General features: G+C 31.0%; 106 protein-coding genes, 1 other RNA gene and 1 pseudogene. 53 read left to right on the plus strand and 55 right to left on the minus strand.

From position 1 onward, the window contains the following. Positions 1-212: 212 nt before the first annotated feature. The 3 genes from P2G10_RS09410 to P2G10_RS09420 all read right to left on the minus strand — a co-directional run bounded on the left by P2G10_RS09410 (position 213) and on the right by P2G10_RS09420 (position 5650). Positions 213-1400, minus strand: a complete 1188-nt coding sequence (locus P2G10_RS09410; RefSeq protein ID WP_275316281.1) for a tyrosine-type recombinase/integrase — start codon at positions 1398-1400, stop codon at positions 213-215. 101 nt (positions 1401-1501) lie between these two features. Then, a complete protein-coding gene (locus tag P2G10_RS09415; protein ID WP_275316283.1) occupies positions 1502-3946 on the minus strand; it encodes a TonB-dependent receptor in 2445 nt (814 codons plus the stop codon). Between the two features lie 12 nt (positions 3947-3958). Further along, a complete protein-coding gene (locus P2G10_RS09420) occupies positions 3959-5650 on the minus strand; it encodes a M23 family metallopeptidase (RefSeq protein WP_275316284.1) in 1692 nt (563 codons plus the stop codon). A gap of 151 nt (positions 5651-5801) precedes the next feature. Here P2G10_RS09420 and P2G10_RS09425 point away from each other — a divergent pair, with 151 nt between their 5' ends. From P2G10_RS09425 to rny, 4 genes are all read left to right on the plus strand, one after another. Beyond that, positions 5802-6092, plus strand: coding sequence for a hypothetical protein (locus P2G10_RS09425; protein WP_218773342.1), 291 nt, complete (start codon positions 5802-5804; stop codon positions 6090-6092). 12 nt (positions 6093-6104) lie between these two features. After that, positions 6105-6392, plus strand: a complete 288-nt coding sequence (locus tag P2G10_RS09430; RefSeq protein ID WP_218773341.1) for a cell division protein ZapA — start codon at positions 6105-6107, stop codon at positions 6390-6392. A gap of 55 nt (positions 6393-6447) precedes the next feature. Beyond that, positions 6448-6556, plus strand: a non-coding RNA gene (ssrS, locus tag P2G10_RS09435) — 6S RNA. A 49-nt stretch (positions 6557-6605) separates the two neighbouring features. Next, the gene (rny, locus tag P2G10_RS09440; RefSeq protein ID WP_218773340.1) at positions 6606-8171 is read left to right on the plus strand and encodes a ribonuclease Y; all 1566 of its coding nucleotides are present in this window, start codon (positions 6606-6608) and stop codon (positions 8169-8171) included. A gap of 55 nt (positions 8172-8226) precedes the next feature. On the opposite strand, the gene P2G10_RS09445 is transcribed toward rny, so the two are convergent. Beyond that, complete coding sequence (locus P2G10_RS09445; protein WP_275316287.1) at positions 8227-8925, minus strand: hypothetical protein; 699 nt, start codon at positions 8923-8925, stop codon at positions 8227-8229. A 238-nt stretch (positions 8926-9163) separates the two neighbouring features. Here P2G10_RS09445 and P2G10_RS09450 point away from each other — a divergent pair, with 238 nt between their 5' ends. Further along, positions 9164-9658 (plus strand): DinB family protein, encoded by a 495-nt coding sequence (locus tag P2G10_RS09450; protein ID WP_275316288.1) that lies wholly within the window; start codon positions 9164-9166, stop codon positions 9656-9658. Positions 9659-9663: 5 nt separating this feature from the next. Here the strand turns inward: P2G10_RS09450 and P2G10_RS12805 are convergent, their stop codons facing one another. From P2G10_RS12805 to P2G10_RS09545, 19 genes are all read right to left on the minus strand, one after another. Then, a complete protein-coding gene (locus P2G10_RS12805) occupies positions 9664-10815 on the minus strand; it encodes a T9SS type B sorting domain-containing protein (protein ID WP_275316290.1) in 1152 nt (383 codons plus the stop codon). A gap of 135 nt (positions 10816-10950) precedes the next feature. Continuing rightward, positions 10951-11526, minus strand: a complete 576-nt coding sequence (locus P2G10_RS09460) for a hypothetical protein (protein WP_275316291.1) — start codon at positions 11524-11526, stop codon at positions 10951-10953. 50 nt (positions 11527-11576) lie between these two features. Continuing rightward, a complete protein-coding gene (locus P2G10_RS09465) occupies positions 11577-12494 on the minus strand; it encodes a hypothetical protein (protein WP_275316293.1) in 918 nt (305 codons plus the stop codon). A 3-nt stretch (positions 12495-12497) separates the two neighbouring features. Next, positions 12498-13493 (minus strand): hypothetical protein, encoded by a 996-nt coding sequence (locus tag P2G10_RS09470; protein ID WP_275316294.1) that lies wholly within the window; start codon positions 13491-13493, stop codon positions 12498-12500. A gap of 9 nt (positions 13494-13502) precedes the next feature. Then, entirely contained in the window at positions 13503-14264 is a 762-nt protein-coding gene (locus P2G10_RS09475) for a hypothetical protein (RefSeq protein ID WP_275316296.1), read from the minus strand. Positions 14265-14304: 40 nt separating this feature from the next. Beyond that, on the minus strand, positions 14305-15246 hold the full coding sequence (locus tag P2G10_RS09480; RefSeq protein ID WP_275316297.1) for a hypothetical protein: 942 nt from the start codon (positions 15244-15246) through the stop codon (positions 14305-14307). A 119-nt stretch (positions 15247-15365) separates the two neighbouring features. Next, complete coding sequence (locus tag P2G10_RS09485) at positions 15366-16415, minus strand: ATP-grasp domain-containing protein (protein WP_275316299.1); 1050 nt, start codon at positions 16413-16415, stop codon at positions 15366-15368. A 1-nt stretch (position 16416) separates the two neighbouring features. Continuing rightward, positions 16417-16656, minus strand: coding sequence for a DUF6095 family protein (locus P2G10_RS09490; protein ID WP_275316300.1), 240 nt, complete (start codon positions 16654-16656; stop codon positions 16417-16419). Then, entirely contained in the window at positions 16649-17464 is an 816-nt protein-coding gene (gene murQ, locus P2G10_RS09495; protein WP_275316302.1) for an N-acetylmuramic acid 6-phosphate etherase, read from the minus strand. The genes P2G10_RS09490 and murQ overlap by 8 nt, the downstream gene beginning before the upstream one ends. Positions 17465-17550: 86 nt before the next feature. After that, the gene (locus P2G10_RS09500) at positions 17551-19776 is read right to left on the minus strand and encodes an NADP-dependent isocitrate dehydrogenase (RefSeq protein ID WP_275316304.1); all 2226 of its coding nucleotides are present in this window, start codon (positions 19774-19776) and stop codon (positions 17551-17553) included. 694 nt (positions 19777-20470) lie between these two features. Next, positions 20471-20818, minus strand: coding sequence for a 50S ribosomal protein L19 (rplS, locus tag P2G10_RS09505; protein ID WP_218773329.1), 348 nt, complete (start codon positions 20816-20818; stop codon positions 20471-20473). Positions 20819-20964: 146 nt separating this feature from the next. After that, the gene (locus P2G10_RS09510) at positions 20965-22374 is read right to left on the minus strand and encodes an ArnT family glycosyltransferase (protein WP_275316306.1); all 1410 of its coding nucleotides are present in this window, start codon (positions 22372-22374) and stop codon (positions 20965-20967) included. A 4-nt stretch (positions 22375-22378) separates the two neighbouring features. Beyond that, the gene (locus P2G10_RS09515; RefSeq protein ID WP_275316308.1) at positions 22379-23128 is read right to left on the minus strand and encodes a glycosyltransferase; all 750 of its coding nucleotides are present in this window, start codon (positions 23126-23128) and stop codon (positions 22379-22381) included. After that, the gene (gene trmD, locus P2G10_RS09520) at positions 23121-23798 is read right to left on the minus strand and encodes a tRNA (guanosine(37)-N1)-methyltransferase TrmD (RefSeq protein ID WP_275316310.1); all 678 of its coding nucleotides are present in this window, start codon (positions 23796-23798) and stop codon (positions 23121-23123) included. Before trmD ends, P2G10_RS09515 begins: the two co-directional genes overlap by 8 nt. 30 nt (positions 23799-23828) lie before the next feature. Beyond that, on the minus strand, positions 23829-24689 hold the full coding sequence (locus P2G10_RS09525) for an RluA family pseudouridine synthase (RefSeq protein ID WP_275316312.1): 861 nt from the start codon (positions 24687-24689) through the stop codon (positions 23829-23831). After that, positions 24690-25112: a VOC family protein gene (locus P2G10_RS09530; protein WP_275316314.1), complete on the minus strand. Its 423-nt coding sequence runs from the start codon at positions 25110-25112 to the stop codon at positions 24690-24692. Positions 25113-25207: 95 nt separating this feature from the next. Then, positions 25208-26899 (minus strand): gamma-glutamyltransferase, encoded by a 1692-nt coding sequence (gene ggt / locus P2G10_RS09535; RefSeq protein WP_275316315.1) that lies wholly within the window; start codon positions 26897-26899, stop codon positions 25208-25210. Between the two features lie 4 nt (positions 26900-26903). Continuing rightward, positions 26904-27491 carry an acyl carrier protein phosphodiesterase gene (locus P2G10_RS09540; RefSeq protein ID WP_218773322.1) on the minus strand — a complete coding sequence of 196 codons (588 nt, stop codon included), beginning with the start codon at positions 27489-27491 and terminating at the stop codon, positions 26904-26906. Between the two features lie 67 nt (positions 27492-27558). Then, entirely contained in the window at positions 27559-29022 is a 1464-nt protein-coding gene (locus tag P2G10_RS09545; protein WP_275316317.1) for an aminoacyl-histidine dipeptidase, read from the minus strand. A gap of 93 nt (positions 29023-29115) precedes the next feature. On the opposite strand from P2G10_RS09545, the gene recR reads away from it, so the two are divergent. Further along, complete coding sequence (recR, locus tag P2G10_RS09550; protein WP_275316319.1) at positions 29116-29733, plus strand: recombination mediator RecR; 618 nt, start codon at positions 29116-29118, stop codon at positions 29731-29733. Positions 29734-29765: 32 nt separating this feature from the next. On the opposite strand, the gene P2G10_RS09555 is transcribed toward recR, so the two are convergent. From P2G10_RS09555 to P2G10_RS09570, 4 genes are all read right to left on the minus strand, one after another. Further along, positions 29766-30356 (minus strand): CopD family protein, encoded by a 591-nt coding sequence (locus P2G10_RS09555; protein ID WP_275316320.1) that lies wholly within the window; start codon positions 30354-30356, stop codon positions 29766-29768. A gap of 94 nt (positions 30357-30450) precedes the next feature. Continuing rightward, positions 30451-31461: a ferrochelatase gene (hemH, locus tag P2G10_RS09560; RefSeq protein ID WP_275316322.1), complete on the minus strand. Its 1011-nt coding sequence runs from the start codon at positions 31459-31461 to the stop codon at positions 30451-30453. Between the two features lies 1 nt (position 31462). Then, positions 31463-31984 carry a TrmH family RNA methyltransferase gene (locus tag P2G10_RS09565; protein WP_275316324.1) on the minus strand — a complete coding sequence of 174 codons (522 nt, stop codon included), beginning with the start codon at positions 31982-31984 and terminating at the stop codon, positions 31463-31465. Then, complete coding sequence (locus tag P2G10_RS09570; RefSeq protein ID WP_218773316.1) at positions 31985-32872, minus strand: helix-turn-helix domain-containing protein; 888 nt, start codon at positions 32870-32872, stop codon at positions 31985-31987. Positions 32873-33081: 209 nt separating this feature from the next. On the opposite strand from P2G10_RS09570, the gene hemA reads away from it, so the two are divergent. The 9 genes from hemA (at position 33082) to hemF (ending at position 42316) form a co-directional block, all read left to right on the plus strand. Next, complete coding sequence (hemA, locus tag P2G10_RS09575; protein ID WP_218773315.1) at positions 33082-34350, plus strand: glutamyl-tRNA reductase; 1269 nt, start codon at positions 33082-33084, stop codon at positions 34348-34350. Beyond that, positions 34334-35920 carry a hydroxymethylbilane synthase gene (gene hemC, locus P2G10_RS09580; RefSeq protein WP_275316326.1) on the plus strand — a complete coding sequence of 529 codons (1587 nt, stop codon included), beginning with the start codon at positions 34334-34336 and terminating at the stop codon, positions 35918-35920. The genes hemA and hemC overlap by 17 nt, the downstream gene beginning before the upstream one ends. A 122-nt stretch (positions 35921-36042) precedes the next feature. Further along, positions 36043-37011 carry a porphobilinogen synthase gene (gene hemB, locus P2G10_RS09585; RefSeq protein WP_275316328.1) on the plus strand — a complete coding sequence of 323 codons (969 nt, stop codon included), beginning with the start codon at positions 36043-36045 and terminating at the stop codon, positions 37009-37011. 138 nt (positions 37012-37149) lie between these two features. After that, complete coding sequence (gene hemL, locus P2G10_RS09590; RefSeq protein ID WP_275316329.1) at positions 37150-38439, plus strand: glutamate-1-semialdehyde 2,1-aminomutase; 1290 nt, start codon at positions 37150-37152, stop codon at positions 38437-38439. Between the two features lie 11 nt (positions 38440-38450). Beyond that, positions 38451-38894, plus strand: coding sequence for a protease complex subunit PrcB family protein (locus tag P2G10_RS09595; protein ID WP_275316331.1), 444 nt, complete (start codon positions 38451-38453; stop codon positions 38892-38894). A gap of 1 nt (position 38895) precedes the next feature. Further along, on the plus strand, positions 38896-39921 hold the full coding sequence (gene hemE / locus P2G10_RS09600) for a uroporphyrinogen decarboxylase (protein ID WP_275316332.1): 1026 nt from the start codon (positions 38896-38898) through the stop codon (positions 39919-39921). A gap of 26 nt (positions 39922-39947) precedes the next feature. After that, entirely contained in the window at positions 39948-40565 is a 618-nt protein-coding gene (locus P2G10_RS09605; protein WP_218773309.1) for a TlpA family protein disulfide reductase, read from the plus strand. Between the two features lie 73 nt (positions 40566-40638). Next, positions 40639-41385 carry an EI24 domain-containing protein gene (locus P2G10_RS09610; RefSeq protein ID WP_275316334.1) on the plus strand — a complete coding sequence of 249 codons (747 nt, stop codon included), beginning with the start codon at positions 40639-40641 and terminating at the stop codon, positions 41383-41385. A gap of 28 nt (positions 41386-41413) precedes the next feature. Continuing rightward, positions 41414-42316: an oxygen-dependent coproporphyrinogen oxidase gene (gene hemF, locus P2G10_RS09615; RefSeq protein WP_275316336.1), complete on the plus strand. Its 903-nt coding sequence runs from the start codon at positions 41414-41416 to the stop codon at positions 42314-42316. Positions 42317-42335: 19 nt separating this feature from the next. Here hemF and P2G10_RS09620 read toward each other — a convergent pair whose 3' ends face one another. Next, positions 42336-44972 (minus strand): DEAD/DEAH box helicase family protein, encoded by a 2637-nt coding sequence (locus tag P2G10_RS09620; RefSeq protein ID WP_275316337.1) that lies wholly within the window; start codon positions 44970-44972, stop codon positions 42336-42338. 324 nt (positions 44973-45296) lie between these two features. On the opposite strand from P2G10_RS09620, the gene P2G10_RS09625 reads away from it, so the two are divergent. Both P2G10_RS09625 and P2G10_RS09630 read left to right on the plus strand, forming a co-directional pair. Beyond that, positions 45297-46595 (plus strand): dihydrolipoamide acetyltransferase family protein, encoded by a 1299-nt coding sequence (locus P2G10_RS09625; protein WP_275316339.1) that lies wholly within the window; start codon positions 45297-45299, stop codon positions 46593-46595. A 104-nt stretch (positions 46596-46699) separates the two neighbouring features. Continuing rightward, positions 46700-47437 (plus strand): DUF6263 family protein, encoded by a 738-nt coding sequence (locus tag P2G10_RS09630; protein WP_218773304.1) that lies wholly within the window; start codon positions 46700-46702, stop codon positions 47435-47437. Between the two features lie 47 nt (positions 47438-47484). On the opposite strand, the gene P2G10_RS09635 is transcribed toward P2G10_RS09630, so the two are convergent. The 3 genes from P2G10_RS09635 to P2G10_RS09645 are packed head-to-tail and all read right to left on the minus strand — an operon-like array spanning position 47485 to position 50042. Next, positions 47485-48162 (minus strand): GNAT family N-acetyltransferase, encoded by a 678-nt coding sequence (locus tag P2G10_RS09635; RefSeq protein ID WP_275316341.1) that lies wholly within the window; start codon positions 48160-48162, stop codon positions 47485-47487. Beyond that, positions 48155-49045, minus strand: coding sequence for a TIGR01777 family oxidoreductase (locus tag P2G10_RS09640; RefSeq protein WP_275316344.1), 891 nt, complete (start codon positions 49043-49045; stop codon positions 48155-48157). Before P2G10_RS09640 ends, P2G10_RS09635 begins: the two co-directional genes overlap by 8 nt. A 1-nt stretch (position 49046) precedes the next feature. Further along, complete coding sequence (locus P2G10_RS09645; RefSeq protein ID WP_275316346.1) at positions 49047-50042, minus strand: alpha/beta hydrolase; 996 nt, start codon at positions 50040-50042, stop codon at positions 49047-49049. A 200-nt stretch (positions 50043-50242) separates the two neighbouring features. Between P2G10_RS09645 and P2G10_RS09650 the strand changes: the two genes are divergently transcribed. The 4 genes from P2G10_RS09650 to P2G10_RS09665 all read left to right on the plus strand — a co-directional run bounded on the left by P2G10_RS09650 (position 50243) and on the right by P2G10_RS09665 (position 55200). Then, the gene (locus tag P2G10_RS09650; RefSeq protein ID WP_275316347.1) at positions 50243-50893 is read left to right on the plus strand and encodes a DUF4331 family protein; all 651 of its coding nucleotides are present in this window, start codon (positions 50243-50245) and stop codon (positions 50891-50893) included. A gap of 29 nt (positions 50894-50922) precedes the next feature. Beyond that, positions 50923-51564 (plus strand): DUF4331 family protein, encoded by a 642-nt coding sequence (locus P2G10_RS09655; RefSeq protein ID WP_275316348.1) that lies wholly within the window; start codon positions 50923-50925, stop codon positions 51562-51564. Positions 51565-51659: 95 nt separating this feature from the next. Next, complete coding sequence (locus P2G10_RS09660; RefSeq protein ID WP_275316349.1) at positions 51660-52955, plus strand: tetratricopeptide repeat protein; 1296 nt, start codon at positions 51660-51662, stop codon at positions 52953-52955. A gap of 16 nt (positions 52956-52971) precedes the next feature. Continuing rightward, positions 52972-55200 carry a TonB-dependent receptor gene (locus P2G10_RS09665; protein ID WP_338056313.1) on the plus strand — a complete coding sequence of 743 codons (2229 nt, stop codon included), beginning with the start codon at positions 52972-52974 and terminating at the stop codon, positions 55198-55200. 434 nt (positions 55201-55634) lie between these two features. On the opposite strand, the gene P2G10_RS09670 is transcribed toward P2G10_RS09665, so the two are convergent. The 4 genes from P2G10_RS09670 to P2G10_RS09685 form a co-directional block, all read right to left on the minus strand. Continuing rightward, on the minus strand, positions 55635-56432 hold the full coding sequence (locus P2G10_RS09670) for an anti-sigma factor (protein WP_218773297.1): 798 nt from the start codon (positions 56430-56432) through the stop codon (positions 55635-55637). Then, on the minus strand, positions 56432-56959 hold the full coding sequence (locus P2G10_RS09675) for an RNA polymerase sigma factor (RefSeq protein WP_275316352.1): 528 nt from the start codon (positions 56957-56959) through the stop codon (positions 56432-56434). Before P2G10_RS09675 ends, P2G10_RS09670 begins: the two co-directional genes overlap by 1 nt. 86 nt (positions 56960-57045) lie before the next feature. Beyond that, entirely contained in the window at positions 57046-58371 is a 1326-nt protein-coding gene (locus tag P2G10_RS09680) for a M28 family metallopeptidase (protein WP_275316354.1), read from the minus strand. Positions 58372-58466: 95 nt separating this feature from the next. Then, complete coding sequence (locus P2G10_RS09685) at positions 58467-58814, minus strand: DUF6249 domain-containing protein (protein ID WP_275316355.1); 348 nt, start codon at positions 58812-58814, stop codon at positions 58467-58469. A gap of 138 nt (positions 58815-58952) precedes the next feature. Between P2G10_RS09685 and P2G10_RS09690 the strand changes: the two genes are divergently transcribed. Together P2G10_RS09690 and P2G10_RS09695 are read left to right on the plus strand one after the other, a co-directional pair. Then, complete coding sequence (locus P2G10_RS09690) at positions 58953-59537, plus strand: RNA polymerase sigma factor (RefSeq protein ID WP_275316357.1); 585 nt, start codon at positions 58953-58955, stop codon at positions 59535-59537. Further along, positions 59524-59931, plus strand: a complete 408-nt coding sequence (locus P2G10_RS09695) for a hypothetical protein (RefSeq protein WP_275316359.1) — start codon at positions 59524-59526, stop codon at positions 59929-59931. The genes P2G10_RS09690 and P2G10_RS09695 overlap by 14 nt, the downstream gene beginning before the upstream one ends. 69 nt (positions 59932-60000) lie before the next feature. Here P2G10_RS09695 and P2G10_RS09700 read toward each other — a convergent pair whose 3' ends face one another. From P2G10_RS09700 to htpG, 4 genes are all read right to left on the minus strand, one after another. Further along, on the minus strand, positions 60001-61791 hold the full coding sequence (locus P2G10_RS09700; protein WP_275316361.1) for a DUF885 domain-containing protein: 1791 nt from the start codon (positions 61789-61791) through the stop codon (positions 60001-60003). A 101-nt stretch (positions 61792-61892) separates the two neighbouring features. Then, positions 61893-62303 carry a GNAT family N-acetyltransferase gene (locus P2G10_RS09705; protein ID WP_255554341.1) on the minus strand — a complete coding sequence of 137 codons (411 nt, stop codon included), beginning with the start codon at positions 62301-62303 and terminating at the stop codon, positions 61893-61895. A 124-nt stretch (positions 62304-62427) separates the two neighbouring features. Continuing rightward, positions 62428-62784: a VF530 family protein gene (locus P2G10_RS09710; RefSeq protein WP_338056314.1), complete on the minus strand. Its 357-nt coding sequence runs from the start codon at positions 62782-62784 to the stop codon at positions 62428-62430. A 208-nt stretch (positions 62785-62992) separates the two neighbouring features. After that, on the minus strand, positions 62993-64906 hold the full coding sequence (gene htpG / locus P2G10_RS09715) for a molecular chaperone HtpG (RefSeq protein ID WP_275316363.1): 1914 nt from the start codon (positions 64904-64906) through the stop codon (positions 62993-62995). A 282-nt stretch (positions 64907-65188) separates the two neighbouring features. Between htpG and P2G10_RS09720 the strand changes: the two genes are divergently transcribed. After that, positions 65189-66196 carry a 3-oxoacyl-ACP synthase III family protein gene (locus P2G10_RS09720; RefSeq protein ID WP_275316365.1) on the plus strand — a complete coding sequence of 336 codons (1008 nt, stop codon included), beginning with the start codon at positions 65189-65191 and terminating at the stop codon, positions 66194-66196. Between the two features lie 374 nt (positions 66197-66570). Continuing rightward, complete coding sequence (locus P2G10_RS09725) at positions 66571-66933, plus strand: CoA-binding protein (protein ID WP_218773288.1); 363 nt, start codon at positions 66571-66573, stop codon at positions 66931-66933. Here the strand turns inward: P2G10_RS09725 and P2G10_RS09730 are convergent. Genes P2G10_RS09730 through pyrR form a run of 5 tightly spaced genes read right to left on the minus strand, consistent with a single transcriptional unit; the run spans position 66930 to position 70071 of the window. After that, positions 66930-67871, minus strand: a complete 942-nt coding sequence (locus P2G10_RS09730) for a ribonuclease Z (RefSeq protein ID WP_275316367.1) — start codon at positions 67869-67871, stop codon at positions 66930-66932. The genes P2G10_RS09725 and P2G10_RS09730 overlap by 4 nt on opposite strands. After that, positions 67872-68189, minus strand: coding sequence for a T9SS type A sorting domain-containing protein (locus tag P2G10_RS09735; RefSeq protein WP_218773286.1), 318 nt, complete (start codon positions 68187-68189; stop codon positions 67872-67874). A gap of 32 nt (positions 68190-68221) precedes the next feature. Next, positions 68222-68554 carry a hypothetical protein gene (locus P2G10_RS09740; protein WP_275316370.1) on the minus strand — a complete coding sequence of 111 codons (333 nt, stop codon included), beginning with the start codon at positions 68552-68554 and terminating at the stop codon, positions 68222-68224. Between the two features lie 2 nt (positions 68555-68556). Beyond that, positions 68557-69489 (minus strand): aspartate carbamoyltransferase catalytic subunit, encoded by a 933-nt coding sequence (locus tag P2G10_RS09745; protein WP_218773284.1) that lies wholly within the window; start codon positions 69487-69489, stop codon positions 68557-68559. Between the two features lie 24 nt (positions 69490-69513). Beyond that, positions 69514-70071 carry a bifunctional pyr operon transcriptional regulator/uracil phosphoribosyltransferase PyrR gene (pyrR, locus tag P2G10_RS09750; protein ID WP_275316372.1) on the minus strand — a complete coding sequence of 186 codons (558 nt, stop codon included), beginning with the start codon at positions 70069-70071 and terminating at the stop codon, positions 69514-69516. Between the two features lie 145 nt (positions 70072-70216). On the opposite strand from pyrR, the gene P2G10_RS09755 reads away from it, so the two are divergent. Further along, on the plus strand, positions 70217-72109 hold the full coding sequence (locus P2G10_RS09755; protein WP_218773282.1) for a SulP family inorganic anion transporter: 1893 nt from the start codon (positions 70217-70219) through the stop codon (positions 72107-72109). Positions 72110-72144: 35 nt separating this feature from the next. Here the strand turns inward: P2G10_RS09755 and P2G10_RS09760 are convergent, their stop codons facing one another. Beyond that, positions 72145-73086 (minus strand): LysR family transcriptional regulator, encoded by a 942-nt coding sequence (locus P2G10_RS09760; protein WP_218773281.1) that lies wholly within the window; start codon positions 73084-73086, stop codon positions 72145-72147. Between the two features lie 116 nt (positions 73087-73202). On the opposite strand from P2G10_RS09760, the gene P2G10_RS09765 reads away from it, so the two are divergent. The 3 genes from P2G10_RS09765 (at position 73203) to P2G10_RS09775 (ending at position 77168) form a co-directional block, all read left to right on the plus strand. Next, a complete protein-coding gene (locus tag P2G10_RS09765; RefSeq protein ID WP_275316374.1) occupies positions 73203-73673 on the plus strand; it encodes a Dps family protein in 471 nt (156 codons plus the stop codon). 186 nt (positions 73674-73859) lie between these two features. Beyond that, positions 73860-75380: a PhoX family protein gene (locus tag P2G10_RS09770; RefSeq protein ID WP_275316376.1), complete on the plus strand. Its 1521-nt coding sequence runs from the start codon at positions 73860-73862 to the stop codon at positions 75378-75380. Positions 75381-75554: 174 nt separating this feature from the next. After that, positions 75555-77168: a cytochrome-c peroxidase gene (locus P2G10_RS09775; RefSeq protein ID WP_275316378.1), complete on the plus strand. Its 1614-nt coding sequence runs from the start codon at positions 75555-75557 to the stop codon at positions 77166-77168. A gap of 4 nt (positions 77169-77172) precedes the next feature. On the opposite strand, the gene P2G10_RS09780 is transcribed toward P2G10_RS09775, so the two are convergent. The 3 genes from P2G10_RS09780 to P2G10_RS09790 all read right to left on the minus strand — a co-directional run bounded on the left by P2G10_RS09780 (position 77173) and on the right by P2G10_RS09790 (position 78874). Continuing rightward, positions 77173-77943, minus strand: a complete 771-nt coding sequence (locus tag P2G10_RS09780; protein ID WP_275316380.1) for a sulfite exporter TauE/SafE family protein — start codon at positions 77941-77943, stop codon at positions 77173-77175. A 13-nt stretch (positions 77944-77956) separates the two neighbouring features. Beyond that, the gene (locus P2G10_RS09785; RefSeq protein WP_338056315.1) at positions 77957-78364 is read right to left on the minus strand and encodes a helix-turn-helix transcriptional regulator; all 408 of its coding nucleotides are present in this window, start codon (positions 78362-78364) and stop codon (positions 77957-77959) included. 111 nt (positions 78365-78475) lie between these two features. Then, entirely contained in the window at positions 78476-78874 is a 399-nt protein-coding gene (locus P2G10_RS09790; RefSeq protein ID WP_338056316.1) for an AraC family transcriptional regulator N-terminal domain-containing protein, read from the minus strand. A gap of 484 nt (positions 78875-79358) precedes the next feature. Here P2G10_RS09790 and P2G10_RS09795 point away from each other — a divergent pair, with 484 nt between their 5' ends. The 11 genes from P2G10_RS09795 to P2G10_RS09845 all read left to right on the plus strand — a co-directional run bounded on the left by P2G10_RS09795 (position 79359) and on the right by P2G10_RS09845 (position 90463). Further along, positions 79359-80459 carry a sensor histidine kinase gene (locus tag P2G10_RS09795; RefSeq protein ID WP_275316382.1) on the plus strand — a complete coding sequence of 367 codons (1101 nt, stop codon included), beginning with the start codon at positions 79359-79361 and terminating at the stop codon, positions 80457-80459. 3 nt (positions 80460-80462) lie between these two features. Further along, entirely contained in the window at positions 80463-81788 is a 1326-nt protein-coding gene (locus P2G10_RS09800) for a sigma-54-dependent transcriptional regulator (protein ID WP_275316383.1), read from the plus strand. A gap of 174 nt (positions 81789-81962) precedes the next feature. Next, positions 81963-82154, plus strand: a complete 192-nt coding sequence (locus P2G10_RS09805; RefSeq protein ID WP_275316385.1) for a hypothetical protein — start codon at positions 81963-81965, stop codon at positions 82152-82154. 8 nt (positions 82155-82162) lie between these two features. Further along, on the plus strand, positions 82163-83458 hold the full coding sequence (locus P2G10_RS09810; protein WP_275316386.1) for a Glu/Leu/Phe/Val family dehydrogenase: 1296 nt from the start codon (positions 82163-82165) through the stop codon (positions 83456-83458). A gap of 55 nt (positions 83459-83513) precedes the next feature. Further along, positions 83514-83894 (plus strand): hypothetical protein, encoded by a 381-nt coding sequence (locus tag P2G10_RS09815; RefSeq protein WP_218773273.1) that lies wholly within the window; start codon positions 83514-83516, stop codon positions 83892-83894. 235 nt (positions 83895-84129) lie between these two features. Beyond that, positions 84130-84702 carry a Crp/Fnr family transcriptional regulator gene (locus P2G10_RS09820; protein WP_218773479.1) on the plus strand — a complete coding sequence of 191 codons (573 nt, stop codon included), beginning with the start codon at positions 84130-84132 and terminating at the stop codon, positions 84700-84702. 59 nt (positions 84703-84761) lie between these two features. Next, on the plus strand, positions 84762-85487 hold the full coding sequence (locus P2G10_RS09825) for an acyl-CoA desaturase (RefSeq protein ID WP_275316388.1): 726 nt from the start codon (positions 84762-84764) through the stop codon (positions 85485-85487). A gap of 91 nt (positions 85488-85578) precedes the next feature. After that, positions 85579-87345, plus strand: a complete 1767-nt coding sequence (locus tag P2G10_RS09830) for an ABC transporter ATP-binding protein (protein WP_275316390.1) — start codon at positions 85579-85581, stop codon at positions 87343-87345. Positions 87346-87481: 136 nt separating this feature from the next. Continuing rightward, positions 87482-88234: a DUF6503 family protein gene (locus P2G10_RS09835; protein WP_275316392.1), complete on the plus strand. Its 753-nt coding sequence runs from the start codon at positions 87482-87484 to the stop codon at positions 88232-88234. 112 nt (positions 88235-88346) lie between these two features. Next, positions 88347-90002 carry a sodium:solute symporter family protein gene (locus P2G10_RS09840; protein ID WP_275316394.1) on the plus strand — a complete coding sequence of 552 codons (1656 nt, stop codon included), beginning with the start codon at positions 88347-88349 and terminating at the stop codon, positions 90000-90002. 2 nt (positions 90003-90004) lie between these two features. Further along, positions 90005-90463: a GNAT family N-acetyltransferase gene (locus tag P2G10_RS09845; protein ID WP_275316395.1), complete on the plus strand. Its 459-nt coding sequence runs from the start codon at positions 90005-90007 to the stop codon at positions 90461-90463. A gap of 5 nt (positions 90464-90468) precedes the next feature. Here P2G10_RS09845 and P2G10_RS09850 read toward each other — a convergent pair whose 3' ends face one another. Together P2G10_RS09850 and P2G10_RS09855 are read right to left on the minus strand one after the other, a co-directional pair. Continuing rightward, complete coding sequence (locus P2G10_RS09850; RefSeq protein WP_275316396.1) at positions 90469-91656, minus strand: BaiN/RdsA family NAD(P)/FAD-dependent oxidoreductase; 1188 nt, start codon at positions 91654-91656, stop codon at positions 90469-90471. Between the two features lie 116 nt (positions 91657-91772). Next, positions 91773-92612: a DUF2911 domain-containing protein gene (locus tag P2G10_RS09855; RefSeq protein ID WP_275316397.1), complete on the minus strand. Its 840-nt coding sequence runs from the start codon at positions 92610-92612 to the stop codon at positions 91773-91775. 107 nt (positions 92613-92719) lie between these two features. Between P2G10_RS09855 and P2G10_RS09860 the strand changes: the two genes are divergently transcribed. Next, positions 92720-93385: an MIP/aquaporin family protein gene (locus P2G10_RS09860; protein ID WP_275316398.1), complete on the plus strand. Its 666-nt coding sequence runs from the start codon at positions 92720-92722 to the stop codon at positions 93383-93385. Next, on the plus strand, positions 93375-94133 hold the full coding sequence (locus P2G10_RS09865) for an NAD-dependent epimerase/dehydratase family protein (RefSeq protein ID WP_275316399.1): 759 nt from the start codon (positions 93375-93377) through the stop codon (positions 94131-94133). Before P2G10_RS09860 ends, P2G10_RS09865 begins: the two co-directional genes overlap by 11 nt. Positions 94134-94266: 133 nt before the next feature. Here P2G10_RS09865 and gldG read toward each other — a convergent pair whose 3' ends face one another. Genes gldG through P2G10_RS09890 form a run of 5 tightly spaced genes read right to left on the minus strand, consistent with a single transcriptional unit; the run spans position 94267 to position 98301 of the window. After that, positions 94267-95910, minus strand: coding sequence for a gliding motility-associated ABC transporter substrate-binding protein GldG (gene gldG / locus P2G10_RS09870; RefSeq protein WP_275316400.1), 1644 nt, complete (start codon positions 95908-95910; stop codon positions 94267-94269). Then, complete coding sequence (gene gldF, locus P2G10_RS09875) at positions 95903-96613, minus strand: gliding motility-associated ABC transporter permease subunit GldF (RefSeq protein ID WP_275316401.1); 711 nt, start codon at positions 96611-96613, stop codon at positions 95903-95905. The genes gldG and gldF overlap by 8 nt, the downstream gene beginning before the upstream one ends. Then, on the minus strand, positions 96613-97137 hold the full coding sequence (locus P2G10_RS09880) for a GNAT family N-acetyltransferase (RefSeq protein WP_218773262.1): 525 nt from the start codon (positions 97135-97137) through the stop codon (positions 96613-96615). Before P2G10_RS09880 ends, gldF begins: the two co-directional genes overlap by 1 nt. Further along, positions 97137-97433 (minus strand): putative quinol monooxygenase, encoded by a 297-nt coding sequence (locus P2G10_RS09885; protein ID WP_275316402.1) that lies wholly within the window; start codon positions 97431-97433, stop codon positions 97137-97139. The genes P2G10_RS09880 and P2G10_RS09885 overlap by 1 nt, the downstream gene beginning before the upstream one ends. Before the next feature lie 4 nt (positions 97434-97437). Next, positions 97438-98301, minus strand: a complete 864-nt coding sequence (locus P2G10_RS09890; RefSeq protein ID WP_275316403.1) for an SAM hydrolase/SAM-dependent halogenase family protein — start codon at positions 98299-98301, stop codon at positions 97438-97440. A 119-nt stretch (positions 98302-98420) separates the two neighbouring features. Between P2G10_RS09890 and P2G10_RS09895 the strand changes: the two genes are divergently transcribed. The 11 genes and pseudogenes from P2G10_RS09895 (at position 98421) to P2G10_RS09945 (ending at position 112828) form a co-directional block, all read left to right on the plus strand. After that, positions 98421-99374 (plus strand): PhoH family protein, encoded by a 954-nt coding sequence (locus P2G10_RS09895; RefSeq protein WP_275316404.1) that lies wholly within the window; start codon positions 98421-98423, stop codon positions 99372-99374. A 36-nt stretch (positions 99375-99410) separates the two neighbouring features. Then, a complete protein-coding gene (locus tag P2G10_RS09900; RefSeq protein WP_275316405.1) occupies positions 99411-102668 on the plus strand; it encodes a T9SS type B sorting domain-containing protein in 3258 nt (1085 codons plus the stop codon). 46 nt (positions 102669-102714) lie between these two features. After that, positions 102715-103662, plus strand: a complete 948-nt coding sequence (locus tag P2G10_RS09905; protein ID WP_275316406.1) for a phosphoribosylaminoimidazolesuccinocarboxamide synthase — start codon at positions 102715-102717, stop codon at positions 103660-103662. Beyond that, the gene (locus P2G10_RS09910) at positions 103655-104065 is read left to right on the plus strand and encodes a glyoxalase (RefSeq protein ID WP_275316407.1); all 411 of its coding nucleotides are present in this window, start codon (positions 103655-103657) and stop codon (positions 104063-104065) included. Before P2G10_RS09905 ends, P2G10_RS09910 begins: the two co-directional genes overlap by 8 nt. Further along, positions 104043-105230, plus strand: coding sequence for an enoyl-ACP reductase FabV (gene fabV / locus P2G10_RS09915; RefSeq protein ID WP_275316408.1), 1188 nt, complete (start codon positions 104043-104045; stop codon positions 105228-105230). The genes P2G10_RS09910 and fabV overlap by 23 nt, the downstream gene beginning before the upstream one ends. Positions 105231-105312: 82 nt before the next feature. Further along, on the plus strand, positions 105313-105783 hold the full coding sequence (locus P2G10_RS09920) for a hypothetical protein (RefSeq protein WP_275316409.1): 471 nt from the start codon (positions 105313-105315) through the stop codon (positions 105781-105783). Positions 105784-105926: 143 nt separating this feature from the next. Further along, positions 105927-107840: pseudogene (gene acs, locus P2G10_RS09925) on the plus strand (acetate--CoA ligase); the annotation flags it as partial. 67 nt (positions 107841-107907) lie between these two features. After that, on the plus strand, positions 107908-108369 hold the full coding sequence (locus P2G10_RS09930; protein ID WP_218773251.1) for a (2Fe-2S)-binding protein: 462 nt from the start codon (positions 107908-107910) through the stop codon (positions 108367-108369). A 10-nt stretch (positions 108370-108379) separates the two neighbouring features. Then, a complete protein-coding gene (locus P2G10_RS09935; RefSeq protein ID WP_275316410.1) occupies positions 108380-110599 on the plus strand; it encodes a xanthine dehydrogenase family protein molybdopterin-binding subunit in 2220 nt (739 codons plus the stop codon). Between the two features lie 137 nt (positions 110600-110736). Continuing rightward, positions 110737-111987 carry an aminotransferase class I/II-fold pyridoxal phosphate-dependent enzyme gene (locus P2G10_RS09940; RefSeq protein ID WP_218773477.1) on the plus strand — a complete coding sequence of 417 codons (1251 nt, stop codon included), beginning with the start codon at positions 110737-110739 and terminating at the stop codon, positions 111985-111987. A gap of 103 nt (positions 111988-112090) precedes the next feature. After that, positions 112091-112828: a DUF4294 domain-containing protein gene (locus P2G10_RS09945; RefSeq protein WP_275316411.1), complete on the plus strand. Its 738-nt coding sequence runs from the start codon at positions 112091-112093 to the stop codon at positions 112826-112828. The last annotated feature ends 340 nt before the right edge of the window (positions 112829-113168 follow it).

Here is a 113168-nt window from a genome sequence, read left to right on the forward strand (position 1 = left end):
CACTTTAAAAACTAAAAGCCTAATTTTTAACGATTTTACGTTAATGAAACCTAACTCGTTATATAGAGAAATAACTTCCTCTTTTTTAATATATAGTTCCCGATAAAAGGAACTTTTGTTCTTGTTTATCAGCTCTTAAAAAATGCATTTCATAGCAATAAAATGTTTTTTTAAGAGCTACTAATATATAAAAATAATTGGCATTATTTTTCTTAAACCTTTCTAGAGTTTAAAAACTGATCTGATTCTGAAGTGTTTTTTTGTAGACTCAATAATATAGTGTCTAGCGGACTCTTTATTTCTAATAAATCCTTTTTAGCTACGTGTGTATAAATCATCGTTGTTTCTGGCTTTGCATGGCCTAATAATTCCTGAATATGACGTAAACCAATACCGTTTTCTAATAAATGTGTAGCATAACTGTGCCTTAATGTATGCGGAGTAACATGTTTTTTTATGTTGGCAAGTCGGGTAGAGGTGTGCAAGAATTTTCGAATGCTACTTTCAGAATATTTTGTTCCGGTTGGGCTTTCAACAAAAAAACGTTTCGGCACATAAGTGCTAATATAGTTTTGTAATAAAGGTAAAAAACTGTCTGCTAAAATTACATACCGGTCTTTTCTTCCTTTTCCGTTTTGTACAAATAATTGTCTTCTAGTAACATCAATATGTCTTAACTCGAGTTTGGTTAATTCTCCAATTCGCAATCCGGCAGAATATAACATTGCCAAAATAGCGCGATGTTTTAAGTTTTTGGTAACCTGTAATAAAGTTACAACTTCTTGTTGCGATAAAACAGCAGGTAGTTTTCTAGAGGTTTTAGGTCTTTCTAAAGTAAGAGATTCTATTTTGCAAGTAGGGTAGTAGGCAACAAATAATTTTAATGCGCTTATAAATTGTCGTTGCGAACTTATACTGTAGTTTCTAGCAATAAAAATAGCTTCAATAAATAACTCAACATTCTTATTGGTGAGTGATTCGATTGGTGCAGGCTGACTAAAATCAATAAAATCAGCAATAAAAGTAAAATACGTAAGCACCGTGCTTTCACTGTAACGTTTACCTCGCAAATACTTTACATAATTCCGAATAATTTCTTTGTTCGCGCTTGTAAGTTTACGTTCGGTTTTTACACCTCTGTGATATAGTTTTTTAGTAACCGATTCATCTACTTTAATATCAGCAATATCACTTAAAAGACGTTGTATGTCAGAAAATGTTTTATCAGTAAAAGGGCTAACCCATCCTTGAAGAGTTTTACTCCAAGTAAATTTTTTTAAACTCCTAATATGGTTAATTATAACATCATCATATTTAAAAGTTAGTAATAAAACTACTTTTTTTCTATGCAATGTTTTTTTTACAGAAATTACTTTTTTTGGTGTTGATTCAGTTTTCATATACTACCAAATATACAAAATGATTGATAATATATGTAGTTAATTTTAGTTAAGTTATTTTAAATCAGTAGTTTGTTTTTTGCTGGATGGTTTCAAGAATATTAAAACTGCATTCCTATTTTTAAGTTTAAAACTCTACCTGTCATGTAATTCGGAATTCCGTATTGTTGTTTGCTGTAGGCGTCACGAACCCAGGTATTGGTTATCGAATTTCTGATATCAAATAAATTAAAAAGTTCTAAACCAGCAGTTAGTTCTTTAAAATTACGCAAAAAACCAGTCGGTCTTTTTTTGTTGGCGTCTGTAAATACGTAGGATATTCCTACATCAGCACGTTTGTAATCATTTAATCTATTTTGATATTGATATACATCTGAATAAGCAGGAGCGCCACCCGGAAGCCCTGTATTATAAACAATATTTAAATAGGCTTTTAAATCAGGTATATTAGGAACATAATCCTGAAATAAAACACCGAATTTTAAGCGCTGATCCGTTGGTCTTGCAATATATCCTTGGTTGTTGATGTTTTCTTCGGTTTTTAAATAACCAAAACTTACCCAACTATCGTTACCAGGTACAAATTCTCCGTTTAAACGAATATCTAATCCGTAGGCATAAGCATCAGTTACATTATCTGCTCTATAACGAATACGAACATTGTCTACCGAATACGAATTTACATCAGATAAATCTTTATAATACAACTCGGTTGTTAGTTTAAAAGGACGTTGCCACATGGTAAAACTGTACTCATTACCTGCAACTAAATGAATTGATTTTTGGGCTTTTACCTTCGGATTAATATCGCCGTTATAACCTCTTAACTCTTTATAAAACGGAGGCTGAGAATACCAACCACCAGAGATTCGAAACAACATATCTTTATCCCAATCTGGTTTGATAGCAAACTGAGCTCTTGGACTAAATATAATTTGATTTTCAGCGCTTTCATTAGTAGTTTTTACACTCCATTTATGAGCGCGTACACCAACATTCATCCATATTTGATGATTTTTCCAATTACTTTTTCTGCTGAATTGTAAAAAGCCCGAAACACGATTAATATCTACATCATTATCTGCTCTAACAGTATTAAACGGTTCGATGGGTCCTGTAAAAGGTTCGTAAGGTTGATTGTTACCAGTAAGGTTTGGCGGACGTACGGTGAAACCTAAAGAATCTATCATTTCCCATTCACGTATGCGATCTTTTATATTTTCTGTTTGATATTTTACGCCTGTTTTCCATTCGTTTTTACCATCTTTTAAAGTGGCTTTAAGTTGAATATTACTTATTAAGGCATCTAAATCGTTGCGGGCATGGTTAATTTGCGACCCGATTCCTTGTGAAAAAGCGACCTCTCCAAAATTTTCAGATCCAATATTACTATCCACTTCTCCTAAATTATAAGAAGCGGCAATATCAAAATATTCTTCTTCTTGCGTATTAAAAGAAGAAATGGTTCCTGTAATTTTTATGTTATCATTTACTTGATAATCGGTAGAAAAAGCACCAAAAAGTGTTTTAAATTGATCTTTTTCTTGCCCTTGATAAAAAACAATTAATTCTAACGGATTTACCAACGTACCAAAACGTGTTTTTCTTGTTAATGGTTCGTAATTATAATTGTTTAGAGAGAAATTACTCAAAAAATTGAAAGTAACTTTATCGGTTGCTTTGTAGGTTAAAAAAGATTGTACGTCGGTAAAAGTTGGTTTAAAATTTACATCTACTTGCTTACTGTTAACAAACAAACTGTTATCGCGATAACGAACACCAACAATGGCACTTAACTTATTATTTAAAAAAGTATCTTCTATCGTAAAACTTCCGCCTAACAAGCTTATGTCTAGCTGAGCACCAAATTCCGTTGGTTTGCGATACGTGATGTCTAAAACAGAAGAAAGTTTGTCGCCGTATTTTGCTTGAAATCCGCCTGCGGAAAAATTAATATTTTGCACCATTTGCGGATTGATAAAGCTAAGGCCTTCTTGTTGCCCCGAACGTATTAAAAACGGACGATATACTTCTATGCCGTTTACATATACTAAGTTTTCATCAAAATTACCACCACGAACATTATATTGAGTACTTAATTCGTTATTATTGCTAACACCTGGCAGGGTCATTAAAATATTTTCTACACCTGCGTTGGCACCTAAAATTTTCTTAACTTTTTTTGTGTCGATTTTTGTAATTCCTTGTGCTTCCTTTTTTAGGTTTTTAAGACTAACCTCTTCTAATTGTTCTGTTTTAAAAGTAAGAGAAGGAGAGAAGTTAAATGTTTTTTTACCTCTCGAAGTAAATTTTTTTGTAATCGTTTTGTAGGAAACGTGACTAAATGTTACGGCAACCGTTTTACGCATGGGTATGGTAAAAGTATAATCTCCGTTGGCGTTGGTTGTAGTTCCTCCAGATAGGTATGTAATGGCCACACCTTCTATAGGAATGTTAAATTTATTAGTTATGGTACCTTTTACAATTGCTGTTTTTTGAGCAAAAATTAATGAAGGGAATAGCAGTAAAAAAAGTAGTTTTTTCAAGGGTTTTATAGTTTATTTTTTGAAGAATGTTGCGGTAACAGTCTTTATATTTCCAACATTGTCAGAAACTACAAGTTTAAAAAGATGTTTGCTACCAACCAACTTTTTATCTGTAAAATCGTACGTAAGAATTCCTTTTTTATGGTTGTATTCCATTAATACCCAGCTGCCATCTATGGTTGCACGGTAATTTTTTATACCAGAATCGCTGTCTTTAATTTTTACTTTTAAAGTTTTATTTTTTGATATCCACTGTTTGTCATTAAAATTGTACAACTTAATGGTGGGCTTTTCAGTATCATAAAGCAATGTGTAATCTCCTAAAATTTTCGTGGTAGTATATATTTTATTGATATTTTTTCTTGTAGAAACATACCTGGGGTATTTAGTGTTTGTAACATTGGCAATATATACTTGCTGTTTTTGTTGCTCGTTTAAAAAAGAGGTTTCGAAAGTTAATGTGTAGCGCTTGTCTATTGGTTTTGTTTTGTTATGAATTTTAGCAATACCGTCCTTAAAAGAAAAATCGATAAAACAATCTTCGTAAAAAGTGTTTTTAGGAAAAGCAACGGTTACATTGTTAAGCGTAAATTTTTGAAAGTTTTTAGCAACAATTTTATAATTTGTAGTGTCTTTTTGTTGATATACTAAATTACTTTCTACACCTCTTACAGGTATTTTAACAGAGGCAGTATTGTTTTTAAAATCTTTAGCAATAATTTCAACATTATAGCTTGCGTTTTTTTCAACAAGTATTTTACCATTGTTTATTAAGTTTTCATATAAACTTAATTTGTTGGCATCTACCTTATGTGTTTTTTGTACTTTAGTTCTGTACGTTTTGTAGTGTTTATAATCAATTAATAAATTGATGTATTTGCTTTCAGAAAAAGAAAAAGTTTCAACATCGTGATAATAAACTCTGCTACCATTTACTTTCATCTCTAAACTATAAATTCCGTTTTTGTTTAAAGCGCCATTTAATCTATCAAAAACACTAATTCCGAAACCAATAATTCCGCTAGCAGTAATACTTTCGCTAATAAAATTATTTTCACTGATTTTTTTAAATGATAAAACCGATTTTAAGCTAGAATTATTAATTCGTGACTGTTCGTTTAAAGGATAAGCCATTATTTTTTTAATACTAGGAGCTGTGTTATCAGCTACAGTTATTCCGAAATGTAAAGGATTTATAATGTGTTCTGTTTTAGTATCTCTAATTTCATAATGCAAATGTGGTCCGCCAGAGCCACCAGTGTCACCACTATAACCAATAATTTGACCTTTGCTAACAGGAAATTGATCTTGCTTCGGAAATATGTTACCCGTTTGATAACTCTTTTTCTTGTACTGAATTCCTTTAACGTATTGCTGAATAACAGGTTTAAAATTTTTAAGGTGCGCGTATACCGTTGTATATCCGTTAGGGTGTTTAAGGTATATTGCTTTACCAAAACCATATTGCGATACTTTTATGCGAGAAACATATCCGTTTGCGGCTGCGTAAATTGGTAAACCTTCTTTACCTTGAGTTTTAATGTCGATACCCGAATGAAAGTGGTTACTTCTTAATTCACCAAAAGTACCTGATAAAACAATCGGTATTTTTAAAGGAGAAGTAAAGTAATTTTTAGGGTATTGCTTTTGTGCATTAACTGTATAATAGAATACTAAAAAAATAATAGAAAAATAAAATTTCAAGATATAGCGGTTTTAAAACAAAAATACTAAAAATAAGCTAAAACACTTAGATGTCTTATAATCAGTAGTGTTGTTAAAAAAACATTAAAATAGTTGTTATTTAAGTTCTATATTGATAACTTTGTAAGTATAGTTTTATTCTCACAAATAAATGAGTAACCCTTTAGAAGCAATTCATTTACTGGAAGATAAGTTAAAAAATCTACTTTCGAGGTATGAATTTTTAAAAGAAGAAAACCAAGTATTGCTTCAAAATAATGCAGAGTTACAAATTTTATTACAAGAAAAACAGCAAGAATTAAATAAAGAGCAAGAAGAATATAAATTGCTAAAAATTGCTAAAACTATAGAAGGCAGTAACGAAAATACAAGAGAAACAAAACTCAAAATAAATACATTAGTTCGAGAGATTGATAAATGCATTACTCTTTTGAATTCATAAAAAGTTCTTTACATGGCAAAGATTAAAGTTAATGTAGTAATTGCAGGAAGAACGTACCCGTTGAGTGTAGAAAACACAGATGAAGAACAAGGGATGCGTAGTGCAGCAAAAAACATTAACGATTTAATTGCTAAGTTTGAACAAAGTTATGCAGTATCAGATAAACAAGATGTATTGGCAATGTGCGCATTGCAATTTGCATCGAAATCAGAAATAGTATCTTTAACCAATACTAAAGAAAATACTGAAGTAATAAATAAAATAAATGATTTAGCTAACTTGTTAGATAAGCATTTGTAACGTTCTTTAAAATACATTATTAATATACTGCCTACATTAGTACATTGTTTGTTAAACTCAACACTATTTATTTAGAAAGGATGAGTCTTGGTTCGTAAAGCAAGCCGATTTTAGATCGGATCCTTGATAAGCCAGTTAGTCCTAAACCTGTTTTTTCGGAGTTTATAAAACCCATATTAATGTAGGCTTTTTTTATACAATCAAATTAAAATTATGGATGGAATATTATTTCCTGTATTAGCAGGAATTATAGGTATAGCAATAGGTTTTGTAATCGCTAAGGTATTAGAAAAATCGGCCGCTAATAAATTAATACAAGAAACAAAAAAGCAAGCGAGAAATATTGTGAAAGAGGCCAAAGTAGAGGCTGATGCAATAAAAAAAGATAAAATATTACAAGCCAAAGAAAAGTTTATAGAGCTAAAATCTGAGCATGAAAAGGTAATATTTTCTAGAGAAAAAAAGATGTCTGATGTTGAGAAGAGAATTAGAGATAAAGAAAGTCAAGTTTCTTCTGAATTAGATAAAAATAAAAAATTAAACAAATCTGTAGAGAAGAAAGAAGCAGACTTTGATTATAAATTAGATTTTTTAGATAAAAAAGAATCTGATTTAGAGAAACAACACAAACGTCAGGTAGATATGTTAGAGCAAATTTCTGGCTTATCAGCAGAAGATGCGAAAACAGAGTTAGTTTCATCTTTAAAAGATGAAGCAAAAGCAGATGCAATGTCGTTTGTACAAAACGCTGTTGAAGAAGCTAAAATGACAGCGCAACAAGATGCTCGTAAAATTGTATTAAATACAATACAAAGAGTAGGAGTAGAGCAAGCTGTAGAAAACTGTGTATCTGTTTTTAATTTAGAATCAGACGATGTTAAAGGTAGAATTATTGGTCGTGAAGGACGTAATATTCGTGCTTTAGAAGCCGCTACCGGAGTAGAAATTATTGTAGATGACACACCTGAAGCAATTATTTTATCTTGTTTTGATCCTGTTCGTAGAGAAATTGCTCGTTTATCAATGCATAAATTAGTAACAGACGGAAGAATTCACCCAGCAAGAATTGAGGAGGTTGTTAAGAAAACAGAAAAACAAATTAGTCAAGAAATTATAGAAGTTGGTAAACGTACTGTTATTGATTTAGGAATTCACGGTTTACATCCTGAATTAATAAAAATAGTTGGACGTATGAAATACCGTTCTTCTTATGGTCAGAATTTATTACAACACTCGCGTGAAGTAGCAAATCTTTGTGGTATTATGGCATCAGAAATGGGCTTAAATGCTAAAGCAGCTAAACGTGCAGGTTTATTACATGATATTGGTAAAGTGCCAGAAACAGAAAGTGAATTACCGCATGCTTTATTAGGAATGCAATGGGCAGAGAAGTTTGGTGAAAAACCAGATGTTTGTAATGCCATTGGAGCTCACCACGACGAGATAGAAATGAAGAGTTTATTATCACCTATCGTTCAGGTTTGTGATGCTATTTCAGGAGCAAGACCAGGCGCACGTCGTCAGGTATTAGATTCTTATATTCAACGTTTAAAAGATTTAGAAGATATCGCCTTCGGATTTAGTGGTGTGCAAAAAGCATATGCTATTCAGGCAGGTCGTGAATTAAGAGTAATGGTAGAAAGTGCTAAGGTAAATGATACTAAAGCAGCTGAATTATCATTTAATATTTCACAAAAAATACAGAATGATATGACGTATCCAGGGCAAGTAAAAGTTACTGTGATTCGTGAAACAAGAGCTGTTAATGTTGCTAAATAATGGCAATAAATACTATTAAAAAATCCTCATCATAATTGATGAGGATTTTTTGTTTTTATCTATTCCTTTTAGACCTTCCTTTTTGCTCAGGAGTTGTTCTTTTTTTGTGATATTTTTTTGAATAATTTTTATTTTTACGCCTCTTTATAAGCTTACCTCTTTTTCCGGTTTTTGCATTAGGAACGGCTCTGTAATAAAAGAATTTTTTATCTTCTCTATACTTTCTGTAATTCTTTCTAAAGTCTCTTTTGTAAAAATACGCATCGTTATAATTAAATATGCTACCAATGTTAATATCAATATCTATACCTCCGTTGCTGTAATATAGATCATCATTATAATGATTATTATACCTTACGTTTCCATAAAAACGAGGATTGTTCCAACGATCATACTTAATATTTAAATTTCCAACTTTTGATAGTTTTCCATATCTATAATCAATATAAATACTACCAATTCGTTTTACATTTCCTCTAGAATCATAATTGATAAAAGCATTACCAACTCTTCTTACTTTTCCGCTACGATCTCGCTCTATACGTACACCATTATATCTTGTGTTATTATAGTGTGTGTCAAAATCAAAATCTCCATTTAAAAATACGTGAAACTGTATATCTCTTTCGATAAAGGTAACTGCGTCGTTATAACGATTTACAGATTCAACTTTATTTGTTGATGTATTTATGTTTTCAGCACTCACTGATGCTAATGACATAATTGCTAATATTAAAAGTATCCCTTTTTTCATAATTAATAAATTTAGGGTTTCGCTTACTCTATTTGCTTTTCGGCTTCCGCATTTGATTGATATTTTTCAAAGAACGTGCCAAAAATATATTTTCCTATTTGTAATTAAGTATTAGGATTTGTTTTTTTAACGGTATGGTGTTGTTTTGTAGTGTGTTATGTGATAGTTGTGAAATACTTTATTTTAGACTTAAAAAAGTCTATATTTATAGATATTACTATTAAACCCCTAGTGAAAAATGATTGAAGCTATTGATAAAAATCTGCAAAGAGGAATAAAATTATTAAATGCTATTTCTGATGAGCAATACAGTAATAAATCAATTGCTCCATACTATTCGAGTATTGGTGCTAATATGCGGCACGTTTTAGATGTTTTTGCTTGTCTTTTTAACGGATTAGAAGATAATATTGTTGATTTTTCAGATAGAGAAAGAAATCAGTTAGCAGAAGAACAAACTAAATTCGGAATTGAATATTTTAACGATGTACTTAGGCAATTACATTCTTTAGAAATTACAGATTATGATATTATTATAGCTGTTACAGATGATTTAGGAACAGGTAAAATTACGGCAAATTATACTTTAGCAAGTGCATTAATACAAGCACATACCCACGCGGTACATCATTTTGCTAGTATAGGTTTTATAATAAGTCAATTAGAAATAGAGTTGCCTGATGCAGATTTTGGATACAATCCAACAACACCAAAAAAAGCATTTATAGAGTAATAGTTTTACCTATGAATATACACCCAACCTCTCTGTATTTTAGATAGACTATCATCACCAAACCTTAAACGATAAAAATAAGTACCTACTGGTAAATCATTATTGGCTTTTATAGTTGCTCTACCAAAAGACTTTCCGTTCCAGTTATTCTTGTAATTCGTTTTTTTGTATACAATATTACCCCATCTATTGTATACTTCAAGTGTATTTTTCTTGTACTGATCTAAACCTTCAAATACTAAAGTTTCGTTTGTGGTATCTCCGTTAGGTGTAAATATAATATTAACATCATTTAAATTACCATCAGCAACACCAGAACCGATTGTAATTATTTCGTAATCATTAGGTATAAAGGCGTTTGATGTAACTAAGCCTTCATTTAAGTCACCACTTACGTTGGTGCTTCCTAAGTCAATCCATTTATTAATAGTTTTACTCCAGCCAACTACACGCAATTCATTAATGTTATTTGTAATGTTATTAATGTCACTTAAAATATCCCAAGTTAATGTAACGGTTGTTTCAGTTGCTCCGTTAAGATCCCAGAACTCATTTTCATTTATATTTTCTATGAATACCTGTTTTTGATCTGTAAGAAAAGAGTCACTAAATGTACTTGGCACATTTGGATCTTCATAAAAATAAGCGCCTTTAAACGTGGTGCTTTCTGATTGAGATGGTATTAGCATTGGTCTTAACCTGTTATCATCACCAATAGGAAAAGTAAATTCGTTTGAACCCAATACAGCTGTATATCCATCAACAAATCTGTCATCATCTTCGCCAGCATAAAAATTATGATTTAGATATTCTAAAGCAATATTTGTGTTGTTTTTATTAGTAATAATTTTACCGTTTATAAAACTAAATTCATTGGTAACTCCTAAAGAAATTTGTAGTTCTATATCATTAACAGCATCTATCTCTGTATTAAAAAAAACAGGAGAATTCGTACCGCTTATAACACGAATTTCATTATTGCTGTAAAAGCCTGCTAAACCTAGATTATTATTAAAAATACCTTCGTTAATTAAATCTGTATGAAAACCAATTTCTGCACCATTGTGCATTTGTACATTTCCTGTATTTTTGAATCCAGTTTGTGAATTAACTGTAAACGGTAAAATAAATACTATTAAAAATGTATAAAACTTCATAAACCCCGGTATTTTATAATATTCTTTTTGTTATGTCGTAGATTATAATTTATCTTACAATATTAATTGTAATTCACTATTATTAAGATTTATAATATTGTATTAAACTACTTCAAATCGAGCTAAATTTTGATGTTATCTATAAGCAGTATATAAAACAACTAGGTTCTCATTTACAGCGTTAACTGTGCGAGTAACATTAATTGTAAAACCATTAACATTAAAAGAAATTAGAGAAGCTGTTATTTTACCTAAGCTATCTCCGTTCTGATTTCCATATCGTACACCAATACAATTAATGTTTGATGAGTAACGAGAGATATCGTTAATAGAGTTTCCACTACCTCCAACAAAAATTACTTCTTGTGTGATTGATGCAGGTGTGGTTAATGTAGCTTCATTAAATCTAGCAAAACCATTCATAGAACCATATGAGTTGTTTATGCCTGAATCATTATTACCAACTTGATTATCATTATCTATAGATAAATTTTCGATATTAGCATGTGCAACAAATGTTATCTGAGAAGCTTTAAAAGGTAAACCTACAATTATTTTATTTCCTGAAGCATCAATAATAAATGAACCCGTATGAACTACGGGGCCAGTGTAAATATTTTGTATAGTACCTTTATTATCTATAACTCTAACCTCTTGTGCAAATAAAAAACAAGGAAATACTAAAGCAAAAAAATAAATAAATATGTTCAATTTTTTTTTATATGTTTGTTTCATTCTTAGCATAAGAACTTTGTTTTTTTTTAAATGCCCCAAAAAGTTATTGAGTTTAGTTCAATATCTTGTACCTGGACTGTATTAATATTTGTGTTATACATAATAAGTTCATTAAAACTGGTAGTTGCATGATTTGTTAATTGATTTCCTGTAGCCCAACCAATAGCAAAATCTTCTGTTAATGTACATCTACCTGTTGTGTGTGTACCGTTAAACCTTTGTATAGCTCCCGATCTAGCGATTACATTTGTGCTGGTTCTAATAAATGAATAAATTTCCCAAACATTAAGGTTGGCACTGTTATTAAAATTTCTTGGATTATTACAGCAAACACCTGGGTCGAAATATAAATTTTGATCATTCCAATTTATATGAGTAGACCATCTATTGGTATTAATCAAAACACCAAACGTATGCTGTGCTTTATTGGTTGCTCTCATTATGCCGATAACAGTACCTTCGTTTCCATTATTGGTAAGGTTTTGTATACCGTTTGGTGTATCAATTGTTAAGTGATCATTAATACCATCTCCTTGAAAATAGGGAGTGCTTGCATCTGGGTAAAATCTGGGTTGACTTACAGTTAGTGCTTGTTCTGCATTTCGTCCTAAACCACTTTGATCATACCAGGTACGAACAAATACTTCACTTGTACCGCGCCATGCATTTATTGCTTCAATATCTACAATATCATTATCGCCCCAGCCAAAATCTTCTTCTTCTTGTACTACTACCCCTAGTAAGATAACCGTTTTTCTTAATCTTACAATCGGTCCGTTATAATCACTTTCAAGAACACGCATAGAAAAAGCAAAACTAATATTATCTAATTTATCATCTAGTATATGATGAGGCTTCATTTTAGGAAACTGGTTATAGTTAGCTATTTGTGCATAACCAGATATTGTAAATAATACAAGAATATTTAGAATATATTTATTCATAAATTATCTTTTTAAATCACCAGTTAAATGAAATATATCAGCAGCTGTTGCTATTAATCCGACTCCAGCATTAGTTCCTGCTGTTTTAAATCTTGAAAGTCTGTTTAAAATTGTAGCACCACCAACTATTGTTACTTGGCCTGCACCTATTTGGTATATGCTTATATTGTAGCCAATAGGAAATCCGTTAGGAACAGTAAGTGTAACATCTGTAGCGCTATTAAATGTAAAAACTTTACCATTATCGGTAAGTTCTAAGGTGTAATCAGTTGTTTTGTTTATAACAGCAACTATGTTAGGGTCTACCCAATTAGTACCAGTGGCTGTTGATGAAAGAAATTGGCCATTAGTTCCTGAATCTGAGCTGCTATCATTATAGGCCCCAGTAACACTTAAGTCTTCATTTATACTGACATCTTGGTTTGCGTTAATTGTTAAAGCGTTGGTACCATTTGTTGAAAATTTTAATTCATCGTTAGCATCACTATACATACCTGTGTTAGAATCATTAAAAAACCTGTAAGAAGGTAATCCAACTGTGCCATCGGCATTATTTAACCCCGATGTTCTTATAGTACCATTTACGTTTAATTTATTTGTGCCCACAAGTGGGTTTCCTATATATAAACTTTTTGTTAAATTGTTCCAGAAAAGTTGGTCATTGTCTTCTGTAGGAGTACCATCAGTATTGGCAAAAAAAACTGAGCCAGTTGTACCTGTATGTGGTGTGTTATCATTTACTATTTTCCAATCATTAGATGTTTTGTCCCATATTTTTACAATATTAGGAGTCGCACTAGTGTCAAACCAAATATCATTTTCTAAAGTGATAATAGTAGGGTTGTTAGGGTTCGTTGCCGATGTAAATACTCGATTATTATTTACTGTTTCAATAGTACCTTTGTTATCTATAACACGAATTTCCTGTGCATTTATTCTATTAGAAAATAGAGCCAATGCACAAGAAATTAATATTATATGTACTTTTTTTTGATACATTAATGATTATTAATTAATCCATTGTACCTCTATAAGATCTCCAGAATAAGTAGTCCAATCATTTGGAGCAATAGCACTAGTATCAAGAGTAATAGTGTCATCAGCAGTAAGAGTATAATCTACTCCAGCTCTTAGTTTAGCTCCATTTCTATATACAGATATCTTATTTATATCAGTACCCAAGGCTAAACCGGCAGCAGTTACAGCTGTATCTCCATCAGCGGCTATTGGAAACTCTGTACGTCCCGTTTTTACTAAATCAGAAACTAATAATTTATTAATTTCACCAGTAGCTTCATCTCTAATTAAAACTGTCCATCCAGTTTCTGTAGCTGCCGTTCCTGATCCAGAAATAGCAACACCATTGCTACCTATTGATTCTGAAGTTGCAGCAGTAGCAGCTGCTGTTGTAGAAGGAACTAGTTTTAAACCATCTAAAGAAAATACTTTACCAGTAGCATCAATATAAGTATTGTCTGTTAAAGCTCCTCCTAATTGCCATGTAGTTATAACACCTCCATCAGTGGCAACATCAGTAAGTAACGTTAAACCATTTTTTACTTGTAAGAATTTTTTAGTTCCTTTATTATCGATAACTCTAACAGTACCATTAAGAGGTGATGATTTACTAAGATCTTCTTTTTTTCCAATTTCAGTTGTACCATCAGATTCAGTAGCATTACCAGATGTTTGTTGAGCGCTAACAGTAGCAATGGTTAGCATACCAACGGCAACAAGAGCGAATTTAAATTTGTTTGTAATTGTTTTCATAATTTGTTATTTTAAAATTTGTAAGTAGGGATTTTTGTTATTAATAAAGTTGTATTATTTTTATTTGATCACCTGCATAGCATTCTGCTTCAGGTTCTATTTCTATGATTGTAGCACTTACTACAGTAAAATCGATGCGTACACCGTTTCTGAATACGTTTATTTTATCAGTAGTTTTTAATGTAAAGCCACTATTAAAAATTAACTGTCCGTCGGTAGCTATTAATTGTGTTACTTCTTCTCTAATCAAATTGGTGGTTGTTACTTTCTTTAATTGACCAGTAACTCTATCTATAGTTACAATATCATCCTGAGTAACATCTCCATCTTCTAAGCCAGAAATTGCTAATGTATTTGTTGTTGTTGTCTCTATTATTGTAGGTTTGATTAACAAGCCACCAAGTTGAACAGTATTGCTTGCATCAATCAAAAGACCATTGTTAGCTGTTGGTGTTGCATTTGAACTAACCCAACTCGTACCATCATAGGCATATATGAAGCCAGAAGAACTATCAACATAAACATCACCAGATGTAGGGCTAGGAGCCGTTGTTGTATTTGGCGGACCATTACCTCTTCTTGGGTTATTGTCTATAGGTATCCAAGAAGTCCCGTTCCATATACTGGTAGTATTATTTAAAGAGTCATTAATCCAAAAATCACCTAAGTTGTTATCTGTTGGCGCTGTTGAAGCTGTTGTTACATTTATTTCGTTGCCGGTATTACATAAATTAATCCAAACTGTTCCATCATATAAAAACACGCAGTTTTGATCAATATTAAAAACTAAACCACCTCGTAATGGTTGAATAGCGTTCATTTGTACATCAGTCATTCTGCTAATAACTAATGCTTTATCAGTGCTTTCTAGTTCAAGAATAGAGTTCGCATCAATAACAGACGGATTGCTCCCAATCTTAACTTGTGCAGAGATTGAAATATTTATAAGTAAAAGAAGTAGTAATGAGTATTTTATCTTCATACTTAGAGTTTATTTATAATACAATAATATCGTATTTTTTTGTTTTGTTAAAATTTTATTCAAAGAAATTAACTAGTAATTAAGGCGCTAATTCTTTACAAAGGTTACATTTTTTTTAATTAAGAGAATTTTTTTATGGTTGAAATATATTTTTTTAATTCTAACATCTCAAAAGTAAAAATTTTTGAACTTTTGTATGGAGTGTTAAACTGTTTATTATTTATAACAGCTATTTCATAAATACTTTTCCAATGATTTCTAATACATTTAAGTGCTTTAAAATAAGTGTAATTTTCAGAATCGTAAATATGTGTAGGTTCTGCTAATATTCCATTTATTTCAATAATTTTGAAATCACTACCATTTTCTAAAGCAGAAAAAGAATTGTACTTCAAATCTACTCTACCATAATACCAACCTGGAATCAATACACTTAGTTTGTCGAAAGTTTTTGTTAAACTTTCATTAATTAAGTGATTTCCGTTTAAAAACTGCGTTCCTTTAGAATGGTTACCTATAGCTGTTAGTTTTATAAGTTCTTTTTCTTTTGGAATTTCAGTTAATCTTTCTTGATGAATATCGCTGAATAATTCTATATATAACTTAGCTCTATCATCATTTAAAATTAGTTCTTTTAATGATGATTTTCCATCGCCTGTAACCGCTAAAAAACGCTTTAATGTTAAAGAAGTAATATGACCTTGATTGTTTTGTGGATTGCGGTGATAAAAAACACCACATTCATTTTCGAAATCAAGAAATTCTTGAATAATAATGTTGATTTTATACTTATTTAAGTATTCTTTCAATTCAGCTTCAGAATATATTTTCTTTACTAATAAACCTCTAAAACCAATGTCTGGTTTTGCTATTAAAGGGAATTGAATTTGTTGCTCTTTTATTTTAATCAAAACAGTATTAAATTCGCTATTAGGTTTTACTAATATCGATTTAGGTCTGTACCTTTCAGGAATCAACATGGTAGTTTCGTACTTGCTCTCGGTACCATTTCCTGAGCTTTTTATGGCAGGATTTACAGCACTAAAAAAGGCAAGGTGTTTAGCTTTAAAAGCTAAATAAAAAGCATACGGTAAATTAGGAACATAAAACATAGCCGTTGGCCAGTGTTCCCATTTTGTAAGTTTTTCTATAGTAGTGTTTTTTATCAAGTTATTTTTGAAATAAATAGTCTAAAAACGCTTTTATTGTTTTAAATCCGAAGTATACAGTAAATAAAATTAAAAAAGTACCTAAAGTTAATAATACATAAGCAATATAAGTTTCAGGTGCTTCTGTGTAAATTCTAAAGGCTTTAAAACCGAAACTTAATACAATAGGAGATATTATTAATAGCCCTAATAGAAAAACAAATTTTCTTACAACAGTATCAAATGTTTTTGTCTTATTCATTCGGATAGTTTTTAATTACAGTACGCACATTTCCGTATTTTTTTAATAGTTTGCTAGCTGTTTCTTGGCTGATATTTAATTCGGATACTAGCATTTTTTCTCCTCTATCTATTAATTTTTTGTTTGATAACTGCATGTCAACCATTTTATTGCCTTTTACCTTGCCTAGTTGAATCATAGTAGCGGTAGATAACATGTTTAATACTAGTTTTTGAGCAGTACCAGCTTTCATACGTGAGCTTCCGGTTACAAATTCCGGGCCAACAACAACTTCTACCGGAAATTGTGCTGTTAAAGCTAACGGACTGCCTTCGTTGCAAGTAATACATCCTGTAATAATGTTGTTTTTATTGCATTCTTCTAAAGCTGTAATTACATACGGAGTAGTACCTGAGGCAGCAATGCCAATAACTACATCTTTATTTGATATGTTATGTTCTTGTAAATCTATCCAACCTTGGTTTGTTGAGTCTTCGGCATTTTCTACAGCTTTTCTTATGGCAATATCTCCACCAGCAATAAGCCCGATAACCAATTCATGAGGAACTCCAAAAGTAGGAGGACACTCACTTGCATCTAAAATTCCCAAACGACCACTTGTACCAGCGCCAATGTAAAACAATCTGCCGTCTTCTTTTAATTTGATAACAATTTGTTTTGTCAATTCTTCTATTTGAGGCAATGCCTTTTGAACAGCTAAAGGAACTGCTTTGTCTTCGGTATTTATGTTTGATAATAATTCAGAAATACTCATTTTTTCTAAATGATTGTATTTCGAAGATTGTTCTGTAGTTTTAGTAAAGCTCATAAATCAAATTTAATGAATTTTATATTTTGTATCACAAAAAAAGCAGGTGATTTATCACCTGCTTTTATAATATATTACTTTAAAAATTAAATACTTTGTAAAATAGTATTTAAAGTAGTACTTGGTTTCATAATTGCATCAGCTAAATTATCAGTTGGTTCATAGTAACCACCAATTAAAGCCTCTTTTCCTTGCACAGAATTTAATTCAGAAACAATAGTTGTTTCGCTTGCTGCCATTTTATCTGCAATAGGAGCAAACTGCGCTTTTAAATCAGCATCTTTAGTTTGAGAAGCTAACGCCTGTGCCCAATACATTGCTAAGTAAAAATGAGAACCTCTATTGTCTAACTCACCAGTTCTTCTAGAAGGACCTTTTTTGTTGTCTAATAATTTATCAGTAGCATCATCTAAAGTTTCAGCTAATACTTTTGCTTTAGTATTACTATTCGTTTCACCTAAATGCTCTAAAGAAACAGCTAAAGCTAAAAACTCACCTAAAGAATCCCAACGTAAATGGTTTTCGTTTACTAATTGTTCAACGTGTTTCGGAGCAGAACCTCCAGCACCAGTTTCAAATAAGCCACCACCATTCATTAAAGGAACGATTGATAACATTTTAGCTGAAGTACCTAATTCTAAAATAGGAAATAAATCAGTTAAATAATCACGTAATACATTTCCGGTTACAGAAATGGTTTCTTCACCTTGTTTAACTCTTTCTAAAGTAAAAGTAGTTGCTTCTGGAATAGACATAACAAAAATATCTAACCCGTTAGTATCGTGATTTCCTAAGTATTTTTCTACTTTTTTAATGATTTCAGCATCATGCGCTCTGTTTTCGTCTAACCAAAAAACAGCAGGTGCTTTAGTTGCTCTAGCTCTAGTAACAGCTAATTTTACCCAGTCTTCAATTGGAGCGTCTTTTGTTTGACACATTCTCCAGATATCACCTTGTTCTACTTCGTGAGAAATTAAGGTGGTTCCGTTTGCGTCAATTACATCCACTGTTCCGTTTGATGTGATTTCGAAAGTTTTATCATGTGATCCGTATTCTTCAGCTTTTTGAGCCATTAAACCAACATTAGGAACTGTTCCCATTGTGGTAGGGTCGAAAGCACCATTTTCTTTACAGAAATCTATAGTGGCTTGGTATAATGAAGCGTAAGAACTATCAGGAATTACAGCTTTTGTATCTTGTTGCTTACCAGCTTTGTTCCACATTTGTCCTGAAGTACGAATCATGGCTGGCATAGAAGCATCAATAATTACATCCGAAGGAACATGTAAGTTCGTGATTCCTTTATCAGAATCAACCATTGCAACATCAGGATTATTGGTGTATATAGTTTCTATATCTGCTAAAATTGCTGCTTTTTTATCTGCAGATAACTCTTCTAGGTTACTTAATAAGTTTCCGAATCCGTTATTTACATCAACTCCTATTTCTTCGAAAATAGCGTTGTGTTTAGCGAATAAATCTTTAAAGAAAATACGAACTGCATGTCCGAAAATGATAGGGTCAGAAACCTTCATCATTGTTGCTTTCATATGTAATGAAAATAACAATCCTTTGTCTTTCGCATCAGTAATTTGTTCTGATAAGAAGGCTAATAAAGCTTTTTTATTCATTACAGATCCGTCTATAACTTCACCATCTAATAAAGAAACTTTTTCTTTTAAAGTATTTTTTGTTCCGTTAGTATCAGTATGTACAATTTTTACATCTGTAGCATTGGTTATGGTAACTGATTTTTCGGTATGTGCAAAATCTCCACTAGTCATTGTTGAAACATGTGTTTCTGAACTAGAGCTCCAAGCTCCCATTGAATGTGGATTCTTTTTTGCGTAATTTTTTACTGCTTTTGGTGCTCTACGATCTGAATTTCCTTCACGTAAAACAGGGTTTACAGCAGATCCTTTAATTTTATTATAACGTGCTAAAATTGCTTTTTCTTCATCAGAATTAGCTTCTTCAGGAAAATCTGGTAAAGCATATCCTAAAGCTTGTAATTCTTTTATAGCAGCTTTTAATTGAGGTACAGAAGCAGAGATATTAGGTAATTTAATAATATTAGCTTCTGGCTTCTTTGCTAAGTCTCCTAAAAAAGCCAAAGCATCTTCTACTTGTTGCTCTTTTGTAAGAAAATCAGAGAAATTAGCAAGAATACGTCCTGCAAGAGAAATATCCTTTGTTTCTATTTCTATGTTAGATGATTTTGTAAAAGCTTTTACAATAGGTAAAAACGAACGTGTAGCTAATGCTGGAGCTTCATCCGTTTTAGTGTACATGATTTTAGCAGTCTTGCTCATATATTAGTTGTTTTAAGGTGGTATTATTTAAAATACACACAGTAATCATTAATTTTATTTTTGAAGTATTGCAAATTTAAGAATTACCGATGAGTTTTTACATGGTAAAACGTTATTAATTAAGGTGTTTTATTATGAATTTGATAAATAATGGAAGGTTTGGTAGCTTATTTTTATTAAATGTAAAAGCCATATTAAACAATTTCTTGTAATAATATGGCTTTTTTAAAATAGTAATCGTATTGATATGTGTTACTGTCCTTATCAAATAGAACAATGTTCTATGCTTCTCTTTATGAAAAGACTACTTTCCTATTTTAACTGAAACATATCTTTAAGGTTATATTTAAACTTCTCTTATTGTTATCAATTATATCTAATAAATAATTTTAAATAATAAAACAACTTGTATTATATTCAAATTAGATAAGCGAATTAAAAGTGTTTAAAAATAATATATAAAAAGAACATTTCTTTTTGTGAGTTTATAGTAATGTTACTTATTAGAGTATGAGCTAATAATAAGATATTTATATAAACTCTTTTGTAAATGTAAATAATTATTTCTTGTTTTAATAACGTTTAACGATTTAGATATCAACACGATATAAACTGTGGTTGTTAACAATTGTGAATAAAAAAAGCGTTGTGAAAATCACAACGCTTTTTTATAAGTCGATTTAAGAAGTAAATCTTAACCTCTTCTTTCTTTAATTCTTGCTTTCTTACCAGTAAGACCTCTAAAGTAAAAGATACGTGCTCTACGTACAACACCTTTTTTGTTTACTTCAATTTTCTGAATAGCAGGTAAGTTTACAGGGAAGATACGTTCAACTCCTACAGTACCAGACATTTTTCTGATTGTAAAAGTTTCAGAAGCACCAACACCTCTTTTTTGTATAACAACTCCTCTAAAGAACTGTGTACGTACTTTTTCGCCTTCTCTAATTTCGTAAAACACTGTAATTGTGTCTCCTGCAGAGAATTGTGGTAATTCGTTTCTTGTTACAAATTCGTCTTGAACAAACTTTACTAAATCCATTGTAATGATATTTATATGATTTTATAAAACAACGTTCACGATATTTTCGTCAGAGGTTAATTTATGGCTGCAAAATTAATCAAAATATTATAAAATATGCACTTTTTGTTTCATAATATTCATCACTTTATAAAACCATTTTATAATTAATTGTTTTTTGGACTAAAAAGATAGAGTTTTTTCTTTTTATTACTGTCTATTAAACTGTAATTTAGGTTGCTATCTATGGTTGTTTTTTTAGAATTCTTTTTTGATATTATTAAATAAAACGGATTTTCACTTTTTAAAACACGTTCAAGTTCTTCTGATTTTATAGATTTTACTTTTCCTTTAGAATAAAACTGACTAGAGTAACTTTTTGTTTTGTGATGATAAATCTGAATACCTTTTTTGCAAGAATCCTGAATAAAATATTTATCAGAATTTGCATAGGTTTCCATATTGTTATTCATCAAACCAAATCCATAAACGAAAATAGTAGCAATTGGTACGATTAAACTAATGGTTATTATCGTAGTTTTTTGTTTGATGTCTTTCCAAAAATGAACAGCTAAAAGAGCAATCGGAATTAATACAGGTAATATATATGGGTGAATTAAACTTTTAGAGACAGTAAAGAATAAAGGTGTCCATACTAACCAAGCACTTAAAAATAATATCCATTTGTTAGAAAAGAACGATGTTCTGTTTTTCCATAATTTTCCAATGATTACTTGAATCCATGGTAGGGCAAATAATAAAAGAAAAATCCAAATCATTCCTAAAGGTTGTTGTTTTGGAAATCCATATTTATCACCAGACCAACTACTATCAAAAAATCGACTAAAGTGTTCACCAACGATAAAATAGTCGATAAATCCTGGTGTCTTTTGTTCAGCTAAATAATACCACGGAATTGCAATTATTCCTATTATTAAAACTCCTAAAAGAATAGGGAATGTTTTAAATACCTTTTTAAACGATTTTGAAATTAGCGTCCACATAAAAATAGGAGGCAGGGTTAAAATAAAAATAATAGGTCCTTTAGCTAATAATCCCAATCCGAAACCAACAAAAATTAAATATTTCCAAATAGGTTTTTCTGGGTGATGCATGGCTTCCCAAAAAGAAAGCATTACTAAGGCAACACTAAAAGCTAACGATGTATCAGTTGATACAACTCCGGCATGAATCAAAAACTCTGGAATGGTTAGCGCGATAAATCCTGGTAAAAAAAACGGAAGTTTTTCTCTTCTAGCATATTTACCAATCAAGAATATCATTAAAATACTTAATAATAAGTATGGTAATCTTGCGGTAAACTCCGAAACTCCCAAAATATCAAAACTTAAAGCCGATAACCAAGTAGAAAGTGGTGGTTTTGCCCAAAACGGAACTCCGTAATCTATTTGTGGTGTTATGTAGTCGTTTGTTTCTGCCATTATTCTGGCAATCTCTGCATACCGAGCTTCTGTTTTGTCCATCAAAGGAACTACAGCGTTTAAAAAACCTCTCCATAATATTAAGAGAAGAACAGCTATTGAAAAAAAGTTTTTCTTATTGATTAGTTTACGCATTTATTTAAGATTTGTATCGTTTTTTTATAGAAAGTAAATCAAACCAAAGTTTAAAGAAATAAGTCATTTTTACCCGACTATCGTCAGCATCAATCCAAGATTTTAAAGGGATTTCTCGAGCGATATTTTTCATGTTTTCTTTTTTAAAAATGAAAATTAAACGATGAAAAATTTCTACATCAAACAGCCATTTTGAAATAAAATCTTCTTTAAAAATTTTAGAAGCGATTTCTTTGTTGAAAATTTTACATCCGCATTGCGTATCATAAACCTTTAAATCTAATTGTTTAGATATTAAAGTGGCTATAAAACGGCCAATAAAAAAACGATGTTGTTTACGTTGAATATTTGTATCTATTTTTGAAATCCTAGATCCGAAGGCAAACTGAACTGTTGTGTTTATTGCTTTACTTATACTATGGCATTCCTCTAAAGTAGTTGCTAAATCAGCATCTAAATAAGCAATTTTTAAAAAAGAATTATTGGCTTCACAGAAATTAAAACCAGCTTTAACAGCTCCTGCTTTTCCTACGTTTTTATCTAAAGAAAGTAATTTTACATTTTTAGGATAAATAGTTGCTAAACTTTCTATAACGTCATCCGTCTTATCCGAAGAACCATCGTTTACAAAAAACAACAGCACATCAGAAGTTGTATCTAAAAACTGTTTAAACTGATTTACAGGTAATCGATTTTCCTCATTATAACAAGGAATAACAATAATTAAATCGTGATATAGTTTTTGATTAGTCATCTAATAAATCGGGTCTTATATTCTTAGTATGTTGATATGCTTTTTCATTTCGCCATGCATCTATTTTTGGGAAATTACCAGATAATAATACTTCCGGAACTTTCATTCCGTCATATTCCGCAGGTCTTGTATAAACTGGCGGAGATAATAAATCATCTTGAAAAGAATCGGTTAAAGCAGATTGCTCATCACCTAAAACACCCGGAATTAAACGAACAACAGCATCACATAAAATAGCTGCGGCCAATTCGCCACCTGTTAAAACATAATCGCCAATAGAAATTTCTTTGGTAATAAATCGGTCTCTAACACGTTGATCGACTCCTTTATAATGACCTGTTAAAATAATAATGTTTTCTTTTAACGAAAGTGTGTTTGCGATAGATTGATTTAATGTTTTCGCATCAGGCGTCATATAAATAATCTCATCATACGTTCTTTCTGATTGTAATTTAGAAATACAATTATCAATTGGTTCAATCATTAAAACCATGCCAGCACCACCACCAAATTGAGTGTCGTCTAGTTTTTTGTATGAACCGATTCCGTAATCACGTAAATTGTGAAAATGGATTTCAGCTAAACCTTTATCAATGGCACGTTTCATCATAGAATGTTCAAACGGGCTTTTTAGTAAATCTGGTGCTAGGGTAATAATATCTATTCGCATAACGGCAAAGATATATTTTTTAAAGGATACTTAAGATGGAAATATTTTTTTGAATTTCTTCGGAAACTCTTTTGTTACATTAATAATTTCTTTCGTAAACGGATGCTCAAATTTTAAAGTAGATGCGTGTAAATACAATCCTTTTCCGTTTAAAATTAATCCGTCTATAAAATGTTCTTTGTCACCTAATATCGGATTACTAATAGCTAATAAATGTTTTCTTAATTGATGTTTTCTGCCTGTTTTTGGTGTTAATTCAACTAAGTTTAAAATATTAAAACGCTCAGAAATAACGGCTTTTAAAACTTGATATGAAGTAAAAGCGTTTTTTGCATCAACAGGGAAGTTAATTTCTCCTTTTTCTTCCATCTTACCAATGCTTATGGCATGATATGTTTTTTGAATTTCCTTATTTTCAAATAATTGATTCAAAGCAATAATACTCGAGCTTGTTTTTCCGATTAGTAATAATCCGCTTGTAGGGTAATCTAATCGATGTACAGGTCTTGGTCGTACAGCATCAAAAAGTGTACTTTTTGTTATGTTTTGCGGTAAAGCATTATCTATCGTTGCAAATGAGTTTCCGCTAACTAAAATCCCCGAAGGTTTATAAATTACCGCTAAATAATCATCTTCAAAAAGAATATCTAAGTCAAACTCAAATTGTTTAAACATAGTATCGTTTCCTTTTTTATATAATTCGATAAGTTCATTACCATTTATAAATAGGGCAGTAGTGGCAATTTTACCATCTACTAAAATCAATTCTTTTTTAAGTGCTTTTTTTAAACCAGATTTAGTCGGAATCGTTTTAAAAATACCAACTCCGTATTCTTGTAATCGAATCGGTTTTTCTAGTGAGGGAACTTTATGTGTTTCTGATATGGTCATTTATTTAGCAAACAATTGCGACATGTCTTTAAAAGCTTTAAATTCTAAAGCATTATTTTCTGGGTCATTAAAAAACATCGTTGCTTGTTCGCCAACCAATCCTTTAAAGCGAATAGTAGGAGCTATAATAAATGTAGTGTTATTCGTTTTTAATCTTTCAGAAAGTGCTATCCAATCATTCCATTTTAAAACAACACCAAAATGCGGAACAGGAACATCGTGCCCATCAACAGGATTTGTAATTGAATTTGTTGGTTGATAACCTTCCTTTTGGTGGATAACTAATTGATGTCCGAAGAAATTAAAATCTACCCAATGATCCGAACTTCTACCTTCTTCGCATTGTAAAATATCTCTATAAAAAATTCTGCTTTTTTCTAGGTTCTGAACAGGAATTGCTAAGTGAAATGGTTGTATTTGCATTAGTTTTAAAGTTGATGTTTCTCGACTGCGCTCGAAATGACATTCATTAATTTTTCATTTTTACTAACTACTAACTACTAACTACTAACTACTAATTAAAATCCATCTGCTTTATCATCACCTCTAGGATCGGCACCACCTTCTAAATTCCCATCAGGTAATACTAAAATACCGGCTACTTTACCAATAACAGGACTGTCTTTTTCATTTAAAAGATATCCTAATTCTTGTAAATCTTGTTTAACAGTAGCATCGAATTTATTAGGTTCCATCATAATAACATCTGGCAACCATTGATGATGAAATCGAGGTTGATTAACGGCTTCTTGCATACCCATTTTAAATTCGTGCACATTTAAAATAGTTTGTAATACCGAAGTTATAATTGTAGATCCGCCAGGCGTACCAACAACCATCCATAGTTTTCCGTTTTTTTCAACAATAGTTGGTGTCATTGAGCTTAACATACGTTTTTCTGGAGCAATTTCATTTGCTTTTGCGCCAATTAATCCAAACATATTTGGTTCACCAGGCTTGCTACTAAAATCATCCATTTCATTATTTAAAAAGAAACCTAAATCGGCACAATATAATTTAGAACCATAAGCGCCATTAATTGTAGTGGTTACGGAAACTGCATTCCCGAATTTATCAATAATAGAATAATGCGTTGTTTCGTCGCTTTCAATCATTTCAACGTTACCATGAGAAACGTCATCTGATGAAGTTGCTTTATCAAAAGAAAAATCCTTCATTCGGTATTTGGTATATCTTTTACTGATTAAAGTGTCTAGTAAAATATTTACAAAATCAGGATCGCCTAAAAAGAAACTCCTATCTGCATAAGCACGTCTTTCTGCTTCTGTAATAACTTGAATCGTTTTTGTGGTGTTATGACCAAATTTATCTAATTCATAAGGTTCAATCGCATTCATTATTTGCGCTAAACAAACACCGCCGCTAGATGGGGGCGGCATAGAAATTACACGCAAGTCATCATATTTAAAGGTAACTGGAGTTCGCCATTTAGCTTCGTATTTCGCCAAATCTTCTCCAGTCATAATTCCGCCATTAGCTTGCATAAATTTCACCAAACGTTTAGCTGTTTCACCTTTGTAAAACTCATCCCTACCGTTTTCTAAAATACGTTGTAAAGTTGCTGCTAGCGCAGGATATTTAATAGTGTCGTTCTTTTTCCAATGTTTATTAAAAAGAATCGTGTCTTTATTTGCTTTTAAAAATGATGGTTGGTGTTTTTTTATGCGATTTTCCTGTTTTTGCGTAACGATAACACCTTTTTTAGCCAAAGCAATAACCGGTGCTAAAATATCCGTAATAGGTAAAGTTCCAAATTTTTTATGAGCAGCGAAAACTCCGGCAACTGTACCAGGTATTCCAACAGCCATTGCGCCAAGTGTGCTTTTGTTTTTAACAACATTACCAAGACTGTCTAAAAACATGTTTTTAGCCGCCGCGAGTGGTGCTTTTTCACGATAATCTAACGCGCCAATTTCTCCTGTGTTTTTACGATATACCATAAATCCGCCACCGCCAATATTACCAGCATACGGATATGCTACCGCTAATGCTAATTCTGTAGCAGCCATTGCATCGAAAGCGTTTCCGCCTTTTTTAAGAATGTCAACACCTATTTTAGAAGCTTCTTCTCTGGCAGAAACCACCATTGCTTTGGTTGTAATTAATCCTGTGATTTTTTCTTTTTTAGTCGCTTTTTTACAACTTGCTAGAATAATTGAAAAGAAAATAAGTAAGAATATATTTTTCATGAATTTAAGTTGTAAGGTTGATTTTTGAATTACAATATTCTCGTAATTCTTTAAAGAATAAGGTAAAGTCTTCTTCAAATAATTGATAGTGGATTAATAAATCTTCAGAGGCTAAATTCATTTGAGAGATTCCTTTAGTTCGTTTGTTCATACCGTTTAAAACTTCTTGAATTCCTTTTGCAAATTGATAATTATATAACCAATCATACTTAGTTAAATATGGAAGGATTTCTTTTGTTTTTTCGGGAAGAATATCAAAATTATCTTCTAAAAGTTTATAAACAGATTTTACATAAACACCCAAAGGAATTTCAGAATAAGTACTCCAGTTTTTAGCTAAAAAGTGATCGAAAAAAATATCGATAATTACGCCATCATAATGTCGATAACGTTCATGTAATCGTCTTTTACTTTTTCTAACAATATGGTGGGCGTCTGTAAAAGTATCTATTTGACGATGTAAAAGAATTCCTTTTCTTATTTCTTCTTTATAATGTGAAAATTTATTTCCTTTAATATGATCAGCAATAAAATTACCAATCATTAAGTCTGTATTATTCCCAGATAAATATAAATGTGCTAAAAAATTCATTTGATAAAAGTAAACAAAAAACCACAACTTGTAAGTTGTGGTTTTAGTATTTATTTTAATATAACTATTAATTCTTACTAGGAATATTCTTTAAAACCTCTAATAAAAATTTCCAATATTTTTGAGTAGATGAAATCTGTGCGCGTTCATCAGGTGAGTGTGGTCCTCTAATGTTTGGCCCAAAAGAAACCATATCCATCTCTGGGTAATTCTGACCTAAAAGACCGCATTCTAAACCTGCATGACAAGCAGCTACATTTGGTTTTTCATGATGTAAATCTTCATATAGTTTTGCAACCATTTTTAAGATTTCAGAATCTAAATTCGGTAACCAACCAGGGTAGCTTCCAGAAAATTCAACATCAAAACCTGCTAATTCGAAAGCTGAACGTAACGAATTTGCTAAGTCCCATTTATTGCTATCAGAAGAAGAACGTGTTAAACACCCTATTTTAATTTTTCCTTTTTTTACTATAACTCTAGCGATATTGTTAGAAGTTTCAACTAATCCTTCAATATCCGGACTCATACGATACACACCGTTTAAAGCAGTATATATAGATTTTATCAACCCTTCTTGAACACCTAAATCCATTACTTTTTTAGGAGTTTCTACAGTTTTTAATTCAATTGATAAATTTGGTTCAAGTAAAGAAAATTCAGCTTTAATACTGTTAATTAATTCTTGAATTTCGAATAAAAATGGCTCTTTAGAAACAGTATCTATAACTACGGTAGAAAAGCTTTCGCGAGGTATTGCATTGCGCAAGCTACCACCATTTATTTCAGCAACACGTAATCCGAAGTTTGTAAAACCATCAAATAATAAACGATTCATTATTTTATTAGCATTTCCTAAGCCTTTATGGATATCCATTCCAGAATGTCCTCCGTTTAAACCTGTAATAGAGATTTCAAAAGCAGTGGTGTTATCAGGAGTAGTTTCTTCATTGTATGTTCTAGTAGCAGTAATATCTACGCCACCAGCACAACCCATGCTAATTTCATCATCGTCTTCTGTGTCTAGGTTCAATAAAATCTCACCTTCTAAAATTCCGCCTTCTAATCCCATTGCACCAGTCATACCTGTTTCTTCATCAATAGTAAACAAGGCTTCAACGGCAGGGTGTGCAATATCAGTAGATTCTAAAATAGCCATAATCGACGCTACTCCCAAACCATTATCGGCACCTAAGGTAGTTCCGTCTGCCTTTACCCAGTCACCATCAATAAACATTTTAATTCCTTCTGTATCAAAATCGAAAACAGTATCAGAATTTTTTTGATGTACCATATCTAGGTGGCTTTGCATCACAATCATTTTACGATTTTCCATTCCAGAAGAAGCTGGTTTGCGAATAATTACGTTACCAACCTTATCAACCATCGTCTCAAGATTAAGGCTTTTACCAAAATCAACCATAAATTGAATAACTCTTTCTTCTTTTTTTGATGGACGAGGTACTGCGTTTAAAAGCGCAAAATTCTTCCAAATTGCTTTAGGTTCTAAGTTTTTTATATCTGAATTCATTGTAAAATGTTTGTTTAAATTTAAACTACAAAGATACTTTTTTAAAGTGAGATATGTTAGTGTGCTGTGTTTGAAAAAATGTAAATTTGCAGCATGGATTTTTCATCAAAATTATTAGAAAGGGCGGTAGATGAAGTGAGTAGGTTACCAGGTATTGGTAAACGAACTGCACTTCGTTTGGTATTACATTTATTAAAACAACCTACAGAGAATACAAAGTATTTAACAGTGGCTTTAACTGATTTACGAACTGATGTGAAATCATGTAATAAATGTCATAATATTTCTGATACTGTTTTGTGTGAAATTTGTAATAACCCGAACAGAAATGCCGAAATAGTTTGTGTTGTTGAAGATATTCGTGATGTTATGGCGATTGAAAATACTGCTCAATTTAGAGGCGTGTATCATGTGTTGGGAGGAAAAATTTCTCCTATCGAAGGAATTGGGCCACAAAACTTACAGATAGATTCTTTAGTTAATAAAGTAAAAGATGGGGAGATTAAAGAATTAATTTTTGCTTTAAGCTCTACTATGGAAGGTGATACAACGAACTTTTATATTTACAAGCAAATTGAAAAATACAATATACAAACCTCTACAATTGCACGAGGAATTTCGGTTGGTGATGAATTAGAATATGCCGATGAAGTTACGTTGGGTAGAAGTATTGTAAATCGTATTCCTTTTGAGCAATCTATAAAAGGATAAAAAAAAGGTTGTCTTTTTAGACAACCTTTTTTTTAAAACTCTAATTCTTCATCCTTTTCAATCAATTCTTTTTCGAATTTATCCCAAGATTTTTTTGCTCTTACTTTTTTGTAAAAACGAATTCCAATCATTAATAAAATCCCAAAAAGAACAATACCTACAACTCCCCAAATCCAATTAATAGCACTTTTTAACACCACTAAAAATACTACGGCAAATAAAATCACGGTTGGCGCTTCGTTAAATATTCTCAGTTTTGTAGGTGAATAGTTAATTTTATCACGTTGTAATTCTTTATATATTTTGTGACAAAATCCGTGGTAAAAATATAACGCTAAAACAAATGCTAGCTTTACATGCATCCAAGGCATTTGAAAATAAGCAGGGTTTTTATAAAGCATCCAAAAAGCAAAAAAACTAGCTAAAACTAAAGAAGGCCATGTAATGATATACCACAAGCGTTTTGTCATTAATTTGTACTGAGTTTGCAAAATAGTTTTAGCAGGTTCGTCTTTTTTTTCGGCTTCTACATGGTAAATAAATAAGCGACCTATATAAAATAAGCCAGCAAACCAAGTAACTACAAAAATAATATGTAATGCTTTTACGTATAAAAAATCCATTTTTTTAAAGTTTATGTCTCTAAGAGTGCATTCGAGAAGTTTTTAGGTCTCGACTGCGCTCGACCAGACAATTTATATTTTTATGAACTACGAGTTAAAATTTATTAATCCAACCAGCTAAAACATCTGTCCATTCATCATTGTCATTAATACATGGTACGGTGTAAAATTCTTCTCCACCGGCTTCTAAAAACTCTTCTTTACCTTCCATGGCAATTTCTTCTAATGTTTCTAAGCAATCAGAAACAAAAGCAGGAGTAACAATTGCTAGTTTTTTAACTCCGTCTTTTTCAACTTTTTTTACAATCGTTCTATCAGTATAGGGTTGTAGCCAAGGATCTACACCTAAGCGAGACTGAAAAGAAGTAGATACAGTATTTTCATCTAAACCTAATGCTGAAATCACATTTTTGGTTGTTTGATAACATTGATGGCGGTAACAAAACTCATGTGCTTCTGATGGTGTGTTACAACAGCTACCATCTATCTTACAATGACTTTTTGTAATATCTGATTTACCAATATGGCGTTCTGGAACACCGTGGTAAGAGAATAGTAAATGATCGTAATCTTTGTCTGCTAAATAATCTTTAATACTGTTAGATAGAGCTTTAATATATTCAGGTTTATTGTAAAACGCAGGAACATCCGTTATTTTCATTTCAGGAAAGAACTCTTTGCGAATTTCTTCAGCTAAAACCACAATAGTTTCGGTAGTTGCCATCGCAAACTGCGGATATAAAGGAATTAACATAACTTCTGTAACGCCTTTATCGTGTAGTTCTTGCAATCCTTTTTTTATGGTCATTGTACCATAACGCATTGCTAAGGCAACAGGAAGCTCCGTTTTTTGTTGCACCTTTTTTTGTAGTCGTTCAGAAAGAACAATTAAAGGCGAACCTTCTTTCCACCATATTTTTTTATAAGCAGCGGCAGATTTTTTAGGCCTCGTGTTTAAAATAATTCCTTTTACTAAAAACGAACGAAACCAATAAGGAACATCAATAACACGTTCGTCCATTAAAAACTCTCCTAAATATTTTTTTACATCCTTAGGATCTGTACTTTCTGGTGATCCTAGGTTTACTAATAAAGCTCCTTTCATTTTATTTATCTATTAAAATGTTTTTGTTTAACTGATTTGTTGTTTCATATAAAGCAATACTTAAACTGTGTATTACATTCATAGATGAGTTGCGACCGTACATTGGTATCGCAACAGTTGCATCTAGCAAATCTATATTTTCAATTCCGTTTCGCTCACTACCCAAAAGTAAAACTATTTTTTCTGTTGCTGTGAAATCAAAATCCTGAATATTTATACTATCATCAGTAATTTCAATGCCAATAATAGTATTTCCTTCTTTTTTTAATTGATTTATTAGTAAGTTGAAATCACTGTAAGTAGCGTGTTCAATTTGATTTATGGTGTTTCTAGCAGTACGAGATACATTTCTGTTCTTTATAGAGGGCGAACTATCATGTAAAAATATTTTTTGTACACCAAAACTTTCAGAAATGCGAAAGCACATACCAATATTTTCGGGAGTTCTTATAGCGTCACAAACAATAGTTATAGGGTATTGTTGTTGCTTGTTTTCGATGTCGTAATGTGTAAGTTGTTTCATTTAGTTATTTTGTAAGCTCATTACGTATTGTTTTGGTGTGGTACCAAACTTCTTTTTAAAGGCTGCGATAAAATGGCTAGAAGTGCTGTAGCCAACCTGTAAGCCAACTTCATTTACATTGTATTGGTTGCTTTCTAAAAGCTTACGAGCATGTTCCATTTTATAATCAAACAAAAAACTGTAAACAGTATCGCCATATATTTGTTTAAAACCTTCTTTTAACTTCTTTAAGTTTAAACCTACTTCGTTTGCTAATTCTTGTAGGGTTGGTGGTTCGCTCATTCTTGAGATAATAATGTCTTTAGCTTGCCTGATTTTTAATATTTCACGATCATCAACTAAAAACGGACAGTATTCATTTTCGGTGTTTTCGCCAGTATCAAAATGAAGACTCAGTAGTTCGTATGTTTTCCCTTTAATATAAAGGTCTTTCATTGAACTATGATTTTGTGCTGTTAAAATTTGCTGCAAAGCCATTAAGGTGTTTGAGCTTATTGCTGTATTATCGTAATATTTTTTATTCTTGTTGTCATCACTTAAAAAAGGAATGTAACTAGCTTCTTTAGAGAATAGCGCATGAAATTTTTCGATAGTGATTAAAACAGATACCAAAGATGTTTTTGGTAAAATCTCTAAGTTTATTGGTAGGTTTTGCTGCGGATTGTATAAAAATATAGCGTGTTTATCTAATACGTTAAAAGTATAGCTGTTTTCATTAAAATGGAACTTGCAATTTCCTTTTACACAATAATGTAGCTGTATATAAGAGTTATCGATATCTCTTTTATAAACTTCTGTTTTGTTAGAATTATTTTGAAATTTTAAGACAAAAAAACCTTTTTCTAACAATACTTCTCTAAACGTACTTTCTGCGATGTTTTTTGACATAGATCAAAATAGATTTAAAAATAATTTATTTAGAATGACTCTAAATTGAAACACTACCAATAGCTGGTTTCATTGCAAAAATACACTTTATCTGTGTTTTAGAGATGTTTTTAGTTTAAAAAACTGATAACGACATTAAAAGTTCTTTCAGCGACATTTTTTTATATTTAATCTTTATATTTTTGACCCACCTTATTGAAGAAGACTGAATGACAGCGGATACACATAATAAGAATTTATATAACATAGGCGTTAGTTACAAAAAGGCTGATGCTACTATTAGAGGAAAGTTTAGTATTTCTAAGGAAAATCAAATACAACTTTTAGAAGACGCAAAGCAGAGTGGTGTTGATGGTATTTTTGTGTTATCAACCTGTAATAGAACTGAAATTACTGGTTTTGCAGAACACCCTTTTCAATTAATTAGTATGCTTTGTAAATATTCAAACGGAGCTGTTGAAGAGTTTGCAGAAGTTTCTAACGTATATAAAAACAACGAAGCAATTACGCACCTTTTTAGGATGGGTACTGGTTTGGATAGCCAAATTTTAGGGGATTACGAAATTGTAGGTCAATTGCGTCAAGCGTTTAAACTAGCAAAGGAGGTAGGAACTACCAACGCATATTTCGAGCGTTTGTTAAATCATGTAATGCAGGCAAGTAAGCGTGTAAAGAATGAAACGAAGTTAAGTTCAGGAACCACATCGGTTTCTTATGCCGCAGTGCAATACATTATTAAAAATTCACCAAATTACAATTCGAAAAATATTTTAGTTTTCGGGTTGGGAAAAATGGGGAAACATACTTGCAAGAATTTAGCTGAATATACTCAAAATAAAACAGTAAGCTTAATTAACAGAACCGAAGAAAAAGCGGAGGAGTTTGTAAAAGAACATCCATCTATTAAAAAAGTTAAATATAACAATTTAACGAAAGAAGTAGCAAATACAGATATTTTAATCGTTTCTACAGGCGCTTCTGAAGCGACCATCAAAAGAGAACATATTTTAACGACCAAAGAATTGCTGATTTTAGATTTATCGATGCCAGCAAATGTTTCGAAAGAAGTAGCAGAATTAGAAAACGTTACATTGATAAATGTTGATGAGTTATCTAAAATTACAGATGAAACATTAGCAATTCGTCAGCAAGAAATACCTACAGCCGAAGCGATTATAGAAACTCATAAAGAGGAATTTGGTGAATGGCTACATCACAGAAAATTTACACCAGCTATTACAGCGTTAAAAGAATCGTTAAAAACAATTCAACAAGACGAAATAGCTTTTCATAAGAAAAAAATAAAAGACTTTGATGAATCTCAGGCAGAAGTAATTACTTCTAGGTTTATTCAAAAAATAACTACACAATTTGTAAAGCACTTAAAAGCAGAAGAAACCTCTGTAAGTAATAGTATAGAGGTAATGGCTAAAGTGTTTGGTGCAAATTTAGAAACTATCCATGCAGAAGACAATTAGAATAGGTACACGTGATAGCCAATTGGCTATGTGGCAAGCAAACAAAGTTCGTAAAGAACTAGAAGAATTAGAGTATAAATGTGAAATAGTGCCGATTAAATCTGCTGGAGATCTTGTTTTAGACAAGCCTTTGTATGAATTAGGAATCACAGGAATTTTTACTAAAAATTTAGATATCGCAATGTTAAATGGCGATATTGATGTTGCAGTACATTCTTTAAAAGATGTTCCAACAGTTTTACCTGAAGGAATTATTCAAGCAGCTGTTTTAAAGCGTGCCAATTACAATGATATTTTAGTTTTAAAAGACAACGAAGAGTTTTTTGGGCAACCTAACGGTGTAATAGCAACGGGTAGTTTACGAAGAAAAGCACAATGGTTAAATCGTTACCCAACACACGAAGTTGTTGGTTTACGAGGAAACGTAAATACGCGTTTAGAAAAGTTAGAAAATAACGAATGGGACGGTGCAATTTTTGCAGCAGCCGGTTTAGAGAGGTTAGGAAAAAGACCAGAAGGAGCAATTAATCTTTCTTGGATGATTCCTGCGCCAGCACAAGGAGCTATTATGATTACAGCTTTAGAAAAGGATGATTTTTCTAGAGATGCTTGTGAGCAATTAAATCATTACGAAACGCAAGTTTGTGTGGGTATAGAACGCAAATTCTTAAATTTATTAGAAGGCGGATGTACAGCACCAATAGGAGCGATTGCTTATGTTGATCCTAAAACAGAAGAAATAAACTTTAAAGGTTTATTATTAAGTAAAGATGGTAAAAAGAAAATATCAGTAACAAAAAATGCAAAAGTAGGACGTCATCGTTTTTTAGCAAAAGATTGTGCTGATTATGTAATTAATAAAGGAGGAAAAGAATTAATGGCAGATGATGTTGAGGTAGAAAAAGAGTTTTCTATCTACTCAACGAAGAAGCTATCAGAAATTCAAAAAGACTTATTGCCAGCATCTGTTAGTATTACAGATAGTGATTTTATTAAAATTCGTTTTAACAGAATTGCACCTAAGGTAATTAAGAATGAGATTGAAAATGTAATTATTACGAGTCAAAACGGCGTAGAGGCAATCGCAAACTCTTTTACTGCGGATGAGTTAAAATTCAAGAATATTTACTGTGTTGGGCGAAGAACAAAAAAGTTAATCGAACAAAAAATAGGAAAAGTAGTAAAATCTGAAAGAAATGCTGTTAAGTTAGCAGCTTATTTAGCTAACGAAATAAAAGGACAAGAAGTAACTTATTTTTGTAGTGATTTGCGTTTAGATACTTTACCAAATGCTTTAAAAGTAAACGAAATTACGGTAAACGAAGTAGAGGCATACAAAACAATGTACAGTCCGTCTAAAGTTGATGAGAAAGTAAACGGAGTGTTGTTTTACAGTCCATCAGGGGTTGAAAGCTATATGCAAGAAAACGTTGCTGGTAAAGTAGCTTTTTGTATTGGCGAAAGCACCGCAAAAGAAGCAAGAAAACATTTTGATGATGTACAAGTAGCTAATTTACCAACGGTAGAAAGTGTGGTAGAATTAGTGAACTTACATTTTGTTAAGAAATAATAAAAGTCACCTCGAGCATTACTTTCTGCAAAATGTATGTTGCAGAAAGTAATGAGTGCGGCTCATAAGAGAGGATTTTATAATGAGGTCTCGACTGCGCTCGACCTAACAAGTGACAAATTATGTTTAGAACACGTAGGTTAAGAAAAACAGAAGGCATCAGAAGATTGGTAAAGGAAACAAAACTATCTGTAGATGATTTTGTGTACCCTTTATTTATTGAAGAAGGAACGGGAATTGAAAAAGAAATAGTTTCAATGCCTGGCATTAAACGTTTTTCTTTAGATACAATTTCTAAAGAATTAGATGAGGTTGTAGCATTAAATATCCCCGCTGTTTTATTATTCGGAATTCCATCTGAAAAAGATGATGAAGGAACAGAAACATGGAACGATAACGGAATTATGCAACAAGCAATCCGTTTTATTAAAAAGAATTATCCAGATTTATACGTAATCACAGATGTTTGTTTTTGCGAGTATACTTCACATGGTCATTGCGGAATTATTCACGACAACGATGTAGATAATGATGCAACGTTGGTAAATTTAGCAAAACAAGTTATTTCTCATGCAAAAGCAGGAGTAGATATGGTTGCACCGTCAGGAATGATGGACGGAACGATAGATATGGTTCGCCAATCATTAGATAATACAGGTTATGTAAACTTGCCAATTATGGCGTATTCAGTAAAATATGCCTCAGCTTTTTATGGGCCGTTTAGAGATGCAGCAGATTCTGCGCCTACTTTTGGTGATAGAAGAACCTATCAAATGGATCCTTCTAATAGAGATGAAGGAATGCGTGAAGCTACTTTTGATGATCAAGAAGGAGCAGATATTTTAATGGTAAAACCAGCATTATCGTATTTAGATATCATTAGAGATTTAAAAAATAATTTCGACCGACCAATTGCATGTTATAATGTAAGTGGAGAATACGCAATGGTTAAAGCCGCAGCTGAAAAAGGTTGGATTGATGGAGAAAAAGTAATGATGGAAAGTTTACTGTCTATGAAAAGAGCAGGAGCTGATATTATTATTACCTATTTTGCAAAAGAAGCAGCAAGAGTATTGTTGAGAAAAAAGTAACACGTACTGTCACATCGAGTGAATTTGTGAAGCATAAACAAATTTGTATCGAGATGATTAATTAATAAGTTCTCGATACATTTTTATTTCGCAAAAGCTACATAAAAATACTCGAACTGACATTGAAAATAATATAAGATGGAATTTAAAAAATCACAAAAATTATATAAAAAAGGATTGGTGCATCTTGTTGGAGCAGTAAACTCTCCTGTAAGAGCATTTTCTTCAGTAGGAGGGAATCCGTTGTTTATCAAAAAGGCAAAAGGAAGCAAAATTACAGATGTAGATGGTAATACGTTTGTAGATTTAGTATTGTCTTACGGACCAATGATTTTAGGTCACCGTCATAAAAAAGTTCAGAAAGCAATAGACAAAGCTTTAAAGAATGGTTATACTTTTGGTGCATCAACAGAAAACGAAATTAAATTAGCAAAAATTGTTTGTGATGCTTTTCCAGGAATGGATAAAGTTCGTTTTGTTAATTCAGGAACAGAAGCCGTTTTAAGCGGAATCCGTTTGGCAAGAGCATTTACAGGAAAAGATAAAATTATAAAATTTGCAGGTTGTTATCATGGGCATCAAGATGCTTTATTGGTAGCAGCAGGTTCTGGTTTAGCAACCTTAAGTTTACCAGGCTCTAAAGGAGTTCCTGAAGGGGCAGTTAGAAATACATTAATAGCAAAATATAACGATTTAGAAAGTGTAAAAGCACATTTTGAAGAACACGACGATATTGCCGGGGTTATTTTAGAGCCAATTGCTGGTAATATGGGAGTTGTAATTCCACAAAATGATTTCTTAAAAGAGTTAAAAACATATTTAGAGTCTAAAGGAGCATTATTAATTGTTGATGAGGTAATGACAGGTTTTCGTTCTAAATTCGGTGGCGCACAAGAATTATTAGGTGTAGAAGCAGATATTACCTGTTTAGGTAAAGTTGTTGGTGGTGGTTTTCCGGTGGGAGCTTACGGAGCGCGAAATGAAATCATGCAAGAAGTAGCACCTTTAGGAGGGATGTATCAAGCAGGAACTTTAAGTGGAAATCCGATTGCTATGGCAGGAGGAATTGCTACTTTAACAGAGTTAAAGAAACAAAATCCGTATGAGAAATTTAACGAGATTGCTCAAATTATTGAAGTATTCTTATTAGAAAAAGCGAAGAAACACGGTGTAGAAATTACGGTTAATAGATTTGGTTCTATGATTAATCCATTTTTTACGAATGTTACCGTAACTAATTTTGATGAAGCACAAACTTCGGATACTAAAAAGTTTGCTACTTTCTTTTGGGAAATGATGCATAACGGTGTTTTCTTACCTCCATCTCAATTTGAAGCCTGGTTTTTATCATCAGCTTTAACAGAAAAAGATATTCAAAAGATTGCTAAGGCAATTGATAAAGGAATGGAAGCGGTATCTAAAATGTAAAACAGCAATTTATGAAAATTATTCTTACCATTTTTTTTAGTTTTTTAATGAGTTCATGTCCTAGTAATAATAACCAAGAAACGGCTGCAATGATTTCTATATATCAAGGCAGTTTAAAAGGTGATGGATCTGAAGGATTTGCAAAACAAAATATTGTAATTAACTCTGCAGCAGAATGGCAAGATTTTTTAGCTAAAACAACTGTTGATAATCAATTTAAAGATGCTATTGATTTTTCAAAAAAAACAGTTTTAGTTGCTATCGATAGCAAGAGAAATACAGGAGGATTTTCGATAGAGGTATCAGAAATAATAAAAAAGGAAGGTAAGTTTCAAGTTACAATTTCGTCTGAAGGACCAAAGCCAACAGATATGGTAACAATGTCGCTTACACAACCAATACATATTGTTAAAATTAATAAAACAAGCAAAGAAATAGTCTTTGTAACGAAATAGTATGATTAAAAACGACTTATTTTTAAGAGCATTAAAAGGTGAAACTGTAGATCGTCCGCCAGTATGGATGATGCGTCAAGCAGGAAGATATTTGCCAGAATTTCAAGTAATAAAAAAGAAATACGATTTCTTTACCCGTTGTAGAACTCCAGAATTAGCATCTGAAATCACTGTTCAGCCAATTCGTAGATACGGAATGGACGCAGCTATTTTGTTTTCAGATATTTTGGTGATTCCACAGGCAATGAATATAGAGGTACAAATGAAACCTGATTTTGGACCTTATTTACCAAATCCGATTAGAGATCAAAAAGGATTAGATACTGTAGTTGTTCCTGATGTTCATCAAGAATTAGGTTATGTAATGGAAGCTATAAAAGCAACTAAAGAAAAGTTGAATGATGAGGTTCCTTTAATAGGTTTTGCAGGGTCTCCATGGACAATTTTATGTTATGTGGTACAGGGTCAGGGATCTAAAAATTTCGACAAAGCAAAAGAATTTTGTTTTACAAAACCAGTTTTGGCACACCAATTGCTTCAGAAGATAACAGATACCACAATTGCTTATTTAAAAGCAAAAGTAGAAGCAGGTGTAAATGCTGTTCAGGTTTTTGATTCTTGGGGAGGAATGTTGTCTCCAACAGATTATCAAGAATTTTCATGGCAATACATTCAACAAATTATTGATGCATTAAAAGATGAAGCACCAGTAATCGCTTTCGGAAAAGGTTGTTGGTTTGCTTTAGATAAAATGGCAAAATCAGGAGCTTCTGCTTTAGGTGTAGATTGGACGTGTTCAGCAAGAAATGCACGTTATTTATCAGGAGGAAATATAACCTTACAAGGTAATTTTGACCCTTCTAGATTATTGTCTCCACCGGCTGAAATAAAAAAAATGGTACACCAAATGATAAATGAGTTTGGTAAAGATAAATATATTGTTAACTTAGGGCACGGAATTTTACCTAACATTCCGCTTGACAATGCGAAAGCATTTGTAGATGCGGTAAAAGAGTATAAGGTTTAAGACTTAATCCCCTTAAAATATTGAAAATGAGAAAATTATTACTGTTATTAACCCTTTTATTAGTTACGAAAAGTTTTTCGCAAAAGAAAATATATTATAAAGATATTGTAGACGATTGTATCTCAATAGCCAGCAATGATGCAGCTATGTTAGACGATATTGTGTATAACTGCATAAAAGATAAATATATTTCTAATTATGATTTTACATCAATAACAGGAGAAACTATTAGTACAGATAAAATAGATACGCCTATTGTTTTATTAGCCGCAGCCACTTGGTGCGCTCCGTGTTGGGGAGAAATTCCTGCATTAAATAAAATGGTAGAAAAGTATGACGGTAAAGTAAAATTTATAATGTTATTTTGGGATTTAGAAGCTGGTGTAGAAAGAATGGCTAAGAAGTTAGATAAAAGAATATTCTTAGTGCCATCTAAAGAAAAAAATGGGAATAGATCTTCGATAAGAACAGCTGGTTTTATCCATAAATTAGATTATCCATCTGCATATTTAATTACGAGTAGTAAGAAAATTTTAAACTTTAAGAGAGGTGCAGTATCACCAACAAAAGAAATGGGTTGGGATGAAGTAAATGCAATAAACGAAAAAGAATTAGATGCCTTTATTAGTCCGGTAATCGAATAATATTTACAATAAATTATAAAAAACCTCTTTCCTAACAGAAAGAGGTTTTTTACTTTAGTAAAAAAAAATAAAAATGATAAAGGGTATTTTAAAAGGAATACAAGCATACTTTGGTGCGTTTCAAATAATATCAAAACTAAAATTGTGGAAATATTTTACAATTCCAATATTAATTAGTGTTTTAACGGCTGTTTTAATTGGTTTATCAGCCTATGCTTTATCAGATAACATAGGTTATTATGTTGCCGGAATTTGGAAATGGGAGTTTGGAAAGCAAGCCTTTGAAATGCTTAGTACTTTTTTTAGCGGACTGTTAATCGTTGTAATTGGTTTACTCTTATATAAACATATTGTAATGGCATTATCGGCACCATTTATGAGTCCGGTTTCAGAAAAAATAGAACATTATTTAACAGGAGAATCGCATCAACATAGAAAAACTTCTTTTCAAGAACAATTAATAAGAGGTATTCGAATAAACCTAAGAAACCTTTTAAGAGAACTGTTTTTTACGATTCCCATTTTACTAGTTAGTTTTATACCTGTTATAGGTTTCTTTTCAGCAATTTTGTTGTTTATTATGCAAGCATATTATGCCGGTTTTGGTAATATGGATTATACTTTAGAACGTCATTTTAAGTACAAAGAAAGTGTAAGTTTTGTAAAGAAAAATAAAGGTACAGCAATAGGAAACGGAATTATATTTATGCTGTTTTTATTGGTGCCTGTTATTGGAGTTATACTGGTATTGCCATTATCGGTAACAGCAGCAACAACTGAAACTATTAAGAATATTCAACTAGAAAAAGCAATAGAATAAGTATTTTTGCTTCTCAAGAATTAAACAAATGAAAGATCAGTTTTACGCATATATTCAACAATTACAAGATACAATTACGGCTAAATTAGAAGCAGTAGATGGAGGAGCAAAGTTTAAAGAAGATAACTGGAAACGTACAGAAGGCGGTGGAGGAAGAACTCGTGTAATAGAAAATGGAAACATTTTTGAAAAAGGAGGCGTAAATATTTCTAAAGTTTTTGGAGAGTTACCAGAAGCTTTACGCAAACAATTTGGTGTTGAGAGCGGTGATTTTTTTGCCTGTGGTTTAAGTTTAGTATTGCACCCTAAAAATCCGTTTGTACCAACGGTACACGCAAATTGGCGTTATTTTGAAATGTATGATGGCGATGGAAATATAGTTACCCAATGGTTTGGTGGAGGACAAGATTTAACACCTTATTATTTGTTTGATGAAGATGCGATACATTTTCATTCGGTTTGTAAAGAGGCTTGCGATAAACATAGCGCAGCATTTCATCCGAAGTTTAAAGAAACGTGTGATAATTATTTTTGGAATGCTCATAGAAATGAAGCTCGTGGAATTGGTGGTTTGTTTTTTGATTATTTAAAGCAAACAGAAGATTTTTCAATGCAAGATCGTTACAACTTTGTAACAGAGGTAGGTAATAGTTTCTTAAACTCTTATGTGCCTATTGTAGAAAAAAGAAAGGATATAACCTATAATAAAGAACAAAAAGATTGGCAAGAAGTTAGAAGGGGGCGCTATGTTGAATTTAATTTAGTGCATGATAGAGGTACTTTGTTTGGATTAAAAACAAACGGTCGTATCGAGAGTATTTTAATGAGTTTACCACCTGTAGTGCAATGGGTTTATAATCAAGAGCCAGAAAAAGGAAGTGAAGAAGCTAAATTATTAGAAGTTTTAGCAAAACCTAAAAATTGGGTTTAAATAACTTAAAACTTAGGGGTTATTTCCAAATTATATTCTTTTTTGTCACCTCATTGTGAATGTTATGAACATGAAATAGCCTTGCTCGTAAAAGATGTTTTCGTCCACGAATACTTCTAGTGTAAGTAAGTTTAGACTTACCAAGTTGATGATTCCAATGTTTTTGAAATAGTAACGCTTGTTCTTTTCTTTTGCTTAAAATATCAGGAACAGGATAAAAATTTTGAGTGTTTAATTTTTTACGAAACCAATTGGTTTTAATTATTAAATATTTGGGATTGTCAATAGGTTGTAACAGCTCTTCTAAGGTCTTAATAAATAAATTACTTTCGTATCTATTAGCACCATTAATAGTACAAGTAACATCGCCCATAGAGAGTAAATCTACAACGATGTTAATTTCTTTTTTTGGAGTGGTTATTTCTTCTAATTCATATAAAGAGTTTAAAATAGCATAAGCCATTTTACGTATTTTTTTATGAACAAGGCCATAGTGAAAATACATTTTAAAGGTTTTATACAGTTTATAACCAAACGATAAACCTAGGGTAGTTAGTAAAGAATATAAAAAATAGTAAAAACCTTTATACGCTATTAAATTAAAGTTTTTGAAGATAAATTGAGGAAAAAATAATGCGAGACTAATTAAAAGTTCAAGAATTGAATACTTAACAAAATCGTTTAAATAGGTTTTTTTTTGATTTAAAAAAGATTGATCTTTTTTATGATACAGCTTTATTTCGTGAGCAACTTCTTTTTTAAAACGGACAATATTTTTCCATTTTTCTGATATTAAAGTCCTGTTTTTAGAAATAGTTTTAGCGTTATCATTTAGTATGTTTATGTTTTCATCAAGAATAACATTGGGTAAACCTAAACGGTCAATTCCGTTAGAAATAATGTTTTCATCATTGTTTGAAATACCTATAAAAGCATCAAAACGTTTTTTAAGTATCTCTAAATCTTTTCCGCCATAAATATCAGAAGTATCAATACATGCCAAATGCCATATAATTCCGGTTTTATTAGGTTCGTTATTATCGATTCTGATAGCTCTACCACGCATTTGATTAGAAGTAACAAAAGAACCTACTACAGAAGCTAAAATTAAACTATTAATAGCGGGTGCATCCCATCCCTCACCTAATAAAGATTTAGTTCCCACTAAAATTTTAATATGACCTAATTGAAATAATTTTGTAATAGTTGCTACTAACGTGTTTTTAGAAGATGATTTTGATTGTATAATTACAAACTCCGTATCAGAGTTTAAAGGAGTTTGTATGTAGTTTGTTATCGAATCGATTAAATCTAATTTAGCAATACAACTACAATGAATAATTATCAAACTACCAGACAATACAGCTAAGTTTTGTTTATTTCTTGTCGTTGTTCTTATATGATGAAAAATTGGTGCGACACCTAATTTTTCAATATTTTTTACTTCGGTAGCAGTAATATCAAGATATTCTTTTCTGATATAATCAGATAATACAACACAGCGTAGTTGCTCTTTTAAATTGATTTGTTCTTGTTTTACAATAGCAACGATACTCTTTAATTTACTAGGGCTATTGCTAAGTGATTTATATAAAAAAGTATTTCCAATTAAATTAACTTTTTTATTACTGTATAGAGATAGTTTTCTTAGTTTTTTCTCTAAAGAATTAATGTAAGTTTCATGCACAATTAATTCGTTTCTATCGATAACAAGAATATGCTGAAATAGAATTTCAATCCATTTATGTGTTATTTTAGGGAACTCAACAAACTCATCTTTTTCAAAACCTAATATTGATAATTTTTCTCTTGAAATAACAATGCCAGCTTCATTTAAAAAAATAAGTATTGCAGAAAAAAAGGAAGAAAATTTATAAAGTTCGTTTATGTTTTCTTCGGTTTTGGTGTAAAATCGATGCTGTTTTATAAAGTTGATAAACTCATTGTCTTTTAGTAGATTAGTAATAAAATGAGCTGTTTTCAATCTAAAATCAACAATAGTATTAATCTCTTTACTTTCGGGTTTAGAAAAGTAAATGATATCTTGGTGTGGACATAAATTATTTTCTCTTACTAAATCTGGTACCAGAATTTCATCGTCAATTTCACCACATAAATTAAAATATTTTTGAATTTCAGAAACCTCACTATCGTATGGTGGCGTTGCGGTAAGCGCAATTACTGTTTGTAAATGTTGCTGTTTTAATTCATACAAACATTTCCACCATTCACTTTTTAAATGATGTGCTTCGTCTAGTAATAATACCTCAATATTGTTTTTGGTGAAGAATAAAAAGTAATTTTCTTTATTATCAAATGTTTTGTAAAAAGAATATAAACCTTGGTAAGTTGAGAAGGTAATATCAGCAGGTTTTTTTATATCAAAAGAGAATTCTTTAAAATCACAATCTTCCGTAAAAAACTCTTGTAATCTATTCTCCCATTGATTTCTAATTGTTAAAGTTGGCGCTAGTACGATAGTTTTTTTACCTATTCTTTTTAAAATTTCAATACCTAAAATAGTTTTTCCAGAACCAGGCGGAGCAACAATATGAAAATGATTATCTTCTATGTGCTTAGAAAAATTAGATAGTATTTTATCTTGGTAAGGACGCCAAGTATGTAAAAAGCTAAGTTGTTTAATTGATGCAGACAAAAAGAGATATTGTTGTTTATAATTAAATTATTGATGCAAGTAAAAGTAATAAATTAGTACTTAAAACAACTTTTTAATACTATTTCTATTCTTTTATTAATTAATTGTAAAAGGTATTATTAATTTTAAATAAGTCATTTTTAATTGACAAATCGATAATTATATAAGAGACTTATTGTTTTTAAAAACGGAATACTTTGTTAAATCGACTTTTTATTGTGAATAGTTTAAAGTAATTGTTTTTTTTTGTAAATATTTTAATGCTAAAAACTCAATAAAATGCTAGCTTTTTAGTAACTTCGCAAGCGTTAAAAAACTTATACTATGGCTAGATACGAATTGAAGTTACCTAAAATGGGTGAAAGTGTTGCAGAAGCAACGATAACTTCTTGGGTTAAAGAAATTGGAGAGACTATTGAGATTGATGAAACTGTTGTTGAAGTAGCTACAGACAAAGTAGATAGTGAGGTACCTAGTGAAGTTGAAGGAACCTTAGTAGAAATATTATTTGGTAAGGATGATGTTATTCAAGTAGGGCAAACTATTGCCATTATTGAAACAGAAGGTGGTGATACCCCTTCAAACGATACACCTAAAAAAGTAGAAGTAAAAGAAGCTGTGGTAGCAGTAGAGACAACAGTTGAAGATGCTAAGGAAGAAGTTTCTGGAGCTATTGATACTTCATCTAGTGATCGTTTTTATTCTCCTTTAGTAAAAAATATAGCAAAAACAGAAGGGATTTCTTTCTCTGAATTAGAAACTATAAAAGGAACAGGAAAAGAAGGAAGAGTTACTAAAACAAATATTTTATCTTATTTAGAAAATAGAGGTAATCAACCTAAAGATGTTGTTTCTCCTGCTAAAGCTGAAAAGCCTAAAGCAAAAGCGCAAGCAGCACCAGTTACTTTAAGCGGTCAAGACGAAGTTATCGAAATGACACGTATGGGTAAATTAGTTGCCAAACATATGGTAGATTCTGTTCAAACATCTGCACATGTGCAGTCGTTTATAGAAATAGATGTTACCAATATTGTTACTTGGAGAAATAAAGTAAAGAACGCATATCAACAAAGAGAAGGAGAGAAGTTAACCTTTACGCCAATCTTTATGCAAGCCGTTGCTCAAACAATTAAAAAACATCCGATGATTAATATTGCTGTTGATGGCGATAAGATTATTAAAAGAGGAAATGTTAATTTAGGTATGGCAGCAGCTTTACCTGATGGTAATTTAATTGTACCGGTAATTAAAAATGCAGATCAGTTAAGTTTAGTAGGAATGACTAAACAAGTAAATGATTTAGCAGGTCGTGCTCGTGGAAATAAATTAAAACCAGACGATATTCAAGGAGGTACTTACACTGTTACAAATGTAGGTAGTTTTGGAAGTATTACAGGAACACCAATTATAAATCAACCGCAAGTAGCTATTTTAGCCTTAGGAGCAATTGTTAAGAAACCAGCTGTTATTGAAACTCCAGACGGTGATTTTATAGGAATTCGTCAAAGAATGATTGTTGCTCATTCTTACGATCATAGAGTTGTAAATGGAGCTTTAGGTGGAATGTTTATTAAAACATTAAAAGAAATATTAGAATCTTGGGATGTAAATCAAGATTTTTAAATAACAATATAGTATAGTAAACAAAGGCTTAGGAAATTTTTCTAAGCCTTTTTTGTTTTTGTGTATATTCGCTAATAGAATAATTAAAAAATAAAATTTAAAAGATGAAAAATTTATTAGTTGTATTGTTATTAGGTATAACAATGGTGAGTGTAGGTCAAGAGAAAGTATTACTTCGTTTAAACTATGAAAAAGGCGATGTTTATGAAATGAAAATGGAAATAGCTCAAAAAATGGGTGCAGGTTTAATGACTATGAATACAGAAATGACAATGCATCAAGAAATTAAAGCAGTTTCTGATAACACTTACGAAAGTGATATGAAAATTACTAATATGGTAATGAATGTTGCACAAGGAGGTCAATTTATGTCATATGACTCTAGTAAAAAAGAGGAAGAATTAAGTCCTACAGATGAAGTTATGAAGGCTCAAATGGCACCAATGATGAAGGTGTTAATAACAACGAAAGGAGATAACTTAGGTAAGGTTATCGAAACAAAAATTGAACCTAATGTTCCTGGAGCAAATAATTTAACACAACAATCTAGTAATGTAGTTTACCCTGAAAAAGAAGTTTCAGTTGGTGATACTTGGTCTATGAATAAAGATGCAAACGGAATGAAATTGAATTTCGTTTATAAAGTAAATTCAATTACTGCTAAAAATGTACTGTTAGATATTTCTGGTAATGTAGAAGGAGTTGGAACAGGTAATATTACAGGAACCATGAATATTGATAAAAAAACAGGTGTGGCTTTAACATCTAAAATAGAAATGTTAATGAAAGTTCAAGGACAAGATTTAACAACAAGTATGAATATGAGTATTACTAAAAAGTAAATACTATTTTCTTCTAATAAAAGCTCAGACAGTACTGTCTGGGCTTTTTATTTTTTATGAAAAAGCCACCAATTCATTTCGCGAGTTAATTTATAACCTAACTTTTCATATAGGCTTATAGCGGTGTTTCCTTTCGTGGTATGTAAAATAGGATGTTTGTTTGCTTTTAATATTTCTTTAGTAACATGAGTAGTTAGTTGTTTAGCAAAACCTCTACCAGTATAATCAGGATGTGTAACCACAGCGCTTACTTCAATAAAATCGTTGGTTTGCATTCTTTGTCCGGCTATTGAAACGAGTTTGTTGTCTTTAAAGACACCAAAGTACTTACCCATTTCAAAAGTTCTTTTTTTAAAGTAGCCTGGCATAACTAACCAAACTAAATCATAAACTTCATTGATGTGTTTAGATGTAAGTGGTATAATTTTCTCCGTAATTGCCATCTCAATTAAATCTTGCAACACCATTTGACAGCCTTCTATTTTTCTATCTAAAGTAACGAAGTTGGTATCGTGAATTGGAATTTCATTTTCTGTAACTAAGAAAAAACTCTCTGTAAGTTTAGCATATTCATTTATAGCAGCAGTTATTTTTAAGTGATCGGTAAAAGCCCCAAAAGGGCAAATTTCAGGATCGTAAAATTGTACGCCATCATATTTAATGGCTATGTTTTTATGAGTTTCATGTAAAGAATACCAAACCGGATTTTTTAGTTTATCATTCATTATGATAAATGTTTTTTAAAGCTGATTTTAAATCAGTAAAAATAAAAGAATAAATAGTAGATGTTTTTACAGAAGATACTCTGCTGCCTTTTAATAATATAGAAGACATTTCCCCTAATACCATTTTTAAAACAAATGATGGAGCATTAAGTGGAAATATAGGTTTAGCAATAGTTTTTGATAATTTTTTAGTAAAACTTTTATTCGTTTCATGTTCAGGAGCCGCAGCATTATATATTCCTATAAAACGAACATCTTCAACCGATTTTACATACATGTTACATAAATCATCAATATGAATCCAAGGCATGTATTGCTTGCCAGTACCTAAAGCAGCTAAAAACAAAGGCGTATTTATTTTGGGTAAAGCACCACCTAACTTAGTAAGTACAATACCAGTTCTTAAAATAGTAACCGAAGTGTTTAGTTGTTTAAATTGATGAGCGGCATTTTCCCATTCGACACAAACTTTAGAAATAAAATCATTCTCAGGAGCATCGTCTTCCGTAAATATTTTGTTAGAAGTAACAGCGCCATAATAACCAATTCCTGAAGCAGAAATAAAACCTTTTAAATCAATTTTTAAATCTTTTATTTTTTTAAAAAGCAAGTTAGCAGATTGTACACGGCTATTAATAAGTTCTTTTTTGCGTTTAGCGGTCCATCTTTTATCAGCAATACCAGCTCCTGCTAAATGAATAATATGTGTAACGTCTTTAAAAGCATTATCATCAATATATTCTTTAGAGATGTCCCATTTAAATTCATTTTTTAAAGTCGGACTTCGGGTAAGTACAACAACACTATGGTTTTTTTCTTCTAGTTTTTTTTGAAGTTGTTTTCCAACTAATCCTGTTCCACCAGTGATAAGAATCTTACTCATTTTATTTTGTTTTTAATTTTAAAACTGTATCAGCAAAATAATATATTTCTTTTTCTACGGTTTTATATTCTTCAGTGAAAAATTTAGAAGCAATAGAATGATTTTTTGCTTCCGGAATTGCCACTTGATATTTGTTTTTGTCAGTAGTAGAGATTTGATTATACATTTCTTTCATACGTTTTACAGAAACGGTTTTATCCTGCTCTTCTTCATTTTTATAGTAATACGCCATGAACAAAGGTTGTTTTATTTTTTCAAAAACGTTCTGTTTCATTGTAGCTCCTATTAATAGTTTCAGCTGAACAATAGCTTCAATTCTATATTTTGCATACCAATATTTTTCAGCGCCATTTGGTGGTTGCCAAGTTTGATAATTACCACCCATTACTAATTTTAAAATTTGTTTTCCCCAAGGCTTTGTAACTAAATTAGAGTTGGTGTCATAAACATCAATATTAGGAGAGGATAATATTAGTGCTGCAATTTCTGGGTTTTCAGAAGCTAAAAACAAACCAGCAGTAGCACCAGTACTCACACATATTAATATTACTTTTTCACCTAATTGTTTACCAATAGCAATTGCTTTTTTTGCTGATTCTAAATATCCTTCAGCAGTAAAATTTAATAGAGGCTCTTTGTCTTTTAAACCGTGCTTAAATAAACGAGGAGCATATAAATTAGCTCCATATCGTTTTGCAAAATTGGTGTAAATAATTTCAGTTTCTGCAGGGCTTGCAGAAAATCCGTGGAGATATACTAATGAATATTCTGTTTTCTTCGGAATGCTATCTGCCCAAATTAACCGAGAATGATTACCTAATCTAATACTTGCGTTATCATTCTCAACGTAAACAGCATTTTGTATTTCTAACAAACTCATTTTGTTAATAGGTAATTGAGTTGTTAAGGTTGGTTTTTCGGCTTTAGGACCAATAGCATACAGCATAAGAAATAGAACTAGAAGAACTCCTAAATATTTAAGTATTTTTTTTGTCATTTTTTTAAAATCAACCAAAGTTTATACCGTAAAATACAAAATATATAATAGCTATTTGTTATTCATATAAAAAAATAATGTGTGCTTATGTGTTGTATTTATAGAGCTTTATTTAAAAAAAAACAATAATAAATAAAACCGTAAGAGAGATTTTCTCGTAAGTAAGAGCGAATGAATAATTAACTAATAAATTTATAATCATGAAGAAAATAAAATTAATTATCGGAGCAGGAGCTTTTGCTTTAATAGGATTGATACTTTTTGCAGCAGATCATATTGAAGCTCCAGATGTAAAAGGAGGTTCAAGTGATATTACAGATTTTTATGCATTCCAAGCAGAAGACACAGATAATTTAGTCTTTGTGGCAAATATTCAAGGTTTATTAAGTCCAACAGCAACAAGTGCGGCTAAGTTTGATGAGAATGTTTTAATTGAATTTAATATTGATACTGATTTAGATTATATAGAAGATTTAGTAATTCAAGCAATTCCAAGAAAAGGAAAAATGTATTTCTTTGGTCCTTATGAACCATCGGCAACAGGTTTAAATAGTTCATTACCACAAGATGGTTCTGAATATGGTGTGTCAATAACACCGTACGGTTCTAGCCCAATGATAGGTGCTAAAGGAGCAATGAAGTTTTTCGCAGGACCTAGAGATGATCCTTTTTTTATGGATTTTGCTAAATATGGTGAAATTATTGGAGGTACAGCAGATGGATTTGATAACCCAGGTTCTGATACTTTTAAAGGAACAAATGTGTTGTCTGTTGTTGTAGAAGTGCCTAAATCGATAATTGGAGGATCAGGTAATATTAATACTTGGGTAGAAACTAAAGCTAAGCAATAATCATTAATTAAATTTTAAATTCTACAATTATGAAACTTAAAAATATAAAAACCATAGTAATTTCAATTCTATCAATCTTTATTTTAACAAATCCTAAGAGAATGAAGCTTAAGTCTATAAGAATAGTAACAATATTAATGTTATCGTTTTTAACGCTAACAAGTTGTAGTGATGATGAAGATAATATGGATTATGATGCTCCAATTAGCTTTTCAGGAACTTATGCACAGAAAGACCAAATGGGAAGACCAGCTATTAACACTGTATTTGTAGATAGTGATAAAAAAGACATGTTTAATGTAACAATACCTTCTAATCAGGGAGCTGCATTTGCAACAATGTTTGAAACAAATTTAAAAGCTTTAAGTCCTGCTTATTTTAATGAAGGAGATGAAAACGCATTAGGTTTTGATGCAGCAGCATTTGCAGATGTATTAGCAACAGATGTTTTAACAGTGTCTTTAGATGGTAAAACAACATTTTATGACGGGCCAAATGTATTAACAGGTAGAGCTTTAGCTGATGATGTAATTACGGTAGAGCTAATTTTAATCTTCGGAGGTGAAACTGGTTTAACAATGTCTGAGAATCCAACTTTATCAGACGATAATGTAAGTGCTAATGATAAAGAGTTTTTAACGTCTTTCCCTTACTTAGCTAGCCCTTGGTAATAATATTAAAATTAATGAATTCCCCTTAATGAAAATTGGTTGCTGATTAATTGGCAGCCAGTTTTTTAAAAATTGATATTTAATCCTTCTTGATTATGAAAACATTAAAAACAATTCTTTCGTTCGCTATTTTAAGCATATTAGTAAGTTGCTCAACTTCTAAAGAAGTAAACATAGCAAAAGAGTTAGATTATAATGTTTTTTTAAATAATACAATAAACGTATCTGATTTTTTAGCCCAAAAAGAACTTGATTTTTGGCAAAATAAATTAAACAATCAACCTTCCCAATACCCTTATTTAACAAAGATTGCAAGTGCGAACACAATGCTTTTTTCATCAAAAGGTAATATCTCTTACCTAATAGAAGCAGAAAATAAATTGCTTCAAATAAACATAAAAACTAATTTTAGTAACTCATCGAGTTTACGAGCATTAGCAAGAAATTACATATCACAACATAGATTTAAAGAGTCGTTAGAATTATTAAAAAAAGCAGCAATAAATGGTGATAATTTAAATAGCACTAATAAAATGCTTTTCGATGTTTACTTAGAACTCGGTGATACAGAAAAAGCATCTAAATATTTGTCTGAAATTGAAGATTATTCAGATTTTGATTATTTAATAAGAGTTTCTAAATGGCATGATCATCAGGGAGATTTAACTTCTGCAATTCGTTTTATGGAAAAAGGAATGAAAAAAGCCGAAGAAGCTAATGATAAAGCTCTTAAAATATGGAGTTATACGAATTTAGCTGATTTTTATGGTCATAATGGTCAAATAAAAGAATCTTACAATTTATATTTAAAGAGTTTAGCGTTAGATAATAACAACGCGTATGCGAAAAAAGGTATTGCTTGGATTGTGTTTTCGCATGATAGAAACCCCAAAGAAGCATTGCGAATTTTAGATATTATAAGTGATAAACATTTTTCGCCAGATTACTTTTTATTAAAGTCTGAAATAGCAGAGTTTCAAAATGACTCTATATCTAAAAAGAATAATATAGATCTTTATTTATCAAGTATAAAAAATGTCCAATATGGTGTAATGTATAATCAACATTTAGCGAAATTATATCTTGAAGAATTTAATGATTCTGAAAAAGCATTCCCTTATATAAAAAAAGAAATAAATAGTAGGCCAACTCCGCAATCGTATGATTTATTAGCTTGGTATTACTATAAAAACAAAGAGTATAAAAAGGCATTACAAATTGTAAATGATAGTGTATTAGGAAAAACTTTCGAACCATCAGTTCAGTACCATATTGCAGAAATATATAAAGCAAATGGTATAGAAGAAAAAGCAAAAAAAATAAGAAAAGAACTTTTGGAAAGTTCTTTTGAATTAGGACCTTTGATGGAGAAGAAAATTTTAAATATCTAATTAAAAATCTATCATTTTGAAAACTAAACTACTATTATTTGTAACTTTTTTAAGTTGCTTTAACATGTTCTCACAAGAGTTTATTGGCAAAGTAATGAATAAAAATAACAAACCTTTAGAGAACGTATACGTCTATAATGTTACTAGTAATAGCCATACGCATACCGAATTAAATGGAAAATTTGTGATTGATAAAGCGAAAGATGGAGATTTTGTAGAGTTTCGTCTTTTAGGATACGAAAAAAAAATAATACAATTAACCAAAAAAGACTTTAACAAAGCAAATGTCATAACCTTATCGATGAAGAGTTTTATGTTAGATGAAATGACATTGTCGAGTAAGCAAGACCCTTTGCAAAATTTTGTTAGAATAGATTTAGATAAGAAACCAGTAAGTTCTTCACAACAAATTTTACAAAAAGTACCAGGCCTTTTTATAGGCCAGCATGCTGGAGGAGGAAAGGCAGAGCAAATATTTTTAAGAGGTTTTGATATTGATCATGGTACCGATTTAGCATTATCTGTAGACGGAATACCAGTAAATATGGTTTCTCATGCGCACGGACAAGGATATAGCGATTTACATTTTTTAATTCCGGAAACAATAGAAAAAATAAACTTTGGTAAAGGACCATATTATGCTAGTAAAGGTGATTTTAATACTGCCGGTTATGTAGATTTTAAAACAAAGTCGTATTTAGATGAAAGTCAAATAGAAGTAGGAATAGGGCAGTTTAATACCTTTAGAACATTAGGAATGTTTAACCTTTTAGATAAGAACAGTACAGATAACGCTTATGTAGCGATAGAGTATTTGTCAACTGATGGTTTTGTAGAATCTCCTCAGAATTTTAGCAGAATCAATCTTTTTTCTAAATACAAAACGTTTTTAAAAGATAATAGCAGTTTGTCATTATCAGCATCGCACTTTACAAGTAAATGGGATGCATCGGGTCAAATTCCGGTAAGAGAAGTTGCTAATGGAAATATTACTCGATTTGGAAGTATCGATGATACTGAAGGAGGAACAACTTCTAGAACAAATATTAATTTAGAACATTCTAAAGTTTTAAAAAACGATGTAAATGTTATTTCTAACGTTTTCTATTCAAACTATAATTTTAACCTATTTTCTAACTTTACTTTTTTCTTAGATGATCCTATAAACGGTGATCAAATTAAACAAACAGAAAATAGAGATATTTATGGATTTAATACACAGTTTAAAAAGAAAACAAAGCTTTCTAACACACCTGTAACTGTAACTTTCGGAACAGGTTTAAGAGCAGATATAATTAATAATTTAGAGCTGTCACACACCTTACAAAGAAAACAAGTTTTAGATGAAATTCAGTTAGGAGCAGTGCATCAAACAAATTATTATTCTTTTTTAAATAGTGAATTTGAATTAGGTAAGTTTACAATAGCACCTGCTTTGCGTTTAGATTATTTAAATTTTTCATACAATGATTATTTGTTAGATGAATATAAAACATTTTCAAAATCAAAAGTAATTGTAAATCCTAAAGTAAGTATAACGTATACTCCCAATGCTAAAACTCAGTGGTTTTTAAAATCAGGAATTGGGTTTCATACAAATGATACTAGGGTAGTAGCTAGACAACCAAATAGAAAAACATTACCAAGAGCATACGGTTTAGATATAGGAAATGTATGGAAACCTACATCAAAAGTAGCAATAAACACCGCCTTATGGTTTTTATTATCTGAAGATGAATTGGTGTATGTTGGTGATGCGGGTATTATAGAACCTTCAGGAAAAACAGAACGTTTTGGATTAGACTTAGGGTTTAGATACCAAATAAACGAATGGTTGTATTTAAATAGTGATGCTACATTGACTAATGCAAAAAGCTTAGGAACATCATCAGGTGAAGATCATATACCATTAGCCCCAATTGTAACAGTTACAGGAGGATTATCAGTAAATAATTTTAATAATTTTTCTGGAGGTATCGATTATAGATATTTAGGAGATAGACCTGCAAATGAAGATAATTCGATTGTAGCAGAAGGTTATTTTGTTACCGATGCAAATATTAGTTATAAGATGAATGATATAACGCTTGGTTTGTCTGTCGAAAATTTATTTAATGTAGCCTGGAACGAGACGCAGTTTGCAACAGAATCTAGATTACAGAACGAACCTAATTCAGTAGAAGAAATTCATTTTACACCTGGGACACCTTTTTCAGTAAAGGCATCAATAAGATATTCATTTTAAAACATATAGTTGTTCGGGGGGACAATTATTAGCTGTTATCATTTTTTTTTAGAAGGATTAGTGATAACAAAACATAGCCGCTTTAAGCGGCTATGTTCATTTTATGAAGTATATAACTAGTGTATTGTTTTAACAATTATTAATATTTTAAGTAGCCCAAAAACATCTTAAGTTCATAGCCTATATTAGTAAATAAAGGTTTTTAGACTATAATAAAACGATGTAATACTAGAAGAAATCAACAGAATACTAAAAGGAAAGATAGTCGTTGTGTAATTAAATACAATTAAGTGAAGGCAAATATGGAGTTATATACATTACTGTCTCTATAATTAAGCTATATAAGCAGGGTATTACTTTAATGTACATAAGTTTGTTGTAAATAAATATAGCCGCTTTTAAGCGGCTATATTTATGATGTATGTAAAGATTAATTAAACAGCTCCTAGCGTATATAATTGCTCTAAATTAGGAGATATACTACCACCTGCAGGTTCTAATGTAATACCAAATGCTTGAGATTCATTAGGATTGCTTATTGTAAACACTTTGTTTTTACTAGCTGTAAAATTATCTATAGTTCCTAAACTAGTAGGAGATAAAGGATCAAGTTTTAAAGACCATACTTGATATACTTTTCCTTTAGGAGGATCTGGTAATCCTTGTACATCTAAGTAAATGTTTTTTGTGTTTTTGTTCCAGTAAACCTTTGCATATGCTTCAGGAAGTACTTTTTGCCCTTGTAAAGGCACAGTAACAATATCTTTATCTCTTATTACTTTTAATAAGCTTTCATTTTGCGCTAAATACGTATTAGATTTTTCTAATTGAATTTCAAACTGATCTTTTGCTTGATTAATTGTATCTAATTCAGCCTGTAAATTATTGTTTTTGTTTATTGATAAAAGTAAAGTGCTACCAATAATTAAAGTTGCTGCCCAACCAGCATAAGTAAGCCAATTATTTTTCGAAGTATTTAGCGGAATAACTTTGGTTGTGCGCTCTTTTTCTTGTAACATTTTAATTAAAATGTCTTTAAAAGAGTTCTTAGTTTCTTTCGGAGCGACATGGGCTGTAAGAGAAGAAATTGATTTCTCTATTTCTCTTACTTCCTTTAAAATTTCTGGATGCTCCATTATTAGTTTATATACTTGCTCATTTTCTTTTTCAGAAAGAGCACCAGCAATATAAAGTTCTAATATACCAGATTCTATGTGTTTTTTTGCTTCCATTATTTAAGCATTATTCTTAATTCATTAATACAATTTCTGTTTCTCGTTTTAACGGTTCCTAAAGGCATGTCTAAGCTCTCTGAAACTTCTTTTTGCGTAAAACCCTTAAAATAAAGTAATTCAATTACCTTAACACAAGTGTCTTTTAACTTGTTAACAAATTTTTTAATACCAATGGTATCAGTTCTTGAGTCTAAACTATCGTAAGTCTCTAATATATCTACGAAAATTTGAGCGTCAAGGTTTTTAGAACTGTTCTTAAAATTTTTAGATCGCGTTTTATCAATCGCGGCATTACGAGCAATATTGATAATCCATGTAAAGAAACGTCCTTTTTTTTGTGAATAAGAATCTACATTATTCCAAGCTTTAATAAAAACATCTTGTGTTACTTCTTCAGCAATTTCTCTATCTCTTACAATATTAAAAATAACACCTTCTACACTTTTATTATACATTTGATGCAGTTTTTCAAAAGCCTTTACATCCTTTTCTTTAAATTTTATAACAAGTTCTTCTAATTGCATTTTGTTGTTTTTTTAAGAGTTTTCTAAGGTACTTAAATTTAATTATTATCTATAACTTATTTAATAACGATATAGTTTTTTAAATATTATCGCATAATTTTATTAGGAAAAACAACAACGCTTTCATGCCCGTTTTGTCCTACAGATGCTACACCGAAGAAGAAGTTATCAATTACAATTCCGTCTAAAGTAAATTCAGTAGTCTCTAAATATCTAGCATTATCCCAAGTAGGAGATGTGGTGTCTCTCCAATAAATTTTATAACCTTTAGCACCCTTAACTTTATTCCATTTTAATTTTGCAGAAGCTTCCACTATTCCGCCTATAGCAACTTCCTTCGGGCTAGGTGGAGCCAACGCTAAATTAGCCATTGTAATTGCGTTTACTGCGGTTAGTTTTTTTGCGTAACCAAAGTTTACATGTTTAAAAGTATCGCCATATTCTATGCCTTTTTCGGTTCTTATATCTTGGTGTTGTTGTGTGTAGTTTTCATGAGCTTCCATAATTCTAATTCCTGCAAAACCTAAATCATTAAAAGGCCTGTGATGCCCGCCACGACCAAAACGATCTAATCTATAAATCATCATCGGATTCATTTCGGGCATATAGGTTTTTGTTGTTTTATGAATATATCTAGCTAATTGACGCGAAATACCATCAACCTCACCACCATAAAAACGACGCATTTTTCGTTGCCTTTCGGTTTCATTAGCAGGTACTGGTTCAGAAAAAATTCTAAAACTACGATTGTCAATTACGCCATCCACACCGGTAATATTACCAATCATATCATTATTTAAAACACCAATAATATCCCAACCTTGCTTTTTAGCATATTTAGCCAATCCTGCACCACCAAAAAGGCCTTGTTCTTCACCAGAAAGACCAACATACACAATACTACTTTCAAATTGATATTTACTTAAAACTCTAGCAGCTTCAATTGTACCAGCCATACCAGATGCGTTGTCGTTTGCACCAGGAGCATCGGTTGTAAAATCCATTGTATTACTTGCGCGCGAATCAATATCACCGCTCATAATAACATATCTGTTAGGATATTTGGTTCCTTTTTGTATCGCTACAACATTTACAATCCAAGCATCATGAGGAACTCTTCTATTGCCTTCTTTGGTAACGAAATCTTTCTGATACATTGTGTTTATGCAATTGTTACAATCGGTAGATATTTTATCGAATTCAGATTTTACCCAACGTCTTGCTGCGCCAATACCACGCGTGTTAGAAATGGTATCAGAAAAAGTATTTCTTGTACCAAACTCTGTAAGTGTTTTGATATTTGCTTTTATGCTATCCGAAGAAATAGTATTTATAATATCGTAAATTTTAGCATCTGTTTGTGCTATTAATTTTGAGGTAATTATAAAAAAGAAGAATGTTAGTTTTTTCATTTCATATAAAAGTTTAGGTTACTAAATTACAAAAAGAAAAAAGAGAATGAAACATTGTTTCATTCTCTTAAAAAAATATAAGATATTATATAGGTTTACTCGTTATCTAATTTTTTAGTAATGTTAAAGCCAGCAAATAAACCTACACCTGCCATAAGAAAAATCATTGCAGGATAAACAGCGTCTTCATTAATAGATGTGTAAGTATCTATTATTAATCCTAAGAAAATACCTAAGCCAATACCCATTAATAATAAGGCTAAGTTTAAAATGATGATTCGACCTGTTAATGTTGATTTTTTTCGTTCTCCTTGCATAAAAATTTTGGCATCTACACCTTTTTCTATTAAAGCCAAACGTTCTTTATTACGTGTTGAATAGAATAAATAAAAGATTCCGAATATTATTGCGAATAAGAACATAAATACAACTGCTACTTCCATATTTTTAATTTTAAATGATTATTTTTAATGTGTTTGCAAGTATGACCGTGTTATTAAAAAAAAGGTTACAGAAAAAATAAAAAATTTTTTTTAAAAATTTATGTAACCTTTTAAAAGAATATACTGTCAAAGAATAAAATGACTACTAAAAACGACCAAACATATATTGATAAAGTATTAAAGGGTGATGCCAATGCATTTTCTACCTTAGTAGATAGGTATAAGAATATGGTGTTTACTTTGGCTTTAAAAATGGTAAAGAATAGAGAAGAGGCCGAAGAGATTTCTCAGGATACGTTTATTAAAGCCTATAAAAATTTAAATAAGTTTAAAGGAGATTCAAAATTTTCTACTTGGCTTTATAAAATAGGATATAGAACTTCTTTAGATAATTTAAAGAAGAATAAAGGTAAATACAATATTGATATAATAGATGAGGTTACTATCAATAAAATAGAGTCTACAGAAGGTATTTTAGAGGGAATTGAACGAAAAGAACGAGCAGAGGTAATAAATAGCTGTATGCTAAGTTTACCTGAAGATGAAAGAGCTATTTTATGGATGTTTTATTTTGATGAATTAAGTTTAAAAGAAATTATTGAAGTAACAGATTTTTCGGAAGCAAACGTAAAAGTAAAATTACACAGAGCTAGAAAAAGTTTATTAAATATAGTAGAAAAGAAAGTAGAACCCGAATTAATTAATCATTATGGGAGAAAATAAAGACATAAAAAATCTTGATGCTTTTACTAAAAAGTACATAAAAGAAATAGAAATAGAGCGTCCGTCTGTAAATTTTACAACTAATTTGATGGATACAATATTGCAAAAAGAAAACATAGAGGTTTATAAATCTAAACCTTTAATTTCAACTAAAATATGGATTGTTCTTGTAGGTGTTTTAACGGCAAGTATTTTATATGTATCAAGGGGAAGCTCATTAAAATCGATTAAAATGCCTGAAATTAATTTAGGTTTTTTATCAGAAGTACAGATGCCAAACTTATTTGAAGGTCTTACCGTTTCTAATACAATGTTATATGCTTGTTTCTTTTTTACGATAATGTTTTTTGGACAAGTTTATATGCTTAAAAATTATTTTACCAAAGAATTGTAATTAGCATAAAAAATCCGCTTTGAGTTTTTCAAAGCGGATTTTTTATGATTTATTTTAATGTGCTAAAAACTACTTACTTTTAGCAATCCAAGTGTTAATTTTACTTTCTAATAAAGCTAAAGGAATACAGCCTGTTTCTAAAACCTGATTATGAAATTCTTTAATATCAAATGAAGTTCCTAACTTTTTTTTAGCTTTGGCACGTAACTCGCGTATTTTTAACTGTCCGATTTTGTAGGACAATGCTTGCCCCGGGTTAGCCATATAACGCTCAATTTCAGATATAATACTTGCTTCGCCCTCAGCTTCGTTATCTAATGAATATTGAATCGCTTTTTCACGACTCCAACCTTTTGCGTGCATTCCTGTATCAACAACCAAACGAATGGCTCTGTGCATTTCCATTCCTAACATTCCGAAATATTGATAAGGATCGGTGTATAAACCTAACTCTTTTCCTAAGTTTTCAGTATATAAAGCCCAACCTTCTCCATAAGCGCTATACCATAATGTTTTTCTAAAATCTGGTAAATCTTTATTTTCTTGTGTCAACGAAATTTGATAATGATGCCCCGGAATCGCTTCATGTAAAAATAATGCTTCATCAGAAAATACATTGTATTTTGTAGCATCCGGAATCGGTGTATAAAAAACACCAGGACGTGTTCCGTCTAAAGAACCTGGGTTATATTCTGCACTCGCAGAAGCTTCTCTAAATTTTTCGGTTTGTTTTACGATAAAGGCTGTTTTAGGCTTATTACCAAATAGTTTTTCTAATTGCGGTTTCATTTTATTATGAATCGCATTAAAATTAGCAATAATTTGCTTTGGTGTGTTATAAGGCATTAAGGCTTTGTTTTCACGAACATCGTTAAAAAACTCCTTTAAAGTCCCTTTAAAACCAACTTGTTTTTTTGCTTTTTCCATTTCAGATAAAATCCTTGCAACTTCAGTTAAACCTAAGTTATGAATTTCATCAGGGGTCATTTTTGTAGTTGTATAGTTTTTTATAGCATGTTGATAGTAAGCAATTCCGTTTGGTATTTCAGAAATTCCGCTACTTGCTCTACCTGCTTCTAAATAATCTGTAGCTAAAAAAGTATGCATTTTTTTAAAAACAGGAATCAATTTGTTTTCAAGAGTATTTATATATGCTTTTTTTAACATTTTTTTATCCGCTTCAGAAAATTTTGGTGGAAAATTTTTAATTGGTGTATAAAATAAATGCGCTTCAATTTTAGTTTCTGCTAATGATTTAAACTGCGGAATCACTTTTTTAATCAATGATTTAGGTAAAACATAACCCTCTTTAATTCCTTGTTGCATATTTTTTATAGCAGTTTGCAACCACTCATGAAAACCATTTAGCCTACTTAGCCAGTTCTCGTAATCTTTGGCTGTATCAAAAGGTTGTGCGCTGCTACCACTACCTAATTGCCCCATCGTTAAATTGATAGTCCACATTTGATTAATAGGCATTAAAGCATCATTTTTAAAACTATTTTGAGCTAAGGTCATGTCGCAATCCCAATCTAAAACAGCTTTACTCATTTGCTGACTTTTAGTTAAAGAATTGTCTTTAAAACTTACTAGTTTAGATTTGTACTTTTGATAAAAAACAGTGGTTTTTGTTTGGTGATTTTCAGATAAGGTATTCGGAAACTGATCATTAAAACGATTGTCACCAGCAAAAGTAGCATCGATTGGTTTTAATTCTAGTTTTCCTTCATTGTACTCTTTTAATAAGGTATTAAAAGCGCTGTTTTCTTTAACAGGGATTGTAACTGAGTCTTTTTTATTTTGTTTACAAGAAGCAAGTAAAGTAGTAACAATTAAGATTGTTAAAAGAACCTTTTTCATAAATAGTTGTTTTTTTTGATTGTGAACAAATATACTTAATAAAAAAAGTTAGCAAAATAACATATGTTTATGAGAGTTGTTATAAATAAATTGGCTGGAGTTTAAAACTCTAAATACATAATATGATTCGGGTTTGAGTGTGTTGCAGATATTTGAAAATCAGTTTTTCCTATTATTTTAAATCCTACTTTTTCATAAAACTGAATCGCTTTTTTGTTTTCTACCCATACGTTTAACCAAATTCCTGTTTGATTATTTTCCTTGCATAAGGCTACATTAAAATCAAATAATTTTTTACCGAGTCCTAAACCATAAAATTCCTCAAGTAAATAAAGCCTACTCATATAAGTGATGTTTTTAGCAACAACATCTTCACAGGTTTTATTGAAGATTATTTTAGAATAGCCTGCAGTTTTGCTTTCATACTCTAACAAATAATATTCATTTTCTGCAGTCTCTAGTTCTTTTATAAAATCACTTTCTTTAAAGTTGTTAGCTACATAAGCATCCATGTCTTTAGGCGGAGCAGAATGACCATGTGCAGTTAAAAAAGAAGGAACACTAATTTTAGAAAAAAGTTTTGCTTGTGCGGTGTTTGCTTTTGTTATTTTAATGATTTCTATTTTTTAAATTATATTATTGCTGTTGTTCTTCTAACATATCTAAATAAACATCTTCAACATGTTTACGAGCCCAGCGAGTTTTTCTTAAAAACCCTAAACTCGATTTCATGGTAGGATCGTGTTTAAAACAACGAATATTTACACGTTCAGCCAAATATTTCCAACCATAATGATCAACTAAACGTTCTAGAATTTGCGCAAGTTTAACACCATGTAACGGATTGTTGAGTTGCTCTTCAGTAGCCTGTCTTCTGTTTTGCCTGTTAGGATTTTCTATATTTAATTGCTCGTTAGTTTTTGGCTTAAAATGGGTATTTATAAGCTCTTCAGATAGTGTTGCTTTATTAATTGGATTGCTTTCTGTATCCATCACTGTTGTTTTATCTTAATACTGAACTACAAAAATAGAAACTTGTATTAGTAATTAAACTAGTTTAGTAGAATTTTTAAGAAGATTTACAAAAAAAACCTCTTTGAGTAAACAAAGAGGCTGTTATGTTCTCGATACATTTTATTTTTAGCAAAAGCTTCAAAATAAAATACTCGACTGATATTAAGGTTATATGTAACTATAAATTTTACTTAATTAATTCGTAAGAACGCTTAATAAAGTTGGTTAAATCTTCACCATGTAAAAGGTTTTGAGATAACTTAGCTAAATCGAAAGCTTGCGTAATTAATCCTTTTTTCTTGTCTTCATCTGCATTTAAGATTTCAGAAACTAATGGGTGATTTGTATTTACAACTAAGTTATACATTTCAGGTAAATTACCCATTCCCATCATTCCACCTCCACCACCAGAAGCTTGCATTTCTTTCATACGACGCATAAACTCTGGTACAGTGATTAAGAAAGGAGAAGAAGAGGAATCCATAGATTCTAATTGAACAGTATATGTTTGAGATGCAATTACACCTTCAATAACTGGTTTTAACGTTTCTTTTTCTTCATCAGTTAATTTAGAGATAACAGCTTCGTCTTTTTTGATTAAATTATCAATAAAATCAGAATCTACCCTTGTAAACTGAACTTTAGATTCACCTGATGTTTCTAGTTTTTGCATTAAGTGAGATACAATAGGAGAGTCTAAAACCACTACCTCATATCCTTTTGCAGTTGCATCCTGAATATAACTGTGTTGTGCTTCTTTATTTGAAGTGTATAAGATTATGTGATTACCATCTTTGTCAGTTTGAGCATCTTTTGTCTTCTCAATTAATTCATCAAAAGTGAAAAAAGTATCTGCAACTGTTGGGTATAAAGCAAATTTCTTAGCTTTATCAAAGAATTTATCTTCTGATAACATTCCGTATTCGATAATTACTTTAATATCGTTCCATTTTTGCTCAAAATCAGCACGATCTTTTTTATATAAAGAAGCTAATTTATCACCTACTTTTTTAGTAATGTAACCAGAAATTTTCTTCACTGCTCCGTCTGCTTGTAGGCCAGAACGAGAAACGTTTAATGGAATATCTGGTGAGTCAATAACACCTTTTAGCATCTGTAAAAAGTCAGGTACAATTCCTTCAACATTATCCGTTACATACACTTGGTTTTGATACAATTGGATTTTATCCTTTTGCATATCTAAGTTCTGTGTTAACTTAGGGAAGAATAAAATTCCTGTTAAGTTAAACGGATAATCAACATTTAAGTGAATATGAAATAAAGACTCTTCAAATTGCATTGGATACAATTCTCTATAGAAGTTTGTATAATCTTCATCATTTAAATCTGCAGGAGCTTTCGTCCAAGCAGGGTTTGTGTTATTGATGATGTTGTCAACCTCAATTTGTTTGTGAGGCTCAGTAGTTTCTTTACCTTCAGCATCGGTTGTTGTTTGTGGAGTAAAATCAGGATCGTTAACTTGTTTCGTTCCAAATTTAATTGGCACTTGGTTAAAACGATTGTATTTGTTAAGTAAACCACCAATTTTAGCCTCTTCTAAAAATTCTAAAGAATCTTCAGCAACATGTAAAATAATTTCAGTTCCTCTATCAGTTTTATCGTGAGCTTCTAAAGTAAATTCAGGAGAGCCATCACATGTCCAATGAGCAGCAGGGGCATCTTTAAATGATTTAGTAATTAACTCAACTTTTTCAGCAACCATAAAAGCAGAGTAAAAACCTAAACCAAAGTGTCCAATTACACCAGTTTCGTTTTTACCATCTTCATATTTATTTAAAAATTCTTCAGCTCCAGAAAAGGCGATTTGATTGATGTATTTTTCTACTTCATCAGCAGTCATACCTAAACCTTGATCTTTAATCGTAATGGTTTTTGCTTCTTTATCAATACTTATTTCGATTTTAGCATCACCTAATTCGGTTTTTGCCTCACCGATTGCAATTAAATGCTTTAATTTAGTTGTTGCATCTGTTCCGTTAGATATTAACTCACGTAAAAAGATTTCGTGATCAGAATACAAGAATTTTTTAATCAGTGGAAATATATTTTCTACCGACACATTAATACTTCCTTTGCTCATAATTATATATTTTGTTTGATTTGTGTCTCATCGAGCGCAGTCGAGGTGTTCTCGATACTTATTTAAATTTCTTTTAAAATCTGATAAGAAATTAAATACACTCGAACCAACAGTTCGTTTTCTATAGAGTAGTAGTCAAAAAAAATACCAAAATAAGTTTTGTGACAATATGGCATTTTTGTGTTAATAATGACTATCTTTTAAGGTAGTTTTATATCAAAGTAAAAATTACTATTTTTACAAGCTACAAATAAACAAACAACAAAAAGAATAACATAGCATATGTATAATTCAAAAATAACAGGATTAGGTTATTATGTGCCAGATAATGTGGTTACTAATAATGACTTAAAAGAGTTTATGGATACTTCGGATGAATGGATCCAGGAAAGAACAGGTATTAAAGAGCGTCGTTGGATAGACCCAAAAACAGGAGATACGACTGCTGTTATGGGAGCAAAAGCTTCTAGAATTGCAATTGAAAGAGCTGGGTTGACTAAAGATGACATCGATTTTATCATTTTTGCAACTTTAAGTCCTGATATGTATTTTCCTGGTGGGGGAGTACAAATACAAAATATGTTAGATATGCCAACTATTGGTGCGTTAGATGTGCGTAACCAATGTTCTGGTTTTATTTATGCAATGTCTGTTGCCGATCAGTTTATAAAAACAGGAATGTATAAAAACATTCTTGTAATTGGTGCAGAGAATCATTCAGGAGGTTTAGAAAAATCTACAAGAGGTAGAGGAGTTACTGTAATTTTTGGTGATGGAGCCGGAGCAGCAGTAATGTCTAGAAGGGAAGAGGAAGGAAAAGGAATTTTATCTTCTCACTTACATTCTGAAGGTAAACATGCAGAAGAATTAGCATTAATGGGACCTTCTACTAGTAGATGGGTACCTGAAATAATAGAAGCAAATGATCCTGAAGATGTTTCTTACTATCCGCACATGAATGGTCAATTTGTATTTAAACATGCTGTAGGTCGTTTTTCTGAAGCTATTATTGAAGGTTTAGAAGCAAACGGATTAAAGAAAGAAGATATTGATATGTTAATTCCGCATCAAGCAAACTTACGTATCGCTCAGTTCATTCAAAAGAAGTTTCAATTGAGTGACGATAAAGTACATAATAATATTATGAAGTATGGTAATACAACTGCTGCATCTGTTATTATTGCCTTAACTGAAGCTTGGGAGTTAGGAAAGATTAAAGAAAATGATTTAGTTGTATTGGCTGCCTTTGGTAGTGGATTTACTTGGGGATCGGTAGTGATCCGTTGGTAATATTAACTAATTATTTATAATAAGAAAACCGAAGTTAGTAGCTTCGGTTTTTTTGTTATAAATAATGTTTTTACTTTTATGAGCTTCTTTGTTTAGTTAAAAAACTATTATAATTAGTAATACTGCTATTCAAAATTTTAGAGGAAGAGTTATTACATGAAAATGGTTCATTTGGCATAAAATCGGTTTTATTACCCGAAATAACACTTGGTTTAGGTAAATTACTTTGAATTTAGGTAAATAAATTGTATTATTATATAATAAAGATAAGTAATAGTTTTTTTGTTTTTCAATCATATAAATGTCTTAATAGATATACAATTCCTTATTTTTTTCCTTGCCTTAAAATTAATTTAAACTAATCTTCAACATTTATGAAACAACATACATTAGTTATCGGAGCTTCTTTAAATCCTACGAGATATTCAAATATTGCTATTAAAAGATTGGCTGATAAAGGAATAAAAACATCAGCAATTGGTTTAAGAAGTGGCAGTGTAATCGGTGTTGCTGTAGAAACAGAAAAAGTACCATTTAAAGCGATAGACACTGTTACATTATATTTAAATTCAGAAAGGCAGAAAGAATATTATGAATATATAGTATCTCTAAAACCACGTAGAGTTATTTTTAATCCAGGTACTGAGAATACTGAATTTTATAAACTTTTAAAAGAAAACGAAATTAAATCGGAAGTAGCTTGTACATTGGTTTTATTATCAACCAATCAGTATTAATTTAAAATTGAAACAGGAGCCGTATTTGTAGAATATAACTTACCAGCTTCGGCTAATTCTACATTTTTAAAAATGGTTTGCGCCTCTTTTTTAAAGTCTTCTATGTTTTGGTATCTACTAGAATAATGGCCAACAATCAACTTAGTAGCATTTGCTTGATTGGCTATAGAAGCAGCTTGCTCTGCAGTAGAATGCTTGGTTCTTTCGCACAGATCTTCTCTGTTTTTTAAAAATGTAGCTTCATGATATAGTAAATCAACATTTTTAATAATAGGAACTATGTTTGGTTTGTAAACAGTATCACTACAAAAAGCAAAGCTTTTGGATTTAGGAGGATTTAACGTTAATTCTGAATTTGGAATGATTTTACCCGTAGATAACACAAAATCTTTTCCTGCCTTAATATTATGATAATCACAAGTGTCTATTTCCTTGTACTCCTCTATTTTACCTATGTGTAATTTTCTTGGTTTTTCTTTTTCTCGGAACAAAAATCCGTTAGTATAAACTCTGTGATCTAAAGGAATAGTGTGTACAGAAACCTTATCATCTTCAAAAATTAATTCACTTTCATTAGATACCAATTCGTGAAAATGAATATGATATTTTGTCCAAGATTTAGATAGCTTTAACTGAAGCGTAGTAACTTCTTTGATTCCTTTTGGACCATAAATATGCAGGTCTTTCTCTCGGTTTAAAATACCAAAAGTAGAAATAAGGCCTATAAGGCCGAAAAAATGATCACCGTGTAAGTGAGATATAAAAATATGGTTGATTTTAGAAAAACCAACTTTATATTTTCGCATTTGTCTTTGTGTACCTTCACCACAATCGATTAAAAAATGACGATTGTTAATTTCTAAATATTGGGATGTAGGGTGTGCATTTACTCTCGGAGTAGCAGAATGACAACCTAAAATAGTTAAATTTAAACTCATTTATTTAATTACAAAGCGTTTAGAAATTACTTCTTTGTTACTTTGAATTGCATATATGTACATACCTGATTTTAAATCATTACGTTGAAAGGGAATAGAATTACGCCCGTTACGAACTTTAATTTCTTTCGAATACACAGTTTTACCTAGTACATTTCTAATAGTTAAAATTACAGTTTGATTTACTTTAGAATTAACAAAAATAGTAGTGTTGTTAATAAAAGGATTTGGTGAAGCAACTAATTTATCTATAGATTTTTGCTGAGAAAAACTAGATAATGTCACTAATAAGAATAGAAAGAGTACTTTTTTTACCATATGTATTCATTTAGGGGGCAATAAATATAAGGTTAAAAACCTAAATCGCGTTGTATATTTTCCATTTCAATAACATCTTCGGCTTCAATTAATGTAGGCACAATGTTAAATGTTTCTGGATAATCATCAATATTTACATCCTTTAGTACTATTACAAAAGATGTACCATTTTTTTGATGTTCATCAGCGAATACCAAAAATAGCAAAATATTTTCTCTAGTAATGCTAAAATTATCCGAAATTTGAATAATAAGGTGTTTTTCCCCGTATTTAATATGTTGTTTTTTAAACTCAGAGAAGAATTCTATAAAAGTGTTCTCGTCAGAATTAATTAAAGTATAATTAATTTTATCTTCTATTTTCATTCTTATCTTTTTATTTGTTGCGCTAATAAATATATAACGGCCATACGTACTGCAACTCCGTTTTCTACTTGATTTAATATAATAGATTGGTTACTATCGGCAACATCACTTGTTAATTCTACACCACGATTTATAGGTCCTGGATGCATAATTACAATTTCTTTATTAAGGCTGTTTAGTATTTCTTTATTGATACCAAAAAGTTGTGTGTACTCTCTTGTTGATGGAAAATATTTAATATCCATTCGTTCATGTTGTACGCGTAAAACATTGGCTACATCACACCATTCTAGGGCTTTTTTTAAGTTTGTTTCAACCTGAACACCTAAGCTAGAAATATATTTAGGAATTAAAGTAGTTGGTCCACAAACTTTAACCTTAGCGCCTTGTAATTGCAATGCAAATATATTAGAAAGTGCTACTCGCGAGTGTAAAACATCACCAACGATTACGATTTTTTTACCTTTTAGATTACTGTTTAAAGCTTCTCGCATAGAAAAACTATCTAACAAAGCTTGTGTTGGATGTTCGTGAGTTCCGTCACCAGCATTAATAATTTTGGCATCTACATGCCTTGATAAAAAAATACCAGCGCCAACACTTGCATGACGCATTACAACAATATCAACTTTCATGGCTAATATATTGTTAACAGTATCTATTAGAGTTTCTCCTTTTTTTACAGATGATTGCGCTGCAGAAAAATTAATTACATCTGCAGATAAACGTTTTTCAGCTAATTCGAAAGATAATTTTGTACGTGTACTATTTTCAAAAAATAAATTAGCAATTGTAATATCTCGAAGAGAAGGAACTTTTTTAATGGGTCTATTTATAACTTCTTTAAAATGAGAAGCAGTTTCAAAAATAAGCTCTAAATCAGTTTTGTTTAGGTATTTTATACCTAATAAATTTTCAACACTTAACTGCTTCATCTTAGTTTGTTTTTATAATCATAACTAATCATCAAGCTTAGTAGGCTTGGTTTCTAGATATATTGTATCTTTTTTGTGAGTCTCTTGCCAATTAACAACAACTTTTTCTTCATTAATAGCATCTACTTGTCTACCTCTATAATTAGGTTGAATTGGTAAATGGCGACTAAAACGACGATCAATTAATACTAATAATTCAATATTTGCTGGTCTTCCGTATGATTGAATAGCTGTTAAAGCACTTCGTACACTTCTACCAGAATATAATACATCATCAATAATAACTACTTTTTTATCTTCAATTAAAAAATCAATTTGAGTAGAGGTTGCTTCTAATGGCGCATTTCTTCTACGAAAATCATCACGATAAAAAGTAATATCTAACAAACCTAGTTTAAGGTCTTTAATATTGTATTCTTCGGTTAATAATTTTGTTAATCGTTTTGCTAAAAAAGTACCTCTAGGTTGTAGACCTATCAAAACGGTATTAGAAAAGTCGTTGTGGTTTTCGATTAACTGACAGGCTAATCGATGCAGAATAATTTCAATTTCTTTTGAAGTAAGTAGTGTTTTTCTGCTCATGTTTTGCTATCAAATTGGTATGATAGTTCATTGTTCAAAAATAAAGTAAAAAAAACAGCGAACAAAATTAAACTTGATGAAACATAAAACTATATGAATAAAATTATCTTTACATTTGCCAACTTTTACAATAGCCGAAAATATTATGATGAAATACCTTAAGAATAAGAAACTTAACATTAAAGACGATACCTTAGCAGGTATAACAGTTTCTTTAGCAATGATACCAGAAGTGGTAGCTTTTGCATTTGTTGCCCAAATTAGTCCAATAGTAGCATTATTTGGTGCATTTGTGGTAGGAATAATCTCTGCCATTTTTGGTGGTAGACCAGGACTTATTTCTGGTGCAGCAGGAGCTGTAGCAGTTATTTTTGTAACGATGATACAAGAAGGACATGCAAAAGGTCTTTTATTTGATAACCCTGTAGAAAATATGGGATACTTTTATTTGCTAGCAGCAGTGGTTTTAATGGGAGTCATACAGGTACTAGCAGGAGTTTTTAAACTTGGTAAATTTGTACGTTTAATTCCGCATTCTGTAATGATGGGATTTGTAAACGGATTGGCAATTGTTATTTTTATGGCGCAATTGGGAATGTTTACTGAAAATAAAAAAGATTTTTTCGGACAAAATATGCGTAAAACCGAATCGAAAGAGTTGGTTTATAATGTAACAGATAATCAAGTTAAGGATTTAAATTCCGATACTATTTTATTTACTATTGATGGAAATTCAGTAAAAAATAATAATACAAACGAACAAGCTTTTTTCATTTCAGAAGGTCAGGTTTTTGATACCAAAACAAAAAAGGTTGTTTTTAATGTATCAGAAGAAGGGTTTTATTCTGTAAAAGACAGCGGAGTTGTAAAATCAACCATGCAAGGAGAAAAACTTTATACAATGATTGGGCTCGTTTTATTAACGATGCTTATTGTATGGGGATTACCAAAACTAACGACTAAAATACCAGCAGCATTAACGGCAATTTTAATTGTTACATTAATATCAATCTTTAGTGGTTTAAGTTCTATTAATGTTGGTGATTTTATTAGAGATGGTGGTGGCGCCGGTTTAAATGGTATTGATGAAATATCAAAAAAACTAAATCTATTAGAACTTTGGAGTAACCTTCCTTTTAATTTAGATACGCTTAAATTTATAGCACCTTATGCCTTTTTAGCAGCATCTGTTGGTTTGATAGAAACTTTAATGACTATGAACTTAGTAGATGAGTTAACAGATAGTAGAGGTAACGGAAATAAAGAATGTGTTGCACAAGGAGCAGGAAATATTGTAAGTGGTGTATTTGGTGGAACTGGAGGTTGTGGTATGATTGGTCAAACAGTTATTAATATCAACGCTGGTGGTAGAGGAAGATTATCAGGAGTAATGATGTCATTAACCTTATTGACCTTTATTTTATTTGCTGATAAATATATAGAGCAAGTGCCAATTGCAGCTTTAGTAGGAGTAATGTTTATGATGGTTATTGAAACTTTCGCATGGTCTAGCTTTAGAATTATGAAAAAAATTCCGGTTTCAGATGCATTTGTATTGGTAATCGTATCTGCAGTTACGGTATTTTTCGATTTAGCAATAGCTGTTTTTGTAGGGGTAATTATATCAGCTTTATCTTTTGCCTGGACAAGTGCTAAGAAAATTAGAGCTAGAAAAAGAATGAAAGCAGACGGAACAAAAGTGTACGAAATATGGGGACCTTTATTCTTTGGAAGTATTACAGCTTTTAACGGTAAATTTGATATTAAAAATGATCCTGAGAAAATAGAAATTGATTTTGTTGAATCTAGAGTTTCAGATCATTCGGCAATTGAAGCTATTTTTGGTTTGGTTGAAAAGTATCAAGCGGCAGGCAAAAAAGTTACTTTAAAACATTTAAGTGAAGATTGTAAGATATTGCTTTATAAAGCGAGCCCTATTTTTACAGGAGTTATAGAAGAAGGTGTTGAGGATCCTCGTTATCATTTAGCGGCGAATCCAGAAGATTTTCCGAAACCTTTATCAGAATATAAATTCTAAATAAAAAATCCCGAAATTGCGGGATTTTTTTTGAACTAGTTTTTATTTATCGGGCTAATAATATCAACATCACTAAAAGCAATAGCACCTCTTATTACACCATCTATAGTGCTTTTTAAAGCTTCTATTAATTGCATTTTAAGTTGCGATTTATGATAAATTAAACTTACTTCCCTTGCAGGAGGAGGTGTTTCAAATTCTCTTAAATGTAGTTTGTCCTTATCATTTAAGTCAAGTGTATTTAAGTATGGTAATAAGGTCATTCCTAAACCATCTTTAGATAGTTTTATAAGCGTATCGAAACTTCCGCTTTCTAACTGAAAATGGTGCGCTGTATTTTTCTTATTAGCTCTACATAAGTTTATAATACTGTTTTTAAAGCAATGACCATCTTCTAGTAATAAAATATCATCAAGCTCTAAATCTTCAACTTTTATCTTTTTTTGATCGTACAATCTATGCTCATTAGGTATTAAACCAACAAAAGGTTCGTAGTATAAAACACGCTCTTTTATAGCTTCATTTTCTAGTGGAGTTGCGGCCAAAGCAGCATCGATATGACCATCGGTTAATTTTCTAACAATTTCTTCAGTAGTTAATTCTTCAATAATTAATTGAACCTTCGGATAGCTTTTACTAAATGTCTTTAAAAACATTGGTAGTAGAGTTGGCATAACCGTTGGTATAATACCAAGTTTAAATTCACCACCTACAAATCCTTTTTGTTGATGAACAATATCTACAATACGATTGCTTTCATCAACAATAACCTTAGCTTGTTCAATAATTTTTTTACCAACCTCGGTTAATTCGATAGGTTTTTTAGAGCGGTTAAATATTTTAGCATCTAACTCGTCTTCTAGCTTTTGTATTTGCATACTTAAGGTAGGTTGCGTAACAAAACAATGCTCGGCAGCTACTGTAAAATTTTTATATTCAGCTACAGCCAGCGTATATTTTAACTGTGTGATTGTCATTGTATCAAATTTTTTGATAAAGATATTAAAACTATCAATAACAGTTATAGTTTTTGGGATTTATTTATGTCTAATTTTGAGGTATAGAAATAAGAACAATTAAAAATATAAATACAATGAACACAACTGTTTTAGGATTAGATAAGAACAAATCGATAGCTTTAGTAAAGGAATTAAATACTTTATTAGCGAATTTTCAAATATATTATCAAAATGTAAGAGGATTACATTGGAATATCAAAGGGAAAAACTTCTTTGAATTACATGTTAAGTTCGAGGAGTTTTATACAGACTCTCAATTAAAGGTAGATTTAATTGCTGAAAGAATTTTAACATTACAAGGAACACCATTACATACATTTGATGATTATATAAAAGCAGCAAAAGTGCCGGTAGGAAAAAATGTAAGTAAAGATGTTGATGCGGTTCAATTAGTGGTTGAATCTTTAGCTGAATTATTAAAAATAGAAAGAGAAATTTTAGACCTATCTGATAAAGCAGATGATGAAGGAACTAACTCGATGATGAGTGACTTTATTGCTGAGCAAGAAAAAACAATATGGATGTTAAATGCTTGGTTAGGATAAGCCTAGTTAATTTAAGAATAAAAAGGTGCGCTAATTTAGCGCACCTTTTTATTTAGAATAATTCTATTTGTTTAAGTTCTCTTAATAAAATTTACATTTTAATGATGTGTTATTAAAATAGCATTGATATAAGTTTTACAAACGCGCCTTTAATTTGAGGAATTAAAAAAACTAAAAAATATTAAAATGAAAAACCTAAAATTAAGCGTATTAACATTATTAACTGCCTTTATTGGTTTAACTACATTTACTGCATGTCAGGATGGTGTTGACGGAGCAAACGGTATAGATGGAGTTGATGGGAGTAATGGAGCAGATGGTAATAATGGTAGTGATGCAACCGCTTCCTTAAATACTTCTAAAACTCCTAATTTTTTAAAAGTAAGAGGTGAGTTTGTAGGCTTAAAAATAACACCAATATTATCATCAGAAGATGTGATACCAAACTCGCCTGATTTTGTTTATGGATCTATGGCAGATGGTGCAGGATTATTGCCAGAATCAGATGGAACATTTACGTTAATTAATAATATAGAAGCAGATTATGCCATTGCTAGAATTAAACTAAATGAAAATTTAAAACCATTATCAGGAGAGTATATTTTAAATGCAAGTGCAACCGGAGAAACAGCGCAATGTTCTGGTTCTATGATTTCTCCAGAAGAGCATGGTTTTGGACCTTTGTATTTATCAGGTGGTGAATGGGGTGGAGCATCAAAAGGTGTTTTTGTAACAGATCCTTATAAATCACCTACAGATGCAAGTGCAGGGAATATGTTACCAGCATTTGGGCAATGGTCTACAGAGAATGCTGTTGTAATTGGTAAAGATGCTTATTCAGGTAAAACAGTTGCTTTTATTGGAGATGATAATTCGGATAATAATGTGCCATCGGGTCAATTAGGAATGTATGTTGGTGATAGAGGAGATTTAAATGGAGGTAAATTATATGGTTTAAAAGTAACCTCTCCAGGTGTTACTTATGAAGTAGATATGGCCGAAGGAACGGAATATGATGTTGAGTTTGTAGAACTTGAAGAAAAAGAAATTAATGCCTTAGATACAGAATGTAAAACAAAAGATGTTATGGGATTCTCTAGATTAGAAGATATTGATTGGAGAAGAGGTTCAGCAGCAAATAATAGAGAGATTTATTTTGCCGTAACAGGTCGTAATAAACCAGGTTTAGTAGGTAAAGGCTCTATTTTAGGTCGTGTTTATAAAGTAGTTTTAAATGATACAGATCCAACAGGAAACGCAAAAATTACCTGTGTGTTAGATGGAGATATTGTAGGAGGAAAAGCTGACGGATTTCACTCGCCTGATAATATTTTAGTTACCGAAAACTATGCTTATATTCAAGAAGATCCTAACGGATACGCATCTGTAAATCCAAATATTATAGGATATTCTAAATTATACCAATACAATTTAACAACCGGAGATATAAAAACCGTGTTAGAGTGTGATCAAGAAAGAGCAGCTTCTTTAGGATACGGAACAACTTCAAGAAATTGGGAAATTACTGGAATGATTGATGTAACTGATATTGTAAATAATGGTAAGAACTCATTTTTAGTAATGACTCAAAATCATGGTTGGGAGCCTGCAGATGGAACATCATTCACAGATCCAAAAGCAAACCCTAATTTAGAAAATAGAAAAGAAGGTTCTGTTTTACATTTAATTACAGGTTTAGAAAGATAAAAAATGAAAGACTTCTTAAGTCAAGCTAAGACATACCTTTGTGTATGTCTTTTGCTTGTAATAGTATCGTGCAATCAAAAAACAGAGAAATACAAATCTGTTACGGTAATTTCTAGCAGTGTAAATAAATTATACCTAAACCAGCTATCTAATGCTATTAACAATTTAGATAGTATGAAAGGTAAATCAATTAAAGCGCAGCAAAAATATTATGTGCTAGCAAGAAAACATTTTAAATTACTAGAGCCAATTTTAGCTTTTTCTGATAAGGATAACTATAAATCATTAAATGCACCAAATATAATTAGTGTTAAGGGAGAGACGAGTAATGATACAAGAGTTATAAAGCCGATAGGCTTTCAGGTTATAGAAGAGTCTCTTTATGATGAAAATATTGATCAAGCGGTTTTAAAAAGAGCTATACGCGTTACAAGCAACCGATTAAAATTAATAAGAAAAAATAGTATTCTTAAATTAAAAGACCATCATATTATATGGCTGTTAAGAGATCAAATTACCCGTGTAGCTGCAACGGGTATTACAGGTTTCGATTCGCCAGTTTTAAATCAATCCCTATTAGAAAGTTCATATACTTATGAAACAGTATTGAAAATTATTAAACTTAATGAGGAGAGGTTTAAATCAAAAGAATTATTAGTAAAGTTTGAAGAAGCAATTATAAATGCTCAAAAATTTTTAAAACATGATTTTGATAGTTTTGATAGATTTAATTTTATAAAAAAGCACACGAATCTTCAATTAAAAATATTGGTTGAAATTCAAAAAGATTGGGGTGTTAAGTTTCCTTTTGAAATGGCGTTATCTAATACGATGGAAACCTTATTTTCAGAAGAAGCATTAAATGTTAATTATTTTTCAGATCATTTAAGTGATACCACTCAATTGGCAAAAAAAATAATTTTCGGAAAGCAGTTGTTTAACGATACATCGCTTTCTAAAGATTATAACATGGCTTGTGCAACTTGTCATGTTAAAGATTTAGCTTTTACAGATGGTAGAAGAGTATTTGATAAAAATCAAACAAGAAATACACCAACAGTAGCTTATTCAGCATATCAGAAAGGTTTTTTTATGGATGCCAGATCAGGAAGCTTAGAGGGGCAAGTTGTTGGAGTTGTAGAGAATCATAATGAGTTTAATATGTCGATGGATTCTGTTGTACAACGTGTGTTAAAAAATGAAAACTATAAAAAGTTAATAGCAAATTTATATGATAATAAACGAGTGAATTTTAATATTCGACATGCAATAGCATCATATATAAGAACCTTAAATACATTTAATTCTAAATTTGATAGAAATATTCGTGGAGAAGAAGAAACCTTAACAGTAGATGAACAAAAAGGCTTTAATTTGTTTGCAGGAAAGGCAATGTGTGCAACGTGTCATTTCGCACCTGTTTTTAACGGAACTGTTCCACCAAATTATAACGATACAGAATTAGAGTTTATTGGAGTTCCGATATCTGCAGATACTATTAATGCTGAAATTTCATCAGACTTAGGACGCTATAATTTATATAAAACACCAGAGCGTAAACATTTTTTTAAAACACCTACTATTAGAAATATCGCAAAAACAGCACCTTATATGCATAACGGTGTTTATGTAACTTTAGAGGAAGTGATGGATTTCTATAATAAGGGAGGCGGAGCAGGTTTGGGTATTCATAATGAATATCAAACCTTACCTTTTGATAATTTAAGTTTATCAGAAAAAGAAATAACTCAAGTTATCGATTTTATGAAAACACTTACCGATGAGTAATTGCTTAAAACAAATATTTTATTAAAATACGAATACTAACAAAGGCAATCAAAATAGCGGTTGCCTTTTTTAATTGAATCGGGCTAAAGAATTTATGGCTCATTCTACTACCAATTTGCCCACCAAAAAACACTGTTACTAATAAAATAGAAGTTAAATTCCAATCAATTATAAAATTAGGGTTTATGTATTGACCAAACAAACCTGCAATAGAATTTACCAAAATAAAAACACTTGATGTAGCCGCTATTTTTTTTGGAACCTCCCAGTTTTTAAGGTGAAGAAAAGGAGCTAAAAAAATACCGCCACCTATTCCTACCATTCCAGAAATAAAACCAATAACACCACCATAAATAGCATTTCGGCTGCTGTTTATTTTGTTTTTTTGAACACTTAATGTGGTTTTTTTAGAAAACCACATGGTAATTGCAGCAATTAATAGCGTAATACCTAAAAGAATAAAAAAGATAGTTTGGTTTATTTTTAAAATTCCGCCTAAAAAAGCTAAGGGAACACTAAATAAAACCAGGGGAATTATTTTGTGCCAGTCAAGTAGTTTTTCTTTGTGAAACAATAATACGTTACTAAAAACAACAACAATATTACATATTAATGCTGTTGATCTTATTTGTGTATAAGCAATACCGGTTAAAGCTAATACCGCTAAATAACTAGAGCCACCACCAAAACCAACAGAAGAGTATAGCATAGCGATAACAAAAAAAAGCAATATTATAAGCCAGTTTAAAGTAAAAGTATCAATTAAGAAATTCAATATTTTTAGTAAATTAATCCCTCAAAGATATTTTAAATTGTTGAGGTGTTAAAAGTTCATTCTTCTTAAAAAGGCGATTAAAATAACTTACATTGTTAAAGCCTGTTTTGTAGGCAATATCACAAATGTTTTCATTAGGATTATTCTTAATTAACTTTTTCGCAAATTTAATTTTTTCAGAATTTATATAGTCTACAGGTGTAATGCCTAAAGTACTTTTAAATTTCTTAAAAAAATGTGATTTACTCATACATGCTTTTTCAGATACTTCATCTAAAGTTAAGTTATTGTTGGTTAAGTTTTCTTTTATGTATTTTACAGCATAACCTATACGTGTATCATTAAATAGATCGTCAACATTATTTAAAATAAGTTTTCGAGCTTTGCTTTGTAGTAAACGAATAATTAATTCTTGAATCATTAAATCTAACAGTATATCCTTAGATTTTGTGTTTTTAATAAATGTATTAGTTAGCCTGTTTACTAATATATTTAGTTCATTATTATTGTTTAGATGAGATGTCTTTTTTTTTTAATCCCATTTGTCGTTTTCTCTTTCAATAACGGTATCTTCATTAAAATTATAAACAACCTCATTTATTTTATTTTGATCAATAACTAGGCCTAAGCATGACGTAGGATTATCTAAAGAAGCATCAGGAAAATCAATATTCATACTATTGTTTTCGGGTATAACTAAAGATTCACCAGGAACAAAAGAAAAAGGATCAGTTTTATCAAAATGCATAGTTTTTTTTCCTGTTAACATACTGGCAATAAAAGTAGAGTCGAAATTTAAGAATACATTTTTAGTAGCTTCAAAGGTTTCAAATATATTTAATTCAGCATATTCAGAAGAGTACATTGTTCTGTTTTCAATAAGTGTGGAGAGTTTCCTTTCTTTAAAATATTGGTGGTCTAAAGATATCATAGTTTTTGTTTTTCGAAGAGTAATATAGTGCAATTATTTAAGATAATAGTTCAATTGTTTTTATTTTTTTAACTGTAAATTTGATTATTGTTAAGAATTATTAAGCCTTAATTTTTTCACTGTTATAAAGAAAAAGAGTTCCCCCAGAAACTCTCTTTTTATTTAATTGCAATCAAAAAGAGAAAGAAAACTAGCATCTTAAAAAGTGCTAGTTTTTTTATTAGAACAAAACAAGTTGTTGATTAATTGTTTTTTACGTAATTTAATAAAACCTTTTTTAAAACTGATAGCTTAGTTTTTAAGTAGTTCTTAGGTCAGTTAAAAAGATAATATTTATATAAAAGTTTAGTTTTTTGATGTTATCAACCCTTAAAAGAGAACAGTATTTTTTTGCTAAAAAATTGTTATTTTAAGTATAAATTATGTTTTTTTTTAATTGAAAAAAAAGTATAAAATTTAAATTTGTTGTTTGTAATAAATACTTATGGAACAACCGGTCTCAATAGAAGAAAAATTAAAAGAAAGGGTTAAGGAATTAACTTGTTTGTATAACGTTAGCTCCTTAATAAGAAACAGTAATTTTTCTGATACAGAAAACCTTCTAAGAGGAATTGCACTTAATCTAAAAGAATCTATCCGTTATCCTGACGCTGCTTTTGTAGAAATTCAAACGAATAAAAGCAGTATTGTAGAAGGAAAGCAAAATCAAGATGCTATTTTTATCGTTTCAGCAATAAAAGTATTCAGTGAAATTTTTGGGTCTATAAAAGTGGGGTACTCAAAGGTGAAGTTTTCTCAAAATGCTTTTTTAGAAGAAGAAGAGTTTTTACTTAATAAAATAGCTTCTGAAATAGGAGATTTTTTTGAGCGTAAACAAATTAAAGAAAAAGAGATTCTTGCTAATAGACAAATAGAACGCATAGATAGGTTATCTATTTTAGGAGAAATTACCGCAGGAATAGCACATGAGTTAAACACACCTTTAGCTAATATTTTAGGTTTTACAGAGTTGCTAGAAGAGCGATATAAAACTGACGAGGTTGGAACAAAAGATTTACAAAAAGTAATAAATAGTGCTATTTATTCTAGAGAAGTTGTAAAGAAATTAATGTTTTTTTCTTGTGAGATGCCTCAGCAGATGGAGGTTATAAACTGTGTACCAATTATAAAGGAAGCTATTGGTTTGTTGAATCCAAATTTTATAAAAAAGAATATTAAAAGTGAATTATTTTTCAATAAAGAAAATATTCAGTTAAAAGCTGATAAAATTCAACTAACTCAAGTAGTTTTTAATTTAGTAATCAATGCAATTTATTTCTCGCCTGTTAACGGAAAAATTAAAATTTCTGTCGAAGAAAATAAAGAAAATATACAATTAAGTATATCAGATGAGGGAGTTGGAATTCCATTAAATTCAGCAGCAAATATTTTTAATCCTTTTTTTACAACAAAACCTATAGGAGAAGGTTCTGGTTTAGGATTAAGTGTTGTTCACGGAATTGTAAAAAGTCATAAAGGAGCTATAAAGCACCTACCTAACTTACCTAAAGGAACTATTTTTGTAATTAATTTTCCTAAAAAATAACAAATGCTACACAAAGAAAATATCTTGATTGTTGATGATGATATTCATATTTTAGAACTTATCCAACGTCATTTACAATCATTAAATTATCACGCCTACAAGGCGGTCTCAGTAAAAGAAGCATTGCAAATTTTAAAAGACCAGTCGATCGACTTGTTAATTACCGATTTACAAATGCCTGGAGTTGATGGCTTAGAATTGATAAAATACGTTTCAGAACATTTTCCAGAAATGCCTAAATTAGTAGTAACAGGTTTTCCATCAATTGATGGTGCATTAGAAGTTATGAAATCTGGCGCAGCAGATTATATTACGAAACCATTTACAAAAGAAGAATTAAAAACAGCGGTACTAAAGTCTTTAGAGCATGCTCCAGTAAAGATAAAACAGGTTAAAGTAGCTAAAGAGCCAAAAGAAAACGCTTACGGAGAGTTAATAGGAAGTTCTCCTGCAATGCAAAAAGTTACAGATGTAATTGAACGACTTAAAAATAATAAAGCAACAGTTTTTGTTTCAGGAGAAAGTGGTACTGGTAAAGAGCTTGTGGCACGTTCTATACATTATATGGGTAAATTTTCTAAAGCACCTTTTGTAGCAGTAAACTGTGGTGCAATTCCAGAAAATTTGTTAGAGTCAGAGTTGTTTGGTTATGTAAAAGGCGCTTTTACAGGAGCAGATTCAAATAGAGCAGGTTTTTTTCAGGCAGCAAACAAAGGAACGTTGTTTTTAGATGAAATAGGAAATGCTTCCTTGGCTACACAATTACGTTTGTTAAGGGTATTACAAGAGAAAGAAATAGTAAGAGTAGGTTCTCAGAAAACAGAAAAAATAGATGTTAGAGTAATTGCAGCAACTAATATCGATTTACAAGAACTAATTAAAAAAGGAAAGTTTAGAGAAGATTTATATTACCGATTAACGGTAGTACAAATAGAGGTGCCTAAATTATCTGAACGAATTTCAGATATTCCTTTATTAGTAGAGAAGTTTCTTTTTAAATATGGAATAGAATACAAAGATCGATTTATAAAAATAAGTCTAGATGCTATAGAAATATTACAAAGGTATCATTGGCCAGGTAATATTAGAGAGTTAGAAAATGTAATTCAGCGTGCTGTAATTATGTGCGATAAATCAGTAGAAGTAGTACATCTTCCAGATTATGTAAAATATCAAATAGACTTTCCTAAAAACCAAGAATTAATATCTTTAAAAGAACTTGAAAAAAATTATATCATTAAGGTTTTAGCCGCTACAAATAATAATAAAACTAAAGCGGCAGAGATTCTTAAAATAGATAGAAAAACACTTCGGGAAAAACTAAAATAAATATCGAGTAAAAAAGTATCAAGCGGGTAATTATCACCCGTTTTTTGTTTTGTGGAAATAGAGTTTTAAAGTTTAAGTATTTGTTATATAGTGTTTTGAGTTTTTATTTTGTTTGATGGTGTTTTTTTGGTACACCTGTTGCCAATATAGTAACATATTCAAATATTATGATTTATGAACGCTTATAAAAGAAGTTTGTGTAGTACTTGTATTCATGTTAATTCTTGTAGTTTAATATCAAATAACGCTTTTATTTGGTCTTGTAGTGAGTTTGATCAAGAAGAAACATCAGAAGGAAACATTGTTACTCTAACTGCTAAAGATTTTGATGAAATCTGCAGTAAAAAAGAATTAGAACTTATTTAATTAACAAAATGACTTTAACAAAAGAATTAAAACAGCAAAAGGAACCAAAGCAAGGAATGTTACATAATGTTATGAAGCAGTTTGATGCTGCATCTGACTTGGTAAACTTAAACCCAAATATTAAAAAAATATTAGGGATCACCAATAACGAGTTAATTATTCATTTTCCAGTTCGTATGGATAACGGTGAGGTAGAAATTTTTAAAGGATATCGAGTGCAGCATAACAATGCATTGGGGCCTTATAAAGGTGGATTAAGATATCATCCAACGATAGATATTGATGCTGTAAAAGCACTGGCAATGTGGATGACATGGAAAACTTCATTAACAGGTTTGCCTTATGGTGGTGCAAAAGGAGGGATTCAAATGGATCCTAAAAAATATTCTCAGTCAGAGTTAGAACGTATTACAAGGCGTTTTACGTATGCTTTGGGAGATAATATTGGTCCGGAGCATGATATTCCAGCTCCTGATGTAAATACCAATTCGCAAACTATGGCTTGGATTGCAGATACGTATATGTCTACAAAAGCACCAGCAGAAAGATCAAAAAATCAACATGTTGTTACCGGAAAACCAATTGGTTCGGGAGGCCTAGAAGGAAGGGATAGAGCAACAGGTTATGGAGTTTTCTTGAATATAAAATTTTGGGCAGAACAAAGAAGTTTAGATCTTACAGATAAAAAGTTTATAGTTCAAGGTTTTGGAAATGTAGGTTACTGGGCAGCGCATTTTCTAGAAAAAGAAGGAGCCATAATGGTTGGAGTTCAGGATGCTTTTGGTGCGATTACAAATTCAGACGGAATTAAAGTAAAAGCCTTATTTGAGTACACAAAGTTTAATAACGGAAGTGTTGTTGGATTTTTAAATACCGCAGAAGTAAATCCTGAAGACTTTTTTGGTTTGGATTGTGATATTTGTATTCCAGCAGCTTTAGGTAATCAAATAATTAAAGATAATGCATCAAGAATAAAAGCTTTTTTAATTGCTGAAGGAGCAAATGGTCCTACAACTGTCGAAGCAGAAAAAATATTGTTAGAAAAGGGAGTAGAAATTATTCCAGATATTTTATGTAATTCTGGTGGTGTAATAGCAAGTTATTTTGAATGGTTACAGAACAGAAATGGTGAGTTATGGGAGCTAGATGAAATTATGGCGAGACTTGATAAAAAAATGAGAGAAGTTTTTATTAGAGTTTTAAATATGTCAGCAAGTAAAAAGCTAGATATGAGGTCTGCAGCATATGTAATAGCAATAGAGCGTATAGAAAGAGCTTATGTACAAAGAGGTATTTTTCCATAGAAAGGGCTTTGTGAAAGATTAGAATTTAGTGATTTAAATTAGGAATAATAAGATTATGGAATTAAATACTTATACAGATTACAATACCGAAACAGAGGTTATTCAGAGAAGAAGTTTTAGAGAGTTAGATATGTGGATTTCTCATGTAAGTTATTTAGCAAATGAGTGCGATAACTTAGCTAAAATAGCGTCTAATTTAATTAAAAAAAGAGATTTAAGAGATGAATTATTATTAATGCTTTTAGAAAACTCAAAGATTTTAACTCAACTATATAATGCTAGGAATGAAACTGAAAAACTTAATGAGTGTGATGATGTTGCATGTGAGTTGTTTTATTTAAATGAGCATGAAACTACAAGGTCATTATATTTAAAACATATTAAAAACTATAGGAAGGTTAAACAGCAAGTTTTATATAATCTCTTAACAGTATAACTTAATAAGTTCATTTTTAGTAGAATAATGTAGAACTTTTAACTAAAAACACCGTATAGCAATTGTCTATTATGGTGTTTTTTTTGATAAAATAACTATACCGTAAAGAATTTAATAAGGTAAAATTTAGCGTCGTATCTTGCACAAAATTGTACATAATGAAATAAGTAATTAAAAAATGATATTATTTCATTAATCCAACAAGTTCAGCAAAAGATTATAACGTAGTATGAGTATTGTAAATATTAGAACATATCTAGAGAAATCACTTATAATTAATGATAGTGACTGGGAGTTTTTTACATCTAAATTAAAATCGAGGAGTGTAAAAAAACGTACAAGACTTTTAGAGTTAGGTGCCATAGAAAAACATATATCTTTTCTAGATAAAGGAATAGTTAGGTTTTTTATTCCAAATGATGATAAAGAAAAAGAAACAACTTTTGGTTTTTGTTTTAACAATGAGTTTGTAAGCGCTTATGATTCTTTTTTAACACAATCGCCTTCATTATATGAGCTAGAAACACTTACAGATGTAGAAATGTGGAGCATGTCTTATGAAGATCTGCAAGCGGTTTATAAAGAAACAAGTATAGGAAACACATTAGGGCGCCTATCTTCTGAACGTTTATTTTTAATAAAATCTAAAAGAGAGCAATCTTTATTAAACGAAACAGCAGAAGAACGTTACCTTAATTTATTTGATGAACGCCCAAAGCTAATTAAAGAAATTCCACTAAAATATATTGCCTCATATATAGGTGTTACAGCCCAGGCTTTAAGCCGAATTAGAAGGCGAATTACTTAACTTAAGTTCATTTTTTTTACCACACTAAAATCAGTTCTTTGTAGGCTAAATATACAAGAATGACAATAGTAATTTTCATAATAATTTTATGGTATTCAGGTTTATTTTTTCAAACCTTCTTTTTACATAGATATTCAGCACATCAAACCTTTAAAATGTCGAATTTTGCAGAAAAAGTTTGTTTCTTTTTAACTTGGTTAACACAAGGCTCTAATTACTTAAGTGCTTATGGTTACGGGGTAATGCACCGAATGCATCATGCGTATGCTGATACAGAAAAAGACCCACATTCACCTAAATATGATGAAAATCTGTTTAAAATGATGTGGCGTACTAAAAACATCTATCAAGATATCAATAATCAAAGAGTCGCAATTGAAGCAAAATTCACTAAAAATGTACCACAATGGAAAAGCTTTGACAACTTCGCAAGTTCAAAAATTTCTAGATTAACTTGGGGTGCTTTATATGTTGCATTCTTTATGTTTTTTGCAACAGCTTGGTGGCAATGGTTGCTTTTGCCAGTAGCTTTTTTTATGGCGCCAATACACGGCGTAATTATTAACTGGTTTGCACACATTTATGGGTATGTAAATTTTAAAGTAAGCGACACTTCTAAAAACTTATTACCATTCGATTTTTTAATGATGGGAGAAGGGTATCATAACAATCACCATGCTAATGGTGGTCGTGCTAATTTCGGTGGTGTAAGATGGCACGAAATTGATGTAACTTATTGTATTATGGTGGTTTTAGATAAGGTAAAATTAATCAAGCTTAAATAAAGAGTACTTTTAAATTGTGTTTTGTAATTGTGTCATATTAACTATATATGGCATATGTTTTGACGATAAATAGTGTCTTCAATAAAAAAATATGCAGCAATATACATTATCAAAAGAAAACAAAAAGAAACCTAAAGTATCAATAGGAAAAGCATTTAAAACGATTATTTGGCCCCGTAAAAACTTGGTTTTAATAGGTTTGGTTTTAATTGTAATAAGTAGGTTGGCAAGCTTGGTAGCTCCGTTAAAAATTAAATCATTGTTAGATGATATAATTCCTAATAAAGATTACAATGCACTTTATAGTTTATTATTTGTTGTTGGAACAGCGATTTTAATACAGGCGGTAACGTCATTTTTACTAACACGTATTTTAAGTGTACAAGCACAATATTTAATTTCAGAATTGCGTGCAAAAGTGCAAAAGAAAGTATTGTCTTTACCAATTAGTTTTTTTGATAATACAAAATCGGGCGCATTAGTTTCTCGAATTATGAGTGATGTTGAAGGTGTGCGTAATTTAATAGGAACAGGATTGGTGCAATTAGTAGGAGGAACAATAACAGCTGTAATTTCTTTAATTTTATTGATAAACATAAGTTGGTCAATGACATTGTTTGTGTTGATTCCTGTAGTTGTTTTCGGATTAGTTGCTTTAAAAGCTTTTAAGTATATCAGACCCATATTTAGAAATCGAGGCGTAATTAATGCTGAGGTAAAAGGGCGTTTAACAGAAACGTTGGCTGGTGTAAGAGTCATAAAAGCATTCAACGCAGAGCAACAAGAAAACGAATCTTTTGAAAAAGGGGTAGCTCTTTTATTTCAAAACGTAAAAAAGAGTTTAACTGCAACGGCAATAATGACAAGTTCATCAACTTTCTTATTAGGAATTGCGTCTACAGGAATAATGGGAATTGGTGGTTACAAAATTATGGTTGGAGAATTAACCGTGGGTGATTTCTTATCATTTACATTTTTATTAGGTTTAATGATTGCACCTATTGTACAAATGAGTAATATCGGAAGTCAATTAACTGAAGCTTTAGCAGGTTTAGATAGAACCGAAGAGTTGATGAACATGGAAGCTGAAGAAGATAATGAAGAAAGAGTTATTGAGTTAGATAATGTTGAAGGAGCGTTAGTTTTTAATGATGTTTCTTTTTCTTATGAAGAAGGTAAGCAAGTACTAAACAATATCAGTTTTCAGGTGCCTAAAGGAACAGTAACCGCTTTGGTTGGGAGTTCTGGGTCAGGAAAATCGACCATTGCAGGATTGTCAGCAACTTTTTTAAATCCGAAATCAGGAACAGTAACGATTGACAATCATGACATGTCAAAAGTTAAATTAAATAGTTACCGAAAACATTTAGGAGTTGTTTTACAAGATGAGTTTTTGTTTGAAGGAACTATTAGAGAAAATATTTTATTTCCAAGGCCAGATGCAACGGAGCAAGAATTACAAAATGCAGTAAAAGCAGCGTATGTAAATGAATTCACCGATCGTTTTGATGATGGATTAAATACATTAATAGGTGAAAGAGGTGTAAAGCTTTCTGGTGGGCAACGTCAACGTTTGGCAATTGCAAGAGCTATTTTAGCAAATCCGAAAATTATTATTTTAGATGAAGCAACTTCTAGCTTAGATACTGAAAGTGAAGCGTTGATTCAAAAAAGTTTATCAGAATTAATAAAAGAAAGAACAACTATTGTAATTGCGCATAGATTAAGCACGATTAAACAAGCAGATCAAATATTAGTGATTGAAGCTGGTTCGATAGTAGAACGAGGCACACATGATGAGTTGATAAAGAAACAAGGAAGATATTTTGAGTTGTACACTTATCAATCAAAAATTTAAAAGCCATTAATAATAAATCAATAGTAAAAAAGCATCCGAATTCGGATGCTTTTTTATTTTATAAATTCATAGAAGTTGTGTAAGTTTACTGTTCTTACTCGACTGTATTTTATAGTAATAAAACATCCATAAAAAAATGAGAAAAGTAGTCTTATTAATAGTAATTGCAGTAGTTTCTATTGCTTGTAAAAATGAAGCAAAAAAGGAAGTTGTACAAAAAGAAACAATTTCAGAAAAATACCCAAAAGCTTTGGCTGCTGTTTTTGATAAACATGGAGGTATTGATAATTGGCAAAAAATGAAAACATTGTCGTATACTTTAAAAAATGAAGAGCATACTATGGATTTACATTCACGAAAAACAGTTATAAATGCTAAAGAGTATTCATTAGGCTTTGATGGTAAAGATGTTTGGGTTTCAGATACTTCGGTTTATAAGAAAGATGCTAAGTTTTATTATAACTTATATTTCTATTTTTATACAATGCCTTTTGTTTTGGCAGATGACGGAATTGTGTATTCAGAAACAAAACCATTAGAGTTTGAAGGAAAAAAGTATCCAGGGTTTAAAATTTCATACAATGAAAATGTTGGTTCATCACCAGATGATAATTATTTTATTTATTATGATGAAACTACCAATGAAATGAGTTGGTTAGCTTATACGGTTACGTACCACAGTAAAAAAGTATCAAATAAAAAGAGTATTATTAGATATAACGATTGGCAAAACGTTAACGGGTTTTTATTACCTAAGTCTTTAACTTGGTATAAGAAACACGAAAATGGTAATCCTACTGAGCCAGCAAGAGAACCTACCAAATTTGTATTACCTTTATTAAGTGAAGCATCATTTGATGCTGACTTTTATGCAAAACCAACAAAATAAATGGATTCACAAAAATATACTTGGAAAAAAGAATACACTGCAGTATTAATAGCAAACGTAGTCTATATCGCAATATTTTATATTATTACAAACTTATATACTAACTAAGAATATGCAGGTAATCGATTGGATTGTACTTTCGTTAACATTATCATTTATTGTTTTTTACGGAGTTTGGAAAACTAGAGGAAGAAAAAACGCTGAAGATTATATTAAAGGAGGAAGTGATAGTAAATGGTGGACAATTGGTTTGTCGGTAATGGCAACACAAGCAAGTGCCATCACGTTTTTATCTACACCAGGACAAGCATTTCATAGCGGAATGGGGTTTGTACAATTTTACTTCGGATTGCCAATTGCTATGGTGATTATCTGTTTGGTATTTATTCCTATTTACCATCGATTAAAAGTATATACAGCCTACGAGTATTTAGAAGGTCGTTTTGATAGAAAAACAAGAACCTTAACCGCTATTCTATTTTTAATACAAAGAGGATTAGCTGCAGGAATCACTATTTTTGCACCCGCAATTATTTTGTCAGCCGTATTAGGATGGGATTTAATTACATTAAATATAATTATTGGTTTTTTGGTAATTATTTATACTGTTTCTGGCGGAACAAAAGCCGTAAGTGTTACTCAGAAACAACAAATGGCAGTAATTTTCGCAGGAATGTTTATTGCGTTTTATTTGATATTACAATATTTACCTGACGGAATTACCTTTACAAAAGCGTTAGAAATTGCAGGAGCATCTGATAAAATGAAAATTATAGATTTCTCGTGGGATTTAAACAATCGTTATACTGTATGGACAGGTATTTTAGGAGGGACTTTCTTAATGCTTTCTTATTTCGGAACCGATCAGAGTCAAGTGCAACGATATTTATCAGGAAAATCTGTTCGAGAAAGTCAGTTAGGGTTAATTTTTAATGGATTGTTAAAAGTGCCAATGCAGTTTTTTATTTTATTAGTTGGAGTAATGGTGTTTGTGTTTTATCAATTTAATACATCTCCTTTAAATTTTAACCCGAAAGCCAGTGAAGTTGTTGAAAACTCTCAATACGCTTCAGAATACAAGGCTTTAGGTGAGAAACATATCCAGATAGAAAATCAAAAGAAAGCTTTAATTTTTGAAGGTTTAACGGATGCGAATAAAAAACAATTACAAGCGTTAAACGAGCAAGATAAATCAATAAAAAAGCAAGCTAAAGCAATAATTACAAAAGCAGATGCTTTAGTAGAAACGAATGATAAAGATTATGTTTTTATTCATTTTATTTTACACAATTTACCAAAAGGTTTAATCGGCTTATTGTTAGCGGTAATTTTATCGGCAGCAATGTCATCAACAGCATCTGAGTTAAATGCGTTGGCATCAACCACTGTTATCGATTTATATAAAAGAAATCAAAAGAAGGATAGGAGTGAAGAGCATTATGTTAAAATGACCAAATGGTTTACTTTAGGATGGGGGCTTTTAGCAATTTCCGTTGCTTGTGTCGCCAATTTATTCGACAACCTTATTCAGTTAGTTAATATTATCGGTTCTATTTTCTACGGAAATGTATTAGGAATATTCTTGTTAGCATTCTTCTTTAAGTTTGTAAAATCGAACGCGGTTTTTATTGCTGCTATTATCACACAGTTAATTATTATTTATGTTTGGAAAGCAGATTGGTTACCTTTCTTATGGTTGAATGCTTTGGGTTGCGGATTGGTAATTTTAATAGCTTCATTATTACAACCATTTTTAAATAAGAAATAAGAATGATTTCAACTAGAACAGCCACTTTAAAAGATTTACCTATTCTTTTAGAGTTTGAACAAGCGCTTATTAATTTCGAAAGGCCTTTTGATGTTACTTTAAAAGACGAAAAAATATCTTATTACAATATTAAAGCAATGATTTTGTCTGATGAAGTAGAGGTTATTGTAGCTTTAGATGAAGGAAATGTTGTAGGCTCTGGTTATGCCAGAATACAATTGGCAAAACCATATTTAAAACATCAAAACTTGGGGTATTTAGGTTTTATGTATGTTAAAAATTCTCATAGAGGTAAAGGAATTAATAAACTAGTTATTGATGCTTTGCATACTTGGGTAATATCTAAAAACACATTTGAAGTTCGATTAGATGTATATGCTGATAATCCTGGAGCTATTAAAGCGTATGAGAAAGCAGGATTTAAAAAGCACTTAATTAATATGAGAAGAAGTTTAAAGTAATGCCATTACTCTTTTTCATTTAAATGTTTCGCAATAGATATTCCCATACTAAAACAAGCTTGCAATAAATAACCTCCTGTAGGCGCGTTCCAATCTAACATTTCACCGATACAGTAACTATTTTTGAGTTTCTTGAGCTCGAAATTTTCGTTGACTTCGCTTAAAGCAATTCCGCCAGTAGTTGAAATAGCTTCATTTAAAGGAGCAGCAGCTTCAATAATAAGAGGTAAGTTTTTTACTTTTTCTGCAATACGGTTTTTGTTGATGTATTCTTCTTTTGTTAAAACAGTTTTTAAAAGAGCAATTTGAGGTGCACTTAACTTCAATATTTTTTTAAGAATATCGGTAGTTCTTAAATGAGAGCCCTTTATTTTTTTTACAACCTCAGTAAAAGTAAGCATCGGTTTTAAATCTAAATAAATAACAGGTTTTATATTAGCGGATAGTTGTGATTGTATTTGCGGACTCAATGCATAAATAGCATTTCCTTCTAATCCGGATTTTGTAATAACCAATTCTCCTTTTTGTTTTTTATCTAAACAAGAAAGTGCAATGTTTTTTAAAGGCTGTCCTTCATTTTTAGATATAAAATCACTTTTCCAATTAATATAATAAGCACAATTAGCAGGCAAGAAAGGAGGTGTATTTATATCTTTCTCCTTAAAATTATCTATCCAATTACCTTCTGATCCAGTAATTTTCCAACTAGCGCCACCTAATGAAAAAATAGTATAATCAGGGGTGATAATTTTGTTGTCATTAAAAATCAACTCACTTTTATCATTCCAACCTTTCCATTCATAATTGTATACAAATTGTATATTTTTATCGCTTAAAAACTGTTTGATGTTGGTAAGAACTGTAATAGGTTTAATTCCTTTTTCAGGATATATACGATTACTACTTCCTACAAAAGTTGGAATAGCAATAGATAATAACCAGTTACGTAAATCATCATTAGTGAAATTTAATAAAGCATTTTTAAGAAATGAAGTAGGTGTGTAGCGTGCAATCATTTTATCAATAGATTCTCCGTGGCTAAGGTTAAATCCGCCATCACCAGCAACTAAGAATTTTCGTCCTAACGATTTCTTTTTTTCGTAAATGGTAACATCAAATTTGTTAGTATCTAAAAAAGCTGCAGCAAATAACGCAGAAGGACCACCGCCAATAATGGCTATTGATTTTTTCATAGCACAAAGTTAGTATTTGTTTTTTAGGATAATAAAAAAAAAGGGTATAAAACAAATAAAGTCTGCAACCTAAGTTGCAGACTTTATTTTATATAAACGTTTTTACTTTAAATGAATTACATTTTTGCTAAAAACTCTTTATTCATTTTAATATAATCAGCGTTACCTGCTTTTTCAGCACCAGCTAAAGATGCTTTTGCAGCTTTAACAGCTCCTTTTTTATCACCAGCTTTCGCTAAAATTAAAGATTGCTGACGTAAATACCAAAAACGAGGCTTGTCCTTAGTCATGTCTACAGCCTTGTTAATCCAAGTTGCCGCCTTTTTAATGTCTTTACCACTTTGTAAATAATATACAGCAGCAGAATAAAAATCACCAGCTTTTGGCCCCTGCATAGTAGCAGTAATACTTGCTTCTACAGCTTTATCAGTAGGCGTGTTAAATTTTACACCAACATACACATTTTCCCATAACATTCCTAAAACAGCTGAGTCGTTTTTAAGGTCGTCAATAGTAATTGTAAAAGTTTCTATTTTCATAGGCATCATATCAGCCTTTACAGTAGTAGATAAAGCTACCTTATTAGCATCCCATTTCTGTGGAGTTCCCCAGTTTGTTGCATCCGTATAAAAAATTACTTCCCAAGCATCTTTTCCTGGTTTTGTATATAAAGCATATGTTCCTTTCTTTAATTCTTTTCCGTCGATAGTAACATCAGTACTAAAAGTAACTTTCGTGTTTTCGTTAGCTCCAGTTCTCCATACTTTGTCAAAAGGAACTAAGTTTCCGAAAATTGCTCTATCTCTCATTCCTGGTCTAGAATATTCAACTGTTACATCAGATAAACCAACAGCTTGTTCTAATTTAGAAGTAGGACTTGGAGCTGGAGTTTTTATTTGTGCATTTGTAGTTAACGTAAGTGCAGCTACAAATAGGCTTAAAACTATTTTTTTCATGATAATTGATTGTTTTAAATTTAGATGTTAAAATTACAAGGAATAATTCAGTTAAATGTTAATGAAAACTTAAAATAAACATCATTTTTTTAGTTGATATTTGCAATATGAAAAAATATATTTCAGAATTAATAGGAACTTTTGCCTTAGTTTTTTGTGGTACAGGTGCCATGACAGTGAGTGAAATAACTGGTGGAACCGATTTAACACATACAGGTGTTGCAATTACCTGGGGTTTAATTGTAATGGCCATGATTTATGCTTTTGGTGAAATATCTGGAGCGCATTTTAACCCTGCTGTAACAATTGCCTTTGCGTATGCTAAAAAATTTTCATGGAAAGAAGTTCCGAAATATATTATTGCCCAATTATTAGGTGCAATATTGGCAAGTTGTATTTTATGGGTCTTGTTTCCTGCAAGTGAATATTACGGAGCTACGATTCCGTCGTTTGAACCGTGGCGTGCATTTATTTTAGAATTACTGCTAACCTTCTTTTTAATGCTAACAATTATTAATGTTTCTAGCGGAAGTAAAGAAGTAGGCGTAATGGCAGGAATTGCTATTGGAGCTGTGGTTTTATTAGAAGCAATGTTTGCAGGGCCAATGACAAAAGCATCTATGAATCCTGTTCGTTCTATTGCCCCAGCTTTGGTTTCCGGGCATTTAGAACATTTATGGTTATATATATTGGCGCCAATTTTAGGGGCTTTGTTAGCGGTGGTTTCTTGTAAATTAGTTAAAGACGATAATTGTTGCGATGATGAATGTTAGTATTTTAGGTTGCGGTTGGTTAGGAAAACCATTGGCTACATATTTAATAAGTAAAGAATTTATAATAAAAGGTTCTACAACATCTGTAGATAAGCTACCTGTTTTTAAGGAAGAGGGAATTAACCCTTTTTTAGTTGATATTGATAAAGTTAACGAAGAGACTATTCAACCATTTTTGACTTCTGAAATATTAATTGTAGCAATTCCTTCAAAAAATGTTTTAGGCTTTAAAAACCTGATTAGAGAAATAGAAAAATCAACTATTAAAAAAGTGATTTTTATAAGTTCAACTTCTGTATATCCTAGTTTGAATAAAGAAATGACAGAAGAAGATGCAACGATCGATTCTCCTTTGGTTGAAATAGAAAATGCTTTTAGAGTTAATAAAAACTTTAAAACAACAATAATCCGTTTTGCAGGACTTTTTGGATATGAACGACAGCCCGGAAATTGGTTTCAAAATAAAAAAGTACCACAACCCAAAGGTTTTGTGAATATGATTCATCAAGATGATTGCGTAGAAATTATTTGTCAAATTATACAACAAGATGTTTTTGGAGAAGTTTTTAATGCGTGTTCTAACCATCATCCAACACGAAAAGAATATTATTTAAACGCAAGGAAAGTATTGAAAAAAGAACCTCCAGTTTTTGATGATTCTTCTCCATTAAAATATAAAATTATAAATGCTGATAAAGTGCAAAAGAGATTGAATTATACTTTTATTTATGATGATTTGTTAGCCTAAAATTAACGCGTCATTCTGAATTTATTTCAGAATCACAAGAGATAACAAGCGAATTAGTGTAAGAATCTGAAATAAATTCAAATAGACATAAACATAGCGTTGTTTTAATATATTTAGAATTATTAATAGTTTACTATTTCGAATACTTCCGCTTCCTTAAATAATTAAAGACGAAGCCAAAAAGAGCCAGTAAAATTAACGGAACACCAATATTTATAAATTGCCAAAAACGTTTTTCGGTAAATGCTTTCTGTTTATCTAATAAATTAATGGTTACTGTTTTATTACGAAGATTTATTAAACCTGAATCATCCAATAAATAATCGATTGTATTGATTAAGAAATCTTTATTTCCAAATTGTTCACCTGTCCATTTATCTAAAGCTAAATCGTGTGGTTTCCCTTTTAAAATCTGATTTCTGGCAATATCTCCATCAGAAATAACCACCATTTTATTAGCTTTACTTTCTTCTTTAAAAAGTGGTGTATTAAATGGTTTTGTTCTGTTTTTGTAGGCAGAATTAAAAGTGCCTTCTAATAAGACCGCTAAAAGTTGCGGCCCACTATTAAATTCGTTTTCTACAGGTTGTTTAGCGATACTTTGTAACTCAACAAAATTAGGAGTTCCTATTTTTTTTGTAAGTACAGAAGTTACTAATAAAGGTGTTTTTTTTAGACTTCCTTTTAAAGTGTCTATTTGCGTAGCAAAACGAAAACGAACAGGAGCAAGGTTTTTAGTAATCAGATGATTCGGATTTCCGTTTACCAACGGATGGTAGAACCAATTTAAATGTTGAAATTGTGTTTGGTTTCCTACATTACCAGTAGCTAACGGAATTTTAGCGGAATACAAATCTTGAATTAATTTGTTATTTACACGAACTTGGTAGCTAAACAGTAAGTCGGTTAAGTTTAAATCACGAGGAAAAGCTAACATTTTTCCATTGTTATATAAACTATCAGTATCAGCGTAATTTTGATCAATCATCCAAAGAGATTTCCCTCCATTGGTAATAAATTGATCTAAGGTAAATTTTTCTTCTTCTGTAAAACGTTCCTTAGGTTTGGCTATAATTGCCAAATCGTATTTTGCTAAATCGGTTACTGTTTTCTGCGGATTAGTTGCTACGTTATTTAATGAAAACTTTGCTAAACGGTATTTTTTACCGAGTTCGGTTAGTAAACTGTATAATTGAATATCTTCTAATTGACCATTACCAGCAATTACAGCTATTTTGGGTTTTGTTGTTTTGGTGATGTTATGAATTGCGTTCGCAAAAGAATATTCTAATTTTTCAATAGCGTTTTGCAATTGATTTTCTTGTGTTTTGGCCAATGAGTTTGGTAATAAAGAAACCAACTCCGTTTTTTTACCAACACTAATTTCTGCCCAAGGAAAAATAATAGCCTCTGATAAATCACCGTCTTCTTCAACAGTTAATTGACTTGGCATCATTCCTTTTTTTATCAAACGTTCACGAATATTTTTCGGATTGATAAAACGAAAGCGAACATTAGAATTAATTGCTTTTAGCTCTTCTAAAAACTGACGTGTTTCTGTTTGTAAACGCTTAAATTCTGCAGGGAAATGACCTTCTAAATACACGTTTATCAAAATAGGAGCATCTATTTTTTCAAGTAAACTATAAGTAACATCAGAAATTGTGTATCGTTTATCTTGTGTTAAATCGAATCGTTTATAAACAGCATTAGAAAGGTAGTTTATCAAGATTAATCCGATAAATGCAAAAGCAATATGTTGTAGCTTCTTATTCATTTTTTAATTGTTGTTTTGTGATGAATAAAAAGAAAGTAGTAACGCTTAAAAAGTAAATAACATCGCGCGTATCAACCACACCGCGACTAATACTTTTAAAGTGTTCGTTAATTCCGAATTGTTGTATCGAATTTCCTAAGGTGTCGCTTACAGCATCAAATCCGTAGAATAAAATAAAAGTGATAAATATACTTAAGATAAAAGCGACAATCTGATTTTTAGAGAGTGTAGAGGTAAATAAACCAACTGCCGTATAAGTGGCAGCTAAAAAAAGTAATCCTAAATACGAACCAATTGTACTACCAATATCTAAATTACCAATAGGGTTTCCTAGCAAATAAACGGTATATACATACGTTAAAGTAGGTAGCAACGCAATGCATACTAAAAGTAAAGAAGCGGTGAATTTACCAAGAACAATTTGCCAATCGGTTACAGGTTTGGTTTTTAAAATTTCGATGGTTCCGCTATTTAGTTCATCAGCAAAACTTTTCATGGTAATTGCCGGAATCAGAAATAAAAATAACCACGGCGCTAAATAAAAGAAAGAACTTAAATCGGCAAAACCAGCATTTAAAATATTGAAATTGTCTTTAAAAACCCATAAAAACAATCCGTTTACGAGTAAAAAAACTCCGATAACTAAATAAGCTATTGGTGATGCAAAAAATGAGTTAAATTCTTTTTTTAGTATGGCGTACATTATTCTTGGTTTATATCGAGGCGAAAAATAGTATTGTCGTCAAATAAATCCTCATCATCTAAAATAAACTGATGTTTTTCTAATAACGTTGTTGATGCAGTATTATTTTGATGTGTAAAAGCTTCAATGGTGTTTAGTTCTAAAACCGATTTACCATACTCTAAAACAGTAGCCATGGCTTCACTCATAAAACCTTCATTTTGAAAATCGGGATTTAATTCATAGCCAATTTCTGCATAATTATTTTCGGCATTGATATTATGATAAACAATGGTACCAATTATTTGGTTGCTTTCTTGATGCTGAATTGCCCAAAAAATTCGATTTCCTTTTTCAAATTCATCCAAACAAGTTTGAATAAAAGAATCAGCATCATTTAAGTTTTTAGGCGTATCTCTAACAATTAACTTGTTAATTTCTTTGTTAGAACGCAGTTTAAAAATAGTTCGTTTATCGTTAAAAGATAATTGACGTAATGTTAATCTTTCTGTAGATAACTCAGGGAAAATAGTAGGGTAGTTCATTATGGTAGGCTTACGGTTTTGTCAACACTCCACGCTAATGGTTTGTCGTTAAATAATACTTTTGTTTGTGCCCAAACTCCTTTAAATAAATCAGAGTTTCGGTAGTTTTCTAGGTCTTGTTCGGTTTCCCAATAGCTGTAAGTAAAAAAGATATCAGAATTTGTTTTGTCTCTATACAATTCTAATAAACGGCAACCTGGAGAGTTTCTAATAAACTCTTTTTTGGTGTTAAAATTAGCTAAGAATTCTTCAATTTTATCTGAATGAAAACTCATTTTTACAATTCGTACAAACATATTTTTAATTTATTGTGGTAAAATCAGGTGTTTCAATTGTTTCAAACTCAATAGTAATAGTATCTCTATAACCTAAACCTAATAAAGAAGAAGCACCACCAACGGTGTTTAGATTGCTTCTGTAAATTGCAATTTCTAAAAAACCTGCCGAATTAAAAATAGCAAGCTTTTCTCCGTCATAGCGTCTTTTATCCTCAGGAACGGTATAGTCTACAATTTCATTATATCGATTGTAAATTTTATTAAAAAAAGATCGTTTTGCAGAGACTTTAAAATCTCGACCTTTTCCTATAGTATTAAATAGTTTTTTGTGGATGTTTGTAATTACATTTCCGTAGTTATCTATATAAATAACACCACCAATAATAACAGTTTGTGCCTGATTTACTTTTGGCTGTATCTCGATAATTTTCTTATAAGAAGTTATTTCCTTACCGATAACATTTAAGCTACCGCCACGAGCAATATGCGAAGCTACTTGCACAAAAACATCTAAAACAGGAAAGCTAGTTTCTATATGATTATGAATATTAATTTCTACAATCTTGGTAGGATTAATTTCTGATGTAATCATTGATATTAAACCGTTATCCGGACAAATAAAATAATGATTGTCTAATTCTATAGCAATGTGTTTGTTATCTACGCTTAATTCAGAATCTACTCCAACAATATGTATTGTTTTCTCGGGGAAACTCTTGTAAGTGTTTTTTAAAATATAAGCAGTTTCGGTAATGTTAAATGGCGTAATATGATGTGTAATATCAACAATTTTAGCCTCAGGTAACTCACTATAAATTGCTCCTTTTACAGCGCCAACAAAGTGATCTTTTATTCCGAAATCGGTGGTCAATGTAATTAGAGACATTAATATAAATACTTGTTAATTAGTGGGTTGAAAAAATAGGCTAAAATTTATAGCAAAACTACATAAATCAATAAAAATAATCATTATTTTTAAAGTGAATAAATTAAAACTTTTATCAATTGAACGAACGTATCATTGAAATAACAGAAATCGACCCAAATGAATTTTTTGGAGCTCAAAATAGTACGATAACAGAGTTGAAAAAGTATTTTCCGAAAGTTAAAATTGTAGCTAGAGGAAATAAGCTTAAGATTTATGGTGAACCCGAAATTTTAGATGAGTTAGAAAAACGGATAGTGATGCTAATGAAATACTTTAATAAGTATAATAAGTTAGATGAAAACAGTATCGAGCGTGTTTTAACATCAACCGGAAAAGAAGAAGAAATTCGAAAGTCAGGAAAAACAGAAGGTGTTTTAGTGCATGGTGTTAGTGGTAAATTGATAAAAGCACAAACAACAAATCAGCGAAAAATGGTTGATTTGATGGGAAAAAACGACATGCTATTTGCTGTTGGACCTGCAGGTACAGGGAAAACATATACAGCAGTAGCATTAGCGGTAAAAGCATTAAAAGAAAAAGAAGTTCGCCGAATAATTTTAACAAGGCCTGCGGTAGAATCTGGCGAAAATTTAGGTTTTCTTCCGGGTGATTTAAAAGAAAAACTAGATCCGTATATGCAACCTTTATACGATGCTTTGCGTGATATGATTCCGCATGAGAAATTAGAATCGCACTTAGAAAAAGGAATTATACAAATTGCTCCTTTGGCATTTATGCGTGGTCGTACGTTAGATAATGCTTTTGTTATTTTAGATGAAGCACAGAATACAACGCATAACCAAATGAAAATGTTTTTAACAAGAATGGGAATGCATGCAAAATTTATTATTACTGGAGATCCTGGCCAAATAGATTTACCTCGTAAACAAATTTCTGGATTAAAAGAATCGTTATTGGCTTTAAAAGATATTAAAGGAATTGCGATGGTGTATTTAGATGATAAAGATGTAGTGCGTCACCGATTAATTAAAAGCATTATTAAAGCGTATAAGAGTATTGAAACTGAGTAGTAAATATTATTTTTGCTTCATAATATTTTTAAGTTAATGAAAAAGTTAAAGTTTATTTACCTAAACATTTTATTATGCGTAGGTAGTTTTTCTTATGGGCAATGCCCTAATAATGATATTGGTTTGAATTCTCAATCAGATGTAGATAATTTTATTTTGAATTACCCTTCTTGTAAAATAATAGAGAAAACATTATACATTGGTAATAGGGATATGATAGATCCTATAATTGATTTGTCAAAGCTTGATAATATAGAAGAGATTAAAGGAAATTTAATAATTAAGAATACTCAATTAAATAATTTAAATGCGCTTAAGAGATTAGTTAAAGTAGGTGGGGATTTTATTATTATAAACAATAGGAAATTAGTGACTATTGAAGGGTTTAATAAACTTGAAAAAGTAGGAGGTGACTTTAAAATTACACAGAACCATGTTAATTTAAAAAGAATAGAAGGCTTTAATAATTTAAGAGTCATAGAAGGAAATTTTCAAATTTCAGACCATGATAGTCCACTTGAATATATAAGTGAATTTGAAAATTTAACAGAAGTTAAAGGATGGTTTTTTATTGGAAGGAATAATGGTAATTTACCCAAAATATCTGGTTTTAATAAATTAGTTATGGTTGGTAATGCTTCAAATATTATAGGTTTAACTATTGAGTTAAATAGAGGTCTTGAAAAAATAAACGGTTTTAATTCATTAATAGAAGTTATTGGAAGTGTTAATATTCAACAAAATACTAATTTAACAGCGGTATTGGGTTTTAATTTTTTAGAGAAAATCAGCTATCAAATGGTCTTTAATAGATGTCCATCGTTAATAGAGGTGCCTTTATTTGAAAAACTTGTAACAATAGGTAGTGGTCTTGAATTATGGGATACAGGATTAGTTGAGATAAAAGGTTTTAATCATGTTCAAATTATTGGAAATTTAGATCCTTCTTGGGGGAATTTATATATAAATGAAAATGAGAATCTTCTTGAAATATCTGGATTTACAAAATTAACAGATCTTAAAGGTGCTTTAAGCATAGGACAAAATAACAAATTAATAAATCTTAAGGGGTTTAGTAATGTTTCAGAAGTTAGAAGTTTACTGATTGGCGGCAATGCTTCCTTAGAAAATTTATCTGGGTTAGAAAAAATTTTTATAGTAGATGCAACGGGTGGAACAGCTATTAGTATTAGCGGAAACACTTCGTTAACTGATTGTTCTGTTTTATGTAATTTGTTAACTAATGGAATTGTAAATGGAACGATTTCTATCTTAGACAATCCTTCTAAATGTAGTTCAGAATCAGAAGTTAGAGAAGAATGTGTTCCCGATTTTGACGATGATGGTATTTTAGATGATGATGATTTAGATGATGATAACGATGGTATTTTAGATACTGTTGAACAGAATGGTGATGTTGATAGAGATTCTGATTCAGACGGTTACCCTGATCATAAAGATTTAGATAGTGATAATGATGGTTGTTTAGATGTAATAGAAGCTGGGTTTGAAGATGATGATGGAAATGGAACATTAGGTAATTTACCAGATGAGATTAATTCACAAGGAATTATTACAAACGAAATTACTGGTTATACTACTCCGTTAGATACTAATTTAAATAATATAAAAGATTTTCAAGAAAATACACTTTTGAGTTCTGGTTCTGATGGTGTTTTATCAATATGTAAAAGTTCAAGTTCAGTAGATTTATTTGCTAGTTTAGGAGGTTCACCAGATTCAGGAGGAGTTTGGACACCAAGTTTATCAAGCGGAACAGGTGTTTTTAATCCTAGTATAGATACTTCAGGGAGTTATATTTATACAGTTACGAATGGAGTTTGTGGTTCAGTAAGCTCAAAAGTTGATGTAACCGTAGTAGAAGTTCCTGTATCGGGTTCAGATGGAAATTTATCAATATGTAAAAGTTCGAACCCAGTAGATCTATTAATTAGTTTAGGAGGTTCACCAGATTCAGGAGGAGTTTGGATACCAAGTTTATCAAGTGGAGCCGGAATTTTTAACCCTAGTGTAGATACTTCAGGGAGTTACATTTATACAGTTACGAATGGAGTTTGTGGTTCAGTAAGTTCAAAAATTGATGTTACAGTGGTAGAAGTTCCTGTGTCAGGTTCAGATGGAAATTTATCAATATGTAAAAGTTCGAGCCCAGTAGATTTATATACTAGCTTAGGTGGTTTAGCAGATTCAGGAGGAGTTTGGGGTCCAAGTTTATCAAGTAATACAGGAATTTTTGACCCTAGTATAGATACTTCAGGGATCTATACATATACAGTTACTAATGGTGTTTGTGGTTCAGTAAGTTCAAAAGTAGAAGTTACGGTGGAAGAAGTTCCTGCATCAGGATTAGATGGAGATTTATCAATATGTAAAAGTTCAGGTTCAGTAAATTTATTTACTAGTTTAGGAGGTTTACCAGATTCAGGAGGAATTTGGACACCAAGTTTATCAAGCGGAACCGGAATTTTTGATCCTAGTATAGATAATTCAGGTAGCTATACATATACAGTTACAAATGGTGTTTGTGGTTCAGTTAGTTCAAAAGTAAATGTTACAGTAGTAGAAATTCCAGTATCAGGTTCAGATGGAGATTTATCAATATGTAAAAATTCAAGTTCAGTAGATTTATTTTCTAGTTTAGGAGGTTCACCTGATTCAGGAGGACTTTGGATACCAAATTTATCAAGTGGAACCGGAATTTTTGATCCTAGTATAGATACTTCAGGGATTTATACATATACAGTTACTAATGGTGTTTGTGGTTCAGTAAGTTCAAAAGTAGAAGTTAGTGTTTTTGATGAGTATCAAATAGTCGATTATAAAATTGATGTTATAGAATTTAATGATAAGAATAGCATAACTGTTACTATTAATCAAACAGGAAATTATGAATATTCATTGAACGGAGGTAGTTATACATTAAATAGTATGTTTTCAAATTTAGCAGGAGGTGATTATGATGTAAGTGTTAGGGAAATTAATGGATGTGGTAGGTTAAATAAAAGAATTGTATTGATCGATTACCCTAGGTTTTTTACTCCAAATGATGATGGTTTTAATGATGTATGGGGGTTAAAAGGAACAATAAGTAGAAAGTATTTAATACTGATTTATGACAGGTTTGGTAAAGTTTTAAAAGAACTCAAGAATAGTAATGATTCTTGGGAAGGAAATTATTTAGGAAAAAAAATGCCTTCAAATGATTATTGGTTTCAAATTATTTTTGAAGACGGTTTGGTTAAAACTGGCAATTTTTCTCTTTTAAGAAAATAGTAATAACAAAAAACTTATTTTTGCAGTCAACAACAACAACACAATAATGAATACAATTAACGAAACGAACTTTCAGTTTCCAAAACAGAAGTCAGTTTATAAAGGTAAAGTACGAGAAGTTTATAATATTAACGATAAACTTTTAGTAATGATAGCTTCTGATAGATTATCGGCTTTCGATGTAGTTTTACCACGTCAAATCCCTTTTAAAGGACAAATTTTAAATCAGATTGCAACCAAAATGATGAATGACACAGCAGATGTTGTTCCGAATTGGTTACACGCAAATCCTGATGAAAACGTAGCAATAGGTTATTTGTGTGAGCCTTTTAAGGTTGAAATGGTAATTCGTGGTTATATGTCTGGTCATGCAGCGCGTGAATATAAAGCAGGTAAAAGAGTTTTATGTGGAGTAGCAATGGCAGAAGGAATGAAAGAAAATGATAAGTTTCCAACGCCAATAATTACACCTTCAACAAAAGCTGATAATGGTGATCATGATGAAGATATTACACGAGAGGAGATTCTATCAAAAAAAGTAGTTTCAGAAGAAGATTATATCGTTTTAGAAAAATATACAAGAGCTTTGTTTCAAAGAGGAACAGAAATAGCTGCATCTCGTGGATTAATTTTAGTAGATACTAAATACGAGTTTGGAAAAACTAAAGACGGAAAAATTGTTTTAATTGATGAAATTCATACGCCAGATTCTTCTCGTTATTTTTATGAAGAAGGATATGCAATGCGTCAAGAAAAAGGAGAATCTCAAAAACAATTGTCAAAAGAGTTTGTACGTCAATGGTTAATTGAAAATGATTTTCAAGGAAAAGACGGACAACAAATTCCTGAAATGTCTGACGAAAAAGTTATCGAGATTTCAAATAGATATATCGAATTATACGAACAAATTACAGGAGAGAAATTTGTAAAAGCAAATACAACAAACGTATTAGATCGTATAGAAAAAAATGTAGTTAATTTTTTAAATGGATAGTAACAAAATAAGTATTCGTCCGGTTTTAAATTTATCCTCTGAAATTCCTGTAGAAGATTTTCAGAATAAAACAATACGGCCAATTTTAAAGTTACAGCACGAGCTGCTTTTACAATTTTTTGTTTTCTTTTGTAAGAATCAAAAAGTAGATATTTTAAATGTCGAAAAAGAGAAATTTAATAAAGCGGTGAACAATATCACTAAAAAAAATATAAATTTAAAAAATCAGTTTTTAGGTTTAATTATAGGTCAGTTTACAGTTGGTGAATTTGCCTTTTATAAAGAAAACAATACTGATATTAATAAAAGAATTTTAACGATGATTGGGCAACGAATTAAAGATAGCCAATTAGAAATTAAAGATTTTAAAACAAACAACAATGATAATAGAACCAAGAACTAGAGGGTTTATTTGTTTAACATCTCACCCAATAGGATGCGAGCAAAACATAAAAAATCAAATAGCATACGTACAATCGAAAGGTAAAATAGAAGGCGCTAAAAAAGTATTAGTAATAGGTGCATCAACAGGTTTCGGATTGGCATCAAGAATTTCAAGTGCCTTTGGTTCTGACGCGGCAACAATCGGAGTTTTCTTTGATAAGCCAGCAACAGAAGGAAGACCTGGGTCGCCAGGTTTTTACAATACTGCAGCTTTCGAACAAGAAGCGAAAAAGGCAGGTTTGTATGCCAAAAGTATTAACGGAGATGCTTTTTCTAACGAAATAAAAGAGCAAGTTGTAAATTTAATCAAAGAGGATTTAGGTCAAATTGATTTAGTAATTTATAGTTTAGCATCACCAGTAAGAACACATCCAACATCAGGAAAACGCTTTAAATCTGTTTTGAAACCAATCGGAGAAGTTTTTACGAATAAAACAGTTGATTTTCATACAGGAAAAGTATCAGAAATATCTATAAACCCTGCCGAAGGTGAAGATGTTGAAAATACAGTAACGGTAATGGGAGGTGAAGATTGGAAAATGTGGATGGACGCTTTACAATCTGAGAACTTATTATCAGAAGGTGCTACAACAGTTGCTTATTCTTACATTGGTCCAGAAGTAACAAAACCAGTATACAGAAACGGAACAATTGGTGCAGCAAAAGACGATTTAGAAGCAACAGCTTTTAAAATTACAGATGATTTAAAATCATTAAACGGAAAAGCATACGTTTCTGTGAATAAAGCATTGGTAACGCAAGCTAGTTCTGCAATTCCGGTAATTCCTTTATATATTTCTTTATTATTTAAAGTGATGAAGGCAAAAGGAATTCATGAAGGATGTATCGAGCAAATTCAACGTTTGTATAGCGAACGTTTATTTGGTGGTGATTTAAATTTAGATGCTAAAGGAAGAATTAGAGTTGATGACTGGGAAATGCGTGAAGACGTGCAAGCAGAAATTGCAGAATTATGGCAAAAAGCAACTACAGAAAATCTAGCCGAAATAGGAGATTTAGAAGGATATAGTAAAGAATTCTTTAAGTTATTCGGATTTAAAGTTGACGGAGTAGATTATAATGTTGATGTGAATGAATTAGTTAATATTCCGAGTATCCAATAAGTCGATAAAAAAATAAATTGAAAACCTCATAGATATTAAGTCTATGAGGTTTTTTAGTTATATTTAATTTTTAAATTATATTATGGAAACAGCTACAGTAAAAGCATTAAAAGATGAATTAAAACATAAAAATTCTAACGAATTGTTAGAGCTGTGTTTAAAATTAGCGCGTTTCAAAAAAGAAAATAAAGAATTACTTACTTACCTGTTATTTGAGTCTCATGATGAAGAAAGGTATATTTTAGGTGTAAAAAATGAAATAGATGTATTGTTTGAAGGTATTAATACAAAAAGTTATTTTTTTATCAGAAAAAGCGCCCGAAAAATATTAACAATTACTAAAAAATACATTCGTTTTTCAAAGAAAAAAGAAACAGAAGTCGAATTACTCTTGTATTTCTGTGTAAAACTTAAAAACTTTAAGCCTTCTATAAAAAGTAGTCCGCGTTTACAAAATATATTAACGACGCAAATAAAGTTGATAGAGAAACTAATAATAACACTACACGAAGACTTACAATACGATTATCGTTTAGTGTTAGAGAAGTTATAGCGTTGAAAAAAAGATTTTTTCATAAAATATATTAAAGCTAGGATAAGAGTTTAAATAGAGTAATTGTTGTTTGAAAATGTACAAAAGTAAAAGGTTTTTTTTATTTCCATAAAAAAGCTAAATTTAAAACAAATTACAATGAACTAAATCACATGAGTAACTACCATATAAAACATTTAGAAGAATATTTTCAGGTATATAAAAAATCAGTCGCTTCTCCAGAGAAATTTTGGGGAGAAATTGCAGAAGAACATTTTCTTTGGAGAAAAAAATGGGATAATGTACTAAGCTGGGATTTTAAGAAACCAGAGGTAAAGTGGTTTGAAGGAGCTAAATTAAATATTACAGAAAACTGTTTAGATCGTCATTTGTTAACAAGAGGCGATAAAACAGCTATCCTATTTGAGCCAAATGATACAAATGAAGAAGCACAGCATATAACATACAGAGATTTACATCAAAAAGTATGTAAAATGGCAAATGTGTTAAAAGATAAAGGGGTTAAGAAAGGAGACAGAGTTTGTATTTATCTGCCTATGATTCCAGAATTAGTATATACCGTTTTAGCGTGTGCACGAATAGGAGCAATACATTCAGTAGTCTTTGCTGGGTTTTCATCAACGGCTCTAGCAACAAGAATAAATGATTGTGATTGTAAAATTGTAATAACAAGTGATGGCTCTTTTAGAGGAAGTAAAACAATAGATTTAAAAGGAATAGTAGATGAAGCATTAGAGAGTTGTTTGGGTGTTAAAGCTGTTTTAGTAGTTAAAAGAATCCAGTCTAATATTGCAATGAAAAAGGATAGGGATTTTTGGTTAGCAGCTCTTTTAGAAGGAGCATCAGCAGTGTGTGAACCTGAAATTATGGATGCTGAAGATCCGTTATTTATATTGTATACTTCAGGTTCAACAGGAACACCAAAAGGAATGCTACATACTACGGCAGGCTATATGGTATATTCGGCGTATACTTTTAAAAATGTATTTAATTATACAGAGAATGATGTGTATTGGTGTAGTGCAGATGTGGGTTGGATAACAGGTCATAGTTATATAATATATGGACCATTGGCAAACGGAGCAACGTATGTTTTGTTTGAAGGAGTTCCTAGTTACCCAAATTATAGCCGTTTTTGGCAAACAATAGAAAAGCATAAGGTTACTCAGTTTTATACAGCTCCAACAGCCATAAGAGCATTAGCTAAAGAGGGTATTGGTCACGTAGAAAATTATGATTTATCATCACTAAAAGTTTTAGGAACGGTAGGAGAACCAATAAATGAAGAAGCTTGGCACTGGTATGATGATAATATCGGTAAAAATCAAGCACCTATAGTAGACACTTACTTTCAAACAGAAAATGGTGGAATTATGTTAACGCCAATTCCTTATGTAACACCTACAAAACCAACATATGCAACATTGCCATTTATAGGTATTCAGCCAGCTTTAATGGATGAAGAAGGTAAAGAGATAGAAGGGAATCAAGTAAGCGGACGTTTATGTATTAAATTCCCATGGCCTTCGATTGCCAGAACTATTTGGGGAAACCATAAAAGATATAAAGAAACTTATTTTTCTGCATATGAGAATAAATATTTTACAGGAGACGGAGCTTTAAGAGATGAAGTAGGTTATTACAGAATTACTGGAAGAGTAGATGATGTAATTATTGTTTCAGGACATAATCTAGGAACTGCCCCTATTGAAGATGCGATTAATGAGCACCCAGCTGTGGCAGAATCTGCAATTGTAGGGTTTCCTCATGATATTAAAGGAAATGCATTGTTTGGTTATGTAATTTTAAAAGAAACAGGCGAGTCTAGAAATCAAGATAATTTAAGGAAAGAAATAAATCAAATTATAACAGAACAAGTAGGTGCGATTGCTAAATTAGATAAAATACAATTTACCAAAGGATTACCAAAAACAAGGTCAGGAAAAATAATGAGACGTATTTTGCGAAAAATAGCAAATAAAGATATTGATAATTTAGGGGATATAAGCACATTGTTAAATCCAGAAGTTGTAGCAGATATTATTAAGCAATCTTAAAAGAAAGCTTTTTTTATGAAAATAAGTAATTTATTGTACCTTACAGATAATAAAAAAAACAATCAATATGCCAAATTATACTTTAAAAATTAACGGAAAATCACGCTCTTTTTCAGCGGAAGATGATACACCTTTATTATGGGTTTTACGAGATGAGTTAGATATGGTTGGTACCAAATTTGGTTGTGGAATTGCACAATGTGGTGCCTGTACAGTGCATGTAGACGGAACAGCAATGAGAAGTTGCCAGTTAAAAATGTCTATGTTAGATAAAGAAGAAATTACAACAATTGAAGGTTTATCAGAAAATGCAGATCACCCGTTACAAGAAGCTTGGAAAGAAGTTGATGTTCCGCAATGCGGATATTGTCAAGCAGGGCAAATAATGACAGCCGCTTCGTTTTTAAAGGACAATCCAACACCGTCAACAGAAGAAATTCGCGAAGCAATGCATGGTAATTTATGTAGATGTGCATCGTATGTTAGAATTGAAAAAGCTGTAGCAATTGCTGCTAAAAAAATGTCTTAAAAAATAAACTATGAGCACACAAGAAAATAAATTTACGTTTAGTAGAAGAAATTTTTTAAGAACATCAGCATTAGCGAGTGGCGGAATTATAATTGGTTTTAATCTTTTTACAGCGTGTAAACCAAATGTAACTCCATCAATCGATATAGAAAACTTAAATTATAACGATTTTAACGCTTTTATTAAAATTTCTGAAGAAGGGTATGCGACGATTTATTCTCCAAATCCCGAAATAGGGCAGGGAGTAAAAACATCAATGCCAATGATTATCGCAGAAGAGTTAGATATCGATTGGGATAAAGTACACGTAGCACAAGCTCCGTTAGATACTAAAAATTATAAACGTCAGTTAGCAGGAGGAAGTCAGTCAATACGTTTTGGTTGGGATGCATTAAGGCAAACAGGAGCTACTACAAAACAAATGTTAGTAAATGCAGCTGCAGTAAAATGGGGCGTGGATGCAGCAACATGTAAAGCATCAAAAGGGGTTATTACAAATGCAAAAGGAGAAACTTTAGGTTACGGAGATGTTGTAAAAGAAGCAGCTGTTTTAGAAGTACCTGAAAATGTAACATTAAAAAAACCTTCTGAATTTACCATCATAGGAAAGAGTGCAACTAATGTAGATTTAGAAAAAATAGTAACAGGTAAACCTTTGTTTGGCTTAGATTATAAAGCTCCCGGAATGGTATACGCAACAGTATTAAGACCGCCGGCATTTGGCCAATTATTAGCTTCTTTTGATGCATCCGAAGCAAAAAAAGTAAAAGGTGTAATAGACGTTATAACTATTGGAGATAAAGTTAGAAGTTTTTTAGATTCAGGTAAATCTAATTGGACTTTTAAAATGTCTGAAACAGATAAAGTAGTAGTCGTTGCAGAAAATACTTGGGCAGCTATTAAAGGAAAAAAAGCCATAAAAGCTGTCTGGAAAACGAATAATAAAGAATTAGAAAATACAGAAGCTCATGATAAAACGCTAAATGATATTTTAGATGCTAAAGATTTTGATGTACGTCGTGAAGATGGAGATATTGAAAAAGCATTTGCAGCAGCAGATAAAATAGTTGAAAGAACGTATCACTCACCTTTTTTACCTCATAATTGTTTAGAACCAATGAATTTTTTCGCCAATGTTACTTCAGAAAAAGTTGATTTAATTGGGCCAGTACAAACTCCAGAGTTTGCAGCGATGGTGGTTGCAGAAATGTTAGGTAGAGATTTAGCCGATGTTCAAGTGCATATGACTAGAATGGGTGGCGGATTTGGTCGTCGTTTATACGGTGATTTTGTATACGAAGCAGCCGAAATTTCTAATACAATTAAAAAACCAGTAAAAGTTATATCTACCAGAGAAGACGATATGACTACAGGTGTTTATCGTCCAGCAATAAAATATAGAATTGCAGCATCAATAAAAGGCAATAAAATTACAGGATATCATTTAAAAGAAGCAGGAGCAAATAGTAATATGTACGGATTAATTCCACACTTTTTCCCTGCGGGATGTATTCCAAACTATAAAGTTTCTACGAAGAATTATCAAAGTGATATTACTACAGGAGCCTGGAGGGCGCCGTACACTAATTTTTTAGCCTTTGCTGAGCAATCATTTTTTGATGAATTAGCAACGGAGTTAAACATCGATGCTGTGCAATTGCGAATCGATTTATTGCAAAACGTAAAAGATAATAAAGATGAAAAGATAGAATATTCCGGTAAACGAATGGAAGATACTATCAAGCTAGCAGCAGAGAAAGGTGGTTGGGGAAAAGCGAAAGAAGGTGTTTTTCAAGGTTTTTCTGCATACTATAGTCATAATACTCATGTAGCTGAAGTTGCCGAGGTTATCTTAAAAAATGGTTTACCTGTAGTTACAAAAGTAGTTGCAGCGGTAGATTGCGGAATTGTAGTAAACCCTACAGGAGCAATAAATCAGTTGCAAGGTGGTGTAATTGATGGAATCGGACATGCAATGTACGGTGATTTAACATTCGAAAACGGAAAACCATCCAACAAAAATTTTGATACCTATCGATTAATAAGAATGAATGAAACTCCTAAAGTAGATGTGCATTTTGTTGAAAATCAACTATCACCAACAGGTTTAGGAGAACCAGGTTTACCACCAGCTGGTGGTGCTGTTGCAAATGCAATTTATAAAGCACTAGGACAAAGATTATATAAACAACCTTTTATCAAAGAATTAGACCAATCTATAAAAGGATAAGTTAATAGTTTCATACAAAAAGATGTCATATTAGTAAGGCATCTTTTTTATTGATGATTAATGAAGAAAACATCAATTTTGAAAATCTGTTAAAAAGCATTAATTTCGCCACATATAAAATTACAAAAGTAATAATGATAAAAGATTTATTTGAAAGAATTAAAGAAGATAAAGGGCCTTTAGGAAAATGGGCAGATAAAGCAGAAGGGTATTTTGTGTTTCCTAAGTTAGAAGGACCAATTTCAAACAGAATGTCTTTTAATGGTAAGAAAGTAATTACTTGGAGTATCAATGATTATTTAGGATTAGCAAATCACCCAGAAGTTTTAAAAGTAGATGGAGAATCAGCTTCAACTGATGGATTAGCATACCCAATGGGAGCTCGTATGATGTCTGGTCATACAAAATATCACGAACAATTAGAGCAAGAATGTGCTGAGTTTGTTGATAAAGAAGCAGCATATTTGGTAAACTTCGGTTATCAAGGAATGGTTTCGGCTATTGACGCTTTGGTAAATAAAGATGATATTATTGTATATGACATGGATACGCATGCATGTATTATTGACGGAGTTCGTTTACACTCAGGTAAGCGTTTTGTTTACCGTCATAACGATATCGAAAGTTGTGAGAAAAACTTAAAAAGAGCTACAAGGATGGCTGAGAAAACTGGAGGAGGAATTCTATTAGTTTCTGAAGGTGTTTTTGGTATGAGAGGTGAGCAAGGTCGTTTAAAAGAGATTGTAGCTTTAAAAGAAAAATATAACTTCAGACTTTTGGTTGATGATGCTCATGGTTTCGGAACATTAGGTGAAGGAGGTAAGGGAACAGGTTTTGAGCAGGGAGTTCAGGATGGTATTGATGTGTATTTTGCAACATTTGCAAAATCTATGGCAGGTATAGGAGCTTTTTTTGCCGGAGATAAAGATGTAGTTCAGTATTTACAGTACAATATGAGGTCTCAAATGTTTGCAAAGTCATTACCAATGCCAATGGTAAAAGGAGCATTGAAGCGTTTAGACATGATGCGTACAATGCCTGAGTTAAAAGAGAATTTATGGAAAATAACAAACTCTTTACAATCTGGTTTACGTACTGCTGGTTTCGATTTAGGAACAACGCAAACATGTATTACACCGGTGTTTTTAAAAGGAGAAATTCCAGAAGCAATGGCAATGGTACAGGATTTACGTGAAAATCACGGTGTATTTTGTTCAATTGTAGTGTATCCAGTAATTCCTAAAGGGTTAATTATTTTAAGATTAATTCCAACAGCAAGACATACACAACAAGATGTAGATGAAACAATTGTTGCGTTTACAGGAATAAGAGAAAAATTAGAAAACGGAACTTATAAAAAAGTTGCAGAAGCTATAATGGCTGAGTAATAAATTAAAGGTTAAAACAAAAAAACTCATGAAAATTTCATGAGTTTTTTTGTTTTAAAAAAGAAAGGAATACATTTGGAATCCTTTTTGATAATTATAAATGATGAAAAAGTTTTTATACATATATATAATGCTATTTGTTGCTGTTACGATGGGACAAATAAAGGATATGCTTCCAAATTTCAATAACGAATATTTTTTAATAAAAGAAGGTGATAGTTTAATGATTACATTAAGCGAAGTTGCTATTTTGCCAAAGCATAAGTATAATGAGAAATCAGATGTACGTTATTATTATTGGTTTAGGCGTAAAGTTTTTAAAGCTTATCCGTATGCTGTATTAGCAGTAAAAAAAATAGATAGTGTTGATGCTCATTTAGCACAAATAAAATCAAAAAGAAAAAAAAGACGATTTGTAAAAAAAACTCAAAAATATTTAGAAGAGGAATTAACAAAGCCTTTAAAAAAATTAACGAGAACAGAAGGGAGAATATTATTAAAGTTAATACACCGTCAATCTGGCAAGACAGCATTTAATAATGTAAAAGAATTACGAAACGGTTGGAAAGCTTTTTGGTATAATGCAACAGCCAATATGTTTAAGTTGTCATTAAAATCAGAATATCTACCAGAAAAAGAGAATGAAGATTTTTTAATAGAAGATGTCTTGCAGCGTGCTTTTATCGAAGAAAAATTAGAATATCAAGAACCAAAATTAAAAAAAGACTATTTATCTATAGTATCAAAAGGTAGAGGAGCTGTAAATGTAGAATTCTATAAAATAATGTTTGCAAAGCAGCAGAAAAAGCGTGCTAGAAAAAATAAAAGCAATAAAAAATAATTAAAGAGGTTTGTTATGAAGCTTAAAAAGTTTTATGGCGTGTCAATTTCTATAAAATTGTCGGGCTTTCACTATTCGCTTTTTTACCAAAAAAGGTAAAAAGAGCTCAAACAAGTCGTTCAATCCCTCACGCGAAAATCAAATCAATAGTACACTTCTAAAATATGGGATTAATATTTAGAGTTAAGTGTTTAAAAAACAGGATAAAAAAAATACTTAAAAGAAAAGGATAGAAAGGTAGTTGTTATGTTGAAAAAGGAATTTATATTTGCACCCGCTAAGGGGAAAACGAGTGCTACAGAGCATGAGTGAGATGCTTTAAAAGTTCCTAAAAAATACT

This window comes from Tenacibaculum bernardetii (genome assembly GCF_029125915.1).
GTDB lineage: Bacteria > Bacteroidota > Bacteroidia > Flavobacteriales > Flavobacteriaceae > Polaribacter > Polaribacter bernardetii.

What these genes read in the sequence shown, in the direction of transcription:
- P2G10_RS09465 (WP_275316293.1), bottom strand. Translation starts at nt 12,494, where the DNA reads ATGAATAAATATATTCTAAATATTCTTGTATTATTTACAATATCTGGT.
- hemC (WP_275316326.1), top strand. Translation starts at nt 34,334, where the DNA reads ATGCAGAAGACAATTAGAATAGGTACACGTGATAGCCAATTGGCTATG.
- P2G10_RS09725 (WP_218773288.1), top strand. Translation starts at nt 66,571, where the DNA reads ATGAAACAACATACATTAGTTATCGGAGCTTCTTTAAATCCTACGAGA.
- P2G10_RS09500 (WP_275316304.1), bottom strand. Translation starts at nt 19,776, where the DNA reads ATGAGCAAGACTGCTAAAATCATGTACACTAAAACGGATGAAGCTCCA.
- P2G10_RS09710 (WP_338056314.1), bottom strand. Translation starts at nt 62,784, where the DNA reads ATGGATACAGAAAGCAATCCAATTAATAAAGCAACACTATCTGAAGAG.
- P2G10_RS09790 (WP_338056316.1), bottom strand. Translation starts at nt 78,874, where the DNA reads ATGATATCTTTAGACCACCAATATTTTAAAGAAAGGAAACTCTCCACA.
- P2G10_RS09810 (WP_275316386.1), top strand. Translation starts at nt 82,163, where the DNA reads ATGACTTTAACAAAAGAATTAAAACAGCAAAAGGAACCAAAGCAAGGA.
- P2G10_RS09760 (WP_218773281.1), bottom strand. Translation starts at nt 73,086, where the DNA reads ATGACAATCACACAGTTAAAATATACGCTGGCTGTAGCTGAATATAAA.
- P2G10_RS09525 (WP_275316312.1), bottom strand. Translation starts at nt 24,689, where the DNA reads ATGACCATATCAGAAACACATAAAGTTCCCTCACTAGAAAAACCGATT.
- P2G10_RS09410 (WP_275316281.1), bottom strand. Translation starts at nt 1,400, where the DNA reads ATGAAAACTGAATCAACACCAAAAAAAGTAATTTCTGTAAAAAAAACA.
- P2G10_RS09630 (WP_218773304.1), top strand. Translation starts at nt 46,700, where the DNA reads ATGAAAAATTTATTAGTTGTATTGTTATTAGGTATAACAATGGTGAGT.
- hemA (WP_218773315.1), top strand. Translation starts at nt 33,082, where the DNA reads ATGACAGCGGATACACATAATAAGAATTTATATAACATAGGCGTTAGT.
- P2G10_RS09800 (WP_275316383.1), top strand. Translation starts at nt 80,463, where the DNA reads ATGCTACACAAAGAAAATATCTTGATTGTTGATGATGATATTCATATT.
- P2G10_RS09670 (WP_218773297.1), bottom strand. Translation starts at nt 56,432, where the DNA reads ATGGAAGCAAAAAAACACATAGAATCTGGTATATTAGAACTTTATATT.
- P2G10_RS09695 (WP_275316359.1), top strand. Translation starts at nt 59,524, where the DNA reads ATGGGAGAAAATAAAGACATAAAAAATCTTGATGCTTTTACTAAAAAG.
- pyrR (WP_275316372.1), bottom strand. Translation starts at nt 70,071, where the DNA reads ATGAGCAGAAAAACACTACTTACTTCAAAAGAAATTGAAATTATTCTG.
- P2G10_RS09785 (WP_338056315.1), bottom strand. Translation starts at nt 78,364, where the DNA reads ATGATTCAAGAATTAATTATTCGTTTACTACAAAGCAAAGCTCGAAAA.
- P2G10_RS09425 (WP_218773342.1), top strand. Translation starts at nt 5,802, where the DNA reads ATGAGTAACCCTTTAGAAGCAATTCATTTACTGGAAGATAAGTTAAAA.
- P2G10_RS09605 (WP_218773309.1), top strand. Translation starts at nt 39,948, where the DNA reads ATGAGAAAATTATTACTGTTATTAACCCTTTTATTAGTTACGAAAAGT.
- P2G10_RS09935 (WP_275316410.1), top strand. Translation starts at nt 108,380, where the DNA reads ATGAGCACACAAGAAAATAAATTTACGTTTAGTAGAAGAAATTTTTTA.
- P2G10_RS09660 (WP_275316349.1), top strand. Translation starts at nt 51,660, where the DNA reads ATGAAAACATTAAAAACAATTCTTTCGTTCGCTATTTTAAGCATATTA.
- P2G10_RS09770 (WP_275316376.1), top strand. Translation starts at nt 73,860, where the DNA reads ATGAAAAACCTAAAATTAAGCGTATTAACATTATTAACTGCCTTTATT.
- gldF (WP_275316401.1), bottom strand. Translation starts at nt 96,613, where the DNA reads ATGTACGCCATACTAAAAAAAGAATTTAACTCATTTTTTGCATCACCA.
- P2G10_RS09905 (WP_275316406.1), top strand. Translation starts at nt 102,715, where the DNA reads ATGAATACAATTAACGAAACGAACTTTCAGTTTCCAAAACAGAAGTCA.
- P2G10_RS09945 (WP_275316411.1), top strand. Translation starts at nt 112,091, where the DNA reads ATGAAAAAGTTTTTATACATATATATAATGCTATTTGTTGCTGTTACG.
- P2G10_RS12805 (WP_275316290.1), bottom strand. Translation starts at nt 10,815, where the DNA reads ATGAAGTTTTATACATTTTTAATAGTATTTATTTTACCGTTTACAGTT.
- trmD (WP_275316310.1), bottom strand. Translation starts at nt 23,798, where the DNA reads ATGCGAATAGATATTATTACCCTAGCACCAGATTTACTAAAAAGCCCG.
- hemE (WP_275316332.1), top strand. Translation starts at nt 38,896, where the DNA reads ATGATTAAAAACGACTTATTTTTAAGAGCATTAAAAGGTGAAACTGTA.
- P2G10_RS09850 (WP_275316396.1), bottom strand. Translation starts at nt 91,656, where the DNA reads ATGAAAAAATCAATAGCCATTATTGGCGGTGGTCCTTCTGCGTTATTT.
- P2G10_RS09815 (WP_218773273.1), top strand. Translation starts at nt 83,514, where the DNA reads ATGGAATTAAATACTTATACAGATTACAATACCGAAACAGAGGTTATT.
- recR (WP_275316319.1), top strand. Translation starts at nt 29,116, where the DNA reads ATGGATTTTTCATCAAAATTATTAGAAAGGGCGGTAGATGAAGTGAGT.
- P2G10_RS09680 (WP_275316354.1), bottom strand. Translation starts at nt 58,371, where the DNA reads ATGAAAAAACTAACATTCTTCTTTTTTATAATTACCTCAAAATTAATA.
- P2G10_RS09795 (WP_275316382.1), top strand. Translation starts at nt 79,359, where the DNA reads ATGGAACAACCGGTCTCAATAGAAGAAAAATTAAAAGAAAGGGTTAAG.
- P2G10_RS09755 (WP_218773282.1), top strand. Translation starts at nt 70,217, where the DNA reads ATGATGAAATACCTTAAGAATAAGAAACTTAACATTAAAGACGATACC.
- fabV (WP_275316408.1), top strand. Translation starts at nt 104,043, where the DNA reads ATGATAATAGAACCAAGAACTAGAGGGTTTATTTGTTTAACATCTCAC.
- P2G10_RS09920 (WP_275316409.1), top strand. Translation starts at nt 105,313, where the DNA reads ATGGAAACAGCTACAGTAAAAGCATTAAAAGATGAATTAAAACATAAA.
- hemH (WP_275316322.1), bottom strand. Translation starts at nt 31,461, where the DNA reads ATGAAAGGAGCTTTATTAGTAAACCTAGGATCACCAGAAAGTACAGAT.
- P2G10_RS09430 (WP_218773341.1), top strand. Translation starts at nt 6,105, where the DNA reads ATGGCAAAGATTAAAGTTAATGTAGTAATTGCAGGAAGAACGTACCCG.
- P2G10_RS09855 (WP_275316397.1), bottom strand. Translation starts at nt 92,612, where the DNA reads ATGAAAAAAATAGTTTTAAGCCTATTTGTAGCTGCACTTACGTTAACT.
- P2G10_RS09675 (WP_275316352.1), bottom strand. Translation starts at nt 56,959, where the DNA reads ATGCAATTAGAAGAACTTGTTATAAAATTTAAAGAAAAGGATGTAAAG.
- P2G10_RS09635 (WP_275316341.1), bottom strand. Translation starts at nt 48,162, where the DNA reads ATGAATGATAAACTAAAAAATCCGGTTTGGTATTCTTTACATGAAACT.
- P2G10_RS09610 (WP_275316334.1), top strand. Translation starts at nt 40,639, where the DNA reads ATGATAAAGGGTATTTTAAAAGGAATACAAGCATACTTTGGTGCGTTT.
- hemF (WP_275316336.1), top strand. Translation starts at nt 41,414, where the DNA reads ATGAAAGATCAGTTTTACGCATATATTCAACAATTACAAGATACAATT.
- P2G10_RS09690 (WP_275316357.1), top strand. Translation starts at nt 58,953, where the DNA reads ATGACTACTAAAAACGACCAAACATATATTGATAAAGTATTAAAGGGT.
- ggt (WP_275316315.1), bottom strand. Translation starts at nt 26,899, where the DNA reads ATGAAAAATATATTCTTACTTATTTTCTTTTCAATTATTCTAGCAAGT.
- P2G10_RS09825 (WP_275316388.1), top strand. Translation starts at nt 84,762, where the DNA reads ATGACAATAGTAATTTTCATAATAATTTTATGGTATTCAGGTTTATTT.
- P2G10_RS09700 (WP_275316361.1), bottom strand. Translation starts at nt 61,791, where the DNA reads ATGAAAAAGGTTCTTTTAACAATCTTAATTGTTACTACTTTACTTGCT.
- P2G10_RS09640 (WP_275316344.1), bottom strand. Translation starts at nt 49,045, where the DNA reads ATGAGTAAGATTCTTATCACTGGTGGAACAGGATTAGTTGGAAAACAA.
- P2G10_RS09445 (WP_275316287.1), bottom strand. Translation starts at nt 8,925, where the DNA reads ATGAAAAAAGGGATACTTTTAATATTAGCAATTATGTCATTAGCATCA.
- rplS (WP_218773329.1), bottom strand. Translation starts at nt 20,818, where the DNA reads ATGGATTTAGTAAAGTTTGTTCAAGACGAATTTGTAACAAGAAACGAA.
- P2G10_RS09885 (WP_275316402.1), bottom strand. Translation starts at nt 97,433, where the DNA reads ATGTTTGTACGAATTGTAAAAATGAGTTTTCATTCAGATAAAATTGAA.
- P2G10_RS09515 (WP_275316308.1), bottom strand. Translation starts at nt 23,128, where the DNA reads ATGACTAATCAAAAACTATATCACGATTTAATTATTGTTATTCCTTGT.
- P2G10_RS09540 (WP_218773322.1), bottom strand. Translation starts at nt 27,491, where the DNA reads ATGAATTTTTTAGCACATTTATATTTATCTGGGAATAATACAGACTTA.
- rny (WP_218773340.1), top strand. Translation starts at nt 6,606, where the DNA reads ATGGATGGAATATTATTTCCTGTATTAGCAGGAATTATAGGTATAGCA.
- P2G10_RS09835 (WP_275316392.1), top strand. Translation starts at nt 87,482, where the DNA reads ATGAGAAAAGTAGTCTTATTAATAGTAATTGCAGTAGTTTCTATTGCT.
- P2G10_RS09565 (WP_275316324.1), bottom strand. Translation starts at nt 31,984, where the DNA reads ATGAAACAACTTACACATTACGACATCGAAAACAAGCAACAACAATAC.
- P2G10_RS09510 (WP_275316306.1), bottom strand. Translation starts at nt 22,374, where the DNA reads ATGCGTAAACTAATCAATAAGAAAAACTTTTTTTCAATAGCTGTTCTT.
- P2G10_RS09655 (WP_275316348.1), top strand. Translation starts at nt 50,923, where the DNA reads ATGAAACTTAAAAATATAAAAACCATAGTAATTTCAATTCTATCAATC.
- P2G10_RS09880 (WP_218773262.1), bottom strand. Translation starts at nt 97,137, where the DNA reads ATGAACTACCCTACTATTTTCCCTGAGTTATCTACAGAAAGATTAACA.
- P2G10_RS09805 (WP_275316385.1), top strand. Translation starts at nt 81,963, where the DNA reads ATGAACGCTTATAAAAGAAGTTTGTGTAGTACTTGTATTCATGTTAAT.
- P2G10_RS09830 (WP_275316390.1), top strand. Translation starts at nt 85,579, where the DNA reads ATGCAGCAATATACATTATCAAAAGAAAACAAAAAGAAACCTAAAGTA.
- P2G10_RS09685 (WP_275316355.1), bottom strand. Translation starts at nt 58,814, where the DNA reads ATGGAAGTAGCAGTTGTATTTATGTTCTTATTCGCAATAATATTCGGA.
- P2G10_RS09720 (WP_275316365.1), top strand. Translation starts at nt 65,189, where the DNA reads ATGTATAATTCAAAAATAACAGGATTAGGTTATTATGTGCCAGATAAT.
- P2G10_RS09470 (WP_275316294.1), bottom strand. Translation starts at nt 13,493, where the DNA reads ATGTATCAAAAAAAAGTACATATAATATTAATTTCTTGTGCATTGGCT.
- P2G10_RS09595 (WP_275316331.1), top strand. Translation starts at nt 38,451, where the DNA reads ATGAAAATTATTCTTACCATTTTTTTTAGTTTTTTAATGAGTTCATGT.
- P2G10_RS09650 (WP_275316347.1), top strand. Translation starts at nt 50,243, where the DNA reads ATGAAGAAAATAAAATTAATTATCGGAGCAGGAGCTTTTGCTTTAATA.
- P2G10_RS09545 (WP_275316317.1), bottom strand. Translation starts at nt 29,022, where the DNA reads ATGAATTCAGATATAAAAAACTTAGAACCTAAAGCAATTTGGAAGAAT.
- P2G10_RS09705 (WP_255554341.1), bottom strand. Translation starts at nt 62,303, where the DNA reads ATGGATGCTTATGTAGCTAACAACTTTAAAGAAAGTGATTTTATAAAA.
- P2G10_RS09490 (WP_275316300.1), bottom strand. Translation starts at nt 16,656, where the DNA reads ATGAATAAGACAAAAACATTTGATACTGTTGTAAGAAAATTTGTTTTT.
- P2G10_RS09740 (WP_275316370.1), bottom strand. Translation starts at nt 68,554, where the DNA reads ATGAAAATAGAAGATAAAATTAATTATACTTTAATTAATTCTGACGAG.
- P2G10_RS09730 (WP_275316367.1), bottom strand. Translation starts at nt 67,871, where the DNA reads ATGAGTTTAAATTTAACTATTTTAGGTTGTCATTCTGCTACTCCGAGA.
- P2G10_RS09900 (WP_275316405.1), top strand. Translation starts at nt 99,411, where the DNA reads ATGAAAAAGTTAAAGTTTATTTACCTAAACATTTTATTATGCGTAGGT.
- P2G10_RS09910 (WP_275316407.1), top strand. Translation starts at nt 103,655, where the DNA reads ATGGATAGTAACAAAATAAGTATTCGTCCGGTTTTAAATTTATCCTCT.
- murQ (WP_275316302.1), bottom strand. Translation starts at nt 17,464, where the DNA reads ATGAGCTTTACTAAAACTACAGAACAATCTTCGAAATACAATCATTTA.
- P2G10_RS09765 (WP_275316374.1), top strand. Translation starts at nt 73,203, where the DNA reads ATGAACACAACTGTTTTAGGATTAGATAAGAACAAATCGATAGCTTTA.
- P2G10_RS09840 (WP_275316394.1), top strand. Translation starts at nt 88,347, where the DNA reads ATGCAGGTAATCGATTGGATTGTACTTTCGTTAACATTATCATTTATT.
- P2G10_RS09845 (WP_275316395.1), top strand. Translation starts at nt 90,005, where the DNA reads ATGATTTCAACTAGAACAGCCACTTTAAAAGATTTACCTATTCTTTTA.
- P2G10_RS09645 (WP_275316346.1), bottom strand. Translation starts at nt 50,042, where the DNA reads ATGACAAAAAAAATACTTAAATATTTAGGAGTTCTTCTAGTTCTATTT.
- P2G10_RS09530 (WP_275316314.1), bottom strand. Translation starts at nt 25,112, where the DNA reads ATGCAAATACAACCATTTCACTTAGCAATTCCTGTTCAGAACCTAGAA.
- P2G10_RS09625 (WP_275316339.1), top strand. Translation starts at nt 45,297, where the DNA reads ATGGCTAGATACGAATTGAAGTTACCTAAAATGGGTGAAAGTGTTGCA.
- P2G10_RS09735 (WP_218773286.1), bottom strand. Translation starts at nt 68,189, where the DNA reads ATGGTAAAAAAAGTACTCTTTCTATTCTTATTAGTGACATTATCTAGT.
- P2G10_RS09775 (WP_275316378.1), top strand. Translation starts at nt 75,555, where the DNA reads ATGAAAGGTAAATCAATTAAAGCGCAGCAAAAATATTATGTGCTAGCA.
- P2G10_RS09865 (WP_275316399.1), top strand. Translation starts at nt 93,375, where the DNA reads ATGAATGTTAGTATTTTAGGTTGCGGTTGGTTAGGAAAACCATTGGCT.
- P2G10_RS09745 (WP_218773284.1), bottom strand. Translation starts at nt 69,489, where the DNA reads ATGAAGCAGTTAAGTGTTGAAAATTTATTAGGTATAAAATACCTAAAC.
- gldG (WP_275316400.1), bottom strand. Translation starts at nt 95,910, where the DNA reads ATGAATAAGAAGCTACAACATATTGCTTTTGCATTTATCGGATTAATC.
- P2G10_RS09450 (WP_275316288.1), top strand. Translation starts at nt 9,164, where the DNA reads ATGATTGAAGCTATTGATAAAAATCTGCAAAGAGGAATAAAATTATTA.
- P2G10_RS09475 (WP_275316296.1), bottom strand. Translation starts at nt 14,264, where the DNA reads ATGAAAACAATTACAAACAAATTTAAATTCGCTCTTGTTGCCGTTGGT.
- P2G10_RS09480 (WP_275316297.1), bottom strand. Translation starts at nt 15,246, where the DNA reads ATGAAGATAAAATACTCATTACTACTTCTTTTACTTATAAATATTTCA.
- P2G10_RS09555 (WP_275316320.1), bottom strand. Translation starts at nt 30,356, where the DNA reads ATGGATTTTTTATACGTAAAAGCATTACATATTATTTTTGTAGTTACT.
- P2G10_RS09570 (WP_218773316.1), bottom strand. Translation starts at nt 32,872, where the DNA reads ATGTCAAAAAACATCGCAGAAAGTACGTTTAGAGAAGTATTGTTAGAA.
- P2G10_RS09930 (WP_218773251.1), top strand. Translation starts at nt 107,908, where the DNA reads ATGCCAAATTATACTTTAAAAATTAACGGAAAATCACGCTCTTTTTCA.
- hemB (WP_275316328.1), top strand. Translation starts at nt 36,043, where the DNA reads ATGTTTAGAACACGTAGGTTAAGAAAAACAGAAGGCATCAGAAGATTG.
- P2G10_RS09890 (WP_275316403.1), bottom strand. Translation starts at nt 98,301, where the DNA reads ATGTCTCTAATTACATTGACCACCGATTTCGGAATAAAAGATCACTTT.
- P2G10_RS09860 (WP_275316398.1), top strand. Translation starts at nt 92,720, where the DNA reads ATGAAAAAATATATTTCAGAATTAATAGGAACTTTTGCCTTAGTTTTT.
- hemL (WP_275316329.1), top strand. Translation starts at nt 37,150, where the DNA reads ATGGAATTTAAAAAATCACAAAAATTATATAAAAAAGGATTGGTGCAT.
- htpG (WP_275316363.1), bottom strand. Translation starts at nt 64,906, where the DNA reads ATGAGCAAAGGAAGTATTAATGTGTCGGTAGAAAATATATTTCCACTG.